We start from the raw sequence: 114,002 nt of genomic DNA, 5'->3' as shown, positions 1-114,002 counted from the left end.
GATCGCCGGCTCGTCCACCGTGATCAGCGGCAGCGCGATCGGGTTCTCGGGGTCGGCCAGGGTCTCGCCGATCATGATGTCCGAGATACCGGCGATGGCGCAGATGTCACCGGGGCCCGCCTTCTCGGCCGGCTTGCGGGTGAGCGCCTCGGTCATCATCAGCTCGGTGATGCGGACGCTCTGCTGGGTGCCGTCACGCTTGATCCACGTGACCGTCTGGCCCTTGCGCAGCTCGCCCTGCTCGACGCGGCAGAGCGCGATGCGGCCGAGGAAGTTGTCCGCGTCCAGGTTGGTGACGTGGGCCTGAAGGGGGGCCGCCTCGTCGTACTCCGGAGCGGGGACGTGCTCCAGGATCGTGGTGAAGAACGGCTCCAGGCTGTCGCTGTCCGCGGGGACGGTGCCGTCCTCGGGCTTGGTCAGCGAGGCGATGCCGTCACGGCCGCAGGCGTAGACGATCGGGAACTCGATCTGGTCCTCGTCGGCGTCCAGGTCGAGGAAGAGGTCGTACGTCTCGTTGACGACCTCGTCGATCCGGGAGTCCGGACGGTCGGTCTTGTTGATGCACAGGATGACCGGCATCCGGGCCTGAAGGGCCTTGCGGAGCACGAAGCGGGTCTGCGGAAGCGGACCCTCGGAGGCGTCGACGAGGAGGACGACCGCGTCCACCATCGACAGACCGCGCTCGACCTCGCCACCGAAGTCGGCGTGGCCGGGGGTGTCGATGATGTTGATCGTGATCGGGTCACCACCGTCCTTGGGGTGGTACTTCACGGCCGTGTTCTTGGCCAGGATCGTGATGCCCTTCTCACGCTCCAGGTCGTTCGAGTCCATCATGCGGTCGTCGAGGGACTCTGCTGCGTGGGCGGCGAAGGCGCCGGCCTGCTTGAGCATGGCATCGACGATGGTCGTCTTGCCGTGGTCGACGTGGGCGACGATGGCGACGTTACGAATGTCATGGCGCGTGGGCATACGAGCTGCGCTTCTCCCAGGAAGAGTGGATTGGCGGCGCGTACGGTCCGGTACGCGTGCCCTGCCGGGCAGACAACACGCCACGGCCTCACCCCATTCTACGGGGCCCGGACGGAGGCGGCCTCCGCGGGGGGTTTCCGGGCAGCTCCATGCGGGCGTCCGGCGCGCGGCCTTCAGGGGTGAAATACCAGGTCAATGGGTGGTTACGACCTTGCCCGCCGGGGTGGCCGACGGGCAAGGGAGTTGAGCTGAATCTGAGCACCAGTTCGGTGAAGAGATGGTGTACGTCACTTGGACGGCTTGTGGGCCGCCCCGCTCGTCACCTGGTCATGACTTCGTCGACGGCATGACCGGCCGCCGCACGCCCGGCTTCAGGAAGCCGATGTCCTCGTAGTCCGGGGCCTGGAAACCGAAGGCCCCGGCGTTGGCCAGGTTCGGCCGGGCCGCCATGAGCTGGGGGCGCTGGTAGAGGGGGATGGATCCCGCCTCCGCCCAGATGCGGGCGTCCGCCTTCCTGACCAGGGAACGGGACACGTCCTCGTCGAGCTCGCCCATCGCCTGGTCGAAGAGCTGGTCGATGTGGTCGGTGCCCACGCGCGTGTAGTTCTGTTCGACGTTCAGGGAGCCGTCCGCCGCCGGGACCGGCTTGGCGAAGATCGGGCGGGCGTCGGTGGCGGGGAAGGCGGAGGCGGGCCACGAGTAGAGGGCGAGGTCGTACTGGCCGGCCGCGACGTGGTCCTTGAAGTAGCTTTCGTCGGCGACCTTCGACATCTCGGTGCGCACGCCGATCTTCTCCAGCATCCGGGAGATCCGGTCGGCCACCGCGCGCAGTTGCTCCGAGCCGTTGCCGGAGGGCAGCACGAAGCGCAGGGTGAGGGGCTTGCCGTCCTTGGCGAGGGGTGCGCCGGCGGCGGGGGCGGCGGTGCCCTTGGGGGCGTAGGCGCCCGGGACGCCGCCCTTGGCGTGGTCACGTGGCGCGGCCCCGGCCTCCTGCCCGGCCTTGTCCTTCGCCTTGTCCCTGGCCTTGTCCTTGGCCTTGTCCTTCGCCTTCGCCTGGCGTTCGGTGTGCTCGCCCGGCTCCTTCTTCTTCTCCTTGTCGGTCTCACCCGGCCGGCCGAGCACGTCGGCCTGGCGGGTCAGCGCGGCCTTCTGGTGGGCCGCCGCGGGCGCCGGGGTCAGCACGGAGACGCCGCCCGCGCCGGGCTTCCCGTCGTCCTCGCCGACGATGTACGTACCGTCGTCCGCCTCCGGGCCCGACCCGGACTCCGCCTTCTCCGCGCCGGCCTCGCCCTCCGACGTCCTGGCCTTCTCCTTCTCCTTCTCCGCCTTCTCCTTGACCTCGTCCTTCAGGGCGGCGCCCGGCGTCCAGCCCGCGTCGGCGAGGAGCGCCCGCGCCTCCGCGGTGTCCTGCTTGCCGAGGGCTCCGCTGTTGTCCGCGTACGCCTGCTGCCCGGCGAGGGCGAGATGGCTGCCGACCGGCTCGGCGGGCAGGCCGAGCGGCTTCAGGACCGTCCTGGCGAGCTCCTCGCGGTCCAGGGCGCGGGCCACCGCGCGGCGCACCCTGTCGTCGGCGAGCGGGCCCTCGGAGCCGTTGAGGGCGAGCTGGGTGTAGGCGGGTTCGAGGGACTTGCGGACCTCGTAGCCGCTCAGGCCCGCCTGCTCCCGCGCGTACTTCTTGACCGCCTTGCCGGTCTTCAGGCGCGCCTGGATCTCGGCCTCGGCGGCCTCCTCGTCGGAGCCGTTGGCGATCGCCCAGGAGCGCAGCGCCCCGGCCGGGGTGAGCTCCGAGCCGGGGCCGTGGGCCGGCGGGCCCTGGGCGCCCTTGTCACGGGCGGCGAGCGAGATCCTCTCCGCCTCCGGCGCGTCGATCTCGGCCAGGTCGACCGTGCCCTTGACGAGCGCCTCGGCCCGCTCGTCGCGCGGCACCTCGCGCAGCACCAGCTTGCTGAGCTTGGCCGGCCGGCCCCACCAGCGCGGATTGCGCTCCAGGGTCGCCGTGCCCGCCTTGCGGTCGATGCCCGCGAGGGCGAAGGGCCCCGCGGTCGCCCTCAGCTTGCGGCGGGCTCCGTCGTTGAAGGAGTCGGGGCTGCCCATGACCTGCTTGGGGTACAGCGGGGAGAAGAGCGAGCGCCAGTCCGCGTACGGCTTGGCGAAGGTGACGCGCACCTCCAGGTTGTTCGCGCCGCGCTCGATCTTCTCGATGCGGTCGTAGCCGGCGTTCCGTGCCGTCCAGTACGCGGAGTCCTTGCCGGACAGGGCACGCCACTGCGCGGCGAAGTCGTCGGCGCCGATCTCCCGGCCGTCGCTCCAGACCGCCTGCTGGTTCAGCTTGTACAGGACGACCTGCCTGGGCTCGCGCTCGATGACGTCCGCCGACTCCAGGAAGTCGGCGTTGCGCTGCGCCCCGCCCTGCCCGTCGAGGCGGAACAGGTTCGGCAGGACGGCCCCCGTGATGCGCGAGGTGCCCGCGTCGGCGTCGGACTGGAAGCTGTTGAGGGTCTCCGGCAGCTCCTCCACCGCCCAGTTCATGGTGCCCCCGTCGGCGACCTTGTCCCGGGCCGCGGGTGCGATGTCCTGGCCCGCGGCCGGCCGGCTCCCGTGGTCGGCCGAGCTGCATCCGGCGAGGGCGGGCAGGGCCAGCACCCCCGTCGCGAGGAACACGACAGATCTGACTCTGACGCGGGCGTGGGCCATGGCTGGTACCTCCGGGGTCCAGGCTCGTCCGGCCGCTACCGGGACCGGGCCGGGTTTGATCACGTTTGGCGCTATATGGAGCTGATCACATCTATCGCCACACTGAAGGGGACCGGAGGGGCGGTGCGGCGGAGGCACGGCGCGCGGGGCGCGGATGTCACCCGTGCGGCCCAATGGGACGCCGGGGCCTCCGGAGGCCGGGTCTCTGGACGCCAAGGGCCCCGCCGGCGGTCGCGAAGGGTCATCTTCGACGCGATCGGACCGTGATCCGGCGCATTCACGGCCCTCGGTCCGGCAATCGGTGCAGATCTCTTCACAAGCCGGGATGTGACGCGCGACACTCGCAGCCGCATGAGCGTTGCCACCGCACACCTGAAGTGAGGGCAAGTCATGGCTCTGCACGATGAACTGTCCGCCGTCCAGCGCTGCGTCGACGACTTGGTCCGCACCGTCACGAGGCTGGAGGAGCAGGCCGGCGACCAACTGGCGGGCGTCGACGTGCGCCGCGTACGCACCGACACCGACCGGCTGCGCGAGAGCGTCGCCCTGCTGCACTCCTCGGCCGTCCCGCCCATGCCGACGCGCAGGCCCGACCTGCTGACCATCTCCGACACGCCGTACGACAGGGCGCTGTGGACGAACGCCGGGGACGTCGACGACGAGGGCCTGGGCGCGCGCGACCGTCACGCGCCCTGAGCCGCCGTCCCACCGCCCCGCTGAAGCTTCTCCGCCTCAACCAGAGGTACGCCAGGACGAAGGAGTGGAGCCTCGTTGGCCACCGGCACGGAACCCCAACCGAAGAGCGGAACGGCCCCCGGCGGCGGAGTGCGCGATGGCACGCGCGCCGCGATCGCCGCTGCCCATCTGCGGACCGACCGATGGTGGCTGGCGCCCGCGGCGACCGCCGCCGGGCTGCTCGCCTTCGTCGTCTACTCGACCTGGCGGGCGTTCGCGAACGCGGACTACTACCAGGCGCCCTACGTGTCGCCGTTCTACTCGCCGTGCCTGGCCGACAACTGCGCACCCATGCGGTCGGGCCCGAACTGGGAGATCCTCGGCGGCTGGTGGGGCCTCTCCCCCGCCCTGCTGATCCTGATCTTCCCCCTCGGCTTCCGGCTGACCTGCTACTACTACCGCAAGGCCTACTACCGCGGCTTCTGGGCCTCACCACCGGCCTGCGCGGTCGCCGAGCCGCACAAGAAGTACTCCGGTGAGACCCGCTTCCCGCTGGTCCTCCAGAACATCCACCGGTACTTCTTCTACGCGGCGGTGCCGGTCGCGGGCATCCTCACGTATGACACCGTGCTCGCCTTCCGCGACGAGCACTACGCGTGGGGCCACATGGGCCTCGGCACTCTCGTCTTCCTCGTCAACATCGGTCTGATCTGGGCGTACACCCTCTCCTGCCACTCCTGCCGGCACATCGTGGGCGGCAAGCTCAAACACTTCTCCCGGCATCCGGTGCGGTACCGCATGTGGCAGTGGGTCGGACGGCTGAACGACCACCACATGCTGCTCGCGTGGGCGTCGCTGGTGAGCGTCGCGCTCGCCGACTTCTACGTGTACCTGCTCGCGTCCGGTGCCTTCGACGATCCGAGGTTGTTCTGATGCCACAGGTGGAGCGACAGCAGTGGGACGTCGTCGTGGTGGGCGCGGGGGGCGCGGGTCTGCGGGCCGCGATCGAGGCGCGTGAACAGGGCGCCCGTACGGCCGTGATCTGCAAGTCGCTGTTCGGCAAGGCCCACACGGTGATGGCCGAGGGCGGCATCGCCGCCTCCATGGGCAATGTGAACTCCGGCGACAACTGGCAGGTGCACTTCCGCGACACCTTGCGCGGCGGCAAGTTCCTCAACCAGTGGCGGATGGCCGAGCTGCACGCGCGGGAGGCGCCCGACAGGGTCTGGGAGCTGGAGACGTGGGGCGCCCTGTTCGACCGTACGCCGGACGGACGAATATCCCAGCGCAACTTCGGCGGGCACGAGTACCCCCGCCTCGCCCACGTCGGCGACCGCACGGGACTCGAACTGATCCGCACGCTCCAGCAGAAGATCGTCTCGCTCCAGCAGGAGGACTTCCGCGGGTACGGCGACTACGAGGCGCGCCTGAAGGTCTTCCAGGAGTGCACGGTCACGCGCGTCCTGAAGGACGGCGACCGGGTCAGCGGGACCTTCTGCTACGACCGCGAGTCGGGCCGCTTCTTCGTCCTGGAGGCGCCCGCCGTGGTCCTCGCGACCGGCGGCATCGGCAAGTCCTTCAAGGTGACGTCGAACTCCTGGGAGTACACCGGCGACGGCCACGCGCTCGCGCTGCTCGCCGGAGCGCCGCTGCTGAACATGGAGTTCGTGCAGTTCCACCCCACGGGCATGGTCTGGCCCCCGTCCGTCAAGGGCATCCTCGTGACGGAGTCCGTGCGCGGCGACGGCGGGGTCCTGCGCAACTCCGAGGGCAAGCGCTTCATGTTCGACTACGTCCCCGACGTCTTCAAGGAGAAGTACGCGCAGTCGGAGGACGAGGGCGACCGCTGGTACGACGACCCGGACCGCAACCGCAGGCCCCCCGAGCTGCTCCCCCGCGACGAGGTCGCGCGCGCCATCAACTCCGAGGTCAAGGCGGGCCGCGGCTCACCTCACGGTGGCGTCTTCCTCGACGTGTCGACGCGGATGCCCGCCGAGGTCATCAAGCGGCGGCTGCCGTCGATGTACCACCAGTTCAAGGAGCTCGCGGACGTCGACATCACCGCGGAGGCGATGGAGGTCGGGCCGACCTGTCACTACGTGATGGGCGGCATCGCGGTGGACTCCGACACCGCCGCCGCACGCGAGGTGACCGGGCTGTACGCCGCGGGTGAGGTCGCGGGCGGCATGCACGGCTCCAACCGGCTCGGCGGCAACTCCCTCTCCGACCTGCTGGTCTTCGGGCGGCGCGCGGGCCTGCACGCGGCCCGGTACGCGGCGGGTCCGGCCGCCGACGACCGCCCTCAGGTGGACGAGGTGCAGGTGGACACCGCGGCGGCCGAGGCGCTGCGGCCGTTCAGCGCCGAGGGCCCGCGGGACGGGGCGAAGCCGGAGAACCCGTACACGCTCCACCAGGAGCTCCAGCAGACCATGAACGACCTGGTCGGCATCATCCGCCGCGAGGCCGAGATGGCACAGGCCCTGGAGAAACTCGCCGAGCTGCGGGTACGGGCGCGGCGGGCCGGCGTCGAGGGGCACCGGCAGTTCAACCCGGGGTGGCACCTCGCGCTCGACCTGCGGAACATGCTCCTGGTCAGCGAGTGCGTGGCGCGCGCCGCCCTGGAGCGCACGGAGAGCCGCGGCGGCCACACCCGTGAGGACCATCCGGCGATGAGCCGCGAGTGGCGCCGCGCCAACCTGCTCTGCCGCCTCACCGATCCGAGCGGCGGCCTCGCGGCCACCGACCCGGTGCACGGCCAGATCGACCTCGTCCGTGAGACGACCGAACCCATCCGCCCGGACCTGCTCGCCCTCTTCGAAAAGGAGGAGCTGGTCAAGTACCTGGCTGAAGAGGAGCTGTACGAGTGAGTTCGTACGACGCGCGATTCAAGGTCTGGCGCGGGGATTCCGCCGGCGGCGGCCTCAAGGACTTCGAGGTCGAGGTCAACGAGGGCGAGGTCGTCCTCGACATCATCCATCGGCTCCAGGCCACCCAGGCCCCCGACCTGGCGGTCCGCTGGAACTGCAAGGCGGGCAAGTGCGGTTCGTGCTCCGCGGAGATCAACGGGCGGCCTCGGCTGCTGTGCATGACGCGCATGTCGGTCTTCGCGCCCGAGGACGTCATCACGGTCACGCCGCTGCGGGCCTTCCCCGTGGTGCGGGACCTGGTGACGGACGTCGGCTTCAACTACACCAAGGCGCGCGAGATCCCGGCGTTCGTGCCGCCCGAGGGCCTCGGGGCGGGCGAGTACCGCATGCAGCAGGCGGACGTGGACCGTTCGCAGGAGTTCCGCAAGTGCATCGAGTGCTTCCTGTGCCAGGACACGTGCCATGTGGTGCGGGACCACGAGGAGAACAAGGCCGCGTTCGCGGGGCCGCGGTTCCTGATGCGGGTGGCCGAGCTGGACATGCATCCGCTGGACTCGGCGGCCGACTCCGGCCTCGACCGCAAGCGGGCGGCCCAGGACGAACACGGGCTCGGCTACTGCAACATCACCAAGTGCTGTACGGAGGTCTGCCCCGAGGGCATCAAGATCACGGACAACGCGCTGATACCGCTGAAGGAGCGGGCGGTCGACCGGAAGTACGATCCGGTGGTCTGGCTGGGGAACAGGATTCGGCGGCGGGGCAAGTAGGGGGCCCCGGGCGTGGGCGCTGTGCCACACTGCCGCGCATGCGAATCTCCCGGCCTCTGCTGGCCGTACTGCTCACCGGGGCACTGAGCGTGGGCGCGGCCGGGTGCTCGCTGCCCGGGGCCGTCGACGGAGAGGACGGTACGGGTCTGGAGCGCGCGCTCGACGCGGTGCCGGGCTCGGCGGCCGACCAGCCGGTCACGTACCGGGACGTGCGGAAGGCCCGGCGGCTCGTCGCCAAGGATCCCTCGCTCTACCGCGGCCTGGCCGGCTTCGGAATCATGGAGGTCGCCCAGAGCGGCTACACGGGCAAGGACGTCAGCGCGGGCTGGGGGTTCGACGAGAAGGACGTGACGGCGTCCGTGCAGGTCGGCGACAGCTCGCTGCTCACCGGTGACTTCGACACGTCCGCGGTGGGGCGGGCGATGAAGAAGCAGGGCTATGCGGCGGCCGGGATCGACGGGGGCACCCGCTTCACCAAGCGCGGCGAGGACCTCACGTACGAGGTCTCCGGCTCCGTCCGCGTCGTCAACCGTTCGCACGGCAGGCTCGGGATCTCCGCGCCGGGCACGTCGCTGCGGGACGACGAGGCGTACGCGGCGGTGGCCGACTGCCTGGGCGATGTGTACGAAGCGACGTACTACGCCAAGCGGGGCGACGCGGACGCGCAGCTCTTCGCGATCGGCGGCCGGCTCGCGAAGGACGGCAGGACCTCCTCGGAGAAGCTGTGCGTACGCGCCGCTTCGGCCGAGGCCGCGGACACGATCGCCGAGGCCCTGCGGGCGAAGACGGAGCCGGGCGCCCGCTATGCCGGCTCGAAGGTACGGGTGACCGAGGACGACCTGGTCACCATGGTCTGGCGGAACCGCCCGGCGTCGGGCCTGCGCCCGGCGGACAACGACAGGACGGGAGAGCTGCCGAACGTGCTGACCCGAGGCTGACCCTGGGCAAGGGCAAGGGCAAGGGCGAGGGCTAGAAGAGGCTCAGGAGGGCCTCTGCCGCGTCCATCGGCTCGGTGTCGCCGTCGGGCAGGGCCAGTTCGAACCAGACGGTCTTGCCGTGGGGTGTCCTGCGTGAGCCCCAGCCGGCGCTGAGCAGGCCCACCAGTTGCAGCCCGCGCCCGCCCTCGTCCGTGTCACGGGCCCTGCGGCGGCGCGGCTGGACGAAGCCGCCGTCCCACACCTCGCAGACCAGCGTGCGGTCGAGGAGGAGACGGAGCCGGATCTCGCCCTCGCCGTAGCGCAGGGCGTTGGTGACGAGTTCGCTGACGAGGAGTTCCGCCGTGTCGCAGAGCCGGTCGAGGCCCCAGGCCCGGAGCTGTCCGCAGGCGAGTTCGCGCGCGCGGCCGACCGACTTGGGGACGCGCGGCAGGGTCCAGTCGCCGACGTGTTCGGCGGGCAGGCCCTCGACGCGCGCCATGAGGAGCGCGATGTCGTCCTCGCCGTGGTGGGTGTCGAGGGTGTTGAGGACGTGGTCGCAGACGTCCTCAAGGGCGGGCGGGGCGTCGCCGAGGGAGCGTACGAGGGCGTTGAGGCCCTCGTCGAGCGGGTGGTGGCGGGACTCGACGAGACCGTCGGTGTAGAGGGCGAGCAGCGCGCCCTCGGGAAGTTCCACCTCGACGTCCTCGAAGGGTTCGCCGCCGACGCCGAGCGGCATGCCCGGCGGGACGTCGAGCATGAGCACGTGCTGGCCGGGGTCGCCCGGTTCGCCGGGTTCGACGAGGACCGGCGGCAGGTGCCCGGCGTTGGCGAAGGTACAGCGCCGGGTGACGGCGTCGTAGACCGCGTAGACGCAGGTGGCGAGGTACACCTCGCCGAGGTCCGCGTCCGCCGCCTTGCGCGCCGCGCGGGTGGACCGCTGGGGCCCGGCGGGGTTGCCGAGGCCGCGGGCGATCTCGTCCAGGGCGGAGAGGACCTCGGCGGGCTCGGTGTCGAGGAGCGCGAGGGTGCGCACGGCGGTGCGCAGCTCCCCCATGGCGACGGCGGCCCGCAGGCCGCGCCCCATGACGTCGCCGATGACGAGGGCGGTGCGGTGGCCCGGCAGTTCGATGACGTCGAACCAGTCGCCGCCGACCTCCGTCGCGGCGTTGCCCGGCAGATAGCGGCAGGCGATGTCCAGGCCGGACGCCTCGGGGTCGCCGGGCGGCAGCAGGGAGCGCTGAAGGATCAGCGCGCGCTCGTGCTCGCGGCGGTAGAGGCGGGCGTTGTCGATGCAGACGGCGGCGCGCGCGGCCAGTTCGACGGCGAGTGCGCGGTCGCGCTCGCCGAAGGGCTCGCTGCCCTTCGTGCGGGAGAACTGGGCGAGGCCGACCACGGTGTCGTGGGCGACCATCGGCACGGCGAGCGTGGACTGGATGAGCCCGCCGGTGAGGCGGCTCGCCGACTCGTCGTCCTTGGCGGTGATGAGCCGGGGCCGGGCCGCGCGCAGGGCGTCGGCGCAGGGGGAGGTGAAGGCGAAGCGGTGCATGACGCCGACGTCGAGCGGGGCGGTGCCGTCCGGGAACGGGGCGTCGGCGACGGCGCTCGCGAACGCCACGCGGCGCAGCTCCGCGCTGCCGTCGACGAGGCCCGGCGGTGCCTCGTCGCCGTCGAGCAGGCCTTGGTACAGGTCGACGGAGGCGAGGTCGCAGAAGCCGGGGACCGTGACGTCGAGCAGTTCCCGCGCGGTGGTCTCCAGGTCGAGGGAGTTGCCGATGCGGGCGCCCGCCTCGTTCAGGAGGGCCAGGTTGCGGCGGGCGTGGGCGGCCTCGCGGGCGGCGGCGTGCCGCAGGGTGACGTCGGTGCCGAGTCCCGCGACGCCGACGGGGCGGCCGGAGCCGCTGTGCACGCGGTAGAGGTTGACCGACCAGTGCCTGCGCTCGTCGCTGTGGGGCGTGGGGCCGACGACCTGCATGTCGGTCACGGACTCGCCGGTGGCGAGGACCCGCTTCAGGGCGGCGGCCATGCGGTCGGCCTCGTGGCGCGGCAGGTAGTCGTGGACGGTGAGACCGCGGTGGTCCTCGGTGCTGCCGCCGAAGACGTCGGCGAAGCGGCGGTTGGCGCGCTGCACCTTGAGGTCGGTGCCGAACAGCAGGAACCCGAACGGAGATTGTCCGAAAATGGCCTGCGAGGCGGCGAGGTCCGTCTCGATCTGCCGCAGCGCCCGGACGTCGACGACGATGCAGACCGCGGCTCTCTCGCCGTCCTCCGTCCCGGTCGGCATGACGTAGACCTCGGCGACGCCCTCCATGCCCGTTACGCCGGGCCGCCCCTCGTCGGGCACGCGGAAGGGGACGATGCCCGTCCACTCCCGGCCGTCGAGGATCTCCGCCATCTTGCGGTGCCCGTTCGGGCGCAGCTCGGGCGCCACGAAGGCCTCGATGGGGTCCTTGCCGACGGCGTCCCGCGCGGCCACGCCGAACAGCCGCTCGGCACGCTCGCTCCACTGGTCGACGAGTCCGTCGGGGCCGATGGAGAACGAGGCGACCTTGATGTAGTCGTAGATCGAGCCGGGCGGGCTGCTCTGCCAGGTCTCGTGCGCGGGCGCGTCGGCGGCCCCGTCGCCCACGGCTGCCCCGGGCGGTCCGCCGGCCGTCGTACCACCCGACGGTCGTTCGGTCCTCGCGTCGCCCGACGGCCCATCGGGCTCCGTCGCCTTCGCTGGTATCTCGCTCACGCGAACCGTCCCCTCCAGCTCACCGCGTCCGGCACCGGTCACCGCGTACGGCTGACCGCAGTATCCAGCACTACGGCACAGCACCACACGGCGTTCACGATCACAGCACGGACTCGACGCTTTTTGGCCCGTGCCGCTCTTGTGCCCGACGCCCGTCGCACACTGCCAGTCTTCTAACCCGGCAAGGCCAGCTCGAACCACACCGTCTTTCCCGCTCTGCCCGTCCGGTCCGGCCGCGTGCCCCAGCTCCGCGCCGAGCGGGCCACCAGCTGAAGGCCCCGCCCGCTCTCGTCCTCGGGGTCCGCGCTGCGTGCGAGGGGCGGGTCGGGGAGCGGGTCGGAGACCTCCACGAGCAGGGTGCCCATCGGGCCCGTGGGGCGTACGAGGCGTACGCCGATCGGCCCCGAGGCGTGGCACAGGGCGTTGGTCACCAGCTCACTGACGAGCAGTACGGTGATGTCGCCGAGGGGCGTGAGGTTCCAGTCGCCGAGCTGTTCGCGGACGACGGCGCGGGCGGTGCCGACGGCGCCGGGATCCGCGGGGAAGTCCCATTCGGCGCAGTCGCCTTTGGTGTCGATCACGCCGATCACTTCCAGACCAGAAGCAGGACCTGTCCGTTTTCTTGGAGTCAAGAGGCCCATACCCGCACCACGGGACGAAGTACCACGAATTGGGGCATTTGGGGTACAGATGGCCACACTTCGGGGGTCGGTGCCGGTGCGGTGCTACGAGCTACGAGTGGTCCGGCATGGCCCTCAGTGCCTTGACGGCGGGGACGTCCGCCGCCAGCCAGTCCACCGACCAGACCTCGTCGGGAGCGAGCCAGCGCAGCGCGTCGTGGTCCTCCAGGGGCTCCGGTTCGCCGGAGACGAGGCGGGCCGTCCAGACCCGCAGGACGTACCCCTTGGCGAGCGGCCACTCGCCCGGCACCCGGTCCGCCGGCGCCGCCTCGACGCCCAGCTCCTCGCGGAGCTCGCGCACGAGCGCGTCCTCGCACCGCTCGCCCGGTTCCACCTTGCCGCCGGGCAGCTCCCAGCCGCCCGCCAGCTCCGGCGGGGCACTGCGCCGCGCGGCGAGCAGGCGTCCGCCGCCGTCGTACAGAGCGGCGCCCACCACGATGCGTTCGTTCATGCGCGGGAGCTTAGAGCCTGTCCCTCAGTGGCTGTGCCCGGTGCCGTTCGTGCTGAGCTTCTCGATCCAGTAGAGCTGCTCGTGGCCGCGCTCGTCGAGGCTGTCCGCGATCTTCTGGGCCTCGGCCTTCGTCGCGAACCTGCCCACGCGATAGCGGTTGCCGTTGCCGTCCTGCCGTATCACGAGCCAGGGCAGCACAATCGTCCCGTCGTTCATCGCGCCCCTCCGCTCGGCGCCTCCGGCGCGCGGAGCGCCTCGATCTCTAAGGAAACCGCAGTCCGCATATGCCCGAGCCTACGCCCGACCTTTACTCAGCGGATACGGAATGGCACAAGGAGATACGCGCAAGGTGCGCAATCGGCCATGGAGGCGGGCGGCGGCGCCCGGCTCCGGCCGCGGGCAGTCGCTTTGGAGGGGCCGCGGCTACTTCACCGGCAGGTGGTACGCCACGCGGTAGCGGTCGGCGGGGACCACGATGTCCGCCGTCTCCACCGGGCGGCCCGAGGCGTAGTACGTCCGCTGGACGACGATGACCACGTGGCCGGGGACGCCGCCGAGCGCCGTGAGCTCCTCGGCGAGGCCGGGGCGGGCGCCGACCTCCTCCGCGACGTTGTCCACGACGACGTCGATGGCCGCCATGCGCTCGACCACTCCGCAGCCGCCGAGTGGGCCCTCCTCGGGGAGCATCACCGGGGTGCGCCCCGTGACGGCCAGGGGCTCCCAGGAGGTGGAGAGCATCATGACCTCACCCGCGTCCCTGAAGACGTACTTGGTGCACATCACGCGCTCGCCCGCCCGGATGTCGAGCCGCTCCGCGATCGCGGCGCCCGCCTCCGCCTGCTCACTGCGGGACTCCCAGGTACCGCGCGCGCCGTCGGCGGACTGCTCCTGGCGGAAGGGGGTGGAGCCGCCGCCCGCCGCGCGATAGCCCGTACGGGCGATCTTGCGGGGGACGGGGCGCTCCCGGACGTAGGTCCCCGATCCGGAGCGGCCCTCGACCAGGCCTTCGGCCATCAGGACCTTGCGCGCCTCCAGCGCGACCGTGTCCGAGACGCCGTACTCCTCGCGGATTCTGGCCTGCGACGGGAGACGGGTGTGTGGTGGCAGCGAACCGTCGGTGATCTTCTTGCGGAGATCACCCGCGACGCGCAGATACGCAGGCTGCTCACCGAATGTCACTGGCCACTCCCAACAGGTTGACAGACAGCTACAGCCTGGCAACCGTGGGTTGTTGACTGCAACCCAAGGCCAAAGAATCACTCGATGTGATGTTTCTGCCCACACAGGCCTTTACGCAGGGCTGTTCCCCGGATATGGGGAGCCGGCAACCACACCGGTCACTTCACAGCACTCGGCCCCGCCGAGCCGAAGCCCGGCGGGGCCGAGAAGAGCCGATCCTCCCGAATCAGCCCTCAGCATCCGTCAGAACTGCAGGCTCCAGGAGTCGATCTTCCCGGTGTCCTGCGCCGCGTTGTCGCTGACCCGCAGCTTCCACGTGCCGTCGGCCGCCTCCGACGAGGCGTTCACCGTGTACGTGGTGTTGATGTTGTCGGCACTGCCGCCGGTCCCGTAGTCCTTGAGGGTGTAGGCCGTGCCGTCCGGGGCGACCAACTGGACGCGGAGGTCACCGATGTAGGTGTGCTGGATGGTCACCGGCACGCTCAGCGCGGCGGGCGCGTTGCCCCCGACGCCGGTCACGGTCACCGGGGACTCGGCCGTGGCGTTGTCCTGGACCGTGTAGTCGGTGTCGTTGGTGAACTTCTTGCCCGGCGGGTTCGTCGTGCCGCCGACCACGTTGAGCAGGCGGTTCGGCGAGCCCGAGCCGGGGTTGGTGACGACGCCCGTCGAGGACGCGCCGACCAGGGCGGTGGAGACCTGTGCCGGGGTCGAGGACGGGTTGGCGCCCAAGTAGATCGCCGCCGCGCCCGCGACGTGCGGGGACGCCATGGACGTACCGGAGATGGTGTTGGTCGCCGAGTCGCCGGTGTTCCACGACGAGGTGATCGACGAGCCCGGGGCGAAGATGTCCAGGACGCTGCCGTAGTTGGAGTAGCTGGCCCTCGCGTCGGTGCTGGTCGTGGCGCCGACGGTGATGGCCTCCGCCACGCGGGCGGGTGACTTCGTCGACGCGTTGGTCGACTCGTTGCCCGCCGCGACGGCGTAGGTGATGCCGGCGGCTATGGAGTTGCGCACGGCGGTGTCCAGGGCGGTGTCGGCGCCGCCGCCGAGCGACATGTTGGCGACGGCCGGCTTGACCGCGTTCTTGGTCACCCAGTCGATGCCCGCGACGACCTGCGCGGTGGTGCCGGAGCCCTGGTTGTTCAGGACACGGACGCCGACGATCTTCGCCTTCTTGGCGACGCCGTGCAGGGTTCCGCCGACGGTGCCCGCGACGTGCGTGCCGTGGCCGTGGCCGTCCTGCGCGGTGTTGTCGTTGTCGATGGCGTCGTAGCCGTAGGAGGCGCGCCCGCCGAAGTCGCTGTGGCTGATGCGGACGCCGGTGTCGATGACGTACGCCGTGACGCCCTCGCCCGCGGAGTCCGGGTAGGTGTACTTCTGGTCCAGCGGCAGGGTCTTCTGGTCGATGCGGTCCAGGCCCCAGGACGGCGGGTTGTTCTGGGTCGCGGAGGCAGTGAAGGTCCGGTTCTGGACGACCGCGTCGACCGCCGGGTCGGCCGCGAACCTCTTCGCCTCGGCCTCCGACAGCTCGACCGCGTAGCCGTTGAGGGCCTTGTCGTAGGTCCGCTCGATCTTGGCGCCGTACTCCTTGGCGAGGGCCTTGCCCTCGGCGGAGCGGGCCTTCGGGGCGTTCTTGTCGAGGCTCACGATGTAGCTGTTCTTGATCACGCCGGGGGTCCCGGCGTTCTCGATCGTGCCTTCCGCCCGGTCCGGCTGAGCGTTCGCCGGGAGGGCGGAGACGACGCCGAGGGCGAGGGCCGCGACCGCTGTCGCGCTGATCCCGGCCAGTCTTCGGCGGTTGTGACGCATCACTGCCATCTGAGGGGTCCTCCTCAATAGGTGGTGCGCTGGTGGGGGATGCCGTGCTGTGGTGCCCACACATGGGAAGCCGGCCCTCGACCATGGCCATGTCAATTCGACAATGCGATCCGACATGCCACGCCCAGGGGTTCCTGACTCCACCGGGACGAAAGATTGGCCGATCCATAGGAATCCCACAAGGGCTAGGGACGGACGTAACGCGCCCGCCACGCACTCTTCACGCCCCACCGGCACCAACCGCCCCAGGACCCTCACGGCCGCCCTCCCGCTCCACCGGCGGACGCCGCAATAGCCTGCGCGCATGACTGCCACGACCGCCCTGCCCGACTCCTTCTGCCCCATCGACGGAACCCGCGTCCCCGCGGGCTCGCTCGCCTGGTCCTGCCCGGTCTGCCGGGGCCCGCTCGACCTCGACTTCTCCCCCACGCCCGCGCGCCAGGCCTCGCTCACCGGACGCGTCAACTCGCTGTGGCGGTACGCGGAGTGCCTCCCGCTGTCCGCCCCCGCGATCTCCCTCGGCGAGGGGCGCACGCCCCTCGTGGAGCTGGCGGGTTCCGTCTCGGCCAAGCTGGACTTCCTGATGCCGACGCTCTCCTTCAAGGACCGGGGCGCGGTCATGCTCGCCGCCCTCGCGCAGCGGCTCGGCCCCGAGCGGGTCATCGCCGACAGCAGTGGCAACGCGGGCACGTCGGTCGCCGCGTACAGCGCGCGGGCCGGGCTGCCCTGCACGGTGTACGTGCCCGCCGGTACCTCGCCGAAGAAGCTGGAGCAGATCACCGCGCACGGGGCGCGGCTCGAAGTCGTCGACGGGGACCGGGAGTCGACGGCGAAGGCGGCCCGCGCCGCCGCCGACGAGCCCGGCACGTTCTACGCCTCGCACGTCCACAACCCCTACTTCCTCCAGGGCACCAAGACCTACGTCCACGAGCTCTGGGAGGACCTGGGCGGGCGGCTGCCCGACGTCCTCGTCGTGCCCGTCGGCAACGGCACGCTGCTGCTCGGCGCCGCGCTCGCCGTGCGTGAGCTGCACGCGGCCGCTCTGATCGCGAAGGCGCCCGCGCTGTACGCGGTGCAGTCCGCGGCGGTCGCGCCGCTCGCCGAGGCCTGGCGGGCCGGCGCCGACGACCTGGTCGGCGAGACCCCGGCTGCGGCCACCTCCGCGGAGGGCATCGCGATCCCGCGGCCACCCCGCGCGCGGCAGATCCTGCGCGCCGTGCGCGAGTCGGGAGGCGCCTTCCTCACCGTGACGGAGGAACAGATCGCGGCGGCACAGCTCGACCTGGCGGCGCGGGGGCTCTACGTGGAGTCGACCGGCGTGGTCTGCTGGGCCGCCGTGCGCGAGGGAGCGCTCGGCGAACGGACCGCGGTGGTGCCCCTGTGCGGCGCGGGGGCGAAGACGGGGCTCGCGGGCGGCTCACACCTCCCCGCCCACCTCCCGTAGAGCGGCCAGAAGGTGGTGTCCCGCGGCGGCCGCCGCGGGGTCCGTCGGGGGCGGAGTGCGGCGGGGCCCCCTGGGGCGCAGGGCCAGGGCCTCCGCCATGGCGAGGGGGCCGACGGCGCGGGCGTCGTAGGCCTCCGGGTCGGTCAGGAAGGCCAGGGCCGCGGCGGCCAGGACGCCGGGGACGCGCGCATGCCGCGAGGGCATGCCGGAGAGCAGGCGCCCGGCCTCGACAGCTCCCGCGTACTCCGGGGCCGCGTCGGGCCGTGGCCGCGGGCAGAGCAGCGCTGGCAGGCTCCTGCCGCCCAGCCGCTCGTACCCGCCGTCCATGAGGGCCCGCGCCACCTCGGCGGGTCCCGCCTCCACCCCGGTGGGTGCTGCCCGCTCGGGCGCCACCCGCGCGAGGACGGCCGCGCAGACGCCCACCCGGACATCCGCCGGCGGATGCTCCCCCGGCACGGCGGGGTCCGCCCCCTCCGCGCCCAGCGTCGCGAGGACCTCCGCGAGCACCCCGGGGTAGGCCGCCCCGCACACCAGCGTCGCGCACACGTCGGCGAAGATCTCCCCCGCCCAGCCGCGCCACCGCACCAGCTCCTCCGGGGGCAGGGCACAGGCCGTGAGGCGGTGCTCGATCGCCGGGGTCAGGCCGAAGTCGTCCTCGATGTGGTGGCCGGCCTCGTGGGCGACGGTCAGTACGGCGGGCAGGTGCGAGCCGTAGTACCAGGGAATGTCGATCACCGGGAACGGCAGGCCGCGGGCCAGGCGGGCGCCCTCGCGGGTGTGGATGCCGCCCCGCGGCAGCAGCTCGCGGTACTGGTCGCCGCGCCGGTGGGCCCGCGGCCCCGCGGCCCGGCTGAACGACACCAGCGGCGGCTCCTTGGCCAGCGTGCCGTCCACGGCCAGCGCGGCGGTCAGCGGGGCCTCGTAGCAGGACCAGGCGAGTTCGTCCGCGGCGGCCAGGCAGTCGCGGTACTCCGGCATCCTGCGCAGCGCGAACTTCGAGCGGAAGTAGTCCCAGACGTGGTGCAGGTCGAGGACCAGGACCGGCAGCCCCGCCCGCTCGCCCGCCACCAGCCGGGCGCGCGCGTCCGTCAGGCCCTCGCCGAGCATCGCCTCCACCGCGAGGAGCTGGCTGCGGTGCTTCTCCAGGGCGGGCGGATCGCCGCGGGTGGCGAGCGCCCGCCAGGAGGCCAGTTCCGTGCGCAGCCCCTCCAGGAGGCGCCCGAGCACGGCCTCCTGGAGGCGGACGGTCACATCTCCCCGATCGGCCGTTGCAGGAGCGAGGACCCGGCCGCGTACAGGGCCGTCGCACGGCGGGCGTCGTCGTCGTCCTCGAAGGTGACACCGCGGTCCTCGGCCCCCGCGGCGGAGGTCGCGCGCAGCTTCCGTACGGCGTACGCGACCGGGTCCTGGTCCGACAGGGACTGGTAGAAGGCGATGACGTGTTCGAGGCCGCCCTCGGGGAACAGGCCGGTGCACACCACCGCGGGGCAGTCGCCGAGGCGGAACAGGTGGGCCGCGAAAAGGTTCCGCAGCGTCAGTTGGACGTGGATGTCCACCTCCGAGCCCGGGCACGGCGGATCGAGCACGATCAGCGGCCTGCGCCCCGGCTCGAACCCGGCGAGCCAGCGCGAGAGCTGTACGGGGAACAGATCCGAGCCGCGCGCCTTGCTGGCGAGCCGCCGCGCGTGCCCGGCGGGCGACAGCTCCAGGTAGGGCATGCCGTCACGCTGGCGCAGGGGCGCGGCCACATGCAGGATGTCGACCTCCTCCGGGGGCGACGCGAGGCGCTTGGCCAGGTCGGTCTCCGGCTCCACCACGAGGAGCTTGACGGGGAACCGGCCGAGCAGGGGACGCCGGCCCCGCAGCCAGTAGGAGAGGGGCACCGCGCTCTCGTCCTGCTTCGCGCTGAGCACCAGGACCTTGCGGGTCCCCGGCAGACTGGGGGCCTGCCGCTGGAGCTCCCACCAGGTGCCGTCCTCCACCAGCGGCCACGGTGCGGTCAGCGCGCCGGGCTGGAGCATGTTCAGCGCCTCGCGGGTCCGCGGGCCCACGATGCCGTCGACGTCGAGGACCGTCCCGAACCGCCGCTTGAGGGCCACTTGGAGCCAGCACACGTCCACGCGCCGGGCCGCGGTGGGCAGCGTGCGGTAGAGCACCGGCTGCTCCCGCTCACCCGTCTCGTCCAGGGCGGTCCGCAGGGTCATCTCCCAGGGCAGCGCGTGGGCGACGGGGTCCTCCGACTCCAGGCGGATGAACCGGGGGCGCCGCGGCGCCGGCCTGCTCAGCGCGGTGCGAAGCTGCCACATGTCGGCGTGCCAGGTGGCCAGCTTCGCCGGGTGGGGCGAGGCCTGGTCGTCCACCGGGTCGATGTCCGGCCTGGCCCGCAGCGTCAGGCTCCGCTCACCCGGCCGGTCGTGGAAAAGCCGCAGGTCGCCCGGCGGGACGTCCGCGTCGAGGATGGCGGGCCGCCGCATGTCCTCCAGGAGTTCGCGCACCCGGTCCCGTACGCCCGGCACCCGGACACGCCGGGCGCAGTCCGTGAGCTGTACGGGGACGCTGCGCGCGATGCCTTCGCCGTGCTCGGCGAGTTCCATGGCCCGGCCGAGCGCCGACTCGGCCGCCGCGCGGTCGGGGTCGATGCCGGCGCGCAGCACCAGCGCGGCGAGCGCGAGCGGCGCGTGGGGGGTGCGCGGGGTGCCGCTCGGGACCGGGGGCGGCTGCTCCCACGGCACTCCGTCGAGGAGCCGCAGGGCCAGGTCCGGCTGGTTCAGACGGGCGGCGATCCGCGCGCACCGCCAGACGACGAGCCGCCCCGCGTCACGGCGTCCGACCAGGGTGTCGACGGTGCGGCCCAGTTCGACCGGGTCGGCGTCGCCGCGCACCTGCGCGATGAGGAGTTGCCCGAGGGCGTCGTCGGGGTCGCCGGGGCGGGCCTCCATCGCGTAGAAGGGGCGCAGCAGCGGCCAGGGCACCTTGCCCGTCAGCGCGGGGTTGTCGACCAGGTCGCGGAGGGTGGCGAGCCTGGCCTCGGCGGGCCGCACCTCCTTCAGGGCCGCCGCGAGGCGTTTCAGCGGCTCGTCGGCCGGCCGGCCTTCGGGGTGCGTGGCGACGCCGCACAGCGCGTGCAGGGGGCGGACCAGGGCGGGCAGTTCGTCGTAGGGCAGCGGCATGGCCTCGGCCGCCGTGGACTTCCCCGAGCGTTTGGCCCCCTCCAGGGCCAGGAGCATCAGGCGCAGGGCGAACTCCGGGTCCTGCCCCGGTGCCTCCTTGGGTTCCAGGAGGGGGTGGGCGCCGGTGAGGTCCATGCTGTCGCGGAGCAGGAAGCGGGCGTAGAGGTAGTGGCACTCGGGTTCGCCCGCGAGGTAGCCGAGTTCGGACCAGAGGCCGGTCGCGCTGGTGAAGCAGTCGTCGGCGCCCGCGAGCTCCTGGAGCTCGCCGAGGGCGACCCCGCGGAGCTGGGCGTTCTGGGCGAGCTGCCGGTAGCGCTCGGCGTCGTGGACGTGCTCCGCGGCGCCGTCGGCCCGCCGCAGCGCCGCGAACGCCGGCTCCTCGCTGCCGAGCAGGAGGTGCGCCTTGGCCTGGAGCCTCGCCTTGTCGGCGCGCTCGGCCGGGGTGTGGACCGGCGCCGTGTCGAGCACGTCGAGGGCGGCCCGGGGCCTGCGGCAGCGCAGCATGAGCCCGGCCTGCTGGGCGACGGCGCGGAACTGGGGCACGCCGGCCGCGGCGCGCAGCCGTGCGCTCTGGGCGTGCAGCTCGATGGACCGTCCGACGTCGCCCATCAGGCGGCGCTGCCCGGCCTCGGCCGACGCGGCGTTGGCGGCGATCTCCGCGCGGCCCGTGGTGCTCGCGAAGTCGAGCACGTGGTGGTAGGCGGTGGCCGCGTCCGGCGAGTTGAGCAGGCGCAGTGACGCGGCGCGGACGCTGAGCGCCCACAGGCGTTCCAGGTCGGGGACGCCGACGCGGTGAAGGACCGTCCGGTCGAGCAGCCGCACCGCCTCGTCGGGGTTGCCGCGCAGCCCGAGGAGCGTGGCCCGCAGGACGTCCTCCCGTACCGAGTGCCGCCGGTCGGGGCCCGCGCCGCCCCGCTTGTGGAGCGCGTCGGCCGCGGCCAGGTGCAGCTCGACCTCGGACCACATGTGGTCGTGCACGGGGGACGGGGTGCCGTCCGCCATGCCGTCCCGGAACTTGGCGTAGGCGATGTTCAGATGCGCCTCCGCCATCAGCGGGAAGGAGATGATGGGTCCGTCGCACCCCTGGCGGGGCGCGCCCCGGTCCACGTACTCGTCGCCGAGGAGTTCCTCGGCGAGCTCCCGCAGGCGGTCGGTCTCGCCGTTCGTCCAGGCGCGTTCCATCGCCTCGTGCCATGCCCGGGGCGCTGCGGGGTCCCGCATCTGGAAGCGGTGGTAGAGGGCTTCGCGCACGTACCAGGACCAGTTCGCCGGGTCCTCCTGCGACCGGCACAGGAACCGCTCGGCGAAGTCCTCGTGCAGCTTGGTGAAGACGGGCTTGTCGGAGATGAGGTCGCGCATGGGGCCGAGGACCATGCCGTGGAAGACCAGCGACTCCTCGTCCTCCGCGACCTCGCTGACCCACGAGGAGCCCTTGGCGTAGTCGAGCACCTTCTGCCAGGCCTCGTCCAGGCGCGCCTTGTCCAGGGGCTGGGCGACGAGGGGGAACACGTCGTCGCCGTCCCCGCCGTGCAGGTGGTGGGCGTCCGTGAGCGGGTCGTCCTCCTCCGACTTGGCGAGCATCCGCTCGCGCAGGTGGGGCTGGAGGATGTCGTGCAGGTGCTCGCGGCGCAGCCTGCGCGGGATGACGCCGTACCGCAGGAGCCACCGCACGAGGGGGTCCTCGATGCGGCGGACGACGCGGTTGATGAGGTAGCGGACGGGCGGGCCGCTCAGGCTGTCCATCTCGGCCGCGGTGGCCTCGGGGTTCTGGTCGATGTCGTCGGCGAAGAGCGCCAGGTGGAACGGCATGCCCTCGCTGCGGCGGACGATGACGTCCCGCAGGTCCTCGTCCCGGATGCCGCGGATGCGGTGCAGGTAGCGGTCGGCCTCGTCGGCGGTGAAGCCGGGCACCCGTACGTCCTCGTACGGGCCGAGCGTGGTCAGGGCCTGCTTGTGGCGGACGTTCAGGTCGGGGCGCCCGGCGAGGATCAGGCGGATCGCGGGGCAGGCGCGCACGGTCTCGCCGAGGAGGCGCAGCAGGCTGTCGGTGCGCGAGGCGCTGCGCAGGACGACCTCTTCCAGGGTGTCGACGACGATGAGCACGGGGCGTCCGGTGCCGAGGCTCTTGTTGAAGCGGCTGGTGAACGCGGCGAACACCTCGCGCTCGATGCGCTGCTCCTTCTGGGTGCGGATGCCGCGGGCGGCCTCGACGGCGGAGCGCGAGGTGGGGCGGCGCAGCAGTGAGCGGTAGGCGGCGTACTCGTCGAGGCCGGTGAACACCCGTGAGGGGAGCCGCTGTTCGAGCTGCTCGGCTATTTCGAGGAGCAGCAGCCAGGGCCAGCGTGCGGCGTTCAGCGGGTCGACGACGTCGAAGTCGACGCGGGCGCAGTTGATGTCGTGCTCGGGGGTGACCGCCTTGCGGGACACCAGCCAGCGGAGCTGCATGGTCTTGCCGGAGCCGCCGGTGCCGTACATCTGCCAGACGCGCGGGCCCTCGCCCCGCAGCAGCCGCCGGGCGCGGTCCCACAGGCCGTCGGGTTCCAGGAACTGGGCGGAGCGCGCGTAGTCGGCGGTCCAGTAGGTGCGGGCCCGCAGGTATCCGCAGCGGTCCTCGGCCAGTTTGAGGAGCGCGCGCTTGGCGACCGCCGCCCGGTCGGGGTCGGCGAGGGCGTCGGTGAGGTCCTGGCAGCGGGTGAAGTCGCGCCGGGCGTCGCTGGCGTAGAACAGGGCGTCGAACAGGTCGACGGTCGCGTCGGGGTCGGCCAGCATCAGGTGCCGCAGCCGCTCGGCGGGCTTGCCGCGGGCGCGCCAGTGCTCGCTCAGCCGGTGTTCGAGGCGGGCGAGCGCCTCGGGGATCTCGGGGCTGCCGCCGTCGCTCAGCCAGGAGAGGAAGTACGAGGGCCGGAACGCGTCCGGGACCCGGCAGAGCTTCCGGCCCTCGACCCTCTCGACCGCCCCGCGCTCAAGGAGGGCGGTGAGGCTCGGCGGGTCGTCCCCGGCGAACTCCTTGAGGACCGAGTCGTAGGTGATGGCATCGAAGAACTGCGCGACGGCCGCGGCCTTCAGGGCGTCCGTCCAGTCCTCGGGGAGCAGGGCTCTGCGGATGTCGTCCAGGCCCTCGCCCCTGCCGAGCCGCTCGGCGAGTTCGGCGAAGGGCGCCTCGTCACGCGCCTCGGAGTCGGACATCAGCCGGCCTTCCTCACGCCGGCCATGCTGAGGAGCACGTCCAGCATCTGCTGGTACACGGTGACGGGCACCGTGTGGTGGCTGCCCTGGGAGGCGTGAGTGTAGGAGTCGAGCACGTGCTCGAAGCGGGCGAACGTCCACAGCTCGGGCACCGTGCTGCTGTGCGCCTTGCGCTCCCAGAACTCCCTGGCGAGCCTCTTGTAGTCGTACATCTGGAAGTCGGCGAGGACCACCGGTTCGCCCGGCAGCATGACTTCCTGGAGGTGCCGGAACCCCGGCCAGCTCTGCGGCGCCACGACCAGGACGCGGAGCGGGGGTTCGTCGTCGAGCTTCTGCACCGGGGCGAGCAGTTGCGGCAGCAGCACGTTGTGGAAGTCGGCGTCGATGATCCTGTGCGCGTTGTCGATCGCGAGCAGGTGGGGGCGCCTGCGCACCTGGGTGCGGGCCCGCAGCGTGCTCAGGAAGGTCCGGAAGATCTCCCCCTTGCGCTCCTCGGCATGGCGGTCGCTGTCCACGAGGAAGGGGCCACCGTCGTCGGTGTCGGACGTCGGCAGCCGCCGCGCCCACACCTTCCCGCCCAGCCGGCCGCGGTTGACGACCCGGTTGAACGTGGCGAACTCCGTCTCCAGCATGGGGTCGGGCTGCCGCGGATCCGTGCAGGCCGTCCGCAGGGCGCGCAGCACGGCGAGCCAGTCGAGGGCCACCGGAGCATCGCGCTTGCCCTCGCCCGCGTACTCGGCGAGGTTGGCGTACGTGACGTCCTCGCCCCGGAGCATGCAGGTGAGCAGGCACCACTTGGCCAGCCAGGTCTTGCCGGACTCGGGCTGCGCGGAGGTGATGGCGAGCAGCCGCTGCGTGGCCTCGTGCTGGTCCCACCAGCCGGTGCGGCGCTCCTCGGCGCGTCCCAGGAACATCGCCAGGTCCTCGAAGATCCCGCTGACGTTCAGCCGGGTCAGCTCGGGTTCCTCATGGCCGAACTTCATCCGGATGACCTCGCACGGGTCGCTCACGCCGCACTGGAGCACGGGCAGCGCCCAGGCGGGGCCGTCGGGCTCCTGCATCTGCAAGTGCCTGCGGACCTCGGTGAGGGCGGCGTCGATCGACTCGGCCCGGGCCAGGTCCTCGTAGAGCACGTGGGAGAACTCGGCGGCGGCGGGCGACTCGATGTCGGCCTGCATGGCGACCACCGCGGCGGAGCCGTTCTCCAGGCAGACGTCGACCAGGGACGCCCACCGGGCGGCGGGCGCGAGCGCCTGCCGGCAGGCGTTGAGCACGACGAGCCGCGGCGTCCACCGGTCGTAGAGGCGGTGCATCTCGTCGGGTCCGAGGGTCCACGGCGCCGCCTCGGGCCTTTCCTGCCGGTCCTCGCGCCCGCCCCCGGGCTGGCGGGCGTTGAAGTGCAGGCCGCCGGGGTCGTCGTCCACGGCGCGCATGCCGTGCCCGATGAAGTGCAGGATGTGCGGACGTACGTGGGCCAGCTCGGCGGTGAGTTTCAGCAGGCTCGGGCCGTCGAGCACCTCGGTGTGGATGCGGCCGGGCAGACAGGTGAGCGCCGCGCCGATCCTGGCCAGCTCCTGGTCGGCGAGAAGGTGCGGGTCGCGCGGGTTGCACACCACGATCAACGCGCGCAGGGGGCCCAGGCCGTCGCCGTCGGCGGCCTTCTCGGGCGTCGCGGCGTGCCGCCCCCGGCGCAGCAGGATGCGCCCGCTCAGCCAGAGCGCGCCTTGCTCGTCCCGCATCAGCTCCCACGGAAGTGCGGAGAGCTCCGGGGGTTCGATGTCGAGCCGTACCCGCAGCGGTGGCTGCCGGCGCGCCTCGTGCTCCAGTTGCCGCCACAGGTCGTGGGGCGCGTGGCCGAACAGCCCCTGGTACAGGCGCAGGCCGATGTCGCTGCGGAGCTGCCGGGACGCGCCGAATTCGAGCGCGTCCATGCACTCCCGGGCCTTGCCGCCGGTGGGGTCCCGCATGAGGTCGACCAGCTCGTCGCCCAGCGGCCACCTCATCTCCTCGCCGCTGTCCCTGTGCAGTCGAACGTGGTCCTCGTGGATGCCCAGAACGACGTCTGGCATGGTTCCCCCCGGTGGTTCGCACCTGCTGTACTGCCTAGGGCCCCTCGTGCGGGCCCACTCGCTCCACCACGGACCAGGTCTCGTCCCCGGCCTCGTCGAGGAGCACGGGAGGCACGGGGCCCGCGGCCAGGCCGCGCCCCGGCTGTGGTGTGCCGTACTCCTCCTTGACCCGGCTCAGCCAGGTCCTGCGGATCCGCACGCCCCGGTAGCAGGGGGTGAGGTCCGTCCCCGTCCAGTTCAGGCCGACCCTGCTGGACACGCCGAAGGCGACGCCCGCCGCGAGGTCGACGAGTTGCAGCGGACCCGGTCCCGCGGGGCTCTGGATGCGCAACTCCGCGCTGGCCCCGTCCTGTTCGGCGGTGAGTACGGTGCCGGACCGGGCGCTGATCACGTCGGTCACGGCGAACAGGTCCGCGTCCCATGTGCCGAGCCACAGCCGCCGCACCAGCTCCCGCGCCAGCTCGGCCACGTCGTCCAGGCCCTCCTGCTCCAGGCCGGTGTAGACGACCAGGGCGCTGTGTCCGGCGTGGAACTCGACCCGGGCGCCCGCCTCCGCGGCCGGCACCCACGTGAACCCCTGGGCGGCGGCCCCCGCCGCCTTGAACCGGACCGCGACGGTGCCCGCGGAGTCGTACGCGATGTCGGCGTGGGCGCCGATGAGCCCGGGCTTGGCGTCGATGCCGCGGTCCGCGAGGGTTCCGGCGCTGACCGAACCGTTGCGGTGCAGCGCCCGTACGTCCTTGACCCGGACCTTCTGGGTCAGCGGCCAGGCGAGCCACCAGCCGCCGTACACATCGCTCATCGCCTTGCGATAAGAGTCGTACGCGCCCTTGGCCATGGCCGCTCCCCCCTGAGAATGCGGCTACTTCTCGGAGATTAGCAGCGGGTCAGGCCGTCGTCCCCCGGAAGTGGGGCAGCCTTGCGCAAGGCATCGGAATATGCTCACGGGAGGTGCTCAGCCGCGGGCTCCGTTCCCGACCAGTACCGGGTGGCCCACCTCGGCGAGCATGGGCAGGTCGGACGCGTCGTCGCCGTAGCCGTAGCAGTCGGCGGGGTCGATGTGCGCGTACCGGTCCAGGAGTTCACGGACCAGGCGGCGCTTCTCCTCGCCGATGACCGGGGCGCCGACGAGCGCGCCGGTGTAGACCCGGCCGCACCGCTCCGGGCGCGCGCACAGCACGTGCTCGGCGCCGACCGCCTCGGCGATGGGTTCGAGCAGCGGGCGGAACGATCCGGAGACGAGGACGATGCTCGCTCCGGCGGCCCGGTGGCCGCGCAGTTCGGCCGCGACCTCGCGGACGTAGAAGCCCTCGGCGGCGCTGCGTTCGGTGAACCAGCGGCGGGCCCACTCCTCGACCGCGGCCACCGGTTCGCCCCGCCAGGCGCGGTAGTACGCGCGGTTGGCGTCGGCGCGGGGCAGGCCGGCGGCCGTCCTCGCCGCAAGGTCCTCGCGGACGCGGGCCGACCTGTGGGCCCCTTCGGCGCCGTACCGGCCCGCGGAGTAGAAGTCGAGGAAGTCCAGGAGGCTCTTGCAGGTGATCAGCGTTTCGTCGACGTCGGTGAAGACCAGACGGGCGCGCTCAGACCTCGGCACGGGGCACCTCCAGGGCGAGTTCCCGCATCGGGGCGGGCCGTTCGGACAGTTCGGAGAAGACGCTCCTGGCGTAGTCGGCCGCGGCCTGCTCCCTGCGGAGCATCCGGTGGCCGGCGATGGTCCGCACGTCGCGGCGGCAGCGCTCGACCGCGGCCGGGCCCCCGAGGGACGGTCCGCCGGCGGTGCGGTGCAGCCGCTCGACGGCCCGGGTGAGCAGGCCCACCGCGGAGGCCGCGATGCGCCGGTTGCGCACGACGTCGCGTTCGGTCCAGGCCTCGGCGTCGGCGCGCTGCGCGGCGTCGCGGAGGAGCAGTTGGGCGGCCTCGATCTCGTCGGACGACAGGGCCAGGGCCCGGTGCAGCCGCAGCACGCCCGCTTCGGGCAGGTCGAGCGCCCGTCGCGCGGCCCACTGGGACCAGGCGTCGAGCGCGTGGCGTGCGGCGCCGAGCGCGGGGGCGCAGAAGAGGAGGCCGCCGCCGAGCTGGGCGGGCACGGTGTGGCACCTGGCCCGCCCGGGGCCCGGGGCGCCCTCGGTGAGGTCGGACAGGAGGAAGGAGCGGTGGCGCGGCACGAGGACGGAGTCGACGACGACGGTGTGGCTGCCGGTGCCGCGCATCCCGTCGGCGTCCCAGGTGTCGAGGACCGTGGCCCGGCCGCGGGGCACGGCGAACACGCGGTGGCGCGGCCCCCGTTCGGTGGGCTCGGTGGAGGTGATCAGGAGCCAGTCGGCGAAGGCGACCCCGCTCGCGTACGGCCAGGCCCCGCTGAGCAGCCAGCCCTCATGGGTGGGCGTGGCCTCGCCGGAAGGGCCCATCACGGCGGTGATCAGCGTGTCGGGTGAGGCCGCCCAGAGGTCACGCTGCCCTTCGGGCGGCAGGTACGCGGCGAACCTGCCGTGCGCGGCCCACAGGGCACCGCACCAGGCGGCCGACGCGCAGCCCGCGCCGACCGTGGCCACGGCGTCGAGGAGCGCGCTGAAGGTGCCTTCGGTGCCGCCCCAGGCGCGGGGCACGAAGTGCCGGGCGAAGCCGGCGCGGGACAGTGATCCGGCGGTCTCGTCGTCCAGGCGTCTGGTCCGCTCGGCCGCGTCGGCGTGGCCGGCGGCGGACCGCGTGGCGCTCGCGAGGGCCGTGGGGGAGAAGGGTCCGGCGCCGCCGGACCGCCGGTGCTCCGTCGCTGAACTCTGTGACTGAATCATCTGTGGCATACACCCCTTCGGAGGATTAGAATTCGTTCTTGAACGTATCTTTATTGCAGCCGGACCCTGGCTCCGAGATCCGCGGTGCGGCTCACCCCCCGATTCCCGCCAGTGAAGGAGGTGTGCACCTTGCCGAAGCAAGCACGCGCCTTGCGCACGTACGACGCCGTCCTGGACGCCGCCGCCCATGAGTTCGCGCGCTATGGGTACGCGAGCACCAACCTGCAGAAGATCGCCGACCAGATCGGCCTCACGAAGGGCGCCCTCTACGGTCACTTCTCCAACAAGGAGGAGCTGGCCGCCGTCCTTTCGGCTCATCTGAACGACGCGGTCAAACTTCCCCTCGCCGCGGCGAAGATCCCGGTCGACCCCGCACTCAGCCGGCTGCGGAGCCTCATGCTGACCCTGGGAGAGCTGTTCCAGGGGGACGTACGGGCCCGTGCCGCGCTCAGGCTGACGCTGGAGACGGCTCAGGCTTCGGGGGACACGGCGGCCCTGCTGGACGAGACGCACTCTGTGGTGCTGTGCCTGGTGGGCGAGGTGCAGCAGGAAGGCCGCTGGGAGGCGGACGCCTCCGCCAAGGCCGTGGCCGACCTGCTGGTGGCCGCGTTCTTCGGAGCGTTCTGGGTGGGCTCCGTCCAGGAGCGGACGGAGCCCGGCAGCCGGGTGGCCGCCATGTGGAACGTCCTGGATCACGCCCTACGGAGCAAGGCCTGACGCCGAGGCCAGCTCGGCCTCCAGGCCGTGACCCGCGACCGGGTCGCGCGGGCCCACACGCTCCCACGCCATGTCGGTCCTGGCGAGCAGCGTGTCCCCTTGCAGGGCCGCGACCCGCATCCGGAACGGGTCGGCCTCGGTGGCCGCCGGCACGCTCTGCTCGACGAGCAGCCGGATCGGGGCGTTCAGCTCGGCGAAGGCCGCGCACTCCACCTGGGCTCCGACCAGCGCGTACGCCTGGTCGCCCAGGGGCTCCTCCACCCTCTCGTGGACGCAGAGGTGGCCGAGCTGACGGAAGCCCTCCATGAGGACCATGAGCGGCACGTGGTCGGTGGGGTGGTCGAAGAGCACGGCGTGGTCGCGGTCCAGGTGCAACCGCCAGTCCCCGCCCGGCCAGCAGCGCTCCAGGACACAGTCCTTCCACCGCAGCCGGCCCACCCGGCGCGGCGGCACGAGGGGTGCCGGGGCCGGTTGCCCCGCCACGGGGGCCGGCGGGACGTCGCCGCCCCAGGCCATCCGCCGCAGCAGTCCGTACCTGCGGTCGTCCATCACGTACACGCGGATCGCCCCGGTGCCGCAGAGCTCCCCGTCCACCATGAGCCTGACGTCGAGGCGAGCCCCCCTCGGACGCCCCTCCTCCCAGGTCCACTCCGCGTCGAGGATCACGGGGACGGGTGTGCCGTTGACCCGCAGCGCCGCCGGGTCGGTGATGTCGAAGGACAGGTCTCGGCCGACGAAACGGGTGCCGAGCGGCACGTCGCAGTACTCGTGCCCTATGTAGAGAAGTGCCTGGCGGATGGTCTCCGCGAACAGCATCGGATCACTGATGCTCTGTGCGTCCGGGTGGTAGAGCACGTGGTCGCGCGGCCACTGGGCCGCGACCGAGAAATGACTGTCGCTCACACGACAGCCGTCGGTGACGAACACCTCCGCGATCGAGCTGCGGTGCACCAGCGCACGCGGGACCGGCCTGAGGAACGTGAGGCCAGGTGCCGTGAGAGCCATTGATGCGGCATCCGGGTTTCTGGAAGTATCGATGAGCACGACCGACTTCTGAGACAACGCTTCCCCCAAATCAGGACGAACTCTTGCCAGAGAACAGACGTGTGAAGCCTTGCTTCGCGGGAATTAATATACCTGCGAGAAGGTATATTTCAAGAGCGGTAGCCACATGCCGTCACCATCAACTACCGCCGCGTAGCGCTCAGTTGGCGCGTCGGGAGACATAAGCCCACCTCACGGCCGCCTGAACCCTGGGCCGAACACACCCGGATCCGATCAGATCGACTGCGCACGATATGGACGCCATGAGCAACCAACGCAAGTCACCGCTGCCGCCCCTTTCGACCGTCACGTCCTCGAACGACACGTCCCACCTCAAGCAGGAGCGGGCGCTCCAGACCCGCAGAACCATCCTCGACGCGGCGGCCTCGGTCTTCGCCGACACCGGCTTCCCCGCCGTCACCATCAAGGACGTGGCGGACAAGGCGGAGATGACCAAGGGGGCGGTGTACTTCCACTTCACCAACAAGGAGGCGATCGCCGCCTCCGTGGCGGACGAGTTCTACCGCCGTCTGAACGAGATCATCGCGCCCGTCGTCGAGGACGCGCCGCACTCCCCCGAAACGGTGGTGAACGTGCTCCTCGCGGTGGCCGGCGGCTTCCGCGACGACGACTACATCAAGGCGGGCTCCCGGCTCCAGATCGAGCGCCCGTACATCAAGAGCGAGATGCCCATCCCCTACGTGGGCTTCACGGACCTGCTCACCGAACTGCTGGAGAACTGCCGGAAGGCGGGGACCCTGTCCGTGGACGCCGACCCGGCCGTGCTCGCGCGCGTGCTGCGCGCCGCGCTCTTCGGGGCGCAGCACATCTCCTGGGTGCAGGCGAACCGGCAGGACGTCATCGAGCGGGTGCAGGAGATCATCGACGTCTTCCTGCTCAAGCACTGAGACCGCAGGGCCAGGGGCCCCGCCCTCGCGGGGCCACCGGCCGGCGGTCACCGGTCAGTCGAGGAACGCCGCCTCGATCCAGCGGCGCACTCCGCGCGGCCGCATGCGGTGCAGCGCGCCGACCGTGTCGGCGACCTGCTGCGATCCGCCGACGGCGAGGAACTTCTCGCGCACGAGCTCCGAGTGGCGCGAGCGGGTGTCGGGACCCGCGGCGCCCACCGGGATGAGGCGCCCGCGGGTCACCGTCCGCCCGTCGGTCAGCCGTACGGTGACGCGCGCGCCGGTGGCCTTCGTCGAGCGGGAGAAGTCCTGGCCCGCCGCGCCGAGGCTGCCGACGAGGTCCACCAGCTCGTCCCCGCCGAATCCGCGCAGCCAGGGCACGGCATCCTCTCCCGCCTCGCGCACGGCTTCGCCGAACGGGGCGTCGGAGAGGAAGAGTTCACGGGTCATGCCGGTGTCGTGCTCCAGGCGGACCCGGCGGGCCAGCTCCCAGCGCCCGGGGTCGTCAAGGCGCGGCGAGGAGAAGTCGTCCACGGAGAACTCGCCGGTCATCAGGGTGGTGGCGACCGGGTAGGGGACGTCGAGGACGAGGGCGCCGAGCGGCGATCCGGGACCGTTGACGTACTGGGCCGCGCGCGCGCCGGCGAACAGCGTGTACAGCGACGCCTCGACGACGATCTCCGCCACGTCCTGCGGGCGGATCGGGCCCATCGCGCGGTGTATCTCCGCGGCGCAGTCCACCGCCGCGTCGATGCCGGGACCGCCGGGGTGCATCTTGAAGGACAGGGTGTCGGTGTGCCAGCGGGTGCCGAGCCCCTTGGCGACGGCCTGCGGGAGCGGGACGGTGGCGAATTGGGCCAGGAAGCCGTCCTGGTGCTCGATGATGTCGGGGGCGCCGCGCAGCCCGGCCGCCGCCGCGTCACAGGCGTCCATGGCGGTGCGTACGGGCGTGAAGGCGTTGAAGAGGCGGGCGTCGCTCGCCAGGAAGGCGCGCATCAGCGGCCAGTTGGGCATGGCGAAGGCCAGGCCGAAGGAGTTCTCCCACACGCTCGCGGGCGCCCGGTCGCAGTGCAGCCGGCCCGCCACGGCCCCCGCGAGGTGGGTGTGGACGGCGCTCTGTCCGCGCAGCGGCCCGAGGGTCGCCGACGCGGTGATGCGCGCGGCGCACTCGTTGGCGGCGACGACGGCGGTCAGCAGGGAGAGCCCGTCGAGCTTGCGGGCGTAGGCGAAGGCGAGGGGCACCGCGACGGTGGAGTTGGAGAGGTGTCCGGCGTACGCGGTGTCGTCGAGGTTGAGCCAGGAGCCGAGGGCGGCGAGGACACCGGCGGCAGTCCTCGGGTCGCGCTGCATGGGGTGGCCGAAGGCGGCCACGAACTTGCGGCCGAGGGGGTGGGCGAGGCCCGCCCTGATGGAGGCGATCTGGGAGAGGACCTGGCTCGCGGCGAGCTTCAGGACCCGGCAGGGGACGTCCTGGGGGCGCAGCCTCGCCGCCCACCGGGACAGCTCGCGCAGCGGTGTGTCCGTGGTGGCGCGCGGGCCCGTGGCCCGTGGTGGCTCCCACTGTTCGCACAGCGTCCGGGCCACCCGTTCGGCCAGTACCGCCGACATGTGAACGCCCTGCCTTTCCGTGCTGGTGGGACCGGGGCGGCGGTACGCCGATGGCGTACCGCCGCTCCGGGTGATCAGGCCGCGGGGACCTTGTCGAGGAAGCCGTAGACGCCCTTGATCCGGCCGTCGTCGGCGGTGACCGCGACGTCGAAGCCGATGGCGATCGGCTCGCTGCCGGGCTCGGTCACCAGGCCCCACTGGAAGCGGGCGATGTTGTGGTGGGCGTCCACGGTGCCGATCAGCTCGAAGCTGAGGCCCTTGTACTGTTCCCGGGCGCCGGCGATGACCGCGCCGAGGCCCTCGTGACCCTCGACGGCGGCGAGCGGGTCGATGTACGGGGCGTCCTCCGTGAGCAGTTCGGCGATGGCCGCGGAGCGCTTGTCGGCGTCCGCCTCGTTCCAGATGGCGAGGTAGCGGGTGACGGTGTTGTTCAGGTCGCTCATGGGTTCTCCTTGGTCGAGAGCGTCGTTCGGGAGCAAGAGATGGTCAGACGGGTTCCGTCGGGGCCCAGGTGGCCAGGGCCCCCGGCAGGACCTCGAAGGTGGCCGAGGCGCCGATGGCGTGCTGGTACTCGCCGTCGTGCTCCAGCGGCAGGCGCTTGCCGTCGGTGCGTTCGACGGTGATGGTGCGGCCGCGCGCGTACACGGTCGCCGGGTGGCGCATGTGGTCGGCCCGCAGGGTCAGTCCCGGGACCTCGGTCGCGGCGACGCCGCCGCCGATGACGCAGACGTCCAGCAGGCCGTCGTCGAGCAGCGAGTCGGGCAGGACCAGGAAGCGGCCGCCCCGGTAGGGGCCGCCCCCGACGTTGGCGAGGACGGTCGGGCCCTCGTGCACGACCCGCCCGTCGACGACGACCCGGCCCGGGTAGGGGGCGTAGTCCGCCGCGGTGTCGGCGAACGCCTTCGCGTACCTCTCGCGCCCCTTGAGCGGGCTGTCCGCCGCGGTGAGGAGCGCGTCCGCGATCACCCCGCTGCACGAGCCGAGGAAGACGCAGTTGCCGGTCTCGGCGAGCCGCGCCAGGTCCAGCCGGCGCTGCCGCGCGCTGCCGCCCACGCCGGAGTCGGCGAGCACCGCCTTGAGCGCCTCGCTCCAGGGCCGCTCGCCCCAGAGCATCTTGTACGCGGAGTTCCCTGTGCCACCGGGCACGATCATGAGCGCGGCCCGTCCGGCGGCCCCGTACAGGCCCTGGACGACCTCGCGCACGGTCCCGTCGCCGCCGATGGCGACGACGAGGTCGGGCGCCCCCTCGGTCCGCTCCAGGGCGCGGCGCACGTGGACGGTCGCGTCTCCCCGGGCGGTGGTGAGGTGGAGCTCGGTGTGCGCGAGGTGGGCGGAGCACAGCTCCCGCACCTCGCGCACGAGGCGCGCGCTGTGGCTGCCGGAAGCGGGATTGGCTATGACCAGGGCCCTGGTGGGGCCCGCGGCGTCGCTGCTGTCGGCCATGTCGGGCGTACTCCTTGCTCTGGTAGCACCTGGCTCCGGTGATACCTGGCTCCGGCAGCACCTGCGAACGACTCTCGCATCCGGCGCTGACACGGTTCTGACACGCCTCTGACGGCCCCCACCAGGTCCCCCACCAGGTCCCCTACCAGGTCCCCTACCAGGTCACGAGCAGGGAGTTCAGCCCGTAGTTGATGGTGTTCTCGCGGAACGAGACCGCGCCGTCGACGTCGGCGACGCGAAGGCCCGGGAGGCGGCCGAAGAGGGCGCGCAGGGCGACCTCCAGCTCCATGCGGGCCAGTGAGGCGCCGGGGCACAGGTGCGGGCCGTGGCCGAAGGCGATGTGCCGGCTCGCGTCCCGGCTCAGGTCGAGGCGGTCGCCGCCGGGGAAGACCGTCTCGTCGTGGTTGGCGCTGGGGTAGGCCAGGATCACTCCGTCGCCCGGCGCGATGCGGGCACCGCCGATCTCCGCCTCGGCCACGGCGACCCTGACCTGGTTGTCCTGCGTGATGGACCAGTAGCGCAGGAGCTCCTCGACGGCCGGGGCGAACAGCGCCGGGTCGTTCAGGAGCAGGGCCGTCTGCTCCGGTTCGCGCAGCAGGCTCAGCACGCTGAGGCTGAGCTGGTGGGCGGTGGTCTCGTGGCCGGCGACCAGGAAGAGGCGGGCCATCGCCACCAGGTCGTCGTGGGAGAGCTCGCCGGTGGCCACGTACTGCGTCACCAGGCGGCTGAGCAGGTCCTGCCCGGGTGCGCGGCGCTTGCGCCCGATCAGCCCGTCCAGGTACTGCGTCATCTCCACGAAGGCCGCGTAGATCTGCTCCGGCGTCGCGTCCTGGGACAGGACGGCCTGGCTCAGCTCGGTGAAGTCGCACTCGTCGGCCTCGGGGACGCCCAGCATGCGGGCGATGACCAGCGAGGGCAGCCGGACCGAGAAGCGCTCCACCAGGTCGACGGGGCGCGGCCCCTGCTCGATCTCGCCGACGAGCCGGTCCACCAGGAGCTCCACCGAGGGGCGCAGGGCGCGGGTGCGGCGGGCGGTGAACTCGGTCATCGCCATGCGGCGCAGCCGTCCGTGCTCCGGGCCGTCCATCCGCGTGAACGACATGACCCGGGGCGCGGGCGGCAGTTGTATGCGCACCGGGAAGCCGGGGAGCGTGTCGTCGGAGCTGAAGCGCGGGTCGGTGAGGACCGCGCGGAGGTCGGCGTGGCGCGTCACCAGCCATGCCTCGCCTGTCCTGATCCTTACCTTCACCGGTGCTCCCCCGCGAAGCCCGGCGTAGGCGTCCGGCGGCGAGTACGGGCAGGTGCGCGGCATGGGCCACGCGGCGAGCCGCTCGTGTACCGCTGGCGCTACGGGAGTGATCGTCATGAAGTTTCCCCCTGGATCGTGGCTGATTCCTTTCCGTCATGCTGTCCGAAAGGTCTGACTCGCCTCTGACGTCCGACTGATTTGTCAACACCCTTTTTTGGCCGAATGTTTGCATCCGGTTCCGGCCCCGGAAACGCGCGAACGGCGGGTGCCGCGGAGCGTGTTCGCTCCGCGGCACCCGCCGCGTCGGACGGCCCCCGAGAGGGGCGGTGGTCAGGCCTTCCCGGCCTTACGGGGCAGCAACTGCACGAGCAGCGCCACCAGGACGCAGATGCCGGCCTGGACGTACAGGCTCAGCATGAACCCGTCGCCGTAGCCCTGCGCCGACGGGTGCTCCCCCGCCTCGCCGAAGAAGACCACGCCGATCACCGCGATGCCCAGGACGTTGCCCATCTCCTGGCCGGTGGAGAACACCCCGGAGGCCGCGGCGGCGTGCTCGGGCGCCACGCTCTCCAGGACCAGCGAGGTGAGCGGGGCGACGACCAGGCCCATGCCGAAGCCGCAGACCACCATCACGGGGATGCACCAGGCGACCGAGCCCGTGGTGCCGAGCTGCGACGCCGTCTGCGCGAAGGCGATGTCGCCCGCGGCCACCACCATGGCCCCCAGCGTCAGCGCCTGCCGCCCCAGCCTCGCGGCGAACTTGGGCGCCATGGCCGAGGCGACGAAGAAGCCGAGCCCCAGCGGCACGAAGAGCAGCCCCGACTCCAGGGCGGAGGCACCGCGCCCCTGCTGGAGGTAGAGCGCGAGGACCAGGAAGAAGGACGCCATCACCGAGAAGTAGACGAGGATGGCGACCGACCCGACGCTGAAGGCGCGGTCGCGGAAGAGGCCCGGGCTGACCAGCGGCGACTTCCCGCGCGCCGCGAGCCGCCGCTGGCTCGCCCAGAAGGCGCCGAGCAGCGGGACCGCCGCCGCCATGCAGAACCAGGTCCAGACCGGCCAGTCCTCCTCGCGGCCGATCACGAGCGGCAGCACCACGGCCGTGAGCCCGGCGGTGACCAGGACGACACCGGTCCAGTCGAGCCCGGTGCGCCCCTCCGACTTCGACTCCGGCACCAGCTTCGGGGTGAGCGCGAGGACGAGCACACCGATCGGCACGTTGATCAGGAAGATCGAGCGCCAGTCCGAGCCGAACAGGTCGGCCTGGATCAGCAGGCCGCCGATGAGCTGCCCGAAGACCGCCGCCGCGCCGAGCGCGATGCCGTACGCGTTGAACGCCACCGCCCGGTGCTTGCCGGAGTACGCGGTCGTCAGGATGCCGAGCACCTGCGGGATGACCAGCGCCGCCGCCGCGCCCTGGACACCGCGGGCGACGATCAGCTCGGTCATGTTCTGCGCCAGGCCGCAGGCCAGCGAGGCGACCGTGAAGAGCAGCACGCCGATCGAGTAGACCTTGCGCCTGCCGTAGATGTCGCCGAGCCGGCCGCCGGTGATCAGCAGGGCGGCCAGGCCGATGGTGAAGGTGACGGCGATGAGCTGGATCTCCGCCGCCGTGGCGTGCATGTTCGTCTGGAGCGAGGGGATCGCCACGTTGACGATGAAGAAGTCGAGGTTGGTGATGAAGAGGCCGGCCAGGACGACCAGGAGCGCCCCGTAGGAGGGCTTGGCCGCCGCGGCCCCTTCCGGTGGCGGCGCGGCCTCTGGCGCGACGGCACTTGGGACGTCCACGCTCGTGATTTCCGCTTCGGTGGTCATGACCGGCCTTCCTGAATCGTTCCCCGTCGAACCGGCCGCCCCGCGGGCGGCCGGCGGTTCAGCGATCCGCCGCGGCGACCAGCCGCTGGAGTCGCTGGGCGAAGTGCGTGGTGACGGCCTCGGCGTGGCTGTCGATGTAGAAGTGGCCGCCCGGGTACTCGCTGTGCCCCAGGTAGTCGGGGCTGCGCCCGGCCCAGTGCGACATGGCGTCCGGGTGCTCCTGGAGCGGGTCGGACCTGCCGCCGTAGGAGACCAGCGGGCAGGCGGTGCCCGCGCCGTCGTCGACGTACTGGGCGGCGACCCGCAGGTCGGCGCGGAGCGCGGGGACGACCAGGGCGAGCATCTCGGGGTTGTCGTAGACCTCGGCGGGGAACGAACCCAGCTTCTTGATCCACTCGATCAGCTCGGCGTCGGGCATGCGGCTCTGCTCCTCCGTCGGCTGGAAGAAGCCCTCCGGCGACCAGCCCGACATGCCGACGAGGGTCGGCGAGGGGCCGGACTCGGCCTCCATGCGGATGGTGAGGCGGAACGCGAGCTGCGCGCCGAGGCAGTGCCCGAAGAACGCGAAGGGCCGCTCGTCCAGGTCGTCGAGCACCGCCTCGTGCAGCGCGTCGAGCAGCGGGTCCCAGTCCTCGTACGTCATCTCGTCGCGGCGGTTGTGGCGGCCCGGCAGGGTCACCGCCTGCGGGGCGATGTCGGCGGGCAGCAGCCGCTCCCAGTCGCGGTAGATGATGGCGCCGCTGCCCGCGTGCGGCAGCATGAAGAGCCGCACGGAGGCGTCCGGGGACGCCTCGACGGGCTGGAACCACTGTCCCGCGCTCGACATCTCCTGGCCCAGGGCGGCGGTGGCGGTGGCGTTGCTCACGAGTGTGTACTCCCTACGGTCGTCTGCTCCCCGATGGCGCGCACCGCGGGCAGCAGCACCTCGGCGATCTCCTTCAACTGCGGCTCCGGGTCGAGCGAACCGACCCGGATGACCAGGTGCTTCGCGCCCGCGCGCACATACGCGCCGAGCCACTCGGCGCACTGCTCCGCGCTGCCCCAGCCGTAGGCCTGGATGGCCGACATCTGCTCCAGGGAGCGCCCGTAGTAGTGCTCGATGTAGTGCTCCAGCTCGGCCTTGGCCGCCGCCTCGTCACGGTTGACGGTGACCGTCGCGTACAGCGCGGGCGTCACCGCGCCGGGGGCGCGGCCCGCCTCCTCGGCGAGCTCGGCGATGCGGGCGCGGGCCCTGCCGTACGCCTCGGCGTCGGGCAGGAACGGCAGCCAGCCGTCGTACTTCCGGGCGACCCTGGCGAGCACCTTGGGGGTGTCGCTGCCGGCCAGCCAGAGCGGCGGGCCGCCGGGCGAGGCCGGCTTCGGCAGCCGCTCAAGGCGTTCGGCCTGCCAGAACTTCCCCTCGAAGCCGGAGGGCTGCCCCTCCTCGCCGGCGCGCCAGGCGGTGCGCCACAGCGCGGTGATCTCGTCGAGGCGTCCGACCCGGCCCGCGAAGGACGCCCCCACGGAGGCGAACTCCTCCTCGGTCTCCGGCATCGGGAAACCCGAGCCGAGACCGAGGACGAGACGGTCGGCGGCCACGTGGTCCAGGCTGGCGATCATGTTGGCGCCGATCAGCGGGTGGCGCAGTGCGGGGGTGAGCGCCGCCGTGCCGACCGTGATCCGCCGGGTGGCGGCGGCCGCCGCGGAGAGCACCACCAGCGGGTCGAGGCGCGGCCGTGCGGTGAGCGAGTCGCCCGCCCACAGCGAGTCGAAGCCGAGGTCCTCGGCCTGCCGCGCGAAGTCGAGCAGCGGGGCTGCCGCGTAGGTGCCGTTGATGGCCTGCTCCCGGGTGGGCAGCAGGACGCCGATGCGTAAGGGCCCGGCCGTGGACTGCATGGGGGTACTCCGTTTCGTCGGGCGGGGGTGGGTGTCCGGTGGGTGCGGTACGGAGGTGTGGTTCTGGTGGTGCGGTCCTGGGGTGGCGCGTCAGACGCGCTGGGGCTGCTGGGCCGCCCGTGCCGAGGCGGGGCGCTGCGCGGGCAGCGGCAGGCGGGCGGGGGTCCCTGCGGACTCGGCGGTGAGCTGCTCGCGCACCGCGCGGCGCAGGATCTTCCCCGAGGGGTTGCGCGGCAGGTCGTCGGCGAAGTGGAAGGCGCTCGGGATCTTGTAGTCGGCGAGCTTGCCGCGCAGGGCGAGCAGGAGTTCGCGGGGCTTGACCGCGGCGCCGGGCCGCAGGACGACGACGGCGTGCACCGCCTCGCCCCAGCGTGCGTCGGGCAGTCCGACCACGGCGGCGTCGGAGACGGCCGGGTGGGCGGCGAGGGCCTTCTCGACCTCGGCGGGGTAGATGTTCTGCCCCGCCACGATGATCGTGTCGTTCATGCGGTCCCTGAGGTACACATGGCCGTCCTCGTCGAGGTAGCCGGCGTCGCCCATGTGCAGCCACTCCCCCACCATCGTGCGCTCGGTGGCCTCGGGGAGGTTCCAGTAGCCGAGCATCTTCGAGGGGGTGCGGACGCATATCTGGCCGGTCTCGCCCGGCGGCAGCGGCTCGCCGTCGGGGCCGATGACCTTCACCTCGTTGCCGGGGCAGGGCCTGCCGACCGACCGGAGGAGCCCGGTGCCGGGGCGGTGGGCCTCGGGCGGCAGGCACACCGCGACGCTGCCGGTCTCGGTGCTCGCGTAGATCTGCGCGAACTCGCAGCCGAACACCTCCAGGCACCGGGTCAGGAGGGTCTCCGACATCGGCGCGGCACCGTAGGCGATCTTGCGCATCGAGGCGAACGCCTCGGGGCCCGCGCCGCGTTCGGCCATCATCATCTGGAGCATGGCGGGCGCCGCGAAGGTGATGGTGACCTTGTGCTCTCGGATCAGCCGCACGGCCTCCTGCGGGATGAACTGCGGCATCACCACGCTGGTCGCGCCCGCGTTGAAGGTGTGCATGAACCAGCCGATGCCGGCGATGCCGAAGCCCGGCAGGGAGATCAGGCTGACGTCGTCCGGCAGCCAGTCGAGCCAGTCGACGCCGTGCTCCCGCATCGCGGCGGGCAGCGTGAAGAAGCTCCGGTGGGGCAGGACCGCGCCCTTGGGCAGGCCGGTGGTGCCGCTGGTGTAGATCTGCACCACGGCGTCGTCGGGTCCGGTGCCCGGCTCCAGGTCGGTGGTGGGGTGGTTGGCGTACCAGGCGGGCAGGCCGGTGCCGCGCGCCGGCTCGCCCTCGCTGTCGGTGCCGTCGACGCGGACGACGGTGCGCAGCCCCGGGAGGTGCGGCTTCACGCGGTCCGCGGTGTCCCAGAACTCGTCGTCCACGAAGAGCAGCACGGCGCCCGAGTCGCGCAGGATGTGGTCCACCTCGGCGCCGGTGAGGCGCCAGTTGACCGGTACGAGGACGGCTCCGGCCTTCGCGCAGGCCAGGATCGTGAGGTAGTAGTTCTCCGACTCGCGGCCCAGGTAGGCGACGCGGTCGCCGGTCCCGATCCCCGCGTCGCGCAGGGCGTGGGCCGCGCGGTTGCTGTCCCGGTGCAGCTTCGCGTACGTGGTGGTGCGGTCCTCGCAGATGATCGCCGCGTGCTCCGCGCGGCCCCCCGCGTGGGTCCGGGAGGTGCGCGTCAGCGTCCAGTCCCTGGTGGTGTGCTCTCTCACTGTGGTCTCCCCGTTGCGTAGGACATCTCGGTGGGTGTCGGAAAACGTGAGTGGATGTCGTGGGGGTGGAAATCGTGGGTGTTCACCGCCGGGCGGCGGGCAGGGGTGTTCCCGCCGACCGGAGGTGTTCACGGGTGCTGCTGCGCGGCCGGGGCCAGGCGGCCGTCGAGGAACTCGGTGAGCCTGCGGACCGTGGGGTGGTCGAAGGTCAGCGAGGCCGGCAGCGGCAGCCGGAACAGCGTCTCCAGGCCGCCCTTGACGGTCTGGGCCATCAGCGAGTCGAGGCCGAGCGAGACGAACTCGGCGTTCTGGTCGAGGTCGTCGCCGTCGTCCATGTGCAGCGCGCCCGCCACCTGCTCGCGCACCACCGCGGCGATCACGGCGGTCCGCTCGGGCTTCGCCAGGGCCACGAGCGCGCCCAGGTCGATGCCGGTGCCGTCCGCGCCCGCCTGGTCCTGCCGGGCGAGCCGGTCGTAGAACGCGTCGTCCACACCGCCGCCGGACACATAGCGCCCCCAGTCGAACTCGCCCACCACCCGGCGGCTGCCGGGCCGCTGCCAGAGCCGGGCCAGGGTGTCCAGGGCCCGGGTGGGCGAGAAGAAGCGGACGCCGCTGCGGTCGATCTCCGCCGCGAGCTGCTCGTCGAGGCGGGCCGACATGCCGACCCGCGCCCACGCGCCCCAGTTGACCGAGAGGCCGGGCAGCCCCTTGAGGCCGCGCCACTCGGCGAGGCTGTCGAGGCCCGCGCTCGCCGCCGCGTAGTGGCCCTGGGTGGCGCCGCCGAGCACGGAGGCGATCGAGGAGTAGGTGACGAAGAACTCCAGCTCGGGGAAGGAGGCCTCGGCCGCCTCGTGGAGCAGCCAGCCGCCGTACGCCTTCGGGGCGAGCTGGGCGTCGATGGACTCCCAGGTCAGTTCGGCGATGAGGCGCTTGTCGAAGGAGCCTGCCGCGTGCACGACGCCGCCGACGGGAAGCGGGCCTGCCGCGAGCTCGTCGGCGAGGCGCCGCACGTCCCGCGCGTCGCTCACATCCGCTCGTACGACGGCGACCTCGGCCCGTTCGGACAGCTCGGCGAGCACCTGCGCGGCCTCTTCGGTGGCCTTGCCGCCGCGGCTGACCAGGGTGAGGTGCCGGGCGCCCAGGGAGACCAGCTTGCGGGCGGTGACCAGGCCGAGGCCGCCGAGGCCGCCGGTGACGAGATACGTGCGGTCCGGGCGGACGCGGGCCGGGGCGGGCTCCGCCTCGGGGCTGCCGGGCACATCGACCCACACCTCGGTGCCGGTGTCCGCCGCCGCGGTGCGCAGCGCCTCGCCGATCTCGTCCAGACGGAACGCCGTCGCCGGGGACCGCTCCTTGCCGGCCGCCGCTCCGGGGACGAGTGCCACCGCGGACGCGGGCACGGTGAGGGTGGCGCGCAGGGCGCCGTCATGGCGTACGTGGACCTCGTCGCCCGCGGTGAACGCCGCCTCGGCGCCCGCCGCCAGGACGGTCCCCACGGCCAGCGAGCCGAGGATCGGCCCGGTGCCGCCGGTCTCCTCGCCCTCCAGGGCGGTACGGGCGTCCGCCGCGGTCAGGGCGACCGAGGCGACCCGCACCTGGACCTCGCCCGCCGCGGGGGCGCGGTCCTCGACGGGCGCCAGGTAGAGGTCGGAGAGGTCCCCGGAGCCGGGGGTGTGCAGGGCGAAGCCGCCGGGCCAGGTGCGGGTGGCGTCGCCGGGCAGCAGCCTGCGGACGTAGCGCCCGCCGGCCCGGTGCGCGACCTGGTACTCGCCGGGAGCCTCGGCCCGGCACTCGTCGAACAGTGCCGCAAGGCCGCCGCCCCGCTCGACGTCGACCAGGGTCGTCCGGTACTGCGGGGACTCGGTGAGCAGGACGCGGCCGAAGCCCCAGAGGGTGGCGGCGGCGAGGTGGGCGCCGTCGCCGGGGCGGTCGCCCGGCAGCCGCTGGGCGCCCTCGGTGACCAGCCAGAGCCTCGGCGGGCGCTGCTGCGTGGCCGCGTCGAGGACGGTGACAAGGCCGAGCAGCTCCCGGTAGTTGCGCTCGCACTCGGCGCGCATCAGCTCGGCGGACATGGCGCCGGCCTCGGGCCGCCAGAGCCAGCAGACGTCGGTGACGGAGGTGTCGTCCAGGGCGGTCTTGAGCGTGGCGAGGTCGGCGACGGGCGTGACCCGCAGCGTGCCCTGGCCCGCGTCAGCCGTGCCGCCGATGAGCAGCGCATGGCGGGGCGTGGTGTCGTCGAGGGCGGGCAGCGCGCGGCGCACCCACTCGGGGCGGTGCAGGAACTGCCGCTGCCCGGCGGGGCCTTCGGGGCGGGTGAGCAGGACGCCGCCGAGTTCGAGGACGGGGCCGCCGCCGTCGAGGACCAGGATGTCGGCGAGGCGCCTGTCCCGTTCCGTGCGGACGCGGGCGACCACGCGCAGCCGCTCGCCGCGGGGCTTCTTGAAGTGCCGTACGGAGGCGATCTCCCGGGCGTGGAAGACGGGGCCCTCGGGGTCGAGGGCGACGGCGGCCTGGAGCGCGGCCTCGACCAGCTCGGCGGGCACCTGCTCGACGGCGGTGGTGCCGCGGCACTCCAGCTCGCCGGAGGCGACGCCGTCCTGGTGGCGGGCGGCGCCGAGCAGCACCCTGGCGCGCGGGCCGTGCGGACGGCCGAGCGAGGCGAGGTCGGTGTAGAGGTCCTCGGCGTCGCTCCCGAGGACGGCGGCTTCGAGGGTGAGGCCCGCGAGGTCCGGCTCGTCCTGCTCGGGAGCGGCGGCGAGCACGGCGGTGGCGTGCACGCGCTCCCCGGCCTCTTGGTCCTCGCCCGCTTCGGCGCTGGTCAGGACCGTCACCTCCGTATCGCCGCCGGCGCCCGGGGTGAGCCGGGTGGTCAGCGTGAGCGGGGTCTCGGCCGTGAGGGTGAGCGGTTCGAGCAGCCGCAGTCCGCGGACGGCGGCGCGGGTGTGCCCGTGCACGGCGTCCTGGAGGGCGAGCAGCAGGTCGACGTAGGCGCCGGCGGGCAGTGTCGTACGGTCGCCGTCGGCGAAGTCGGCGAGCGCGCCGAGCTCCTCGACGGTGAACTCCGCGGTGAACTCCCTTGCCCCGGCGTTCCCTTCGCGCCGGACCTCGGTGCCGAGCAGCGGGTGATGGGCCGTGCCGCCCTGCGCGCCGCCCCTGCGCGGGGTCACCGAGGGCAGCCAGTAGCGCTTGCGCTGGAAGGCGTAGGTGGGCAGGGCGAGCTTGGCCGGTACGGCACGGCCCTCGTGGTAGCCGGCCCAGGAGACCGGGAGCCCGGCGGCGTAGTACTCGGCGAGGGCCCGCAGCGTGGTGTCGCCGCCGCGGTCGCGCCGCCGCAGGCTGGCCAGCCACAGGTGGTCCTCGACGGGCAGCGAGCGCTGGGCGAGCGCGGTCAGCGCGGTCGAGGGGCCGATCTCGACGAGCGCGTGGCGTCCGCGCTTGGCCACCGCGCGGATGCCGGAGAGGAACTGCACGGGCTCGCCGATGTGGCGCACCCAGTAGTCGGGGGTGCCGATGTCGCGGAAGCGGGCGAGCTTGCCGGTGACGTTGGAGATCAGGCTGATGGCCGGTTCGCGGAAGGTGATGGCGTCCAGGGCGGCGCGGAAGTCGTCGTACACCTCGGCCATCTGCGGCGAGTGGAAGGCGTGCGAGACGGCGAGCTGGTCGACGCGCAGGCCCTTGGCGGCCAGTTCGGCGCTGACCTGCGCGAGCGCGTCCGAGGCGCCGGAGATGACGCACTGGTCGGGGGCGTTGGAGGCGGCGAGCGCCAGGCCGGGGTGGGCGTCCAGGAGCGGCAGGACGTCCTCGGCGGGGGCGGCGACCGCGGCCATGCCGCCCTCGGCGCGCACCGCCTGCATCAGCCGGGCCCGCGCGGCCACCAGCGTCACGGCGTCGGGGAGGCTGAACAGTCCCGCGACGGCGGCGGCCGAGGCCTCGCCGATGCTGTGCCCGATCAGCACGTTCGGGCGGACGCCCCAGGAGATCCAGAGCTGCGCGAGCGCGTACTCCAGGGTGAACAGGGCGGGCTGGGTGTACTCGGTGCGGTCGATCGCCTCGGGGTCCTCGGCGGTGCCGATGACGAGGTCCCGCACCGAGCGGTCCAGGTGGGCGGAGAAGAGGCCGTCGCACGCGTCGACGTGGCGGCGGAAGACCGGGAAGCGCTCGTAGAGGGCGGCGCCCATGCCCGCGTACTGCGCGCCCTGCCCGCTGAACATGAAGGCGATCTTGCGGATGCCGGACGGGCCCTGGTGGTCGCGGTCGGCGGCCTTGTCCAGGAGCTTGGTGAGGGCGGTGCGGTCGGTGACCGGGCCCGCGATGCGGTACGGGTGGTGGGTGCGGGCCACGTTGCCGGTGTAGCAGAGCCCGTCGACCGGCAGGCCGGGGTCGTCGGCGAGCAGTTGCCGGTAGCCGGCCACCTGCTCGCGCAGCGCGGCAGCGGTCTTGGCGGAGAGCGTGAACATCGGGGTCGCGGGGGCTTCGAGCTCCCCGGTGTCCCGGTCCTTCGCCCCCGTGGGCGGCTGTTCCAGGACGACCGCGCCGATGGTGCCCGCGAACCCGAAGCTGTTGACGACCGCGCGCCTGACCGGCGCCTTCCACGGCTCGCACGCGGTGGGCACCCGCACCGGGTACAGGTCCCAGGGGATGCGCCCGGAGGGGGTGTCGAGGTTGAGGTGCGGGTAGATCGTGGCGGACCGGATCTGGAGGACCGCCTTGATGACGCCGACGATGCCGGAGGCGGGCTCCATGTGGCCCAGGTTGGTCTTCACCGAGCCGACGAGCAGCGGGTCGCTCTTGGTGTGCGAGCCGGCGAACGTGTCGCCGATGGCGCCGAACTCGATGGGGTCGCCCAGCGGGGTGCCGGTGCCGTGCGCCTCCACGTACTGGATGTCCTCGGGGGCGAGCGCGGCGGCGGCGAGCGCGCTGCGGATGACCTTCTCCTGGGCGGGGCCGTTGGGCACGGTCAGGCCCGCGCTGTCGCCGTCCTGGCCGACGGCGGTGCCCCTGACCAGGGCGAGGACGGTGTCGCCGTCCCGGGTGGCGTCCGAGAGCCGCTTCAGGACGACGATGCCGCAGCCCTCGGCGCGGGCGTAGCCGTCGGCGGACTCGTCGAAGGTCTTGCACTGGCCGTCGGGCGACAGCATCTGCGCGTTGGAGAACATCACGGGGATGCGGGGGTGGTGCAGGGCGTTGACGCCGCCGCAGAGCGCGATGTCGGTCTCGCCGGCGCGCAGCCCCTGGACGGCGACGTGCAGGGCGGCGAGCGAGGACGAGCAGGCCGTGTCGATGCTCATGCTCGGGCCGCGCCAGCCGAGGAAGTAGGAGAGCCGCCCCGAGAGCGGGAACATGGTGATGCCGGAGGCGAGGAGGCCGTCGAGCTCCTCGTAGGGCAGGGAGTCCAGTTCGAGGGCGTAGTCGATGGAGCTCGCCCCGATGTAGACGCCGCCGTTGCCGCGGCGCAGCGGCGCCGGGTCGATGTTGGCGTGCTCCAGGGCCTGCCAGGCGGTTTCCAGCAGCATGCGCTGCTGGGGGTCCATGTACTGCGCTTCCTTCGGGGAGATGTTGAAGAAAGACGCGTCGAACCGGTCTATGCGGTCGAGGAATCCACCGGACGTGGTGTGAATCTTCCCCTTGTCGTCCGGGCTCTGCGGTGTGAAGGCTTCGACGTCCCACCGGTCGGTGGGAATGGGCCCGATGCCCGAACGGCCCTCGCGCAGGAAGGTGTCGAATTCGTCCAGCGAATTACTGCCGCCGGGGAATCGCAGGCCAACGCCGACGATCGCGATCGGCTCGGGCGCCCGGCCGGACACCTGGTTCTTCTCTGATTCCTCGTGCGGCATTCCGCGTCTCCTTCTGTCCGGGACCCTGGGGATCAGTCGGTGCCGGGTATCGCGCCGGCCATGCGGTGGGACGGGTCGGACACCGCGTCGACGAGGTGGTCGAGGAGGCGGCTGACCGTGGGCTCGTTGAAGAGCACGTTGGCGTTGATGGAGACGCCGAGGACGTCCTCCAGGGTCTGCCGCAGCTCGGTGAGTTTCAGCGAGGTGAGGCCGAGGTCGAAGTAGCTGATGTCGAGCGGCAGGTCCTCGGTCTCGTCCATGAGCAGGCTCTCCCTGAACCTGCCGACGAGGATCCGCTCCAATTCCTCGGCAAGCTCGGCCCGCGGAAGTTCGCGGAATTGCTGAAGTGTCATGTGTAGGGGAGACATGCGGACATGGAAGCAATGACCCCTGACGCCTCACTGACGTCGCGCGCGTACCCATCACGCCCGTCACTCAGTCTTCGGCGCACCCACTGAATACAGGGTTGGCTCAATAGATTCGCCTTTTCGGCGATCAGCACCGTGTCAGCGCGGAGTCAGATGCTGCTGCCACGATCGAGATGCTTCGCAAGAGCTCACCGGATCGGAAAGCACTCGGAGATACCCCACCCCGAAAGGCTGGATATGCTGCGCGGCGCCATACAGGAGGAAAGTGCTCCGGCACATTCCGACCTCAAGAGCTATGACCTCTATATCGCGGGCAAGGACGTCGCCGGTGACGGGTGGGTCTACACCGTCAGCGGACGTTCGCTCCTCGAAGACGTGTTCACCAGCGTGAGCCTCAAGCGCACCCTGGAGCAGGACCCCGAATCCGACGCGGCCAACCACCCGTACGTGGTGGGACGGTGCGCGATCGCCGACGACTCCGCCATCGACATGGCGACCCAGGCCGCCGCGGCGGCGGCCCCGGAGTGGGCGGCCGTCCCGCAGGAACGGCGGATGCGCCTCGGCACCCGGTTCCGCGAGGAACTCATCAAGCACCAGGACGAGTTCCTGGCCATGCTGGTCGCCGAGTCCCACCCGGTGAAGCTGGCCCGCTGGGAGCTGAGCTGCCTCCTTCAGATCTACGCCCCCGGCAGCCTGCGCTGGTACACCAAGCAGATGCGGGTCGAGAAGGAGTACGGCGGCCGCAAGCTGATCCTCCAGCGCCAGCCCGACGGCGTCGTGGCCTTCAACCCGCCGCAGAACGCCCCGCTGCCCAGCGCCGCGCTCTCCGTGCTCGCCCTGATGGCCGGCAACGCCGTGGTGGTCCGGGCCCCCCGCAGCATCGCGCTCTCCACGATGTGGCTGCTCCGTGACATCGTTGCCCCGATCCTGGAGGAGTTCGACGCACCGCCCGGCGTCCTGAACGCGGTCTGCAGCAACCCGAAGCAGACCATCGACCGCTGGGTCGCCGACCCGCTGATCAACGACATCTTCTACATCGGCGGCAGCCAGGAAGGCCTCCGCTTCGAGCAGGCCTGCGTCGCCAACGGCAAGAAGCCCATCCTCGAACTGGCCGGCAACGACGGCATCGTGGTGTGGAAGGACGCCGACGTGAAGTGGGCCGCGGAGGCCATCACGGAGTCCTTCTTCGGCTCCGGCCAGATCTGCATGGTCCCCAACTACGTCCTGGTCCACCCGGCCGTCGCCGACCAGCTCATCGCCGAGGTGAAGGAGCAGGTCAAAGCCATCAAGCCGGGCTTCCCCGAGGAGGAGGACGTACTCCTCTCCCCGGTGCGCCGCAGTGAGCGCTTCTTCCGCCTCCTGCGCCAGGCCCTGGACAACGGCGCCGAGCTCGTCACCGGCGGCAACCGCACCGAGCTCGACGGCACGCCCTCGGAGACCGGCGTCTTCCTCCAGCCCACCGTCGTCCGGGTGGACGGCCTCGACCGGGCCCGCACCTACGACGTGGTGCGCGAGGAGACGTTCTTCCCGCTGATCCCGGTCATCGTGCCGGAGACCGACAACGACGACGCGCTCCTGGAGGACTTCCTCCGCTTCGTCAACTCCAACGAGTACGGGCTGCGCAACTCCCTCTGGTCGCGCTCCGACCACGTCATCGACACCTTCGTGCGCCGCGTCGTCAACGGCGGCCTGCTGAAGGTCAACGACTCCCACATCGGCTTCCTGCCGTACCTGCCGAGCCACGGCGGCACCGGCCGCACCGGCGGCGCCTTCGGCGAGGCCAACTACCCGATGCTCAAGACCTCCCACGTGCAGGGCGTCAGCATCGCGCGCGACGTCAGCCCCTACGACGCGGTCTTCGGCGCCTTCGACGACTGAACAGCCCCTTCTCCCCACTCTCCGGAGGTTCTGACGTGCGTTCCCTCGAAGCCGCTCGGGCCGTCTCCGAGCGCTACCACCCCGGCCTGCTCAAGGAACTGGAAGAAATCCCCTACACCGAGCGGGAGAAACCGGGCAGCCCCATCATCGACCTCTTCCGCATCCACGGCGGGGTCGGCCTGCTGATACCCGAGGAGTACGGCGGCCACGGCGCGGCCCCGCTGGACGCGATGCACACGCAGTTCGCCCTCGGCTCCCTGTCGCCGTCCCTCGCCGCGGCCGTCTCCATGCACCACTTCACGGTCGCCATGCTGTACTCCCTGGCCACCGCCAAGGGCCGGCTGACCGAAGCCCAGAGCGACCTGCTGCGCCGCATCGTCCCCCAGCAGCAGGTCATGGCCTCCGGCTGGGCGGAGGGCCGCACCGAGCAGAACATCCTCACCCCCTCGGTGACCGCACGTCCCGTCGAGGGCGGCTTCCTGCTCTCCGGCTCCAAGAAGCCGTGCAGCCTCGCCCACACCATGAGCCTGCTCACCGCGAGCATCGCCATCCACGGCCTGGAGGGCGACCCCGAGCTCGCGCTCGCCCTGGTCCCCTCCGACGCCCCCGGCCTCTCCGTCCACTCCTTCTGGGGCAACCAGCTGCTCGCCGGCGCCGAGAGCGACGAGGTGCGCCTGGAGGACGTCTTCGTACCGAAGGACATGGTCGTACGGGCCGGGGCGGACGACCCGCGCCGCCTGGACGACCTCCAGACCGCCGGGTTCGTCTGGTTCGAGATGCTCATCACCACCGGATACCTGGGGGCCGCCGCCGCCCTGGTCGAGCAGGTGCAGGAGCGCAAGCGCGGCTCGGTCCAGGAGCGCGCCGCACTCGGCGTCGAGCTGGGGGCCGCCCTGTCGCTGCTCGAAGGCGTGGCCCGCGCGATCGGCCCCGAGCCGGGCGACGAGGCGTCGGTGGCCCGGGTGCTCGTCGCCCGCTACGCCGTGCAGAACGCGCTGCCCCGCATCACCTCGCAGTCCCTCGAACTCCTCGGCGGCCTGGACTTCATCCGCTCCTCCGACCACGCCCTTGCGGCGGCCGCCGCGAGCGCCATCGCCTTCCACCCGCCGGGCCGGGGCGCCGCCGCCGAGCCGCTCCTGCGCTACTTCGACGGCGGCCCGCTGGTCCTCGCCTGACCCGCAGCCCCACATCCGCACCCGCTTCCTTGGAGTGAGCAACCGTGACCGTAATCCAGGAGAACCCGGCGACCGCGGCTCCCGCGGCCGACACCGAGGCGGAGGTCCTCGGCCTGTACCGGGCCCATCTGAGCAAGGGCAGGGCCACTCTCGCCGAGCTCTTCGGCAGCCACATGGAGGTGGCGTCCGAGGGAGCCTGGCTCACCACCAGCGACGGCGAGCGCTTCCTCAACGCGGGCGGCTACGGCGTCTTCATCATGGGCGCCCGCCACCCCATCGTGATGGAGGAGATCGAGCGCCAGCTCCGTACGCACCCCACCGCGACCCGCATCCTGCTCGAACCGACGGTGGCCCGTGCCGCCGAGGCCCTGGTCTCCGTCATGCCGGAGGGCCTGGACCGCGTGCACTTCGGACTCTCGGGCGCCGAGGCCGTGGAGACCGGTCTGAAGCTGGCCCGCGCCGGCGGCTTCAAGCGGACCGTGTCCATGGCGGGCGGCTACCACGGCAAGACGCTCGGCGCCCTGTCCGCCACCGCGAAGGAGGTCTACCAGAAGCCGTTCAGGCCGCTGCTCCCCGACTTCCACCACCTGCCCTTCGGTGACGCCGACGCCCTTGAGGCGGAGCTCGCCGCCCACCCCGGCGAGGTCTGCGTCATCCTGGAGCCCGTCCAGGGCGAGGGCGGCGTCATCATCCCGCCCAAGGGCTACCTCAAGCGCGTCGAGGAACTCGTCCGCGAGCACGACGGCTTCCTGATCCTCGACGAGATCCAGTCCGGCTTCGGCCGCCTCGGCGAGTGGTGGGGCGCCGACTTCGAGGACGTACGGCCCGACGTGCTGCTCGCGGGTAAGGCGCTGGGCGGCGGTGTCCTGCCGGTCTCCGCGGCCGTCGCCACCCGCAAGGCGTTCCGCCCCTTCGACAAGGACCCCTACATCCACACCGCCACCTTCTCGGGACAGCCCGTCCTGATGGCCGCGGTGCAGGGCGCGGTGCGGGCCATGAAGGAGGAGCGCCTGGTGACCCGGGCCACCGACCTGGGCGCCGCCCTCCTGCCGCGGATCGCCGAGATCGCGTACCGCAACATCCCCGAACTCGTCGTCGACGTACGGGGTCAGGGTCTGCTCATCGGCGTGGAGCTCGTCGAGGCCGGTCTGGCCGGCGAGCTGCTGATCGAGCTCTTCAACCACGGGGTGGTCGCCAACCACTCCATGAACGGCAGCTCGGTGGTGCGGTTCACGCCGCCCGCCGTCCTGAGCGACACCGACGTGGAGTTCCTCCTCAACTCCTTCGACCTGGCCACGCGCGACCTCGTGCGGGGCGCGGCCACCATGCCGAAAGGCGGCAACTGATCGTGCGACACGTTGAACTGGAAGCTGTGGTCCCCGCGGAGCAGGCCCCGACGGTCTTCGACGCCGTGCGGCGCTGGGAGAAGTACCCCGACCTGGCCCCGCACGTGAACTCCACCACGGTGCACGCCACCTACCCCGAGGCGAATTGCAGTTCCGACTGGGAGCTGCACTTCCGCTCCGGCCTGCTGCGCTGGACCGAGGACGACGTCTTCCTGCCGGAGCAGGGCGAGATCCGCTTCGAGCAGAGCGACGGCGACTTCGACTCCTTCACGGGGGTCTGGTCGGTCACGCAGAACGGTGACGACGTCGCCGTCCGCTTCGACGCCGACTTCGACTTCGGCATCCCGAGCCTCGAAGGCATCCTCGACCCGATCGCCGAGCGGGTCATCAAGGAGACCGTCGCCTGGTCGCTGACCGGCCTGTTCCCCGCCACGCGCATCGCGGGCGGCATGGAGCTGTCCCAGCCGGCCGCCGTCGGCGCCTGAGAACCCCGCCAGGAGCTGACCAGCCATGGACCAGGCAAATCCCTTCGAGACACCGAAGACGTTCTCCCTGCACCGCGCCGAGTACCTGGTGGGCTTCGCGGTCTCCACCGGGCTGCTCATCGCCCACATCGGCGACATCCGCTGGATACCGGCGGTCGCACTGTTCCTCTACATCGACCTGATCGGCTACATCCCCGGCGCCATCGCGTTCCGGCGCAGCGGCGGACAGCCGATCTCCAAGGTGTACTACGTCCTCTACAACGTCATGCACAGCCTCATCACCCAGGCCGCGGTGGCCGCCGCCTGGTGCTGGCTGATCGGTCCCGAGTGGGCGCTGCTCGTGCTGCCCTTCCACCTCTTCGGCGACCGCGGTCTGTTCGGCAACTTCATGAAGTCCTTCGCGCTGCCCTTCGAGCCGGTCCGCCAGAGCGGCTACCTGCGCATCCTGGACGACCTCGGGATCGCGCACCCCAAGCCGGTGGGCCACGCGCAGGACCCGGAGCCGGTGGGCCACATCGTCAAGCTGCCGGTCCAGGCGGCCCGTACCCGTGAGGGGGCCCTGCGATGAGCACACTGACCCCGCTGCGCCGTCCGGTGCGGCAGGACCCGGCCGAGCGCCGCCGGGCGCTGTACCACCTGGCGTCGCCCGTGTCGGTCCTCACCGTCGGCCACGCCGGGGTGCTGCACGGCACCACGGCGAGCACCGTCACCCTGGTCTCGCGCGAGCCGCTGCTCGTGGGGGTCGCCATGCGGCCGGGATCGTCGTTCGCGCGGCTCGCCGCGGCCGAGGGGCGCTTCGTCATCAACGTCCTCGACGGCGGACAGGGCGACCTGGCGCGGTGGTTCGCGGACAGCTCCCGCCCCGACGGCAGCGCCCAGTTCGACGGCCTGTCCTTCACGGACGACTCCTACGCCCACGCCCCCCGCCTGTCGGGGGCGCTCGCCCACTACACCTGCCGGGTGCACTCCTCGCACCGGGCCGGCGACGGCGAGGTCCTGCTCGGCCACGTCGTGCGGGCCACCGCCGAGAGCGGCCCGCCGCTGTTCAGCTACGCGGGCGGCCTCGTCGCCGGCGCCCTGCACCCCGCCCGCACCACGAAGGAGACATCGGCATCATGAGCGGTTCTGTGGCCCCCGAGGCCGACTGGGACAAGGCACCGGGATTACTCGACGGCGCGAAGGAACTGACCCTCGGACCCGACGACTGCGACCTCGCGTACTGGTTCACCTCGGTGGCCCAGGGCACCCTGCGCGACCGCGGCGCGACGGGGCACCACGCGGACGCGACCGTCCCGGACTTCCTGAAGGCTCCCGGGCCGCTGCGGGACGCGCTGATCCTGGAGTTCGGCTTCCGCGGCCTGTCCGAGGAGATCGCCACGCGGCTGCTCGGCCACTACGTGTCGCTGGCCCCGGGCATCCCCGAGATGGAGTTCTACGCGACCCAGCTCATCGACGAGGCCCGGCACGCCCGCGTCTTCCGCAACCACCTGGTGGAGCTGGGCGAGCCCGCGGGCACCCTGCTCAAGGACATCGACGAGATGGCCGCGGACTACCGCGAGCGGGTCCTGAACCCGGTCGTCGACTTCACCCTCGACATCGTCCGCGACCAGCGGGACTTCGCAGGCGGCGTCGCCGTGTTCGCCATCGTCATCGAGGGCGTCCTCGCGCCGGCCGCCGAGCTGAGCGAACGCAAGTGGACGCCGCTCTCCCCCGCCACCGGCGAGATCTCGCGCGGCACCGCCATCGACGAGATCCGCCACCTCACCGTGGCGAGCACCATCCTGCGCGACCACGTCGTGGCCCACCCCGAGTACCGCCCGCGGCTCATGGAGATCCTGCGCGCCGGGGTGAAGCTCTGGGACGAGGTGCCCGACCGGGAGTTCGTCATCCACCGCGAGGAGCTCTTCCAGAAGGGCATGGCCGACCACGCGGACAAGATCGGCGACTACGAGATCTGGCCGGGCGTACGGATGCTCGACACCACCCCCGAGCAGCGGTACGACATGGCCGAGCAGTGGACCGACGAGATGGCCGAGTCCCGCATGGCCTACATGGGCCTGCCCGTCGAGGTCCTGGGCAGCGCGGAGCCGGGCGCATGAGCGGCGCGGCCCGGCCCCTCGGCCGATCGGCGGTGATCTGCGGCATCGGCTCCTACGTGCCGCCGAACCTGGTGACCAACGACGATCTCTCGCAGCGCCTCGACACCTCCGACGCGTGGATACGCTCCCGCACCGGAATCGCCGAGCGCTACGTGGTCTCGCCGGGCACCGCCACCTCCGACCTGGCGGTGGAGGCCGGTCTGCGCGCGCTGAAGTCGGCGAGCACGGAGCAGGTGGACGCGGTCGTGCTCGCCACCACCACCCCCGACCAGCCGTGCCCCGCGACCGCGCCGCAGGTCGCGGCGCGGCTCGGGCTCGGCCAGGTCGCGGCGTTCGACGTCGCCGCCGTCTGCTCGGGCTTCCTGTACGGGATCGCCACCGCCTCCGGGCTGATCGCGTCGGGAGTCGCGGAGCGGGTGCTGCTCGTGGCCGCGGACGCGTTCACCACCATCATCAACCCCGAGGACCGCACCACCGCCGTGATCTTCGCGGACGGCGCGGGGGCCGTGGTCCTGCGGGCCGGTTCGCCCGACGAGCCGGGCGCGGTGGGCCCACTGGTCCTCGGCAGCGACGGCGAACTGAGCCATCTCATCGAGGTGCCGGCCGGCGGCTCCCGCCAGCGCTCGGCGGGCACCCCCGTCGAGCCGGGCGACGAGTACTTCCACATGGTCGGCCGCGACACCTACCGGCACGCGGTGGAGCGGATGACCGCCACGTCGCGGGAGGCGGCCGAGCTCGCGGGCTGGCGCCTGGCGGACGTGGACCGGTTCGCGGCGCACCAGGCCAACGCCCGCATCCTCGACTCGGTCGCCGAACGGCTGGGCATCCCCGCCGAACGGCAGCTCAGCAACATCGGGCAGGTCGGCAACACCGGGGCGGCCTCGCTCCCGCTGCTGCTGTCCCAGGCCACGGCCGACGACCGGCTCACGGCCGGCCACCGGGTGCTGCTCACCGCCTTCGGCGGCGGGCTCTCCTGGGGGGCCACCACGCTCGTCTGGCCCGAAGTGCAGTCCGTCTGACGCCTGCCGGCGCCGGACGGTACCTCCTCAAGACCCGTACGCCGAACGGCGCGTACGCCTTCCGAAAGGGATCGTCATGCTGGAGCAGCTCAAGGAAATCCTGTCCAACAAGCTCAAGGTGTCCCCCGAGTCGATCACTCCGGAGGCCACCAAGGACGACATCGAGCTGGACTCGCTCGCCGTGGTGGAGCTGTCGCTGCTGCTCAAGTCCGAACTGGGCATCGACGTCAGCGACGACGACCTCCTGGAGGCCGACACGGTGGCGGACATGGTGGCGCTCATGGAGACGAGGAGCGCGAAGGTCTGATGGCCGGCATCGACATCGCCGTCACCGGGCTCGGTCTCGTCACCCCTGGCGGCATCGGGGTGGGGCCGAGCTGGGCGGCGGTCTGCGAGGGCCGGTCGGGCGCGGCGTTCGACCCCGTACTGGCGGACAATCCGGTACGGATCTCCTGCCGTGTGCCCGGCTTCGACCCCGAAGCGCTGTTGTCGGCCCGCCGGGCCCTACGTCTCGACCGGTTCGTGCAGTTCGCGCTGGTCGCGGCCAGAGAAGCCATCTCCGACGCCGGGCTCGACCCGCTGACCTGGGACGGCGCCCGGGTCGGCGTGGTCCTTGGCTGCGCCGACGGCGGACCCGGCACGGTCGAGGAACAGCACCACGCCCTGCGGGAGAAGGGCGCCGACCGCGTCTCGCCGCTGCTGCTGCCCATGCAGCTCCCGAACATGCTGGCCGGTCAGACGGCCATCGAGTTCGGGGCGACGGGACCCAACCTGGTGGTGGCCACCGCCTGCGCCTCCGGGGCGACGGCCATCGGCACGGCCAGGGACCTGCTGGCCCTCGGCCGCTGTGACGTCGTCCTCGCGGGCGGCAGCGAGGCCATGATCACCCCGTTGGTGATGGCCGGCTTCGCGCAGATGGGCGCCCTGTCCCGGCGCGAGGACGACCCGACCCACGCGTCACGTCCCTTCGACGCCGACCGGGACGGCTTCGTCGCCGGTGAGGGCGCGGGCATCCTCGTCATGGAACGCGTCGAGGACGCCAGGGCCCGCGGAGCGCACGTGCACGGCCGGATCATCGGCTACGGCGCCACCGCGGACGCCCATCACATGACGTCGCCGCATCCGGACGGACTCGGGGTCGAGGCGGCCGTTCGCGCGGCCCTCGCCGACGCCGGGGCCGACCCGGACGACGTGCAGCACGTCAACGCCCACGGCACCTCGACGCCGCTGAACGACATCGCCGAGGCGCGGATGGTGAAACGGACCCTCCAGGGGGACCCGCTCGTCACCTCGACCAAGGGCGTGACCGGGCACCTGCTCGGCGCGGCCGGGGCGGTGGAGGCGGCGTTCACGCTGCTGAGCATCGAGCACGAACTGGTTCCTCCCATCGCCAACCTCGTCATGCCCGACTCGGAGGTCGACATCAAGCTCGCCTACACGGCGACCTCCATGCCCATCGACCTGGCGCTCAGCAATTCCTGCGGGTTCGGCGGCCAGAACACCGTCCTGGCCCTCGCCCCCGCGTGAGTGCCGGAGCGAACCCGCTCCCACTCCGCGTCCTCCCCTCCCCCGACCCCTGCCCACGGCAGGAGCCGCAGCCGCCCCTCGCCCAGGGGGGCGGCTCGGCGCATTACGGACCCTTCGCGCCGGGCCTGTGCCCCGGACCCGACACACCCACACACCCACACACCCCAGGAGCAGTCATGCACGATCCCCGCGAACTGATCACCGCAGGACCCGACGCCGTCCGGCGGCTCGCCCGACGCCGCCACGACCTCGACGTGACCGCACTCGAATCGGCCCACCGCGGCCGTGCCGAGGCGCAGGCCGAGGTGGAGCGGCTGCGCACGGAGATGAACAAGGCGTCGCGCGAACGCCGTTCGGGGCCGCCCTCCGAGCAGGACAAGGAGGCGGCACGCGCGCTGCGCGCCGAGGTCCAGCGCGCCGAGGCCGCCGCCAAGGAAGCGGGCCGCCTCCTCGCGGACCTGACCCTCGCCATTCCCAACATTCCGCTGGACACCGTGCCGGACGGCGACTCGGAGAAGGAGGCGGTGGAGATACGCCGGGGCGGGCCGCCGCCCTGCGAGGCCTCCGACGCCCGGCACCACGCCGACGTCGGCGAGGCCCTCGGCATCCTCGACGGCAAGTCCGCGGCGCGGCTCTCCGGCGCCCGGTTCACCGTGAGCCGCGGCCCCGGCGCCCGCCTGGAGCGCGCGCTCGCCGGCTTCTTCCTCGATCTGCACACCGCGGAGCACGGCTACACCGAGCAGTCCGTGCCGTTCCTCGTCAACCGCGACACCATGACGGGCACCGGCCAGCTCCCCAAGTTCGAGGAGGACCTCTTCTCGACCAAGGTCGGCGACCGCGAGCTGTTCCTGATCCCCACCGCCGAGGTGCCGCTCACCAACCTGCTCGCGCAGCAGACGCTGGACGCCCGCGACCTGCCGTACGCGTTCACGTCCCGCACGCCCTGCTTCCGCGCCGAGGCCGGGGCCTACGGCAGGGACACCCGCGGCATCCTGCGGCTGCACCAGTTCGAGAAGGTGGAGCTGGTCCGCGTGTGCGCCCCCGAGGACGCGCAGGCGCAGCTCGAACTCATGGTGGGGCACGCGGAGGAGTGCCTGCGGCGCCTGGAACTCTCCTACCGCGTCGTGCTGCTGCCCGCCGGTGACCTCGGGTTCTCGGCCCGGATGACGTACGACATCGAGGTGTGGCTGCCGGGCAGCGGCTCCTACCGGGAGATCTCCTCCGTCTCCGACTGCGGCACCTTCCAGGCCCGCCGCGCCGGCATCCGGGTCCGCACCGCCGAGGGGCGCAAGGAGCACGCGGCGACCCTCAACGGCTCGGCGCTGCCCATCGGCCGTACGGTGGCCGCCCTCCTGGAACAGGGCGCCAGGCCCGACGGTTCGGTGGAGCTGCCGCAGGCGCTCGTCCCGTACACCGGGTTCCGGCGGATACGGCCCGACGGCACGACCGAGTGACCGACACGGACCGCTCGGGGAACGGCCGGTGGGGGGAGTCCAGGTGATCACCTGGACTCCCCCCACTTCCGTAGGCGCTGCCGTACGCGCTGCCGTACACGCCTCTCGGCGTCAGGCGCCCATCATGTGGGCCCCGCCGTCGACGTGCACGATCTCCCCCGTGGTGCGGGGGAAGAAGTCGGAGAGCAGCGCGACGATGCCGCGGGCCGCCGGCTCCGGGTCGTTGAGGTCCCAGCCGGCCGGCGCCCTGGTGTGCCAGTCGTCGGCGAGCTCGGAGAAGCCGGGGATGGACTTGGCGGCCATGGACCGCAGGGGCCCCGCCGCGACGAGGTTGCAGCGGATGCCGCGGGCGCCCAGGTCGCGGGCGAGGTAGCGGCTGGTGGACTCCAGGGCCGCCTTGGCGACCCCCATCCAGTCGTACTTCGGCCAGGCCACCGTGGCGTCGAAGGTGACACCCACCACGGAGCCGCCGCGCGGTTCCATGAGCGGCAGACAGGCGGTGGTCAGGGACTTCAGGGAGTACGCGGAGACGTGCACGGCGGTCGACACGTCCTCCCAGCCGCCGTCCAGGAAGTGGAAGGCGCCCGGCGGCCCGTACGCGATGGAGTGCACGACGCCGTCGAGCCCGTCCACGTGCTCACGCAGCCGGCCGGCGAGGCCGTCCAGGTGCCCCTGGTCGGTGACGTCCAGCTCGACGACCGGGGCGGGCTTCGGCAGCAGGCCCGCGGTGCGTTCGATCAGGGAGAGCCGCCCGAAGCCGGTCAGCACCACCTCGGCGCCCTCCAGTTGGGCGATCCTGGCGGCGTGGAAGGCGATGGAGCCCTCGGTGAGGACACCCGTCACCAGGACGCGCTTTCCCGCGAGCAGCCCGCTCATGACGCCACCGCCAGCGGCAGGGACGCCACGAGGGCGGAGTCGTGCGGCAGCGCGCCGAGCGCCGAGGCGCCGCCCGGCGAGCCGATCTCCTCGAAGAAGGCGGCGTTGGAGCCGCGGTGGTCGCCCCAGGAGGCGGGCACGTCGTCCTCGAAGTAGATGGCCTCCACGGGGCACACGGGTTCACAGGCCCCGCAGTCCACGCACTCCTCGGGGTGGATGTAGAGGGCGCGACCGCCCTCGTAGATGCAGTCCACGGGGCATTCGTCGATGCAGGACTTGTCCTTCACATCGGCGCAGGGCTGAGCGATGACGTAGGCCATGCCATGTTCCTCTTCAGTCCGTCGTGGGGAAGGTTTTCGGGGCGGGGGCCCGGTCGACCGAGACGCCGGTGGTGCGGTCGCCCAGCGTCAGGACGGTCACGGCGAGCGCGGTCATCACGGCGGCGATGACGGCGAACAGCGCGCCGGGCCCGTACGACTGGAGGACCGGGAGCAGGACGAACGGCAGCGCGGCGGCGCTGAGTTTCGACAGCGAGTACGCGGCGCCGGACGCGGCGGCCCGGATGGCGGTCGGGTACTGCTCGGCGAGGTACACGTGCGAGACGCTGGAGAAGACGTTGCTGCACACGGTGTAGACGAAGCCGAACACCATGATCCAGGTCGCCGAGGCCGCGAAGGAGAAGCCGAGCCCGGCCACGACCATCGCCCCGGCGGACACGGCCACGAGTTTCTTGCGCTCCATGCGGTCGATGATCGGCAGGGAGAGCGCGGAGCCCACGGGGTAGCCGAGGAAGCAGACCGCGGTGAATCCGAGGCCCGCGACGATCCCGTACCCCTTGGCGGCCAGGATCTGCGGCGCGAGCGTGCCGAAGCCGTAGTACCCGACCACCGAGAGCGAACAGAAGATCCAGAGCATGACCGTACGCCGGCGCAGGTGTGGCTGGAAGATGTCGCGGAGCCGGGTGGCGGGGGCGTCGGCGGCGGCCTTCTCGGCGGCCACCACCTCGGCCTCCACCTCGGCCCGGTACGCGACCGCGGCGCCGCCGGGCACCTCGGCCTCCATCCGCGACACGAGCGCGTCCGCCTCGTCCTCGCGCCCGGCCGTCGCGAGCCAGCGCGGCGACTCGATGAGCTTGCGGCGCAGCACCCACACCACGGCCGAGCCGAGCGCCCCGATCACGAAGAGCCAGCGCCAGCCGTCGATGCCGAGCGGCGACAGCGGGACGAGCCACAGGGCGGCGAAGCCCACGGCGGGCACTCCGCAGAAGGCCAGGGTGTAGGCCCAGGCGATGAACCGTCCGCGCTTCTTCGCGGGCAGTACGTCGGACAAGTAGCAGTCGGACAGGCTCTGCTCGGCGCCGATGCCGACGCCGGCGAAGAACCGGGTCACGATCAGCCAGGCCGCGTTCGGCGAGAAGGCGCCGAGCAGCGAGAAGCCCGAGTAGATCGCGAGGTTGATCAGGAACGCCCGGCGCCGCCCGTACCGGTCGGCGATCTTGCCGAGCAGCAGCGAGCCGATGAACTGGCCGATGAAGGCCGAGGCGAGGACGAGCTTCAGCTCGGTGGCACCGAACGCGAAGTCGTCCTGGAGCACCTTGGCGATGGTTCCGGACAGGTTGTTCTCGAAGGTGTCGAAGAGCAGGCCGACGCCGATGACCGCGGTGATGCTGCGGTGCGTCGGCGTGATCGGCATCCGGTCGAGCCGGACACCGATCGAGGCCTGCGTGGCGGTGCCGCGCGCGGCCGCCGGTCTGGTGACCGTGTCGACCATCAGGCGGCCCGTCCCAGGTGTTCGTCGACCTCACCGCGCCGCACGGGCGCGCTGACCTCGTGCAGATACCCGGCGACCTCGCGGTACGAGGCGAAGAAGCCGACCTCGTGGTAGGGCACGCCACGCTCGGCGCAGTACTCACGCGTGAGCTCGCGGGCGCGGGCCAGGCTCTTCTGCGGCATGGCGGGGAACAGGTGGTGCTCGACCTGGTAGTTGAGCCCCCCGTACAGGAAGTCGATGAACCAGGAGGGGCGGATGTTGCGCGAGGTGAGGACCTGGCGCTCCAGCCAGTCCAGGGTCTCCGCGTCGCCGTCACGGACGTCCATGCCCTTGTGGTTCGGCGCGAAGATCATGCCGAAGTAGACGCCGAGCGTGGCCTGCTGCACGAGGACGAAGGCGACCGCGAGAACCGGCGACAGAACAGTGAAGACGCAGGTCAGATAGATCGCCGCACGCGCCACGAGCAGCGTGGACTCCAGCACGGGACGCTTGGTGAGCCCCTGCCGGATCGACTTGACGGCCGTCTTGTGCATCTTGAACGACTCAAGGACCAGCAGCACGAAGAAGAGCACGCTCTGGTAGCGCACGACGAAGCGCTGCACACGCGTCCTGGACGCGTACTGCTTCAGGTCGAAGATCGCGGTGCGCCGGCCGATGTCCGGGTCCATGTCGAGGTGGTTGGGGTTGCTGTGGTGGCGGTTGTGGTGGTTGACCCACCAGCCGAAGCTGACCCCGTTGACGAAGTTGGCGTGGAAGTAACCGACGGCGTTGGCGGCCCGCTTGTCGCGGAACATCGCCTTGTGTCCCGCGTCGTGCCACATGAACGAGGACTGGCCACCGCAGAGGCCCATCCACACCGCCACGACGAGCGTCCACCACGAGTCGCCCACCAGGAAGAACGCGGTGAGCCCGGCCACCAGCAGCGTGGTGTTCCGGATCAGCCGCCCTATGTAGTACCTCGGATCGAGATCGAGGAGCCCCTCGGCCTTGACCCGTTTGAGGAGCTCGGAGAACGTGGCGGATGCCCCGGGGCGCTGCGGAGCTGCGGTGTGCTGCGGGGCGACGGCGACACCGGTCTCTTGGACGTGCGGACGCTGCATACGAAGCTCTCCTCGGAAGAAGTGCCCGAACCGGGCGGCGGCGCCCGCCCAGCGCGCCGGTTCCGCTGGGGCACAGTGCGGTACCCCACCGGCCGGACGCCGGGCGAACGTGTCTGCAGCGTTCCGTGCGGCGCTGATGTGACGCTGATGCGGAGCTGGCCGCGGACCTCGCCGGCAACGGCACCGCGCCGCGTCGCGCCGCGTCGCGCCGGTCAGAGCCTGTGTCATAACTCCGGTCGGGTCAGCGCGCGGCGTCTGGTGCGTGCGATCGCAAGGCGCCGGAGCGTCCTCGTAGCGGAGCTACTAGGGCGTTTCGGCAACGCCGCGAGCGTGCGTGCCAGGCGTCGCGCGCCCGGCCGGGGTTATGACACAGGCTCTCAGGCCGCCGGCTCCGACTCAGCTCGGAGCAGGGCGTCCAGCTCGTGGACCACGGCGTCCGCGGCGCGGGCGACGTCCTGGTCGTCGGGGGCCCCGATGATGCCCATGAGCTGCTCGATCATGGCGTGCTTGAGGGTGTCGGCGGGGTCGGTGGTTTCGGCGGATTCGGTGGTCGCGGTGGTCTCGGTGGCCTCGGTGGTGTTGTCGCTCATCGCTGTCGACTCCTGTCGGTCGGGGCTGGTCGCGTGCCGCTGGTGGTCAGAAGGCGTTGCAGGCGCGGAAGATGTGCGCGAAGGAGGCCAGCGAGGCGGGCCCGTCGAAGGCGACGTACTCGGGTATGAGCGCGTCGGGAGCCCACTTCTGCTTGTACGAGAGCTGCGTCTGCGCCGGGTAGAGCGCGGCGCCCTCGGCCCACAGGGCGTGCATCAACCACTGGAACGCCGGGCTGTGGCCGTCCAGTTCGTGCTCCGCTTCGAGCCCGGTGAAGGGCGTGAAGCCGAAGTGCAGCCACTGGACGCCCTCGCCGCGGAACACCTCGATGGCGTGCGCGTTGATGGCCTCCATCAGCCCCGGCGACCCGTCGGGCACGCGCCGGCTGAGGTCGTGCATCCACCCGGCCCTGCTGCCGTAGACCGGCGAGTACGAGATGTACGCGACCGGAGCCCCGGCGATCGTCCCGACGAACAGGCGCCGCTCCGCCTGGACTTCGCCGCCGATCTCGCCGACGAGGAACTCCAGGGGACGGGCGGCACCCTTGCTGGAGAGCCAGGCGCCGTCGATGGTCTCCAGCGCCTCCTGGAAGGCGTCGGCCTTGACCTCCTGGATCTGGAGGCCGTTGCGGTAGGCCCGGGAGATCTTGTTGCGCAGCTGCATGAAGCGGGTGCCGCGCAGGGTGAACTCCGGGAGGCTCACCGCCCAGGAGGCACCGATCTGGTTGACGGTGAAGCCGAGCCGCGCGTACCGCTCGGCGTCGGCGCGCTGGAGCTGTACGCCGACGTGGGTGAGTCCCTCGTCCTTCACATGGCGCCGGAACCCGTCGAGGAGGGTGTCGTACTCCTCCGGGGCGGCGAAGGGCCCGCCGAACTGGACGGCGAACCGGCCGGTCCTGCGGTAGACGACGACGCCGTCCGTTCCTGGCAGCGTGAATGAACTGTTGCCGCTGTTCAGCGCGAGGAAAGCGCTGGGATTCTCGGCCTGCGTATGGGTGCGGAGTGCTGTGAGAATCGGGTTTTCCACGGTGGTCACGGTCATGATCCGAATTCCTTCCGGAAGCCGTTGCGGACGAGGAGAGTAGAGCACCGTGGGCCCTTTGAAGGGAAGGGTGGAAAACCCTGCGGGCCAGGGATACGGCGGGCATCGCGGGCCACGTCAGAGATATGTCAGCGTCCCGTCAGAAGCACCTGGCAATGTTCTACCTGTGAACGGCAAGGGAAACCGGGCCGGGAACAAGGAGAGGTGCCCGGAGCGGCTTATCGGGGACTTCGAGCTACGGCTCACGGTCGGGTCCTTGCGGCCCACGCAGGTTCGAATCCTGCCCTCTCCGCGCACACCACCAGGAGAGGTGCCCGGAGCGGCTTAACGGGGACTTCGAGCTACGGCTCACGGTCGGGTCCTTGCGGCCCACGCAGGTTCGAATCCTGCCCTCTCCGCCAGCGGAACTTCGGCTTCCATATTCACTTCGTCGGGCCTCCCCCGCCTCGACGAAGCAGTCGCCCCGGCGCCCCCGCGACAGCGGATCGGCCAACCGGGGCGGCTCCGCGTCCAGGGCGTGTCCCGGATCCCACGGATGAACCAGCAGGTCAGACGCCTTCCCATCCCCCTGAGCCGACTCGTTCAAAAAAATACCTTCCCAAAGGAATGATACCGTGAGAGGGTTCCCCTCGGAAGGGAGCCAGAGGGTCGACCCCCCTGTCTCCCCCCGGTCGGGGACGCCCAGAGATCGCCAAGCCGACCTCCACCCCGCGGTCCCCCACACCGCAGCACCGATGGCCCTGGCGACACGGCAGTTGAACCGCCCCGACGTTGCAGCAACGAAAGCCAAGGGGGAAACGGCATGCTGAGCTTTTCGATTCTCGGAGCGCTGCAGATCCGCACCGCATTAGGTGCTGCGGAGATCTCGGGTGATCTCCAGAGGAATCTGATTCAGACTCTGCTGGTCAGCGAGGGCCGCCCGGTCCCGGGCGAAATCCTCGTCGAGGAGATGTGGGGCGACGACCTGCCCGACAAACAGGTCAACGCATTGCAGGCGCATATCAGCAGGCTCCGCCGCAAACTGAAGAGCCTGGAGCCGGAACTCATGGTCCCGAGGGTGACGATGCACCCCTCCGGCTACCGCCTGACGATCCACGAGGGCGAATTCGACGCCGCGGAATTCACCAAGGCCGTCCGGCAGGCGGAGGCCGCGGGCGACACGGATGACGCCGCCACGGCGACATTGCTGGGGCAGGCACTCGGTCTGTGGCGCGGCCCGGTATTCGGCGATTTCCCCGGCGGCACCATATGCCAACTGGCCTGCGCCCGCTACGAGGAATACCGGATGCGGGCCATGGAACTGCGCTTCGAGGCGGAACTGCGGCTGGGCCGGCACGCGGCGATGCTCGCGGAACTGCACGAGGCACACAGTAATCATCCCTTGCGGGAACGCTTCTGCGAGCAGTTGATGGTGGCCCTGTACCGCTCGGGCCGCCAGGCGGACGCGCTGAACGTCTACCGTGCCATGCGGCAACACCTCTCGGACGAACTCGGCATCGACCCGTCCCCCGCCCTGCGCCAGGTGGAACACGCGATCCTCGCGCATGACCCTTCGCTGACGAAGGCGGCCGTCGTACTGCTCCAGCCGGCGTGAACGGTCCGACTGCACGGCGGTGACGCTTGCACGGGGACGGCTACTGGTGCCGGAGCCTGTGCTGGAGCAGGTGCCTGTGCCTGTGCCTGTGCCTGTGCCAGGAGCCGATGTTGAACCCGGCGGCGGCTGCCCGCGCCGGAAGGTGCAGTAGGCGCCCTAGTGCCGGCCCCAACTCCCGCCCCGCACCCGCGTCCCGAGCCCGCACCCGAGCCCGAGCCCCGAAAGCGCACCCCCAGCCGCCACGTCAGCTCCCCATCAGCGCCGGTTGCCACCATCGGAACCGTTGGAACCGAAAGCGGGCGCCCGCACTCCGCGCGGACCGTGTCGCCACGCGTCCGTACGGCGGGAACACCCTCGCCCTCCGGCCCCGTACCCCCGATCGGGCACCACCGACAACCGACCACCGACCGTATCCACCAGGAGTTTTCATGACCACGAGCCAGACCACCACTCGCCTCGGCACCGCGGCCACGAACTCGTCCGCCGCGCGCCCGCTGCGTCTCTTCCTCGGCCTCGACGCCATCGTCACCGGCGGCAACGGCCTCATCTACCTGGCCGCCGCGGGCCCCGTCGGCGACCTCCTCGACATGGATGCCGGGCTGCTGCGCGGCATCGGCGCGTTCCTCACCGTGTACGGCCTGCTCGTCGGCCTGCTGGCCCGCCAGAACGTGCCGTCGGCCGCGGCCACCAAGCTCGTCATCGAGGCCAACCTGATCTGGGCCGTGGCCAGCATCGCCACCGCGGTCTTCGGCTGGTTCGACCCGAACACGATCGGCACGGTGTGGATCCCCATGCAGGCCTTGGTCGTGGGCGGGTTCGCCGTCCTGCAGATCAGCGCCCTGCGCAAGCTGACCAACTGACCGACTGGCCGACTGGCCGACTGGCCGACTGGCCGACTGGCCGACTGGCCAACCGACCATCTGGCCAACCGACCGAGCAGACGCCGCATCCCGGTGACGGCAAACGGCAACCGGTAAGGGGAGAGGATGAGACTCCACGTCGCGGAGCTGGCGGACATACGGGAGCGGGCCCTCGCGGGACCCGGCGAACCGGCCACCGCCGCTCAGAAGGCCAAGGGCAAGCTCACCGTCCGCGAGCGCATCGCGCTGCTCCTGGACGAGGGCTCGTTCCGCGAGGTCGAACCCCTGCGCCGGCACCGGGCGACCGGTTTCGGCCTGGAGGCGAAACGGCCCTACACCGACGGTGTCGTCACCGGATGGGGCACGGTCGAGGGCCGTACGGTCTTCGTCTACGCGCACGACTTCCGGATCTTCGGCGGGGCGCTCGGCGAGGCCCACGCCACGAAGATCCACAAGATCATGGACATGGCCATCGCCGCGGGCGCCCCGCTGGTCTCGCTGAACGACGGCGCGGGCGCGCGCATCCAGGAAGGCGTCACGGCCCTGGCGGGCTACGGCGGCATCTTCCAGCGCAACACCAAGGCGTCGGGCGTGATCCCGCAGATCAGCGTGATGCTGGGCCCGTGCGCGGGCGGCGCCGCGTACAGCCCGGCGCTCACGGACTTCGTGTTCATGGTCCGCGAGACCTCGCAGATGTTCATCACGGGCCCGGACGTGGTCCGCGCGGTCACGGGCGAGGAGATCACCCAGAACGGTCTGGGCGGCGCGGACGTGCACGCCGAGACCTCGGGCGTCGCGCACTTCGCGTACGACGACGAGGAGACCTGCCTCGAAGAAGTGCGCTACCTGCTCTCCATGCTGCCGTCGAACAACCGCGAGAACCCCCCGGCCCACGACTGCGACGACCCGCCGGACCGCTCGGGCGAGGCGCTGCTCGATCTGGTCCCGGTGGACGGCAACCGCCCGTACGACATGCACCAGGTCATCGAGGAGTTGGTGGACGACGGTGACTTCCTTGAGGTCCACGAGCGCTGGGCGCGGAACATCATCTGCGCGCTCGCCCGGCTGGACGGCAAGGTCGTCGGCATCGTCGCCAACCAGCCGCAGGCCCTGGCCGGCGTCCTGGACATCGAGGCGTCGGAGAAGGCGGCCCGCTTCGTCCAGATGTGCGACGCCTTCAACATCCCGATCGTCACGCTCCTCGACGTCCCCGGCTTCCTGCCGGGCGTGGACCAGGAACACGGCGGCATCATCCGCCACGGCGCCAAACTCCTGTACGCCTACTGCAACGCCACGGTCCCGCGCATCTCCCTGATCCTGCGCAAGGCGTACGGCGGCGCGTACATCGTCATGGACAGCCAGTCCATCGGCGCCGACCTCACCTACGCCTGGCCCACCAACGAGATCGCGGTCATGGGCGCCGAAGGCGCGGCCAACGTGATCTTCCGCCGCCAGATCGCCGCCGCCGAAGACCCCGAAGCCATGCGCGCCCGCATGGTCAAGGAGTACAAGGCCGAGCTCATGCACCCCTACTACGCCGCCGAGCGCGGCCTGGTCGACGACGTCATCGACCCCGCGGAAACCCGCCAGGTCCTGATCTCCAGCCTCGCCATGCTGGCCAACAAACACGCGGACCGCCCGGCCCGCAAACACGGCAATCCCCCGCAGTAGTCACGCCCCCCTTCCACTCCGGAGGTCCCATGCGATCCACGGCAGAGGCAGACATCCGCATAGAAACGGCAGAGGCGGACATCCGCATAGAAAAGGGCACCCCCACGGAGGCCGAACTGGCAGCCCTGACAGTCCTCCTCCTCTCCCGGGCGACCCCCCATCCCTCGATCCCCGCCGACAAGCCCCCCATGACGGCCTGGCGCAGGGACAACTACCTGGCCCCTCATAGCTGGCAGGGCTGACAAGCGTCCACCGCACGAATGGCACGAATGGAGGGCCGCCCCCAACCGACCCACCCGGGGCACGGCCCTCCACTCGTCCCCGTCTCCGAAGATCAGCGCCGCAGGCCCGCAGAACGTCTGTAATGGCTAAGGTTGTCCCATGACCGCACTGCCCGACTGGATGCGCCCGCCACGCGCGGAAGGCTGGTTCGCGGAGGACTTGGACCGCCTCCCCGAGGCACCTCGCCACACCGAGCTCATCGATGGAGCGCTCGTCTTCATGATGTCCCCACAGCGGTGGTGGCACGGCCACCTCGTCACCATGCTGACCGTCGCCCTCATGCGGCAAGCCCCCGCCGGAACCACGGTCGGCCGCGAGATGACCGTCAAGCTCGACCCGCGCAACCGGCCCGAGCCGGACCTGCTCGTGACGACGGCCGACTTCGACGGCGACCGGACCTGGTTCGCGCCGGAGGAGGTGCAGCTCGTCATCGAGGTGGTCTCCCCCGAATCGGCCCACCGCGACCGCACGGTCAAGCTCCGCAAGTACGCCGAGGCCGGGATTCCGCACTACTGGTGCATCGAGGACGAGGACGGCGCACCCGTGGTCCACGCCTACGAGCTGGACGGGCCGACCGGCGTCTATGCCCCGGCCGGAATCTTCCGCCAGAAGCTCCACCGGCCGGTGCCGTTCGAGATCACCCTCGACCTCGACGCGCTCGCACCCTCGCCCGGCCGGCCTGGCTGACCTCTCGCTCGCGCCCTCGCTCGCGGCCTCGCTCGCACGTCATCCGGCCCGCCCCCGCCCCTCCACCAGCCCTGATTCCCAGGCCCACGCGGCGATCTCCACGCGATTGCGGGCGGACAGTTTCGTCTGCACGTTGCCGAGGTGGGTCTTCACCGTGCCCAGTGAGATGGTCAGCTCACCGGCGATCTCGGCGTTCGTCAGGCCCCGGGCCACCAGGCGGACCAGGTCCGTCTCCCGTTCGGAGAGCGCGGTGTGCGGCTCCCGAGGGGCGGGGGCCGTGCTGTTGAGGCGCCGCAGGAGCCGAACGGTGATCGCCGGGCTCACCAGCGCCTCCCCGGAGGCCGCCGCCCTGATGGCCTCGACGAGCAGGGCGGGGCCCGAGTCCTTGATGAGGAAGCCCGAGGCGCCCTGGCTCAGGGCACGTTGCACGTACTCGTCGTCGTCGAACGTCGTCACCACGACGACCTTCGGCGGGTTCACCGTGCCGGGGAGCGTCAGCCTGCGCAGTGCCTCCAGGCCGTCCATACGGGGCATGCGGATGTCCATCAGGACGACGTCGGGCCGGTGGAGCCCGGCGAGTTCCACGGCGTGGACCCCGTCCACGGCCTCGCCGACGACGTCGATGTCGTCCTCCGCGCCGAGGATCATCGCGAACCCCGCGCGGACCATGGCCTGATCGTCGGCGATCAGAACCCGGATGGTCATGACGCCGCCACCCGCGCGGCGGCCGTACCGGCGGCGGCCGATCCAGCGACGGCCCCTCCGCCCATGGTCCCCCCGCCCGTCGGCGCCGGGAGCGTCGCCTCGACGGCCCAGCCGCCGGTCGTCACCGGCCCGGCCTGAACGCTTCCGCCGATCAGGTCCACCCGCTCGGCCAGGCCCTTCAGGCCGAAGCCGCCGTGGGAGACATGGCGCGGCCTGCCGTCGTCGGTGACCCGTACGGTCAACCGGTCCACCGAGCGGCTCACCCATACCCGTACCTCGGTGCAACCGTGGGCGTGTTTGCGTACGTTGGTCAGGGCCTCCATCACCACCCGGTGCGCCGTGGTGGTCACCTCCACCGGCAGATCGTCGACGGCACCCTCCAGATCGAGCCGGGCCCGCGCGCTGCCCATCGCCGAGAACTCCTCGACGAGCGAACGCACCTCGTCGATGCCCGCCAGCGGTGTCACCGCCACCTCCCCGTCGGCGTCACGCAGCATCCCCACCATGTGCCGCATGGAGGTCAACGCCTCCGAGCCGGCCTGTTCGATCCGCTGCAACGCGGGCGGCACCAGTTCGGGCCGCCGGTCCGCGACCGCGTGGGCCCCCTGCGCCTGTACGACGATGCCGGTCACATGGTGGGCGACGAAGTCGTGCAGGTCCCTGGCGAACTCCGTACGCTGCTCCAGCCTGAGAGCCGCCGCCTGCCGCCGCCGGTCCACCAGGAGTAGCCGCGTCCCGAGACCGATGCCAAGCGCGGTGACCGCGGCGAGGGCGAAGAGCAGCGCCATGATGATGGTGGACTGCCGCACCGAGACCGCCATGGGCCGCAGCACGATCGCCATGCACAGCACGGGCACGGTCGCCACGACCCACGAGGGCTTCCCCTGCCGGGCGACGACCAGCAGGAGCCACACGAGCGCCGCCGGTTCGGCGAACCCGAGGGCCTGCGAAGTGGCGACCATCTCCGCGTGCAGCCACACCGAGAGGCAGAGCGACACGAACGCGATCGCGCAGACGAGCTTCGGCAGCTTCCGCTCCCCGTCGATGCGGGGCGAGGCGATGGCCGCTCCGACGGCCAGCAAGGTGCCGATCAGCTTGGTGGGGCCGTGGCTCTCGATCCAGTAGAAGCCGGCCAGCAGGTCGAGGAGGACCAGGCCGGCGAGGGCCGCGACCAGCAGCATCCATGCCGTGAGGGGCAGCAGCCGCGTGGGCCCGTTCCGCCGCGCGTCCGCGGACGCGCTTGCCCTGGTCGCCGCCTCCGCCACGTCACGCACCCGTCTCAGCTCCCTCAGTCCTCTCAGCTCCCTCAGTCCTCTCAGCTCCCTCAACCCGTTCACCACGCGCAACCCGTTCACCACGCGGCGCTCTCTCAACCCGTGAACCATGCCGCCACGATCCCGCACCCCCGGAATCTCGCGCACCGGCCGAAAGTCGGAGTCTGCCGCCCATGATCTGTCTTTCGCCCGATACCCCGCGGAACGCGGCCGAGCAGAGTGGTGTCCACCGCGAGCGGCAGCCAACGCCACCGTAGTGCGGACCCACGGAGGCCCCCCACGGCCCCCTCCCCCATGACAGGAGCCACCCACTCATGGACAACGCGACGATGCACCTGGGCAACGGACCGGGAGCACGGCATTCCGCGAGCACGCCCCCACAGTCCCCGCAGTCCCCGCAGTCCTGGCAGCCCCCGTACCCCCCACAGCCCACCGAGTCCGCGATCGAGGCGTACGGACTGGGCAAGAAGTACCGGCGTGGCTGGGCCCTGCGCGACGTCTCGTTCCGGCTGCCGACCGGGCGGATCTGCGGCCTCGTAGGACCCAACGGCGCGGGCAAGAGCACGCTGATGGGCCTGGCCACCGACATGATCCGCCCAACGACCGGCGCCCTGCGGATCTTCGGCGCGGCACCGGGATCGACGGAAGCGGTCATGCGGACCGCGTTCCTCACCCAGGAGAAGCCGCTGTTCCGGCGCTTCACCGTGGCCGAGACGCTGCGGCTCGGCCGCGAACTGAACCCCCGCTGGGACCAGCGGGTCGCCGAGGACCTCGTCCGCGCGGGCCAGGTGCCGCTGGAGGCGAGGATCGGCACGCTGTCCGGCGGACAGCGCACTCGCGTCGCCTTCGCCCTGGCCTTCGGGAAGCGCCCCGACCTGCTGATCCTCGACGAACCGATGGCCGACCTCGACCCGCTGGTCCGCCGTGAACTCATGGCGACGCTGACGGCGGCTGCCGCCGAACGCGGCACGACCGTACTGATCTCCTCGCACATGCTCGCCGAGCTGGAGCATGTCTGCGACTACCTCGTCGTCGTGGCGAACGGCGGCCTGCGCCTGGCGGGCGAGGTGAACGAACTGCGCGCGGCGCACGCTCTGTTCGCGGTCCCGCCGGGCACGTCGTTCCCGGCCGGGAGCCCGCACCAGGTCGTCGAGTCCGACCCGCACGGCGGCGACGGCCGACCGGGCGTTCTGGTCCGCCTCGGCGCCCCGATCCAGTACGGCGGCCCGGCGGAACCGCCCACCCTGGAGGAGCTGCTGCTCGCCTACCTGCGCGCGCCCGACGCGCCTCCGCTGATCGCCCCCGGCGCCCGGCCCGGCGACATCCACGACGTCATCACCCGCGACCGGCAGAAGGCTGTGACCGCATGACCACGTTCACCGCTGACCCGGCCCGCACGGCCGCTTCAGACACGCGCCCTTCAGCCACGCGCCCTCCGCGCAAGGGACGGGTCCCGCGGCTCGGGGGCCCGGTCTGGCTCGTCTGGCGCCAGCACCGGGCGGCGTTCTGGACGCTGCTCGCCCTGACGCTCCTGACCGCGCTGGCCATGGTCTACCTGCGCGGCGAGCTGACGAACTACCTGGCCACGCCCACGCAGGGGGGCGCTGACCTCGAGGAATACACCGGCCAGCTTTTCAGCGTCGGCAGCTATCTGGGCTACGTACCCATCCTGGCGGGTGTCCTCATCGGTGCCCCGCTCGTGGCGGGCGACCTGGAGTCCGGCACGGCGAAGCTGGTGACCTCGCAGTCGGTCAGCCGCCTCCGCTGGCTCGTCACGAAGCTCGCGATGCCCGCCGCGCTGCTCGCCCTGTCCACCACCCTGCTGGGCGCCGTCTTCACCTGGTGGTGGAACCCGGTGCGGAGCCGTGCCGACAGCCTGGAGTGGACGAGCGGCTCGATCTTCGACGTCACGGGTCCCATGCCGGCGGCGTACGCCCTGCTCACGTTCACCGTGGGCGCGGCGGTCGGCATGCTCCTGCGCCGCACGCTGGTGTCCATGGTGGTCACACTCGGCATCGCAGTGGCGATCGCCGTCGTCTGGGGCCGCTTCCGGCTGGACCTGGGCCATGTCCTTTCGGTCACCACCGACAAGGGCGTCGGCCCCGGCGCCCGGCAGCCTGAGCTGCCGGCCCAGGCGGTACAGCAGGGCCAGGGCACCGACTTCCTCACGGACTCCGGAGCCCGCCTGGACTGGACGACGTGCCTCGACAAGATCGAGAACGCCCGGGCGCACACGGCCTGCCTGGAGTCACAGCACGTCATCGGCTGGTCGAAGGACTACCTTCCCGTCTCCCAGATGCAGACCATGCAGTGGATGGGAGCCGCCATCATGCTGACGGCCACCGCGGCCATCGTCACGTTCATCCTCACCTGGGGCCGCAAGCGACTCCTGTGACCGGCCCGCAGCCCCGCAGCCCCGTGGCTTCGCAGCCCCCCCAGTGCCGCAGGGCCGCAGGCCGGTCGCCACGGGCTGTCACTCTCCGCTCGCATGGGCGACCGAAACGCGATCACCAGCGCAGGGAAGGCCCGCCCCAGGCGCTGGCGCTGGCGCTGGCGCTGCCACCCCACCGGCCCCGGTCACCGCACTCGGCCCACAACAGCTTCCCGCCCCGCTCGTCCGGGAACGAATACGCGCCCCAGTCATCCGCATGGGCCCGTACGAGGAAGAGCCCGCGCCCACTCTCCGCACACGCGTCGACGCGCGGCCCGCCCCGTTCGAACCCGGCGGGAATCTTCGGGTCACCGTCCCAGACCGCCACGCGGACCCGCCCAGGATCGGCGACACCGGGCCCGAGACGCAGGGCGTACGGACCGGAGGTGTGCAGATGAGCGTTGGTCAACAGCTCCGACCCCAACAGCTCGGCATCCGCCACCAGTTCCCCCCGGCCGTGCGCCTCCAGAACCAGGCGGAGCAGGGCGCGGCCAATACCGGGGGCGCGGGGGTCATGAGGGAGATGAAGGGTGTACGCACCCGGGAAAGGGGCGGGGCCACCCGGAAGCGGGGATACGGTGGACATGGAAGTTCCCTCTCGTGTGAGCGAGTTGAGGCGTCGGCCGGGCGGATCGCCTCAGCCGGTGCCCAGTGACCAGGTCGCTCCGTCGAGCGGGATACTTCTGGGCGAGGCGCCTGGTTTCAAGGTAGCGGAGCTCCGATAAAGTCTTATCGAGAACAGCGCAAAGCTCTCGTCTACCACCCTTGTGGGTGACCGGATCACCAAGGAGGCGCCGAGTCAGTGCGGAGCAACCCGACAGGGCGTCAACTACGCCTCGGTTCCGAGCTGCGCAAACTGCGTGAGCGCGCCGGACTGACCTCCACTCAGGCCAGTCAACTACTCGGCGTGAAACAGAATCAGGTCAGCAACACCGAGTCGGGGCGCATGGGCGTCAGCCCCGACCGCGTACGCGCTCTGGCCCACCACTACGACTGCGCGGACCCGGCACTGGTCGACGCTTTGGCGAGCATGGCAGGCGAGCGCGTACGAGGGTGGTGGGAGGAGTACCGCGCCATACTGCCCGCCGCGCTGCTCGATCTGGCCGAGGTGGAACACCACGCCCGGCGCATGCGTACGGCGATCACGGTGCACATCCCCGGGCTGCTGCAGACCGCCGAGCACGCCCGCGAGATCTTCCGCCAGGACGTTCCCGCCATTACGCCACCGGAGATCGAGCATCGCGTCTCGTTCCGCGTCAAGCGGCAGGCCGTCCTGTTCCGGGAGGAGCCGACTCCCTATCACGCGATCATCCACGAAGCCGCGTTGCGGATGCGATTGGGCGGGCCCGCCGTCACCAAGGGGCAGCTTCATCACCTGATCGACATGAGCGAACGGCCTGGGGTCACGATCCAGGTACTCCCCTTCAGCGCCGGCTCCTTCGCCGGATCCGGACAGGCGATCTTCTACTCGTACGGCCCCGTACCGGGTCTCGACACAGTGCACCTGGATCAATCGCACGGCCCGGTCTTCCTGGACGCGGAGGCCCAACTGTCCAAGTACCGCGTACTGATCGAGCGCATGGAAGCCATCGCACTGCCCGTGCAAGCCTCACGGGACTTCATCCACACCGTCGCCAAGAGCTTGTGAAGGAATCGGAATCCCCATGCCTATACGCACCTGGCAGAAGTCGTCCTACTGCGCGCAAGGCGACTCCTGCGTCCACGTCGCCGCCGACGCCGATCACATCATCCTGACCGAGTCCGCCGACCCCCGCGCAGCCATAGTCACCACCACCCCCGACGCCTTCTCCGCACTCATCTCCTTCATGAACCGCAACACCAGCCACCCGGCGTCCCCAACGGCCTGACCTGGCAGGGACCCGCACCCGACGAAGCCATCGCCCCCGGCTGCGAGCCCGAATAGCGTCCACGCGGCGCACGCCACGCCCGTGCCCGCCTCTGCCGGCCAGCGCGGCCGACACATTCGGCGGGCATCCCTGTCCGATCCCAGCGCAATCCCAGCACGGGAAAGAGCCAAGGGTTCGACTGTCATGAGCCTCGTTCCGCGAACTCCTGTGCCTCCGCGCAGTAGGGTCTGCCCCACCCTGGGCCAGGGGGCTCGTCGGAGCGCCTGAGTCCGGCACCGCGTGGTCGACTGTCCGCACGTTGTTCGCGTGGCGGAAGGTAGACAGGTGAGAGACCGGATCGGGTACTCGGCATGGATCGTGGGCGTAGTGCAGTTCTTCGTCATCCACGGGATCGCCGAGTCGGCTTGGGCCAGACCGTATAGCTGGGCACGGAACAACATCAGCGACTTGGGCAACGCTCACTGCGCTCTGCAGCCAGAGCCTGAACCGCGGTACATCTGTTCCCCCGAGCATGGCCTGATGAATGTTTCCTTCATCGCCCTGGGAGTGCTGCTCGTTGCTGGCGCCGCCCTCATCGGTGGTGCCCTATGGCGCGGAGGCCGGGCCGCCGCCGTGGCCCGCCTACTGCTCGCCAGTGCCGGTATGGGCTTCGTGCTGGCCGGGCTGGCTCCTGCGGACGTCAACGAGAACCAGCATGTCCTTGGCGCTCTCCTCATCATGGCGGCGGGCAACATCGGTCTCGTCCTGGCAGGGTTCGCCCTGGCAGAACACATACCGACCCCCCTGCGGTGGGGCACCAGCTTGTTGGGAGCCACAGCGATCACGGCCCTCGGACTGTTCCTCTCCCGCCACTACCTCGGTCTCGGCATGGGGGGTATGGAACGGGTCGCTGCTCTTCCTCTCCTGGTCTGGGCGCTGGCCGTCGGCGTTCGTGGCGTCATCCGTCGGGCAGGTCGTGTGCACGAGGCGACGCCGGCAGAACCTCTCAGCCACGCTGGTTGAGAGCCCCGGTCAGGTCCCGGTCGGCCTCTCGTGCGGCATCGGGGCCGGACCGAGTCTCATCCACCTTGCCGGTGAGTTCGACGTTGTGCCGCTCCACCCTGCATCCCAGCACCATCCCAGCACGGGATGCACTGCAAAGTACAAGAAGATCCAGAAGCGCCAAGACTACGCATCAACGCCCGCCCCGGATACAGGCCGCCGCGCAGCGCTCCAGGCGCTGTAATAGTTTGTGTACTAGACTTGTGGCCATGAAGTCATCCCGCCCCGGCGGCACGGAGAACATCTCCGTCTCGATGCCCTCGGAACTCCTCGGCGCTCTGCGCGCGCGTACCGGCAAGCGCGGCGTGTCCGCATATGTGACGGCGGCGGTCCGGCATCAGCTCGCGATGGATGGCCTCGCCGAGATCGTGGCCGCCTACGAAGCCGAGCACGAGCCGCTGAGCGATGCCGAGGTCCAGGCCGCGCAGAGCGATCTGTTTGGTGACGCACCGGCGCCCTACGCGTCGAACGACAGCGCCGCATGAAGGAGCCCGCGGCCAGGTCCCTGGTGCTCGACTCCCAGGCGCTGTCACTACTGCTGCGCAACGACCGCCAGATGATCACCCGAATCGAGGCCGCCCGGCGCGTAGGCGTGCCCGTCCTCGTATCGGCCCTGACGGTGGTGGAGGCCGTCTACGGGAAGACGGACGCCGCCCGACTGCGCTGGCTTCTCTCCCGCCTTCAGGTCCAGGACGTTACCCAGGCGGACAGTCTCACCGCGGTGCAGCTGCTGAGCGACGCCGGCGGCCTGCACGGCCACAAGTACGCCATCGACGCCCTCGTCGCAGCGATGGCGCTCCGCTCCCCGGCACCCGTACTCGTGCTGACCTCGGACCGCGACGACTGGTCGAAACTGTGCGGCGACCGCGTACAGATCAAGGATGTCTGAGCTTGGCGTCTACCCTCCCGAGCCGTCACGTGAGCCTGGGGGCGTCATTGCTTGATCGATCCCGCCCCGCTGCCCGACGGGCAGGAGCGCGACCGACCGATGCCACGGATACAGTCCCCGCGTAACGCTCCTCCCTCGCTCGGGCTCGCGTGCGGTATCGCGACGCCGTCACCGGCCGGGGGAGGCACGGCCGCACCCCTCCGAGCTGCCCTTTGCCCTGCGTCCAGGGCCGGCTGCGGCGAAGTAGAGGAAGGGAAGCGCGTCCATCAGCTCGCACACGGCGGAGCGGATGGTGCGGCGGCGGAGATTCTGCTCTGGAACTCCCGCTACGCGGCACCGAACAGCGCACATCCCAGCACGGGCGTTCTCATCCCATCCCAGCACGGGAAAAGCCAAAGGGCCCGACCTCCAAGAGTCGGGCCCCATCTGACCTGCATGTCTGCCAGATCAGCGAAGTGGTGTTAAGTCACCCGCTACACGTTGAAGCGGAACTCCACCACATCCCCGTCCTGCATCACATACTCCTTGCCCTCCATGCGCGCCTTGCCCTTCGCGCGGGCCTCTGCCACCGAGCCCGTCTCCACCAGGTCGGCGAAGGAGATGACCTCCGCCTTGATGAAGCCCTTCTGGAAGTCCGTGTGGATGACGCCGGCCGCCTCGGGGGCCGTCGCGCCCTTCTTGATGGTCCAGGCGCGGGATTCCTTCGGGCCTGCCGTCAGGTAGGTCTGGAGGCCGAGGGTGCGGAAGCCGACGTGGGCGAGGGTGGCGAGGCCGGGCTCTTCCTGGCCGACGGACTGGAGGAGTTCGAGGGCCTCCTCGTCGTCGAGCTCGGCGAGGTCCGACTCCAGCTTGGCGTTGAGGAAGATCGCCTCGGCGGGGGCGACCAGGGCGCTCTGCGCGGCCTTGAAGTCGTCGTCCGTCAGCTCCTCCTCGTCGACGTTGAAGACGTAGAGGAAGGGCTTCGTGGTCAGGAGGTGCAGGTCGTGCAGGAGCTCTTCCTTGCCCGAGCCCTGGACGATGCCCTGGGAGAACAGGGTGTCGCCCTTCTCCAGGATCTCCTTGGCCGCCTCCACCGCCGCCACCTTCGGCGCGATGTCCTTCTTGATGCGCGACTCCTTCTGGAGGCGCGGCAGGACCTTCTCGATCGTCTGGAGGTCGGCGAGGATCAGCTCGGTGTTGATCGTCTCGATGTCGTCCTTGGGCGAGACCTTGCCGTCCACATGCACGACGTTCTCGTCCTTGAAGGCGCGGATGACCTGGCAGATCGCGTCCGACTCACGGATGTTCGCGAGGAACTTGTTGCCCAGGCCCTCGCCCTCGCTCGCGCCGCGCACGATGCCGGCGATGTCGACGAAGTCGACCGTGGCGGGCAGGACGCGCTGCGAGGAAAAGATCTCGGCCAGTTTCGTCAGGCGGGGGTCGGGGACACCGACCACGCCGACGTTCGGCTCGATCGTGGCGAACGGGTAGTTGGCCGCCAGCACGTCGTTCTTGGTCAGGGCGTTGAACAGGGTCGACTTGCCGACATTCGGCAGACCGACGATTCCGATCGTGAGCGACACGTTGCGACTTCCCGTACGTCAGGGCTGGGTGGGACGGTCCCCTTCGTACACGAGATCCGAAGTTCGAGAGTCTCGATTCGAGCGTCGAGCGTCGAGCGTCGAGGTTCAAGATTCGAGGTTCGAGGTTCGAGGTCCGAGGTCGGGATTCGAGGTTCGAAGTTCGTGTGACGAGGGTGGGCCGATCCACCAGTCTACGGCTTGCCGCCGCCGCCCCGACCGGTCACCCGGCCCCCTCCGACACGCCCGGGCGTTCGTCTGGCCCGTACCCGTCCGCCACCACGTCGAACGCATGGCCAAGGTCACGCCAAAGGCGTGTCTCACTGCTGAATCCGCGCGGAAGCCGACCTAGGTTGGACCAGTGGAGCAACACAGGACGCGTCCCCCTCAGACCGAACCGAAGGCGCCCGCCGCGGCCAGGCCCCGTCGGACCGCCCCGCTGCCCTCGCAGGGCCGGGCGGTCGAGCCAGGCACGGTGTACCGGGCCGCGCCGCGCCCGCGTCGGCCCGCCCCTCCGCTGGTACGGGCCCTGCGCCGCTCACCGCTCGTCCGCTCCCTGCGGCGGATGCCGAACCCGCGCCTGACCGGGCTCGGCAGTGGCCTGTTCTGCACCGGCGTGCTGTTCCTGCTCGCCTGCCTGCTGGGGCTGCTCTTCGACGGCTCACTCGTCGCCTACGGGGTGCTGTTCCTGCCCGTCGCCACGCTCACCGCGCTGTGGGTGCGCCCCGCGGACCTGGTCACCGCGCCCATCGGGGTGCCGATCGCCTTCGCCACCGGAATCCTGCCGATCTCCGAAGGCACCGGGTTCGGCGGCCGCCTCATGGGCCTCGTGACGTCGCTCGCGCTGCACGCGGGCTGGCTGTACGGGGGCACGCTCATCGCCGGGCTCATCGTGTGCGTACGCAAGATCCGGCTGATGGCCGAGCAGCGCCGGCCACCGAAGCCGCCGGCCGCCGCCGCCCGCCGGCCTGCGGGCGCCAAACGCGTACCCGCCGTCTGACAGCCAGGCCTGATGGCCGGCCCGACCCGGAACGGCCCTGAACGACGGCGAGCTACGCCTCGCTCGCCGCCATCGCCGCTCCCACGATGCCGGCGTTGTTCTGGAGCTGCGCCGGGACGATCTCCGCGGAGATGCCCTCGATCAGCGGCAGGAACTTGTGCGCCTTGCGGCTCACTCCGCCGCCGATGATGAACAGCTCCGGCGAGAACAGCATCTCCACGTGCGCGAGGTACTTCTGCACCCGGTGGGCCCAGTGCTCCCAGCTCAGGTCCTCGTCCTCGCGGGCCTTGGAGGAGGCGCGCTTCTCCGCGTCGTGGCCGTTCAGTTCGAGGTGCCCCAGCTCGGTGTTGGGCACCAGGCGCCCGCCGGTGAACAGGGCGCTGCCGATGCCCGTGCCGAGGGTGAGCAGCAGGACCGTGCCCTTGCGGTCCTTGCCCGCGCCGAAGTGCATCTCGGCGACGCCCGCCGCGTCCGCGTCGTTGAGTACGGTCACGGGGGCGCCGAGACGGTCCGAGACCAGCTTCCGGATGTCCGTACCGATCCAGCTCTTGTCGACGTTGGCCGCCGTGCGCGCCGTGCCGCCGGTGATCACGCCGGGGAACGTGGCGCCGACGGGCCCCTTCCAGCCGAAGTGCTCCACGACCTCGCACACACCCGCGACCACCGCTTCGGGCGTCGCCGGATGGGGGGTCAGGACCTTGTGCCGCTCCTGGGTCAGTTCTCCGCGGTCAACGTCCACGGGAGCGCCCTTGATCCCTGAGCCGCCGATGTCCACACCGAAGATCTCCATGGCCCCACCGTACGACCCGGATCAGCGCCGGCGCAGCTTCACCGTCGCCGCAGCTTCACCGCCGGCGCGCAGCATCGCCGCCGCCGTCCGATCGGGCTGGGGCGGCGCCGCCACCCGTGATCAGCCCTGCGACAGCTTCGCCGCCTCGGCCCGCAGGTCCTTGCGGAGCTCCTTGGGCAGCGAGAAGGTGATCGACTCCTCGGCCGTCTTCACCGTCTCGACGTCGCCGTAGCCACGCTCGGCGAGCCACTCGATGACGCCGTCCACCAGTACGTCGGGCACGGAGGCGCCGGAGGTCAGGCCGACCGTGGTCACGCCTTCGAGCCACGCCTCGTCGATCTCGTCGGCGCCGTCGACCAGGTGCGACGCGGGGGCGCCCGCGTCGAGGGCGACCTCGACCATGCGGATGGAGTTGGAGGAGTTCTTGGAACCGACGACGATGACCAGCTCGGCGTCCTCGGCGAGCTTCTTCACCGCGATCTGGCGGTTCTGCGTGGCGTAGCAGATGTCGTCGCTGGGCGGCGAGAGCAGGTTCGGGAACTTGCCCTTGAGGGCGTCGACCGTCTCCATCGTCTCGTCGACGGAGAGCGTGGTCTGGGAGAGCCAGACGACCTTGTCCGGGTCGCGGACCTCGACGTTCGCGACGTCGTCGGGGCCGTCGACGAGCGTGATGTGCTCGGGCGCCTCACCGGACGTGCCGATGACCTCCTCGTGGCCCTCGTGGCCGATCAGGAGGATGTCGAAGTCGTCATTGGCGAACCGGACGGCCTCCTTGTGCACCTTGGTGACCAGCGGGCACGTCGCGTCGATCGTCGCCAGCTTGCGCTCGGCGGCCTCCGCGTGGACGGTCGGGGCCACGCCGTGCGCGGAGAACATCACGATGGAGCCCTCGGGGACCTCCGCCGTCTCCTCGACGAAGATGGCGCCCTTCTTCTCCAGGGTCTGCACCACGTATTTGTTGTGCACGATCTCGTGGCGGACGTAGATCGGGGCCCCGTACTGCTCCAGGGCCTTCTCGACGGCGATCACGGCACGGTCCACGCCCGCGCAGTAGCCACGGGGAGCGGCGAGCAGGACACGGCGGGAGCCAGGCGTTGCAGTCATGCCACCCATCGTAAGGCCGCGTCCAGCGCGTCAAAGATCGCCCCGTTGGGGAGACTGAAGGCCTGCGCCGATCCCGCGCGCTGATCCACGGAGGCACGGAGGCACGATGTCCGGTGAGACCGCCGGTGAGACCGCCGGTGAGGGAGCCCACGCGGCGGGCGTCGAGTCCGCCGACGACCCGAGGCTGCGGCGCAGTCTGGGCTTCCGCGACCTCGTCGTCTACGGTCTGCTCTTCATCGCCCCCATGGCGCCCGTCGGCGTCTTCGGGACGCTCGACGCGAAGTCGCACGGAGCCGTCGCCCTCGTCTACCTGATCGCCACGGTCGCCATGGCGTTCACCGCGTTCAGTTACGCCCAGATGGTGCGGGTCGTCCCCCAGGCGGGGTCCGTCTTCGCCTACGCGAGCGCGGGGCTCGGAAAAGGCTTCGGGTTCATCGCCGGGTGGATGGCGATGCTCGACTACCTGCTCATCCCCGCGGTCGCCTATCTCTTCTCCGGCATCGCCATGAACTCGCTCGTGCCGTCGGTGTCGCGGTGGGTGTGGACGGCCCTCGCGGTGCTCATCACGACCTTGCTGAACCTGTGGGGGGTACGGACGGCCGCGCGGGTCGGTTTCGCCGTGCTCGCCATGGAGATCGTGGTGCTCCTCGTCTTCGTCGTCGCCGCCGTGGTCGTCCTCGCCAGGGACGGTGCCCAGCGGGACTGGCTCTCCCCGCTGACCGGTGACGGCTCGCAGGGTGCGTTCGCGCTGTCCGCCGTGGTGGGGGCGGTGTCCATCGCCGTCCTCTCCTACCTGGGCTTCGACGCCATCGCCTCCTTCGCGGAGGAGGTGACGGGCGGCTCGGCGAAGGTCGCGCGGGCCGTGCTGTTCTGCCTGGCGCTCGCCGGTGTGCTCTTCATCGCCCAGACGTACCTGGTGGCCCTCCTGGAGCCGCTGTCCTCCGCCGAGCTCGCCGCGGAGCCGGTCAAGCAGGGCACGGCCTTCTACGACGCGGTCGACTCGGCGGCCGGATCGTGGCTGCACGATCTCGTGGCCGTCAGCAAGGCCATCGGCGCCGCGTTCGCCGCGCTGGCCGGGCAGGCCGCGGCGGGGCGGCTGCTGTTCGCCATGGCCAGGGGCCGGCGGCTGCCGAAGGTGCTCGCCCGGACCGACTCCGGTACGCCTCGGGTGGCACTGCTCTGTGCCGCTGTCGTGACGTTGGTGGCCGCGGTGTGGGCGGCTCGGCGGGACGACGGGATGGACCACCTGGTGTCGGTGGTCGACATCGGGGCGCTCACCGCGTTCCTGCTGCTGCACGCGAGCGTGGTGGGGTGGTTCGCCGTGCGGCAAGGGGGGCTCTTTAGCTGGTGGCGGCATGGGCTGGTTCCCGTGCTTGGGGCCGTGATCACCGTGGCGGTCATCTGGGAGGCGGCGGGCTCCGCGCAGGTCGTCGGGGCGGTGTGGCTCGTCGTGGGACTGGCCGTCCTTCTTGTTCAGCGGGGGCGGCGGGTGGTCTAGGCCGCCGCTTCGCGGCGGATTCCCTTCCCGTCCACCCGTCCGTTCGCCCCGCACCAAGCCCGCGCCGAACGAACGTCGGCTCTGTCAGACCCGGCGGCTACGCTCACCGCATGGCTCTCAACACGTCCGCCGACGCGCCGCTGCCCGTCGGGCAGGTGTCGCGGCTGATCGGCGGCTGGATCGATCGGCTCGGTGCCGTGTGGGTCGAGGGGCAGATCACCCAGCTGTCCCGGAGGCCCGGCGCCGGCGTCGTCTTCATGACGCTCCGCGACCCCTCGCACGACATCTCGATCAGCGTCACCTGTTACCGCCAGGTCTTCGACGCCGTGGCCGACGTCGTCTCCGAGGGCGCCCGCGTCGTCGTCCACGCGAAGCCCGAGTGGTATGCCCCGCGGGGTCAGCTCTCCCTGCGTGCCGCCGAGATAAAGCCGGTCGGCGTCGGTGAGCTGCTCGCCCGCATCGAGCAGCTCAAGAAGCGCCTCGCCGGAGAGGGACTGTTCGCCCCAGAGCGCAAGAAGCCGCTGCCGTTCCTGCCGCAGCTCATCGGCCTGGTCACGGGCCGCGCCTCGGCCGCCGAGCGGGACGTCCTGGAGAACGCGCGGCACCGCTGGCCCGCCGTCCGCTTCGAGGTGCGCAACGTCCCGGTGCAGGGCGTGCACGCGGTGCCGCAGGTCGTGCAGGCCGTGAAGGACCTCGACGCGCTCGACGAGGTCGACGTGATCGTCGTGGCGCGGGGCGGCGGCAGCGTGGAGGACCTGCTGCCGTTCTCCGACGAGCAGCTCATCCGCGCGGTGGCCTCGTGCCGTACGCCGGTGGTCTCGGCGATCGGCCACGAGCCGGACAGTCCCCTCCTCGACCTCGTGGCGGACCTGCGCGCCTCCACGCCCACCGACGCGGCCAAGAAGGTCGTGCCGGACGTCGGGGAGGAGTACGAGCGGGTGCGGTGGCTGCGGGACCGCGCCCGGCGCTGCATGGACGCCTTCCTGGACCGGGAGGACCGGGGTCTCGCCCACGCGCTGGGCCGGCCCTCGATGGAGCATCCGCACCGCATGGTCGAGGAGCGCGAGGAGCAGGTATCCGCCCTCGTGGACCGCAACCGCCGCACGCTCGGGCACCTCCTCGACCGGGCGGGTTCGGAGCTGACGCACACCCACGCGCGCGTGGTGGCCCTCTCCCCCGCGGCGACGCTCCAGCGGGGGTACGCGGTGCTCCAGAAACCGGACGGCACGGTCATCAGGGCCCCCGCCGACGTGACCGCCGACGAGGAGCTGCGGGCCCGGGTCGCCGAGGGCGAGTTCACCGTACGGACCATGGGGCAAGCCGATGAAGCCGATGAAGCCGCGGCCGACGCGGACAATGCCGAGATTTAGGGTGGGCGCATGACCAGCACAACGGACGGGACCGCGGGCTCCGCGGACGCGCTCGGGTACGAGCAGGCCCGGGACGAGCTCATCGAGGTCGTACGCCGCCTCGAAACGGGCGGTACGACCCTGGAGGAGTCGCTCGCCCTGTGGGAGCGCGGCGAGGAGCTGGCCAAGATCTGCCGCCGCTGGCTCGACGGCGCCCGCGCCCGCCTGGACGCGGCCCTCGCGGGGCCTGACGCCGATGACGGCGGCGGCGCGGACACCGAAGCCGCGGACACCGCAGCGGACGACGAGGGCTGACCGCACCGGACCTGACCGGACCGGACCGGACACACAGTCGATCCAGACAGTCGCTCCGGACCGGCCAGACAGTCGATCCAAACAGTCGCTATTGAGACAGAACCCTGTGAAGCGGATCACGAGGACCCAGTTTTGGTTGAATCTTAAACGTCACTTGTCGTACGGTCGGTCGTGCCAGTTGATCCACAACACATCGCACGCACGTACCGAGAAGGTTGATCCATGTCTCTCGCCCTTGACCCCGCCGCCCAGGACCTGCTCTTCCGCGAGGCCCGCACCGCGAACACCTTCACCGACGAGCCGGTCACCGACGAGCAGGTCCAGGCGATCTACGACCTGGTCAAGTACGGCCCGACCGCCTTCAACCAGTCGCCGCTGCGCGTCACCCTGGTCCGCTCCCCCGAGGCCCGCGAGCGCCTCGTGCAGCACATGGCCGAGGGCAACCGCCCCAAGACCTCGGCGGCGCCGCTGGTCGCGATCCTCTCCGCCGACAACGAGTTCCACGAGGAGCTCCCGGCGCTGTTCCCGCACTTCCCGCAGGCCAAGGACGCCTTCTTCTCCGAGCGCCCCGCCCGTGAGCAGGCCGCCCTGGTGAACGCCACGCTGCAGGCCGCGTACTTCATCATCGGCGTGCGCGCCGCCGGTCTCGCCGCGGGCCCGATGACCGGTTACGACCCGGCCGGCCTCCAGAAGGAGTTCCTGGACGGCGACCACACCCCGCTGATGGTGATCAACATCGGCAAGCCCGGCGAGGACGCCTGGTTCCCGCGCTCCCCGCGCCTGTCCTACGAGGACGTCGTCACCACGGTCTGAGCGACACTGAGGGACGCCGAGGGACACTGAGCGACCCCCTCGCACCAGCCACGTGAAGGGCCCCCGGCGCACACCGCCGGGGGCCCTTCACGCGTACGCGGTAGCCGTACGCCACGTCAGGCCGTCTTCAGCGACTCCGCCATCTTCGTGAGCTGCCCGAACGAGGCCGTGCCCGCGATCACCGTCGTCGCGTCCTTCTCCGTGTTCACCAGGGCGTCGTACGTCGGACCCTGGTAGCGCTGCCAGGTGCGGCCGGCGATCTTCTCCGTGGCGTCGGTCTTCCGCGCCTCCCGGGTGGCCTTCTCGATGAACTTGGCCGGCTCGGCGGTGGACTGCTTCAGCGCCACGTACTCGCCGTCCGGGTCGAGGAAGCCCAGGTGCCAGCTGTCGTGCTCGGCGCCGTTGAACCGCACCGACGTCGGCTTCCACTCCTTGGCCAGACCCTCGGGCGCGGCCACGGGATAGGCCGCGGCGCGCCGGGCCGTCAGGAGTTCCACCCGGTAGTCGACGCGCTTCACCGGGGTCTTGGACTCGTCGTGCGGGATGAAGATGTAGATCACGCCTGCCACCAGGGCGATCACCACCAACGACCACAGCATGTTCTTGACGGTCTGGTTGCCTTGTCTGCCTGCCACGCCCCCATGCTCTCAGGCCGGGTAAGCGGACCTTCCCCCGGTATCCGTACCGGCGCCCGGTTCCGCTCATGCGTGGGGCCCACTGCTCATTTTGTCGGCCTGCGGATAGAGTCACGAGCACACCCTCATCCGGCCGCCCCTCCCGTCTCCCGCCACCGCCCTTCCGAGGACGCCCTACGGGCGCGCCATTTTGTATCAGCAGAAAGGTGCTCTCCGATGACCGAGCATCATCTCCCGTCCGAGCTCGAGGTCTCTCCCGAGGCTCCCGACCGCAACCTCGCCCTGGAGCTCGTCCGGGTCACCGAGGCCGCCGCCATGGCCGCGGGCCGCTGGGTCGGCCGCGGTGACAAGAACGGCGCGGACGGCGCCGCCGTCAGGGCCATGCGGACCCTCGTCTCCACCGTCTCGATGAACGGCGTCGTCGTCATCGGCGAGGGCGAGAAGGACGAAGCCCCGATGCTCTTCAACGGGGAGAACATCGGCGACGGCACCGGCGCCGAGGTCGACATCGCCGTCGACCCGATCGACGGCACGACCCTCTGCGCGAAGGGGATGCCGAACGCCATCGCCGTGCTCGCCGCCGCCGACCGCGGCGCGATGTTCGACCCGTCCGCGGTCTTCTACATGGACAAGCTGGTCACCGGCCCGGAGGCCGCGGACTACGTGGACATCAACGCCCCCGCGTCGGTCAACATCCGCCGGGTCGCCAAGGCCAAGAACTCCTCGCCCGAGGACGTCACGGTCATGATCCTCGACCGTCCCCGCCACGAGGGCATCGTCAAGGAGATCCGGGAGACCGGCGCGCGCATCAAGTTCATCTCGGACGGCGATGTCGCCGGGTCGGTCATGGCCGTGCGCGAGGGCACCGGCGTCGACCTCCTGATGGGCATCGGCGGCACCCCCGAGGGCATCATCTCGGCCTGCGCGATCAAGTGCCTGGGCGGTGTGATCCAGGGCAAGCTGTGGCCCAAGGACGACGCCGAGCGCGGGCGCGCCATCGACGCGGGCCACGACCTGGACCGCACGCTCTCGACGGACGACCTGGTCAAGGGCGACAACGTCTTCTTCGTCGCGACCGGCATCACCGACGGCGAGCTGCTCCAGGGCGTCCGCTACCGCGCGGCCAACGCCTCGACGTCCTCGCTGGTCATGCGCTCCAAGTCGGGCACGATCCGCAAGATCGACTCCGACCACCGGCTGTCGAAGCTGCGCGCCTACAGCGCCGTCGACTTCGACCGCGCGAAGTAGTCGATGAAGTAGACGGTGAAGTAGCGATGAAGTAGACGATGGGGGCGCCCCGTGCGGGGAGCGCCCCCATCGTTCGTTCGTACGGCCGGTCAGCCGGCGGCGGCTATCGAGTGCGCCGCCTGCTTGAGCTCCATGTCATGCCTGCGGCGCCGCGCCAGGACCACGCGGCGCTCGGCGGCGGTGAGCCCGCCCCACACGCCGTACGGCTCGGGCTGGAGCAGGGCGTGCTCGCGGCACTCGACCATGACGGGGCAGCGGGCGCAGACGCGCTTGGCCGCCTCCTCCCGGGAGAGCCGCGCCGCGGTCGGCTCCTTGGACGGGGCGAAGAACAGTCCCGCCTCATCACGCCGGCACACGGCTTCCGTATGCCATGGGGCGTCATCGTTGCGGTCCCGCACGGGACCTCTTCCCCAGGCACCGGCATTCGCTCGTGCAGGGGAGGCCCCATCAGCCGGCACTGCGGCGACCTGCGAGGACTGATGCGACGGTTGCAGCACGGCCTACTCCTGACGACGGCTTCGCGAGCGAGAGACGATGCAGCAGCTCTACCCGCTGTGTACGCGCCTATGCACTGAGTTCCGATCGACGCGAACGCGCCCCTCCCGTGCACAACGGGTGGGGCGTCAGTGACCCAAGTGCTTGCGTAGCTGTCGATGCAGATCGCGCACGAGCCGACCGCGCTTGGGCCGCGCCTCGACGCTCCCGAAGATCGCCGTGCCGTCCACGAAGACGACCGGGGCGTCCTGGTCGGGCGAGTCGAGGGTGTCCACCTCGAAGCTGCCGAGGACGCCCGTGCCGCTGCCTCGCAGCGAGACGTTCTCCGGGACGCGGATCTCGACCGAGCCGAAGACGGCGACCGCCTTGATGACCACCTGGCGCTGCTCGAAGATCGCCTCGCTCAGGTCGATCTCGACGCTGCCGAAGACGGCATAGGCATGGGTGCGGCGGGCGACGCGCCAGCGGCCCTTGCGCACGCTGCCGCTGAGCACCGCGACCAGGTTCTCGTCGGCGACCGGCGGGACCGCGCCCGGCGACGGCCTGGACGGGGCGGGGTCGGGGGCATGCGCGGCCCGCGGCCCGCCGTGCGCCGCGGGCAGGTCGTCGACCAGCGGCTCCAGCTCGGCCATGGTCTTCGCGCGATAGACCCCGTCGATGCGCTCGGAGTGCTCCTCCGCGGTGAGGCGGCCCTCCGCCAGGGCCTCGCGGAGGATGTCGGCCGTGCGGTCACGGTCGGCGTCGGAGGCACGGAGCGAGCCGGTGGGTCCGGCCGCGGCGGGGGCGGGCTGCGAGGGGCGCTTTTCGAGGTCCACGCCAGCAGCGTACCCACTCGCGATAGATCGCGACTAGCCCCTGTGGACAACCCGGCGCGGCGGACCGCCGGCCCTACTGAGCCTTACCTCACAGACCGGTCCTGTCCGGGGCGTTCTACGCTGGTGGGCGCGTCGCCAATGGAGGCCGCGCCGCTGCCTGTCGAGTGAGGAATGGCCGTAATGCCAGAGTTTGCGTACTCCGATCTGCTCCCATTGGGAGAGGACACCACCCCGTACCGGCTGGTGACCGCCGAGGGCGTCTCCACCTTCGAGGCCGACGGGCGGACGTTCCTCAAGGTCGAGCCGGAGGCCCTGCGCGAGCTCGCCGCCGAGGCCATCCACGACATCCAGCACTACCTGCGGCCCGCGCACCTGGCCCAGCTGCGGCGCATCATCGACGACCCCGAGGCGTCGGGCAACGACAAGTTCGTGGCGCTCGACCTGCTGAAGAACGCGAACATCGCCGCCGCGGGCGTGCTTCCCATGTGCCAGGACACCGGCACCGCCATCGTCATGGGCAAGCGCGGCCAGAACGTCCTCACCGAGGGCGGCGACGAGGAGGCGCTCTCCCGGGGCATCTTCGACGCGTACACGAAGCTCAATCTCCGGTACTCCCAGATGGCCCCGCTGACCATGTGGGACGAGAAGAACACCGGCTCCAACCTGCCCGCGCAGATCGAGCTGTACGCGACCGACGGCGGCGCCTACAAGTTCCTCTTCATGGCCAAGGGCGGCGGCTCGGCGAACAAGTCGTTCCTCTACCAGGAGACGAAGGCCGTCCTGAACGAGGCCTCCATGATGAAGTTCCTGGAGGAGAAGATCCGCTCGCTGGGCACGGCCGCGTGCCCGCCGTACCACCTGGCGATCGTCGTCGGCGGCACGTCCGCCGAGTTCGCCCTGAAGACCGCGAAGTACGCCTCCGCGCACTACCTGGACGAGCTGCCCGCCGAGGGCTCCCCGACCGGCCACGGCTTCCGGGACAAGGAGCTGGAGGAGAAGGTCTTCGAGCTCACCCAGAAGATCGGCATCGGCGCGCAGTTCGGCGGCAAGTACTTCTGCCACGACGTGCGCGTGGTGCGACTGCCCCGGCACGGCGCCTCGCTGCCCGTCGCCATCGCCGTCTCCTGTTCGGCCGACCGCCAGGCCACCGCGAAGATCACCGCGGAGGGCGTCTTCCTGGAGCAGTTGGAGACGGACCCGGCGCGGTTCCTGCCGGAGACGACCGACGAGCACCTCGACGAGGACGCCACGGCTGCCGACGTCGTGAGGATCGACCTCAACCAGCCCATGGACGCGATCCTCGCCGAGCTGACCAGGCACCCGGTGAAGACCCGCCTCTCGCTGACCGGGCCGCTGGTCGTGGCCCGTGACATCGCGCACGCCAAGATCAAGGAGCGGCTCGACGCGGGCGAGGAGATGCCGCAGTACCTGAAGGACCACCCCGTGTACTACGCGGGCCCCGCGAAGACCCCCGAGGGTTACGCCTCCGGCTCCTTCGGGCCGACCACGGCCGGGCGCATGGACTCCTACGTGGAGCAGTTCCAGGCGGCCGGCGGCTCCAAGGTCATGCTGGCCAAGGGCAACCGGAGCAAGCAGGTCACCGACGCGTGCGAGGCGCACGGCGGCTTCTACCTCGGCTCGATCGGCGGCCCCGCCGCGCGCCTGGCCCAGGACTGCATCAAGAAGGTCGAGGTCGTCGAGTACGAGGAGCTCGGCATGGAGGCGGTCTGGAAGATCGAGGTCGAGGACTTCCCCGCCTTCATCGTCGTCGACGACAAGGGCAACGACTTCTTCCAGAACCCGGCCCCGGAGCCCACGTTCACGCACATCCCGGTGCGCGGGCCCGGCCTGGCGTAGCGGTAGTACCAGTACTGGCGTAGCGGTATCGAAAGGGCCCTGTCCACGCGCGCGTGGGCAGGGCCTTTTCGTACGGGCGGGTGCGGGGCACGGGAATAGCCCGAACAAGACACGCGCTCAACTTTTCGAGGCTTTTCGGCTTTCGACGGGGTTTGAGCGGAGAGGTAGGTTCACGGCATGACCAGCGACGTCAGCGACGACCGCACCGGCGGGTACCGGACCGAGCACGACTCCATGGGCGAGGTGCGGGTCCCCGCGGACGCCAAGTGGCGGGCCCAGACCCAGCGCGCGGTGGAGAACTTCCCCATCTCCGGGCAGCGCATCGAGCGGGCCCACATCGCGGCCCTCGCGCAGATCAAGGCGGCCGCCGCCAAGGTCAACGCGTCCCTCGGCGTGCTCGACAAGGACATCGCCGAAGCCATCGCGGACGCGGCGGCCGAGGTCGTGGAGGGGCGATGGGACGCGCACTTCCCCGTGGACGTCTTCCAGACCGGCTCCGGCACCTCGTCCAACATGAACACCAACGAAGTCCTCGCCACGCTCGCCACCGAGCGGCTCGGCCGCGACGTACACCCGAACGACCACGTCAACGCCTCGCAGTCCTCGAACGACGTCTTCCCCTCCTCGATCCACATCGCGGCGACCGGCGCGGTCACCGGCGACCTGATCCCGGCCCTCGAACACCTCGCCGCCGCCCTGGAGCGCAAGGCCGAGGAGTTCGCGGACGTGGTGAAGTCCGGGCGCACGCACCTCATGGACGCCACGCCCGTCACGCTCGGCCAGGAGTTCGCCGGATACGCGGCCCAGGTGCGGTACGGCGTCGAGCGGCTGACGGCCTCGCTGCCCCGCCTGGCCGAACTGCCGCTCGGCGGCACGGCCGTGGGCACCGGCATCAACACCCCGCCCGGTTTCTCCGCCGCCGTCATCGAGGAGATCGCGCGGGCCACGGGCCTGCCGCTGACCGAGGCCCGCGACCACTTCGAGGCGCAGGGCGCGCGCGACGGCATCGTGGAGACCAGCGGGCAGCTCCGGACCATCGGCGTGGGCCTGACGAAGATCGCCAACGACCTGCGGTGGATGGCCTCGGGCCCGCGCACCGGCCTCGCCGAGATCAGCCTGCCGGACCTTCAGCCCGGCTCCTCGATCATGCCGGGCAAGGTGAACCCGGTCATCCCCGAGGCCGCCCTGATGGTCGCCGTCCAGGTCACGGGGAACGACGCGACGGTCGCCGCGGCGGGCGCCGCGGGCAACTTCGAGCTCAACGTCATGCTCCCGGTGATCGCCAAGAACGTCCTGGAGTCGATCCGCCTCCTCGCCAACGTCTCGCGGCTGCTCGCCGACCGGACGGTCGACGGCATCACCGCCCACCGCGAGCGGGCCAGGGAGTACGCCGAGTCCTCGCCGTCCGTCGTGACGCCGCTGAACAAGTACATCGGGTACGAGGAGGCGGCGAAGGTGGCGAAGAAGTCCCTCGCCGAGCAGAAGACGATCCGCGAGGTCGTCCTGGATTCCGGTTACGTCGAGCGGGGCGCCCTCACCCTCGAACAGCTCGACGAGGCCCTGGACGTGCTGCGGATGACCCGCCCCTAACGGTGGAACCCGTGCGACTCAGGGGCCCCGTCCGGTGACGGCGTCTAATATCTGTCCATGACAGACCTCGACGGAAAGACGGCGGGCGGCGGAGCGGCCAGGTGGGCCCCCGGTGACCACATCTTGTGGCGGTACCGCGAGAACGCCGGGGACCGCTTCCACATCTGCCGTCCCGTCACCGTCGTCCAGGACACCGCGTCGCTGCTCGCCGTGTGGATGGCGCCCGGCACCGAGTGCGTGAAGCCGGTGCTTGCCGACGGGACGCCGGTGCACCGCGAGCCGCTCGCCACCCGCTACACCAAGCCGCGCACGGTCAGCAGGAGCCACTGGGTCGGCACCGGCGTGCTGAAGCTGGCGCGTCCCGGCGAGCCGTGGTCGGTGTGGCTCTTCTGGGACCACGGCTGGCAGTTCAAGAACTGGTACGTGAACCTGGAGGAGCCCGGGGTGCGTTGGGCGGCCGGAGTGGACTCCGAGGATCATTTTCTGGACATCTCCGTGCGGCCGGACCGGAGCTGGCAGTGGCACGACGAGGACGAGTTCGCGCAGGCGGTGCGGGTGGGCCTGATGGACCAGGAGAAAGCCGCCGGCGTCCGGGCCGCGGGCCGGGCCGCCCTTGGCGTGATCGATGCCTGGGGGCCACCGTTTTCGGACGGATGGCAGCGCTGGCGCCCCGATCCGTCCTGGGACGTACCCTCACTCCCGGATGACTGGGACCGTACGCCCGCGCATGTGTCGTCATGAGACCCTTGATGCGCCCCCGTGGTTCAAACGTAGGATCGTCCTCCGCAAGGGCGCACAGCAGCAACTCCGCGAACCTGTGCGGTGCCTGACAGGAAGTCATCGAGGGGCGGCAGAACGTGAGCGTGGACCGCAGGGGACAGGCCGAGGCTTTTGACGGCATCGGTCAGTTCTACGACGACGCCTTCCCGCACAAGGAGGGGCAGCTCGCGGCCGGGCACCGCCTGGCGAAGGCCCTGCCGCCCGGCTCCCGGGTGCTCGACGTGGGCTGCGGCACGGGCCTGCCCACCGCCCGGCAGCTCACCGACGCGGGCCACACCGTCCTCGGCACGGACATCTCGACGGGCATGCTCCAACTGGCCGGAAAGAACGTCCCCGAGGCCGAGTTCAGGCAACTCGACATCGCCGACCTCCGGGCGGAGGGCCCTGAGGGCATCGGCCGGTTCGACGGCATCGTCTGCTTCTTCGCCCTGCTGATGCTGCCGCGCCCGGAGATCCCCGACGCGCTGCGGCGGCTGCACGGCCTGCTGCGGCCCGGGGGCCTGATGGAGCTTTCCATGGTCGAGGCCGACCTCGACGACACGGCTATCCCGTTCCTGGGACACACGATCCGGGTATCGGGTTACCTGGGCGACGAACTGCGCCAGGTCGTGCGCGACGCGGGCTTCGACATCGCCGAAGAGGCCACGTATTCGTACGCACCTGCGAGCATCGACGTACCACCCGAGCATCAGATCTTCATGCACTGCCGACGCGGCTGAGCGACGCGCAACGCTGGACGGCGCGCACCGCGCGCAGCCCCGGACGGACGGATTCGAAACGCGTGACGGAGCACCTCACCCCATACGAGGGTCGCAAGGCACCCGCTGCCAGGACGACCGCCCCGGCGGCGCAGGCCCGCGGGGGCGACGCCCTGCCCGGGGCCTCCGTGCCGCCGTCCGGTGAGCACTCCCAGCCCTCGGCCGCCGAGCCCGGCCGGGGCAGGCCGCGCCCGCCCGAGGGCGTGCCGCCCGGGCCCGCCACGGCACCCCTGGGTCCGCCGGACGGCGAGGAGCGGCGCACCGGCAGGCCGCGGCCACCGGGCTCCGGTCCCGTGGCGATGCGGCGCGACGGCGACCGGCTGCGGTTCGTCGGCGCGGCGACGCGGCGGATCGCCCGCGGCATAGACCTCGACGAGATCGTGATGGGCCTGTGCCGTGCCACGGTCCCGACGTTCTCCGACGCCATCCTGGTCTATCTGCGCGACCCGCTGCCCGTCGGCGACGAACGGCCCACGGGCCCGCTGGTGCTGCGCCTGCGCCGCACCGACCGGCTGCGCTCCCTGGAGGAGGGCACCGAGGAACAGGACACCGACAGCGGCACGCCGCCCTCGCTCCAGGCCGTGCCCGGCAGGGACTTGACGGGCATCACGGCCACCGCCGAGCTGTGCGAGGTGCGGCCGGGCGGCGCGCTCGCCGAGGTCCTGCGCGGCGTGCGCCCGGTCTTCGCGGACGCCTCGGCGGCCCAGGCCGCGCTGCCCGAGCTCCTCGGCGAGGGACGGACCGTGCCGGCGGGGCAGCGGGCCATCCTCGCGCCGCTGCGGGGCAGGCGGCGGGTGATCGGCGCGGCTGTGTTCCTGCGCCGCCCCGACCGCCCCGCCTTCGAGGTGGACGACCTCCTGGTCGCCGCCCAACTGGCCACGCACAGCGCGCTCGGCATCGACAAGGCCGTCCTGTACGGCCGCGAGGCGTACATCGCCGACGAGCTCCAGCGCACCATGCTCCCCGAGACGCTGCCGCGCCCGACCGGCGTGCGGCTCGCCTCGCGCTACCTGCCCGCGGCGGAGACCGCCCGGGTCGGCGGCGACTGGTACGACGCGATCCCGCTGCCCGGCAGCCGCGTCGCCCTGGTGGTGGGCGACGTGATGGGGCACTCCATGACCTCGGCCGCGATCATGGGCCAGCTCCGGACGACCGCGCAGACCCTCGCCGGGCTCGACCTGCCGCCGCAGGAGGTCCTGCACCACCTCGACGAGCAGGCCCAGCGGCTCGGTTCGGACCGCATGGCCACCTGCCTGTACGCGGTGTACGACCCGGTGTCGCACCGCATCACCATCGCCAACGCCGGCCACCCGCCGCCCGTCCTGCTGCACCTGGGCGGGCGCGCCGAGGTGCTTCGCGTGCCGCCGGGCGCCCCCATCGGCGTGGGCGGCGTCGACTTCGAGGCCGTGGAGCTGGACGCCCCGGCGGGCGCGACGCTGCTCCTGTACACGGACGGGCTCGTCGAGTCCCGGCTGCGCGACGTGTGGACCGGCATAGAGCAGTTGCGGGAACGTCTCGCAGCCACCGCCCAGCTGACGGGCCCGGACCATCCGCCGCCCCTGGAGGCGCTCTGCGACGAGGTGCTCGACATGCTCGGCCCGGGTGACCGGGACGACGACATCGCGCTGCTCGCCGCCCGCTTCGACGGCATCGCGCCGAGCGACGTCGCGTACTGGTTCCTTGAGCCGGAGAACGCCACGCCCTCCCGCGCCCGCCGCCTGGCCCGCAGCGCCCTCGCCCGCTGGGGCCTCGAGGACATGACGGACGCGGTGGAGCTCCTGGTCAGCGAGGTCGTCACCAACGCCGTGCGGTACGCGTCCCGGCCGATCACCCTGCGGCTGCTCCGTACCGACGTACTGCGCTGCGAGGTCGGCGACGACGTGCCACAACTGCCCAGGCTCCGCCAGGCCCGCGCCACGGACGAGGGCGGCCGCGGGCTCTACCTGGTCAACAAGATGGCGCGGCGGTGGGGCGCGACGCGCCTGAGCACGGGCAAGGTCGTCTGGTTCGAGCTGAACCGGAGCTGAGAACCTGTGTCATAACCCCGGCCGCACGCGCGCGTGAAGGCGCCCGGAACCGCGTCGGTTCCGGGCGCCTTCGTGCGCGCTGTGACGCTCCGGGCCGTCAGTCCCTGCCGAGCAGCCGGTCGGGTTCGTCCGGCTCTTCGGCCGTGTCGCTCGGACCCGGTTCGGTCGTGGGCGGCTTGGTCGTCGGGTCTTCCGACGGCGGCCTGGTCGTCGGGTCGTCCGACGGCGGCTTCGTCGTCGGGGACTGCGACGGCGGCTTCGTCGTCGGGTCGTCCTCCGGCTCCGTCGGCTCGGTCGTCGGCGCCTTCGGGGCCTTCGTCGTCGGCTCCGGGGGCGGCGCGATGGCGGCGCCCATGTCGGTGTCGAGTTCGAACCTGCTGGGCGAGCCCATCGCTTCGAAGGTGTACGCCGCCCATATGTCGGCGGGGAAGCTGCCGCCGTCGACGCGGGCACGGCCTCCGGCGCCCTTCATGGAGACCTGCTTGTTCTTCTCCGCGGTGTCGGGAGCGCCCTCGCCGAACAGACCGACGGAGGTGACCAGCTTCGGCGTGTAGCCCGTGAACCAGGCCGACTTGTTGTCGTCGGAGGTGCCGGTCTTGCCCGCCACGTCCTGCGCCGGGTTGCGCACCGCGCTGCCCGTGCCGTCGTCGACCACGCCGGTGAGGACCGAGGTGATCGAGTCGGCGGTGCCGCGCTTGACGACCTGCTCGCCGATCGGGTCGGGCAGGTCGACGGTGCGGTCCTTGTGGTCGACCGAGGCGACCAGCGCCGGGGTGACCTTCTTGCCGTGGTTGTCGAGGGTGGCGTACACGCCCGCCATCTCCAGCGGGCTCGCGCCCATGGAGCCCAGGGTCTGGGCGGGCACGGCGGGCAGGCCCTTGACGTTCATGCCGAGCTTGCCCGCCATCTCCATGACCTCGGGCATCCCGACGTCCACGCCCATCTGCGCGAAGACGGAGTTGATGGACTTGTTCATCGCCTTCTGGACGGTGACGGGTCCGTAGTCCACGTCGTCCTCGTTCGGCGGCGCGAAGCCCACGTCGCTGCCTCTGACGGGGCGCTTGCTGGTGCCGTCGTAGATGGTGCCCGCGGTGATCGGCTTGCCGTCCTGCGTGGTCGCTCCGTGCTCCAGGGCCGCGGCGAGGATCAGCGGCTTGAAGGTGGAGGCCGACTGGTAGTCACGGCGGGTGGCGTTGTTCGTGTAGTGCTTCACGTAGTCCTCGCCGCCGTACATGGCGAGGACCTTGCCGTTCCTGGGGTCGACGGACGCGGCGCCCGCCTGGACCCGGGCATCGGCCTTGTTCTTCTTGCGGTCGAGCCTGTCGTTCAGCTTCTTGTCGACGGCCGCCTCAAGCTGCTTCTGCTTCTTGGGGTCGATGTTCAGCGTGACGGTGTAGCCGCCGGCCTCGAACTCGGCCTCGCTGAGGTCGCTGTTGCGCAGGACCTCCCGCTTGGCCTCCTCGACGAGGTAGCCGATCTGGCCTTCGCGGCCGGGCGGCGCCTTCGGGTCCTCGGGCTTGGCGAACTTGAGGTCCGCCCGCTTGCCGGAGTCCAGCCAGCCCTCCTCGACCATGTTGTCGAGCACGTAGTCCCAGCGCTGCCTGACGAGCTTCCTGCCGGTCGGCGTCGCGACCGCCCAGTCGTACTGGCTGGGGGCCTGGAGGAGGGCCGCGAGGTAGGCGCCCTGGTCCACGTCCAGCTCCTTGGCGTCGACGCCGTAGTAGGCCTGGGCCGCGGCCTGAATGCCGTACGCGCCGCGTCCGTAGTAGCTGGTGTTGATGTACCCCGCGAGGATGTCGTCCTTGCTCTTCTCGCGGTCCACCTTGAGCGAGACCACCAGTTCCTTCAGCTTGCGGCTGACGGTCTGGTCCGAGCTGAGGTAGTAGTTCTTCACGTACTGCTGGGTGATGGTCGAGCCACCCTGCTTGCCCTTGCCGGTCACCGTGTTGAGGACGCCACGGGCCGTGCCCTTGAAGTCGACGCCCTCGTCCTTGTAGAAGGACTTGTTCTCCGCGGCGACGAACGCCTTCTGGACGTCCTCGGGCACCTTGTCCAGGTCGACGATCTCGCGGTTCACGTCACCGGTCCGGGCGATGACCTCGCCGTCGCTGTACTTGTAGACGTTGCTCTGCTTCTTGGCGAGGGCGTTGCCCTCGGGTATGTCGACCACCATGTACAGCACGACGAAGCCGAGCATGCCGAGCAGCACGAAGCCGAAGAACGTGCCGAGGAGCTTCTTCCAGGTGAAGAAGCGGCGTATGCCGGTGCGCTTGGGCTTGCCCCCGCCTGACGGGCGCCCGCGCGCTGCCCGGCGGGCACCGCGCTGACGCGCTTGTCGTTCTTCGGCTCGGCCCATGACTGAGAATGCTCCGCTTCCATCTCGTACGACCCGTACGTCCCGCACCACGGCGTGCTTCCCGTACGTCTCGTCTTCTCACTGGCAAGTCATCTGGTCGCTAAGTCAGCTCATGAAGCTAACACCGCACCAAGGGACAAAGGTCCTCCGATCCGGTCTTTTCCGGACGTGACAATGAGCACCTGCCCCGTAGGAACCGACGGTTTCACGGTGCGAAAGGTTGCACGGCCGTTCCGGCTCACAGGGTCTGCACAGGACGTATACACGCCACGTATACACGGCGTGTAGAGTGCGCCGCATGTCCATTGGCCACACCCTTCTGGGTCTTCTGGAGTCGGGCCCCCGGCACGGCTACGACCTCAAGCGCGCCTTCGACGAGAAGTTCGGGCACGACAAGCCCCTGCACTACGGACAGGTCTACTCGACCATGTCCCGCCTGCTGAAGAACGGCCTCGTCGAGGTCGACGGCATCGAGGCGGGCGGCGGTCCCGAGCGCAAGCGGTACGCGATCACCGAGGCCGGCGTCACGGACGTCCAGCGGTGGCTCGCCACCCCGGAGAAGCCGGAGCCCTACCTTCAGTCGACCCTCTACACCAAGGTCGTGCTCGCGCTCCTGACCGGGCGCGACGCCGCCGAACTCCTCGACGTGCAGCGCGCCGAACACCTGCGCCTGATGCGCATCCTCACCGACCGCAAGCGCAAGGGCGACCTCGCCGACCAGCTCATCTGCGACCACGCGCTCTTCCATCTCGAAGCCGATCTGCGCTGGCTCGAACTGACGGCAGCGCGTCTCGGCAGGCTCGCCCAGGAGGTGCGCCCCGCATGACCCCCGCTGGTTCCCTGCTCCAGGCCGACGGACTCCGCAAGACCTACGGCCCCACCGCCGCGCTCGACGGCGCCGGCTTCTCCATCCACCCCGGCGAGGTCGTCGCCGTCATGGGCCCCTCGGGCTCCGGCAAGTCGACCCTGCTGCACTGCCTCGCCGGGATCGTCCGGCCCGACGAGGGCTCCATCACGTACGACGGCCGTGAGCTGACCGGCATGCCGGACGCCGCGCTGAGCGCCCTGCGGCGCAGCGAGTTCGGCTTCGTCTTCCAGTTCGGGCAGCTCGTGCCCGAGCTGACCTGCGTCGAGAACGTGGCCCTCCCGCTGCGGCTGAACGGCGCCAAGCGCAAGGAGGCCGAGGCGACCGCCCGGACCTGGATGGAGCGCCTGGAGGTCGACGACGTCGTCGCCAAGCGGCCCGGCGAGGTCTCCGGCGGCCAGGGCCAGCGCGTGGCCGTCGCCCGCGCGCTCGCCACCAGCCCCCGCGTGATCTTCGCCGACGAGCCGACGGGCGCGCTCGACTCCCTCAACGGCGAGCGCGTGATGGAACTCCTGACCGACGCCGCACGCTCGGCCAACGCCGCCGTCGTCCTCGTCACCCATGAGACCCGGGTCGCCGCCTACTCCGACCGCGAGATCGTCGTGCGCGACGGCAGGTCGCGCGACATGGAGCGGGCGGTATGAGCCTCGACACCCGCCCCAGGTCCGCCGCCCGGGCCGGTGCGCCGCCCGCGGGGAACTCCGCGGGCAAGGGGCCGCGCGCCGTCCTGCGCGACCTCGCCATGGGCGTGCGCTTCGCCGTCGGCGGCGGCCGCGAGGGCTGGACCCGCACGCTGCTGACCGCGATCGGCGTCGGCCTCGGCGTGGCGCTGCTGCTCGGCGCGGCCTCCGTGCCCGAGCTGATCCAGCGGCGCGACGACCGCTCGGTGGCCCGCACCGCGGAGGGCCAGTTCTCCGCGGGGCCGGTACGGAAGTCCGACTCGACGGTCCTCCAGCGCGAGATGCGGACCGACTTCCGCGACGCGACGGTGACCGGCCGCATGCTGCGCGCCGAGGGCGCGCACCCGGTCGTGCCGCCCGGCCTCGCGAAGCTGCCGGCAGACGGCGAGATGGTCGTCTCGCCCGCCCTGCGGGACCTCCTGGACAGCTCCGAGGGCGCCCTGCTGAAGGAGCGGTTCGACCGCTACCGGATCTCGGGCACCATCGCCGACGCGGGCCTCGTCCACCCCGGGGAGCTCTACTACTACGCCGGTTCCGACTCCCTCACCCGCGCCGACGGCGGCCACCGCGTCGCCAAGTTCGGCTGGGCGGAGCCCGGGGAGCCGCTGGACCCGCTCCTGATCGTCCTCACCGTCCTGATCTGCGTGGTCCTGCTGACCCCGGTGATCATCTTCATCGGCACCGCCGTCCGCTTCGGCGGCGAGCGGCGCGACCGGCGGCTCGCCGCGCTGCGCCTGGTCGGCGCGGACGCGCACAGCGTGCGGCGGATCGCCGCGGGCGAGGCCCTGTTCGGGGCGCTGCTCGGCCTCGCCGTGGGCGGGATCGCGTTCCTCGGGGTGCGTGAACTGTTCGGCCTGGTCGACATGTGGCAGGTCAGCGCCTTCCCGTCCGACGTCGTGCCGGTCCCCGGCCTCGCCGCGACGATCCTGCTCGCCGTGCCGGTCACCTCCGTCGTGGTCACGCTGATCTCGCTGCGGGCCGTCTCCATCGAACCGCTCGGCGTCGTGCGCAACGCCAGGCCCCGCAAGCGCCGGCTGTGGTGGCGCGTCGTCATGCCGGTGCTCGGCCTCGGCATCCTGCTGGCCGCGGGCCGGGTCGGCGGCGGCGTGGCCCCGCCGGTCTACGCCATCGGCCTGGGCGCGACGCTCACCCTGGTGGGCCTGGCCGCGCTGCTGCCCTGGCTCGTCGAGGCGAGCGTGGCGCGGCTGCGCGGCGGCGGCCCCGTGCCCTGGCAGCTCGCCACCCGCAGGCTCCAGTTGAGCAGCGGCACGGCGGCCAGGGCGGTCAGCGGCATCACCGTGGCGGTCGCGGGCGCGGTCGCCCTCCAGATGCTGTTCGTGGCGATGCACGACGACTTCAACCGCACCACCGACAACGCTCCCGGCCGCGCCAGTCTGGTGGTCAGGGCCGACGTGGGCGACGGAAAGCTCGCCGAGCGGATGATCGAGAAGTTCCGTACGACCCGGGGCGTCGAACACGTCATCGGCTCGGTCACCACGTACGCCGTGAAGCCCGGCAGGATGAAGGACCCCGAGGACATCCGGCCCACCACGCAGCTAACGGTCGCCACCTGCGAGAACCTGCGCGAACTCGCCCACATCGGCCGGTGCGAGGACGGCGACACCTTCGTCGCGCACAGCGGGAACGAGTCGATGAACGGCTGGGTCGACGAGTCGGCCCGCCCCGGCAAGCCGGTCGACCTCAACCCCCGGAGCTGGGACGAGGCGGGACACCGGCACATACCGTGGACGCTGCCCGCCGACTCCCGCGTGGTCAGGACCCGTCCCGACCCGGCCGGCGAGGAGCACGACGGCATCTACGCCACGCCCGCCGCCGTCGACCCCGCCAAGCTGGTCGACGCCTCGACGACCGCCATGATCAAGGTCGACAGGGACACGCCGGACGCCGAGGAGTACATCCGCAACACCGCCGCCCGCGTCGGCCCGTTCCTCGACGTGATGACGTTGCGCGCCGTCGAACGCGACAAGCAGTACGCGACCATCCAGACCGGCCTCCAGGTCGGCGCGATGGCCACGATGGTGCTGATCGCGGCGTCCATGCTGGTGTCCATGCTGGAGCAGCTCCGCGAGCGCAGGAAGCTCCTCGCGGCGCTCACCGCCTTCGGCACCCGCCGCTCCTCGATGGCGTGGTCGGTGCTGTGGCAGACGGCGATCCCGGTCGTCATCGGCCTGGCCCTCGCGGTCGCCGGCGGCCTCGGCCTCGGCTGGGTCATGGTCCGCATGATCGAGAAGCCGGTCACCGACTGGTGGCTGTTCGTGCCCCTGGCCGGCGCGGGAGGCGTCCTCGTCGCGGTCGTGACGCTGCTCAGCCTGCCACCGCTGTGGCGGATGATGCGGCCGGACGGCCTGCGCACGGAGTAGCGCGGGCGAGCGCGAGTACGGGCGAGCGCGGGGCGTACGGCCGCGGCGACGGAGGCGGTACGGGGCCGCTGCCGGGCCGGGTGGGTCACACCACCCGTACCGGCAGCGGCTTTACGGCGCCCTTCAGCGCCTCGGCCAGTTCCTCGTACTCCGCGGCCCGCGCCGCCCCCGTCCGCATCGCGAGGGCGATCCGCCGGGTCGGCGCGGGGTCGGCGAAGTACCCGGTGAGCAACTGGTTGCTGCGGCTGGTCTCCACGCGCACGGCGGTGCGCGGCAGCAGCGTCACGCCGAGCCCGCCGGCCACCAGTTGTACGAGGGTGGAGAGCCCGGCCGCGGTGGTGGTCACCGGGGCCTCGGCGCGGCCGGCCTCACGGCAGATGTCGAGGGCCTGGTCGCGCAGGCAGTGCCCCTCGTCGAGGAGCAGCAGGGTCAGCTCCTTCAGCGCCTCGCGGGGAATGCCCTCACGGCCGCCGAGCCAGTGGTCCAGGGGCGTGACCAGGACGAAGTCCTCGTCGAAGAGCGGCAGCTCCGTCACGCCCGGCACGCCGAGCGGCACCGCGAGGAGCAGCAGGTCGAGCCGGCCCGCCGTGAGCCCATCGATCAGCGACGAGGTCTGCTCCTCGTGGACCTGGAGGTCCAGGTCGGGGTAGGCCTCGTGGACGAGGGTGATGAACGCGGGCAGCAGATAGGGCGCCACGGTCGGGATCACGCCGAGCCGCAGCGCGCCGGTGAACGGCGCCTTGACGGCGTCCGCCTCCTCCATGAGCGCCTCGACCTCGCCGAGGACCGCGCCGACCCGCACGGCGAGCCGCTCCCCGGCCGCCGAGAGCAGCACCTTGCGGGTGGTCCGCTCCAGGAGCTTGACACCCAGTGTCTCTTCCAGGGCCGCGACGGCTCCCGACAGGGCCGGCTGGCTCATTCCGATCGCCGCTGCCGCGTCCCTGAAGTGCAGGTGGTCGGCCACGGCCGCGAACGCGCGTAGCTGTGCCAGGCTCGGTTGTCTGCCGCTGGGCTGCTTGCCCCTATTTATGGCTCGCACTGATAACCACCTCCGATCAACATGACCCACTCTAGCTATTTCCGTAATCAATGCACCCTGTGCCACCATCGAGGATCAGTCCAACCCCCCAGGAAACTCCCCAAAAGGGCGTTTCTTCGTCGCAAGGAGTACGTGTGCTCACTGTCGGTGACAAGTTCCCCGAGTTCGACCTGACCGCCTGTGTCTCCCTGGAGAAGGGCTCGGAGTTCGAGCAGATCAACCACAAGACCTACGAGGGCAAGTGGAAGATCGTCTTTGCGTGGCCCAAGGACTTCACCTTCGTGTGCCCCACCGAGATCGCTGCCTTCGGCAAGCTGAACGACGAGTTCGCCGACCGTGACGCCCAGATCCTCGGCTTCTCCGGTGACTCCGAGTTCGTGCACCACGCCTGGCGCAAGGACCACCCGGACCTGACGGACCTGCCCTTCCCGATGCTGGCGGACTCCAAGCACGAGCTCATGCGTGACCTCGGCATCGAGGGCGAGGACGGCTTCGCGCAGCGCGCCGTCTTCATCGTGGACCAGAACAACGAGATCCAGTTCACGATGGTGACCGCCGGTTCCGTGGGCCGTAACCCCAAGGAGGTCCTCCGGGTCCTCGACGCCCTCCAGACCGACGAGCTCTGCCCCTGCAACTGGACCCAGGGCGACGAGACCCTGGACCCGGTCGCGCTCCTCTCGGGCGAGTGAACGGAAGGTTCTGACATGGCACTCGACGAACTGAAGTCCGCCGTTCCGGACTACGCCAAGGACCTGAAGCTGAACCTCGGCTCGGTCATCGGCAACTCGGACCTGCCGAAGCAGCAGCTCTGGGGCACCGTGCTGGCCTGCGCCATCGCGTCCCGCTCCCCGAAGGTGCTGCGCGAGCTGGAGCCCGAGGCGAAGGCGAACCTCTCCCCCGAGGCGTACACCGCCGCCAAGTCGGCCGCGGCCGTCATGGCGATGAACAACGTCTTCTACCGCACGCGTCACCTGCTCTCCGACCCGGAGTACGGGACGATGCGCGCCGGTCTGCGGATGAACGTCATCGGCAACCCCGGGGTCGAGAAGGTCGACTTCGAGCTGTGGTCGCTCGCGGTCTCCGCGATCAACGGCTGCGGCCAGTGCCTGGACTCGCACGAGCAGGTCCTGCGCAAGGCCGGTGTCGACCGCGAGACGATCCAGGAAGCCTTCAAGATCGCCGCGGTCATCCAGGCGGTCGGCGTCACGCTGGACTCCGAGGACGTCCTGGCGTAACCCGCCACACGCGAGAGCGGCCCGGTCCGAAACCTTGGTTTCGGACCGGGCCGCTTCTCTGTGCCGGGGCTCTACGGCGCCCGGTTGTCCGTGGCGGATCCCGGCGTGGACGGCCCCGTCGAAGCGGTGTCCAGCGCGGTCGCGCCGCGCGGCTGCGGGGCCTGCTTGAGCGCGGCCTCACGGGCGTGCGCCCTGAGATAGCCGACGACCGTGTTCGTGACGGCCACCAGCGGCACCGCCACCACCGCACCGCCGATCCCGGCGATCATGCTGCCCGTGGCGACCGAGAGGACCACCGCGAGCGGATGCACCCGTACCGCGCGGCCCAGGATGAACGGCTGGAGGATGTGCCCCTCGATCTGCTGCACCGCGAGGACCACGATCAGGGCCATCACCGCGGTGAACACGCCCTGCGTCACCAGCGCCACGACCACCGCGAGGGCGCCGGAGACCACGGCACCCACCAGCGGCACGAACGCGGCCAGGAAGATGATGACGGCGAGCGGCACCGCCATCGGCACCCCGAGGAAGTAGATGCCGAGGCCGATGAAGATGGCGTCGATCAGGGCCACTATCACCGTGCCGCGCACGTACGCGGTGAGCGTGCGCCACGCCCGCGGTCCCGCTCCCGCTATGCCGGGCCTGGCCTGAGCGGGCATCAGTTTCAGGAACCACTGCCAGATGCGCTTGCCGTCGTACAGCAGGAAGAGCGTCGAGAACATCGCGAGGAGGATGCCGGTCAGCGCCTCCACGACGACCGTGACGCCTGCGAGGCCGGCCGAGGTGAGCTCCTCGGTGTTGGCGCCGACCGCGTCCCGCAGGCTCTTGGCGATGTCGTTGATCTGGTCCTCGGTCACGTGGAACGGGCTGTTGAGGAGCCACTTGCGCAGATCCTCGATGCCGTCCTGGATCTGCCCGGAGAGCTCGTCGGCGTTCTCCATGACCTGCCAGACCACGAACCAGCCGACCAGGCCCATGATGACGAAGCCGAGGATCGCCGTGACCGCCGTCGCCAGACCGCGCGGCAGGCCGACCCGCCTGAGCCGGGCGACCGTGGGCTGGAGCAGCGCGGTGATGAGGAGCGCGGCCACGAAGGCGAGCACCACGAGCTGGACGGCGCTGATGACCTTCATCAGGACCCAGAGGGTGCCCGCGAGGACGAGCAGCCGCCAGCCGGCCTCCGCGGCGACACGCATGCCCCACGGGATGGAGGCCACGGGCTCGGGTCTGGCTCCTATGTCCGGCGCGTACGCGGGAGGCGGCGGGACGTGTTCCTGCTCCTCCTGGACGAAATCCTGCGGCTCGTCGGCGTCCGGGCCCGCGTCGCCGTCGCGCCGCTGGTCGCTCAACCGCTCACCCACCTCGCTCAGCCCGGCACCGACCCGGCCGAGCCACCCTGGCACTCGCGACATGATCCGTCCTCTACCCCCGTCATTCCGCGCCACTCCCCCCTGGAAGCCGTCCGGACCGACCGTACATGGACGAGACCCCCCACCGAAGGAACGGTGAGGGGCCTCGCGAGGTCGAGCGGGGTACGGCCGGGGCGCGGCCTAGTACCAGTTGTTCGCCTGCCAGAAACTCCAGGCGCCGCACGGGCTTCCGTAGCGGTCGTTCATGTAGTTCAGGCCCCACTTGATCTGCGTGGCCGGGTTGGTCTGCCAGTCGGAGCCCGCCGAGGACATCTTGGAGGCGGGCAGCGCCTGTACGAGGCCGTAAGCGCCCGAAGAGGCGTTCTGTGCCTTGTAGTTCCACGTCGACTCGTGGTTGACGATGTTGCTGAAGCACTGGAACTGGTCGCCGGGGACCATCTGCCGTGCCATCGCCTGGACCTGGGAGACCGTGTACGAGCTCTGGGGCGCGAAGCTGGAGGCGTCGCGGGAGGATGAGCGGCTGGCCTTGGCCTTGAGCTTGTCCTCACGCTCCTTCTTGGCGGCGGCGGCCTTCTCCGCCTTCTCGGCGGCCTCCGCCTTCTCCGCGGCCTTCTGCTTCTCGATCGCCGAGGCGGCGGCCTGCTTGCGGGCCTCCTCCGCTGCGGTCTTCTTCGCCGCGGTGTCGGCGGCCATGGCCTGCGCGTCGGCCTGCTGGGTCAGGGACGCGGTCTGGACCTGGGCCTGCTGACCCGCGGGTATGTCTGCGAGGAGCGTCGCGTCGCTTGCCGCTGCCTCGAAGTCGTTGGAGTTCGAGGGCTGGGTGTTGCCCGAGGCAACGCCCACGACAGCGCCGACGGTGGTGACCGCGGTGGCTGACGCCACGGCGAATCCCCGGACCGAGATCCGGCTCACACGATTTCCTTCCAGCATCGCCCGCATAGGTGACCTCGCGGACGCAATCGTGCCCCTGGCACTGGCCTCCGCTTGCGATCGGTCACGGGAGGCACGGACCCGGTGGGCAACTCCCGTACAGGGAGAGCCGCGTGATGCTCGGGCGGCATGCGACGGCCACTATGAAGTTCTGTTGTTTCGTACCGCTGGGGATACTCGTGTGTCGCATGCGGGGCCTGACAGGACTGAGACTCTGCCCCAGCCGGACGCCGCAAGGCAATTCTCTGTTGCGTGTTAAAGCTCACACTCCGTTTGCCCCAGGAGATTCTCGGAAAAGGGGGCGCGGCAAGACGCCGCCCGGCTAGGCTCCTTCGCTTTGCCGGGCGGCGCCAACTGTGGTGCTCCTGCCGTGAACTGAGCTAGATGTGGCCTTCCTCCAGCATCTCGGTCACCAGGGCCGCGATCTGGGAACGCTCGGAGCGCGTGAGCGTGACGTGCGCGAAGAGCGGATGCCCCTTCAGTTTCTCCACGACGGCGACCACTCCGTCGTACCGCCCCACCCGGAGGTTGTCGCGCTGGGCGACGTCATGGGTGAGGACGACACGGGAGTTGGCCCCGATCCTGGACAGCACGGTCAGAAGGACGTTCCGCTCCAGCGACTGGGCCTCGTCCACGATCACGAACGCGTCGTGCAGCGAGCGCCCACGGATGTGGGTGAGCGGCAGGACCTCCAGCATCCCGCGCGCGGTCACCTCCTCGATGACCTCCTTGCCCGCCACCGAACCGAGCGTGTCGAAGACCGCCTGCGCCCACGGGCCCATCTTCTCGGCCTCGGTGCCCGGCAGATAGCCCAGCTCCTGCCCGCCCACCGCGTACAGCGGCCGGAAGACCATCACCTTCTGGTGCTGCCTGCGCTCCAGGACCGCCTCCAGACCGGCGCAGAGCGCGAGCGCCGACTTGCCGGTGCCCGCGCGCCCGCCCATCGAGACGATCCCGATGTCCGGGTCGAGGAGCAGGTCGAGCGCGATCCGCTGCTCGGCGCTCCTGCCCTTGATGCCGAAGGCCTCCCTGTCACCGCGTACGAGACGGACGTTGCCCTCGGGCGTGACGCGGCCGAGGGCCTTGCCGCGCTCCGAGTGGACGGTCAGACCCGTGTGCACGGGCAGGTCCGCGGCCTCGGGCACGTACAGGGTGGCCTCTTCGAAGAGGAGGTCGACCTGTTCCGCGGAGAGCGTCAGTTCGGACATGCCGGTCCAGCCGGAGTCCGTGATGGCGAGTTCGGCGCGGTACTCCTCCGCGAGCAGCCCGACCGAGGACGCCTTGATCCTCAGCGGCAGGTCCTTGGAGACGACCGTGACGTCGTACCCCTCGGCCTGGAGGTTGCGGGCCACCGCGAGAATCCGTGAGTCGTTGTCCCCCAACCGGTAGCCGGCCGGGAGCACGCCGGGATCGGAGTGGTTGAGCTCGACGCGCAGTGAGCCGCCCAGTTCCCCGATGGGGATCGGGGCGTCCAGACGGCCGTGCCGGATACGGAAGTCGTCCAGCAGGCGCAGCGCCTGCCGGGCGAAGTAGCCGAGCTCCGGATGGTGCCGCTTGGCCTCCAGCTCCGTCACCACGACGACCGGCAGCACGACTTCGTGCTCGTCGAAGCGGGTCAGGGCGTTCGGATCGGCCAGCAGGACACTGGTGTCGAGAACATAGGTGCGCCTGTCGGGCATGCGGCGCTTCGTGCTGGTCACCACGGAAGGACGTACCCCCTCGGATGAGGTCGGGGAGCGACGGGAGGGATGCCGGACGGGCTGGCGGGTGTGATCCAGGCCGGACACGGCCGCGATGCGCGGACCGAGGACCGGCCCTCCATGTCGCCCGTGCTGTCCACACGGTCGTCCTGGTGCAAAGGGCCTCCCGGGCGGACGGCCTTGTGCCGCCCGCTGAGATACGACGTCCCTGTCGGATACTGCTGGGACGCCGACCTGGAAGGGTTATTCCCTCGAACAAGCGCAGCCATGCCAGGGCATATGACGACGCGTTGGTTAACTCTGGATTACCCCGACCTCATGGGGTGGTACGGGTCAGCCCCCGTAACGGCGGTGGCGGGCCGCGTAGTCACGCAGCGCGCGCAGGAAGTCGACCTTGCGGAAGGCCGGCCAGAAGACTTCGCAGAAGTAGTACTCGGAGTGAGCGGACTGCCAGAGCATGAACCCGGACAGACGCTGTTCCCCACTCGTACGGATCACCAGGTCGGGGTCCGGCTGGCCGCTGGTGTAGAGGTGCTTGGAGATCAGGTCGATGTCGACGCTCTCCGCGACGTCCTCCAGGCTGGTGCCGTTCTCGGCGTGCTCCAGGAGCAGCGAGCGGACCGCGTCGGCGATCTCCTGGCGGCCGCCGTAGCCGACCGCCACGTTGACCAGTATCCCGGTGTTGCCGTGCGTGGCCTGCTCGGCTTCCTTCATGACGCTCTGGGTGCGGGCCGGCAGCAGGTCGAGCGCGCCGACGTGGTGCACGCGCCAGCGGCCGTCGGCGACGAGCGAGCGGACCGTGGCCTCGATGATGCCGAGGAGCGGCGTCAGCTCGTCGTCGGGCCGGTCGAAGTTGTCGGTGGAGAGCATCCACAACGTGACGACCTCGACGTCCGTCTCCGCGCACCAGCCGAGGAACTCCTCGATCTTGTACGCGCCCGCCTGGTGGCCCTCCGCGGTGGTCCCGCCGGACGCCTTCGCCCAGCGGCGGTTGCCGTCCAGGATGACGCCGATGTGCTTGGGCACCTGGTCGTGATCGAGGCGGCCTTCCACCCGGCGTGCGTAAAGTCCGTACACCAGGTCGCGCAGGTTCACGTGTGTCAGCCCCTCCAGCAGATGGCGGTCCTCAAGGGGGGTGCGTAGGGCAGGCCCCGAGGGCGACACCCTACCGCTGTGCGGGCCGCCCCCAGAAACTCGGTGCGCAAGAGGCTGACGCGGCCCCGCGCGGGGTTCGGCCGGAGTAGTACCGACGGTGTTCGAAGCCCTACGGCAGACGGCTGAAGTAGCTTCATACCCATGAACGACACGTCTCTGTACCGCGCGGCATCCGACCGCTATGACTCGATGGAGTACCGGCGCACGGGCCGCAGTGGCCTGAAGCTGCCCGCGGTTTCCCTCGGCCTCTGGCACAACTTCGGCGACGACAAGGCCCTGGACAGCCAGCGCTCGATCCTGCGGCGCGCCTTCGACCTGGGCGTCACGCACTTCGACCTGGCGAACAACTACGGTCCGCCGGCCGGTTCCGCCGAGCTCAACTTCGGCAAGCTCTTCGCGCAGGACTTCGCCCCGTACCGCGACGAGCTGATCATCTCGACCAAGGCCGGCTACCTCATGCACCCCGGCCCGTACGGCGAGTGGGGCAGCCGCAAGTACCTGCTGTCGTCGCTGGACGCCTCGCTGTCCCGCATGGGCCTGGACTACGTCGACGTCTTCTACTCCCACCGCTTCGACCCGGACACCCCGCTGGAGGAGACGATGGGCGCGCTCGCGTCCGCCGTCCAGCAGGGCAAGGCGCTCTACGTCGGCGTGTCGTCCTACAACAGCGAGCAGACCGCCGAAGCGGCGCGCCTGCTGCGGGAGATGGGCGTCCCCGCCCTCATCCACCAGCCGTCGTACTCGATGATCAACCGCTGGACGGAGGACGAGGGCCTCCTCGACACGCTGGAGGCGGCCGGCATGGGCTGCATCTCCTTCGTGCCGCTCGCCCAGGGCCTGCTCACCAACAAGTACCTGAAGGGCATCCCGGAGGGTTCGCGCGCCACCCAGGGCAAGTCCCTCGACCCGAACCTCCTGAGCGACGAGGTCGTACGCCGCCTCAACGGCCTGAACGACATCGCGGCGGGCCGCGGCCAGTCCCTGGCCCAGCTCGCCCTGAACTGGGTGCTCCGCGACGAGCGCATGACCTCGGCGCTGATCGGCGCGTCCAGCGTCAAGCAGCTCGAGGAGAACGTGGCGGCGCTGGCCGGGCCGAAGCTCACCGACGAGGAGCTGACGGCCATCGACACCTTCGCCGTGTCGACGCCCGGCACGAACATCTGGGCCGGCCGGGGCTGAGGCGCCGGGCCGGCGGCTTGTGCCCGGACCCGTTCCCGAGTCCGGGCACAAAAAATCGGGCCGGTCCGTGGGGGGGAGACGGACCGGCCCGAGGGGGGGTTTCCACCATAACCCTTCGTAAGTGATCCCGGGTGCATCGGCGTGCCACAACTACTCTCCGAGACCGCGCGACGACTGCGCGACCCCGTATCCACCGCGGAATCCCGGGTTCTGGGGCGCTTTCCGGCCGAGCGTGGCGACACTCCGAGGAGTGACCCCCACATGGCTCATGCGCTTGACGCGTCGGGGGTCCCCGGCGCTAACAGCGGGCGCCGGGCGCGCGGGCCGTCGTGCGCGGGGCGCGGACCGTCGAGCGCGAGGCCGGACGGTGACCGGCGGCGCCGTGCGGCCCCCTCCACCGCACGGCACCACACGCGCAGCTTTGCTCACGCGAATTACCGTTGGTCTGAACTTACAAGACGCCAAGGGGAGGATCGAGCCAGTATTGATAACGATGCGGAATCACGGCTTCGATTTTGAGGCTTACGGGGTGGGGTGGGTGGGGTGTGATATCGGCGCCGTATGCCAGGACTACGGCTATTTGCCCGGATCACCCGCCAAGCGGCCTGCTGGGGTTGGCGCCGCCTTTGCGCAGGTCGAAGAGGTGGCGGGTGCTGTGGGCGACGAAGGGCCCCTGCTCCTGGATCTGTTCGTGCAGCTCGCGCAGGCGCGGCCGGTACTTCTCCACGCTGAAGTCCGGGACCATCCACACGACCTTGCGCAGGAAGTGCACGACCGCGCCGACGTCGAAGAACTCGATCCGCAGCCGCTCGGCCCGCAGGTCAACGACCTGGAGCCCCGCGGCCTCGGCCTCGGCGCGCTCCAGATCGGGGTGGCGCCCGTTCCGCACCTCCTCCGGCTGCCGCCCGAGGAAGAACTCGACCACCTCGAAGACGCTGGCGGGCCCGACGTGCTGCGCGAAGTACGTGCCGCCGGGGCGCAGCACACGGGAGATCTCGGCGAAGTGGGCCTTCACCGGATGCCGGCTGGTGACCAGGTCGAAGGCGCCGTCCGCGAAGGGCAGCGGCGCGTCCTCCGGTGACGCGACGACCGCGACGCCCCGCGGGTGCAGCAGCGCGGTGGCCTTGGCGACGTTCTCGGGCCAGCCCTCCGTGGCGACCATGAGCGGCGGCAGGGTGGCGGCCGACGCGACCACCTCACCGCCGCCGGTCTGAATGTCGAGCGCGGCCGAAGCCCCGGCGAGCCGCCGCGCCATCGCCTCGGCGTACCGCCACGAGGGCCGCGCCTCGGTGGCCCGCCCCTCGAACCAGGAGAAGTCCCACCCTGCGGTGGGAACGGCTTCCCCTTCCGCGACGAGCTCGTCGAAGCTGCGGGGGGTGGGGGCGGGGTTGGGGCCGGGGCCGGGCTTGGCCTGGGGCTTGGGGTTGGCCTGGGGCCTGGGGTTGGCCTGGGGCCTGGGGTTGGCCTGGGGCCTGGGGTCAGCCGTACGGCCGGTGGGGTCGGAGGGCTCGGGGCTCATGGGGCAATCCTGGCATTGCGGCTGCCTCGCTACATCTGGGTTTCCGTGCGGTGCCGGCTTCTCGGTGCCGGCTTCTCGATGCCGACCTCTCGATGCCGACCTCTCGATGCCGGCTTCTGGACGCCGCCTCCTCGACGCCGACTTCTCGGTGTCCGCCCTTGACGCGCGACGCCCGGCCGTCAGACTCCCCCCATGTGACAGTGACCCGGCACACCATGACGGACGAACAGCGGAAATCGGTCGCGCTCGCCTACCTCAAGGCCTTCGACCGGGGCGGCAAGAGCGCCGACGGCACGCCCCTCCTCGATCTCTTCGCGGACGATGCCCAGGTCTACTTCCCCAAGTGGGGCCTGGCCGACGGCAAGGCACAGATCGCCCGCATGTTCGGCGACGTGGGCGGCCCCATCCGCTCCATCACGCACGACTACGCCGGCTTCAACTGGATCTTCTCCGGCGCCGACACGGTGGTCTGCGAGGGCACCAGCCACGGGGAACACCGGGACGGGCCGTGGCGGGCCGGGGCACCCGAGTGGGGCGGCGGCCGCTTCTGCGACGTCTTCGAGATCCGGGACTGGCTGATCCACCGGTGCTTCATCTACTTGGACCCGGATTACGGGGGCGGGGACGCGGACCGGTATCCCTGGCTCAGCCGCTGACCCCGCCCTCCGTACCGAAGTCCCCCGCGGGCCCGCTGCCGGCGTCCGTGCCGGCGCTGGTCCCCTTACCGGTCGCTCCGCGCGGGAACGAGACCTCCACCCGGCGGTTCTTCTTGCGGCCCTCCTCGGAGCCGTTGTCCGCGATGGGGTAGTCCTCGCTGTAGCCGCGGACGGAGAAGGTGACCTGGGGGCCCAGGTGGCTCGCGAGTTCGTCGTGGACCGCTTCCGCGCGCCGGCGCGAGAGCGTCTTGCCGTGGCTGTACGAGCCGAGGTTGTCCGTGAACCCGAAGACGCGCACGTCAGTGGCCTTCTGCGTCTTGGCCTCCGTCGCGATCGCCTTGATACGGGCGGTCGCATCCGGGTTCAGCTTCGAGCTGTCCTTGGGGAACAGCACCTCCGCCTGGAGCGCGAACTTCACGTCCGTGTTGGTGTCCTCGCGCCGCTCGTCGCCTCCGAGGTCCTCGACGACCGACTTGATGTCCAGCACCTTGGCGGGCGCGAGGGTCGCCCCGTCGGCGAGCTTGAGGCCGGGGCTGTTGGAGTCCACTTCGGGGGGCGGGGAGCTGGTGGTACTGCCCGGGGGCGCGCTGGGGTCCCCTTCGTCCGCCCGGACGGGCCCGGACCCAAGCGTGAACACCAGAGCAGCGGCGAGGGCGAGGGTCCCTGCGGTCCCTGCGGTGCTTGTGGTGCGGGTGAGGGGGTGACGGCTCATGGGTCCACTCACCCCTCGGAGATCTCTATGGGGGCGGGTGGCATGGCCCCCACCTGGAAATTGACCTTGGTGGTTCCTTCCGGCGGTGCCGGGAATTGCGCGTACCAGTCAGCCGTCTGGCTTGGCTTGACGCCTCCGGTGAACTTGGTGCACAAGCACCGTCCCTCGGTGTCCCGGAGCACGAGGTACTTCTTCTTCCCCTCGTTGTCGACCAGGTTCGCACCTGCCACGGAGGAGCCGTTCTTGTTCAGCTCCCGCTCCTCGCCACGCCAGTTGGCAGCGGCCCAGAATTTCCCGCCGTTGTTGGTCACCTTGCCGGACACCGTCACGAATCCGCCTTGGTCGCGAACGGCCGATGTGACGGTGAGCGTAATGCTTTCCTCACCCTTCACCTCGGCCAGGACCTTGTCCTGAGCCGGAGGCCGGCTGCTTCTGTCCTTGTCGTCGTCTTCACCCTGCCCGGCGGACGCAGTGGGCGATGACTTCTTGCCGGGCTTCTCTTCCTTCCCGTCTCCACCGCCGCAACCGGCGACCGTGAAGACCAGCCCAGTCGTGATCGCCACCGCGGTCATTGCCCTGTGGGCCGTCATGGTGCGCCGAATGTTCATGGCTACGGCTTCCCTCTCTCGTCGATCGCTTGTCAGTCGGCCAGGTGGACAGAGAAGAGAACGGATGCTTCCGGAAGATCGTCCAGCTCGAAGTCATCCGGGTCGATCTCGATGGGCGCTTCGCCGTCGCACGTGAATTCCACGGCCTCCTCCGGGTCTGCCGACGGGCCGACGTCACATCGCGGCTTGATGACAGCAGTGGCATCAGCTTTGGCGTGCTGGGTTTCCGTGCCGGGAATGATTGAGTCACCCACCGTGTAATTGGTGACGACCGAGGCCCGAAAGCCGGGGTACCCGTTCACTTC

General features: G+C 71.1%; 99 protein-coding genes and 2 tRNA genes (2 of these 101 running past the window's edge). 51 read left to right on the top strand and 50 right to left on the bottom strand.

The features are described from left to right. Both typA and ACRAKF_RS25090 read right to left on the bottom strand, forming a co-directional pair. Positions 1-969, bottom strand: the 5' portion of a protein-coding gene (gene typA, locus ACRAKF_RS25095) for a translational GTPase TypA (RefSeq protein ID WP_447039748.1). It extends 906 nt beyond the left edge of the window; only the first 969 of its 1,875 coding nucleotides appear in the window; the start codon lies at positions 967-969; its stop codon lies beyond the left edge, outside the window. 327 nt (positions 970-1,296) lie between these two features. Continuing rightward, positions 1,297-3,663 (bottom strand): ABC transporter family substrate-binding protein, encoded by a 2,367-nt coding sequence (locus ACRAKF_RS25090; RefSeq protein ID WP_447039747.1) that lies wholly within the window; start codon positions 3,661-3,663, stop codon positions 1,297-1,299. Positions 3,664-4,053: 390 nt separating this feature from the next. On the opposite strand from ACRAKF_RS25090, the gene ACRAKF_RS25085 reads away from it, so the two are divergent. The 5 genes from ACRAKF_RS25085 (at position 4,054) to ACRAKF_RS25065 (ending at position 8,910) form a co-directional block, all read left to right on the top strand. Continuing rightward, positions 4,054-4,359 carry a hypothetical protein gene (locus ACRAKF_RS25085; RefSeq protein WP_447039746.1) on the top strand — a complete coding sequence of 102 codons (306 nt, stop codon included), beginning with the start codon at positions 4,054-4,056 and terminating at the stop codon, positions 4,357-4,359. A 75-nt stretch (positions 4,360-4,434) separates the two neighbouring features. Next, the gene (locus ACRAKF_RS25080) at positions 4,435-5,271 is read left to right on the top strand and encodes a hypothetical protein (protein WP_447039745.1); all 837 of its coding nucleotides are present in this window, start codon (positions 4,435-4,437) and stop codon (positions 5,269-5,271) included. Further along, positions 5,271-7,205, top strand: coding sequence for a fumarate reductase/succinate dehydrogenase flavoprotein subunit (locus ACRAKF_RS25075; RefSeq protein WP_447039744.1), 1,935 nt, complete (start codon positions 5,271-5,273; stop codon positions 7,203-7,205). The genes ACRAKF_RS25080 and ACRAKF_RS25075 overlap by 1 nt, the downstream gene beginning before the upstream one ends. Continuing rightward, complete coding sequence (locus ACRAKF_RS25070) at positions 7,202-7,972, top strand: succinate dehydrogenase/fumarate reductase iron-sulfur subunit (RefSeq protein WP_447039743.1); 771 nt, start codon at positions 7,202-7,204, stop codon at positions 7,970-7,972. The genes ACRAKF_RS25075 and ACRAKF_RS25070 overlap by 4 nt, the downstream gene beginning before the upstream one ends. 38 nt (positions 7,973-8,010) lie before the next feature. Beyond that, a complete protein-coding gene (locus ACRAKF_RS25065; protein ID WP_447039741.1) occupies positions 8,011-8,910 on the top strand; it encodes a hypothetical protein in 900 nt (299 codons plus the stop codon). 31 nt (positions 8,911-8,941) lie between these two features. Here ACRAKF_RS25065 and ACRAKF_RS25060 read toward each other — a convergent pair whose 3' ends face one another. The 6 genes from ACRAKF_RS25060 to ACRAKF_RS25035 all read right to left on the bottom strand — a co-directional run bounded on the left by ACRAKF_RS25060 (position 8,942) and on the right by ACRAKF_RS25035 (position 15,751). Further along, on the bottom strand, positions 8,942-11,623 hold the full coding sequence (locus tag ACRAKF_RS25060; RefSeq protein WP_447039739.1) for a SpoIIE family protein phosphatase: 2,682 nt from the start codon (positions 11,621-11,623) through the stop codon (positions 8,942-8,944). A 173-nt stretch (positions 11,624-11,796) separates the two neighbouring features. After that, on the bottom strand, positions 11,797-12,213 hold the full coding sequence (locus ACRAKF_RS25055) for an ATP-binding protein (protein ID WP_447039737.1): 417 nt from the start codon (positions 12,211-12,213) through the stop codon (positions 11,797-11,799). A gap of 142 nt (positions 12,214-12,355) precedes the next feature. Beyond that, positions 12,356-12,754 carry a (deoxy)nucleoside triphosphate pyrophosphohydrolase gene (locus ACRAKF_RS25050; protein ID WP_447039735.1) on the bottom strand — a complete coding sequence of 133 codons (399 nt, stop codon included), beginning with the start codon at positions 12,752-12,754 and terminating at the stop codon, positions 12,356-12,358. Positions 12,755-12,778: 24 nt separating this feature from the next. Continuing rightward, positions 12,779-12,970 (bottom strand): SPOR domain-containing protein, encoded by a 192-nt coding sequence (locus ACRAKF_RS25045; RefSeq protein ID WP_447039733.1) that lies wholly within the window; start codon positions 12,968-12,970, stop codon positions 12,779-12,781. A 207-nt stretch (positions 12,971-13,177) separates the two neighbouring features. After that, positions 13,178-13,933 (bottom strand): GntR family transcriptional regulator, encoded by a 756-nt coding sequence (locus ACRAKF_RS25040; RefSeq protein ID WP_447039731.1) that lies wholly within the window; start codon positions 13,931-13,933, stop codon positions 13,178-13,180. A 243-nt stretch (positions 13,934-14,176) separates the two neighbouring features. Next, positions 14,177-15,751 carry a S8 family peptidase gene (locus ACRAKF_RS25035; protein ID WP_447039730.1) on the bottom strand — a complete coding sequence of 525 codons (1,575 nt, stop codon included), beginning with the start codon at positions 15,749-15,751 and terminating at the stop codon, positions 14,177-14,179. 304 nt (positions 15,752-16,055) lie between these two features. Between ACRAKF_RS25035 and ACRAKF_RS25030 the strand changes: the two genes are divergently transcribed. After that, entirely contained in the window at positions 16,056-17,195 is a 1,140-nt protein-coding gene (locus ACRAKF_RS25030; protein ID WP_447039728.1) for a threonine synthase, read from the top strand. Here the strand turns inward: ACRAKF_RS25030 and ACRAKF_RS25025 are convergent. The 6 genes from ACRAKF_RS25025 to ACRAKF_RS25000 all read right to left on the bottom strand — a co-directional run bounded on the left by ACRAKF_RS25025 (position 17,169) and on the right by ACRAKF_RS25000 (position 28,412). Beyond that, entirely contained in the window at positions 17,169-18,446 is a 1,278-nt protein-coding gene (locus tag ACRAKF_RS25025; protein WP_447039726.1) for a hypothetical protein, read from the bottom strand. The genes ACRAKF_RS25030 and ACRAKF_RS25025 overlap by 27 nt on opposite strands. Next, positions 18,443-23,551, bottom strand: coding sequence for a hypothetical protein (locus ACRAKF_RS25020; protein WP_447039724.1), 5,109 nt, complete (start codon positions 23,549-23,551; stop codon positions 18,443-18,445). The genes ACRAKF_RS25025 and ACRAKF_RS25020 overlap by 4 nt, the downstream gene beginning before the upstream one ends. Beyond that, positions 23,551-25,620 (bottom strand): CHAT domain-containing protein, encoded by a 2,070-nt coding sequence (locus tag ACRAKF_RS25015; RefSeq protein ID WP_447039723.1) that lies wholly within the window; start codon positions 25,618-25,620, stop codon positions 23,551-23,553. Before ACRAKF_RS25015 ends, ACRAKF_RS25020 begins: the two co-directional genes overlap by 1 nt. Positions 25,621-25,654: 34 nt before the next feature. Then, positions 25,655-26,458 (bottom strand): hypothetical protein, encoded by an 804-nt coding sequence (locus ACRAKF_RS25010; RefSeq protein WP_447039721.1) that lies wholly within the window; start codon positions 26,456-26,458, stop codon positions 25,655-25,657. 117 nt (positions 26,459-26,575) lie between these two features. Next, the gene (locus ACRAKF_RS25005; protein ID WP_447039720.1) at positions 26,576-27,214 is read right to left on the bottom strand and encodes an HAD family hydrolase; all 639 of its coding nucleotides are present in this window, start codon (positions 27,212-27,214) and stop codon (positions 26,576-26,578) included. Further along, a complete protein-coding gene (locus ACRAKF_RS25000) occupies positions 27,201-28,412 on the bottom strand; it encodes an acyl-CoA dehydrogenase family protein (RefSeq protein ID WP_447039719.1) in 1,212 nt (403 codons plus the stop codon). Before ACRAKF_RS25000 ends, ACRAKF_RS25005 begins: the two co-directional genes overlap by 14 nt. Positions 28,413-28,532: 120 nt before the next feature. Between ACRAKF_RS25000 and ACRAKF_RS24995 the strand changes: the two genes are divergently transcribed. Then, positions 28,533-29,129, top strand: coding sequence for a TetR family transcriptional regulator (locus ACRAKF_RS24995; RefSeq protein WP_447039718.1), 597 nt, complete (start codon positions 28,533-28,535; stop codon positions 29,127-29,129). On the opposite strand, the gene ACRAKF_RS24990 is transcribed toward ACRAKF_RS24995, so the two are convergent. Then, positions 29,112-30,134 (bottom strand): ScbA/BarX family gamma-butyrolactone biosynthesis protein, encoded by a 1,023-nt coding sequence (locus tag ACRAKF_RS24990; protein WP_447039717.1) that lies wholly within the window; start codon positions 30,132-30,134, stop codon positions 29,112-29,114. The genes ACRAKF_RS24995 and ACRAKF_RS24990 overlap by 18 nt on opposite strands. A 302-nt stretch (positions 30,135-30,436) precedes the next feature. Between ACRAKF_RS24990 and ACRAKF_RS24985 the strand changes: the two genes are divergently transcribed. Beyond that, positions 30,437-31,081, top strand: coding sequence for a ScbR family autoregulator-binding transcription factor (locus tag ACRAKF_RS24985; protein ID WP_447039716.1), 645 nt, complete (start codon positions 30,437-30,439; stop codon positions 31,079-31,081). 54 nt (positions 31,082-31,135) lie between these two features. On the opposite strand, the gene ACRAKF_RS24980 is transcribed toward ACRAKF_RS24985, so the two are convergent. The 10 genes from ACRAKF_RS24980 to ACRAKF_RS24935 form a co-directional block, all read right to left on the bottom strand. Beyond that, positions 31,136-32,689 carry an MmgE/PrpD family protein gene (locus ACRAKF_RS24980; RefSeq protein WP_447039715.1) on the bottom strand — a complete coding sequence of 518 codons (1,554 nt, stop codon included), beginning with the start codon at positions 32,687-32,689 and terminating at the stop codon, positions 31,136-31,138. Positions 32,690-32,763: 74 nt separating this feature from the next. Then, entirely contained in the window at positions 32,764-33,132 is a 369-nt protein-coding gene (locus ACRAKF_RS24975) for a nuclear transport factor 2 family protein (RefSeq protein ID WP_447039713.1), read from the bottom strand. A gap of 43 nt (positions 33,133-33,175) precedes the next feature. Continuing rightward, on the bottom strand, positions 33,176-34,132 hold the full coding sequence (locus tag ACRAKF_RS24970) for a diacylglycerol/lipid kinase family protein (RefSeq protein ID WP_447039711.1): 957 nt from the start codon (positions 34,130-34,132) through the stop codon (positions 33,176-33,178). Positions 34,133-34,286: 154 nt separating this feature from the next. Beyond that, entirely contained in the window at positions 34,287-35,498 is a 1,212-nt protein-coding gene (locus tag ACRAKF_RS24965) for a cytochrome P450 (protein ID WP_447039710.1), read from the bottom strand. Between the two features lie 213 nt (positions 35,499-35,711). Next, positions 35,712-37,196, bottom strand: coding sequence for an MFS transporter (locus ACRAKF_RS24960; protein WP_447039708.1), 1,485 nt, complete (start codon positions 37,194-37,196; stop codon positions 35,712-35,714). A 58-nt stretch (positions 37,197-37,254) separates the two neighbouring features. Continuing rightward, complete coding sequence (locus ACRAKF_RS24955) at positions 37,255-38,022, bottom strand: thioesterase II family protein (protein WP_447042153.1); 768 nt, start codon at positions 38,020-38,022, stop codon at positions 37,255-37,257. Positions 38,023-38,057: 35 nt separating this feature from the next. Next, entirely contained in the window at positions 38,058-39,071 is a 1,014-nt protein-coding gene (locus ACRAKF_RS24950) for an LLM class flavin-dependent oxidoreductase (protein WP_447039707.1), read from the bottom strand. A gap of 90 nt (positions 39,072-39,161) precedes the next feature. Continuing rightward, positions 39,162-40,817, bottom strand: a complete 1,656-nt coding sequence (locus ACRAKF_RS24945; RefSeq protein WP_447039705.1) for a fatty acid--CoA ligase — start codon at positions 40,815-40,817, stop codon at positions 39,162-39,164. A 128-nt stretch (positions 40,818-40,945) separates the two neighbouring features. Beyond that, entirely contained in the window at positions 40,946-46,651 is a 5,706-nt protein-coding gene (locus ACRAKF_RS24940) for a type I polyketide synthase (RefSeq protein WP_447039704.1), read from the bottom strand. A 32-nt stretch (positions 46,652-46,683) separates the two neighbouring features. Next, the gene (locus ACRAKF_RS24935; RefSeq protein WP_447039702.1) at positions 46,684-47,004 is read right to left on the bottom strand and encodes an acyl carrier protein; all 321 of its coding nucleotides are present in this window, start codon (positions 47,002-47,004) and stop codon (positions 46,684-46,686) included. Between the two features lie 252 nt (positions 47,005-47,256). On the opposite strand from ACRAKF_RS24935, the gene ACRAKF_RS24930 reads away from it, so the two are divergent. The 11 genes from ACRAKF_RS24930 to serS all read left to right on the top strand — a co-directional run bounded on the left by ACRAKF_RS24930 (position 47,257) and on the right by serS (position 58,002). Further along, the gene (locus ACRAKF_RS24930; protein WP_447039701.1) at positions 47,257-48,897 is read left to right on the top strand and encodes an aldehyde dehydrogenase family protein; all 1,641 of its coding nucleotides are present in this window, start codon (positions 47,257-47,259) and stop codon (positions 48,895-48,897) included. A 35-nt stretch (positions 48,898-48,932) separates the two neighbouring features. Beyond that, the gene (locus ACRAKF_RS24925) at positions 48,933-50,072 is read left to right on the top strand and encodes an acyl-CoA dehydrogenase family protein (protein ID WP_447039700.1); all 1,140 of its coding nucleotides are present in this window, start codon (positions 48,933-48,935) and stop codon (positions 50,070-50,072) included. 44 nt (positions 50,073-50,116) lie between these two features. Continuing rightward, complete coding sequence (locus tag ACRAKF_RS24920; protein ID WP_447039699.1) at positions 50,117-51,418, top strand: aspartate aminotransferase family protein; 1,302 nt, start codon at positions 50,117-50,119, stop codon at positions 51,416-51,418. Between the two features lie 2 nt (positions 51,419-51,420). Then, positions 51,421-51,903: a type II toxin-antitoxin system RatA family toxin gene (locus ACRAKF_RS24915; RefSeq protein ID WP_447039697.1), complete on the top strand. Its 483-nt coding sequence runs from the start codon at positions 51,421-51,423 to the stop codon at positions 51,901-51,903. Positions 51,904-51,928: 25 nt separating this feature from the next. Beyond that, complete coding sequence (locus ACRAKF_RS24910; RefSeq protein WP_447039696.1) at positions 51,929-52,471, top strand: hypothetical protein; 543 nt, start codon at positions 51,929-51,931, stop codon at positions 52,469-52,471. Beyond that, entirely contained in the window at positions 52,468-53,022 is a 555-nt protein-coding gene (locus tag ACRAKF_RS24905; RefSeq protein WP_447039695.1) for a flavin reductase family protein, read from the top strand. Before ACRAKF_RS24910 ends, ACRAKF_RS24905 begins: the two co-directional genes overlap by 4 nt. After that, complete coding sequence (locus ACRAKF_RS24900; protein ID WP_447039694.1) at positions 53,019-54,002, top strand: VlmB-like protein; 984 nt, start codon at positions 53,019-53,021, stop codon at positions 54,000-54,002. Before ACRAKF_RS24905 ends, ACRAKF_RS24900 begins: the two co-directional genes overlap by 4 nt. Continuing rightward, positions 53,999-55,021: a beta-ketoacyl-ACP synthase III gene (locus tag ACRAKF_RS24895; protein WP_447039692.1), complete on the top strand. Its 1,023-nt coding sequence runs from the start codon at positions 53,999-54,001 to the stop codon at positions 55,019-55,021. The genes ACRAKF_RS24900 and ACRAKF_RS24895 overlap by 4 nt, the downstream gene beginning before the upstream one ends. A 76-nt stretch (positions 55,022-55,097) precedes the next feature. Next, the gene (locus ACRAKF_RS24890; RefSeq protein ID WP_447039691.1) at positions 55,098-55,328 is read left to right on the top strand and encodes an acyl carrier protein; all 231 of its coding nucleotides are present in this window, start codon (positions 55,098-55,100) and stop codon (positions 55,326-55,328) included. After that, positions 55,328-56,548: a beta-ketoacyl-[acyl-carrier-protein] synthase family protein gene (locus tag ACRAKF_RS24885; RefSeq protein WP_447039689.1), complete on the top strand. Its 1,221-nt coding sequence runs from the start codon at positions 55,328-55,330 to the stop codon at positions 56,546-56,548. Before ACRAKF_RS24890 ends, ACRAKF_RS24885 begins: the two co-directional genes overlap by 1 nt. Before the next feature lie 176 nt (positions 56,549-56,724). Further along, entirely contained in the window at positions 56,725-58,002 is a 1,278-nt protein-coding gene (serS, locus tag ACRAKF_RS24880; protein WP_447039687.1) for a serine--tRNA ligase, read from the top strand. 111 nt (positions 58,003-58,113) lie between these two features. Here serS and fabI read toward each other — a convergent pair whose 3' ends face one another. From fabI to ACRAKF_RS24850, 6 genes are all read right to left on the bottom strand, one after another. Further along, positions 58,114-58,878, bottom strand: coding sequence for an enoyl-ACP reductase FabI (gene fabI / locus ACRAKF_RS24875; protein WP_447039685.1), 765 nt, complete (start codon positions 58,876-58,878; stop codon positions 58,114-58,116). Further along, the gene (fdxA, locus tag ACRAKF_RS24870; protein ID WP_447039684.1) at positions 58,875-59,198 is read right to left on the bottom strand and encodes a ferredoxin; all 324 of its coding nucleotides are present in this window, start codon (positions 59,196-59,198) and stop codon (positions 58,875-58,877) included. Before fdxA ends, fabI begins: the two co-directional genes overlap by 4 nt. A 13-nt stretch (positions 59,199-59,211) precedes the next feature. After that, entirely contained in the window at positions 59,212-60,648 is a 1,437-nt protein-coding gene (locus ACRAKF_RS24865; RefSeq protein WP_447039682.1) for an MFS transporter, read from the bottom strand. Then, a complete protein-coding gene (locus ACRAKF_RS24860) occupies positions 60,648-61,748 on the bottom strand; it encodes a fatty acid desaturase family protein (RefSeq protein WP_447039680.1) in 1,101 nt (366 codons plus the stop codon). Before ACRAKF_RS24860 ends, ACRAKF_RS24865 begins: the two co-directional genes overlap by 1 nt. A gap of 377 nt (positions 61,749-62,125) precedes the next feature. Further along, on the bottom strand, positions 62,126-62,338 hold the full coding sequence (locus ACRAKF_RS24855) for a hypothetical protein (protein WP_447039678.1): 213 nt from the start codon (positions 62,336-62,338) through the stop codon (positions 62,126-62,128). A 46-nt stretch (positions 62,339-62,384) separates the two neighbouring features. Further along, positions 62,385-63,377, bottom strand: coding sequence for a DUF2156 domain-containing protein (locus ACRAKF_RS24850; protein ID WP_447039676.1), 993 nt, complete (start codon positions 63,375-63,377; stop codon positions 62,385-62,387). A 198-nt stretch (positions 63,378-63,575) separates the two neighbouring features. Between ACRAKF_RS24850 and ACRAKF_RS24845 the strand changes: the two genes are divergently transcribed. From ACRAKF_RS24845 to ACRAKF_RS24815, 7 genes are all read left to right on the top strand, one after another. Then, positions 63,576-63,669: transfer RNA gene (locus ACRAKF_RS24845), tRNA-OTHER, on the top strand. A gap of 12 nt (positions 63,670-63,681) precedes the next feature. Then, positions 63,682-63,778, top strand: a tRNA-OTHER gene (locus ACRAKF_RS24840). 401 nt (positions 63,779-64,179) lie between these two features. Then, a complete protein-coding gene (locus ACRAKF_RS24835) occupies positions 64,180-64,971 on the top strand; it encodes an AfsR/SARP family transcriptional regulator (RefSeq protein WP_447039674.1) in 792 nt (263 codons plus the stop codon). A gap of 428 nt (positions 64,972-65,399) precedes the next feature. Next, positions 65,400-65,831 (top strand): hypothetical protein, encoded by a 432-nt coding sequence (locus ACRAKF_RS24830; RefSeq protein ID WP_447039672.1) that lies wholly within the window; start codon positions 65,400-65,402, stop codon positions 65,829-65,831. A gap of 126 nt (positions 65,832-65,957) precedes the next feature. After that, on the top strand, positions 65,958-67,502 hold the full coding sequence (locus ACRAKF_RS24825; RefSeq protein WP_447039671.1) for an acyl-CoA carboxylase subunit beta: 1,545 nt from the start codon (positions 65,958-65,960) through the stop codon (positions 67,500-67,502). Positions 67,503-67,531: 29 nt separating this feature from the next. After that, positions 67,532-67,744, top strand: a complete 213-nt coding sequence (locus tag ACRAKF_RS24820; protein WP_447039669.1) for an acyl-CoA carboxylase subunit epsilon — start codon at positions 67,532-67,534, stop codon at positions 67,742-67,744. Between the two features lie 139 nt (positions 67,745-67,883). Beyond that, positions 67,884-68,471 (top strand): Uma2 family endonuclease, encoded by a 588-nt coding sequence (locus ACRAKF_RS24815; protein WP_447039667.1) that lies wholly within the window; start codon positions 67,884-67,886, stop codon positions 68,469-68,471. A gap of 39 nt (positions 68,472-68,510) precedes the next feature. Here the strand turns inward: ACRAKF_RS24815 and ACRAKF_RS24810 are convergent, their stop codons facing one another. After that, positions 68,511-69,176 (bottom strand): response regulator, encoded by a 666-nt coding sequence (locus ACRAKF_RS24810; protein WP_447039665.1) that lies wholly within the window; start codon positions 69,174-69,176, stop codon positions 68,511-68,513. Beyond that, on the bottom strand, positions 69,173-70,450 hold the full coding sequence (locus ACRAKF_RS24805; RefSeq protein WP_447039663.1) for a sensor histidine kinase: 1,278 nt from the start codon (positions 70,448-70,450) through the stop codon (positions 69,173-69,175). The genes ACRAKF_RS24810 and ACRAKF_RS24805 overlap by 4 nt, the downstream gene beginning before the upstream one ends. A gap of 314 nt (positions 70,451-70,764) precedes the next feature. Here ACRAKF_RS24805 and ACRAKF_RS24800 point away from each other — a divergent pair, with 314 nt between their 5' ends. Next, the gene (locus ACRAKF_RS24800) at positions 70,765-71,820 is read left to right on the top strand and encodes an ABC transporter ATP-binding protein (RefSeq protein ID WP_447039661.1); all 1,056 of its coding nucleotides are present in this window, start codon (positions 70,765-70,767) and stop codon (positions 71,818-71,820) included. Further along, positions 71,817-72,845 (top strand): ABC transporter permease subunit, encoded by a 1,029-nt coding sequence (locus tag ACRAKF_RS24795; protein WP_447039659.1) that lies wholly within the window; start codon positions 71,817-71,819, stop codon positions 72,843-72,845. Before ACRAKF_RS24800 ends, ACRAKF_RS24795 begins: the two co-directional genes overlap by 4 nt. 112 nt (positions 72,846-72,957) lie before the next feature. Here ACRAKF_RS24795 and ACRAKF_RS24790 read toward each other — a convergent pair whose 3' ends face one another. Continuing rightward, a complete protein-coding gene (locus tag ACRAKF_RS24790) occupies positions 72,958-73,467 on the bottom strand; it encodes an ATP-binding protein (RefSeq protein ID WP_447039657.1) in 510 nt (169 codons plus the stop codon). 216 nt (positions 73,468-73,683) lie between these two features. Between ACRAKF_RS24790 and ACRAKF_RS24785 the strand changes: the two genes are divergently transcribed. The 5 genes from ACRAKF_RS24785 (at position 73,684) to ACRAKF_RS24765 (ending at position 76,679) form a co-directional block, all read left to right on the top strand. Further along, positions 73,684-74,529, top strand: a complete 846-nt coding sequence (locus ACRAKF_RS24785) for a helix-turn-helix domain-containing protein (protein ID WP_447039655.1) — start codon at positions 73,684-73,686, stop codon at positions 74,527-74,529. A 16-nt stretch (positions 74,530-74,545) separates the two neighbouring features. After that, positions 74,546-74,749: a DUF397 domain-containing protein gene (locus tag ACRAKF_RS24780; RefSeq protein WP_447039653.1), complete on the top strand. Its 204-nt coding sequence runs from the start codon at positions 74,546-74,548 to the stop codon at positions 74,747-74,749. Positions 74,750-75,115: 366 nt separating this feature from the next. Continuing rightward, positions 75,116-75,751, top strand: a complete 636-nt coding sequence (locus ACRAKF_RS24775) for a DUF998 domain-containing protein (RefSeq protein ID WP_447039651.1) — start codon at positions 75,116-75,118, stop codon at positions 75,749-75,751. Between the two features lie 248 nt (positions 75,752-75,999). Then, a complete protein-coding gene (locus ACRAKF_RS24770; protein WP_447039650.1) occupies positions 76,000-76,275 on the top strand; it encodes a hypothetical protein in 276 nt (91 codons plus the stop codon). Next, positions 76,272-76,679: a PIN domain-containing protein gene (locus ACRAKF_RS24765; RefSeq protein ID WP_403901887.1), complete on the top strand. Its 408-nt coding sequence runs from the start codon at positions 76,272-76,274 to the stop codon at positions 76,677-76,679. The genes ACRAKF_RS24770 and ACRAKF_RS24765 overlap by 4 nt, the downstream gene beginning before the upstream one ends. Before the next feature lie 473 nt (positions 76,680-77,152). Here ACRAKF_RS24765 and ychF read toward each other — a convergent pair whose 3' ends face one another. Next, the gene (gene ychF, locus ACRAKF_RS24760; RefSeq protein WP_447039647.1) at positions 77,153-78,241 is read right to left on the bottom strand and encodes a redox-regulated ATPase YchF; all 1,089 of its coding nucleotides are present in this window, start codon (positions 78,239-78,241) and stop codon (positions 77,153-77,155) included. A 358-nt stretch (positions 78,242-78,599) separates the two neighbouring features. Between ychF and ACRAKF_RS24755 the strand changes: the two genes are divergently transcribed. After that, a complete protein-coding gene (locus ACRAKF_RS24755; protein WP_447039645.1) occupies positions 78,600-79,238 on the top strand; it encodes a DUF6542 domain-containing protein in 639 nt (212 codons plus the stop codon). Positions 79,239-79,290: 52 nt separating this feature from the next. On the opposite strand, the gene ppgK is transcribed toward ACRAKF_RS24755, so the two are convergent. Together ppgK and ACRAKF_RS24745 are read right to left on the bottom strand one after the other, a co-directional pair. Next, positions 79,291-80,028, bottom strand: coding sequence for a polyphosphate--glucose phosphotransferase (gene ppgK, locus ACRAKF_RS24750; protein WP_447039643.1), 738 nt, complete (start codon positions 80,026-80,028; stop codon positions 79,291-79,293). Positions 80,029-80,148: 120 nt separating this feature from the next. Beyond that, on the bottom strand, positions 80,149-81,141 hold the full coding sequence (locus ACRAKF_RS24745) for a 4-hydroxy-3-methylbut-2-enyl diphosphate reductase (protein WP_447039641.1): 993 nt from the start codon (positions 81,139-81,141) through the stop codon (positions 80,149-80,151). 97 nt (positions 81,142-81,238) lie between these two features. On the opposite strand from ACRAKF_RS24745, the gene ACRAKF_RS24740 reads away from it, so the two are divergent. The 4 genes from ACRAKF_RS24740 (at position 81,239) to ACRAKF_RS24725 (ending at position 85,107) form a co-directional block, all read left to right on the top strand. Beyond that, positions 81,239-82,630, top strand: coding sequence for an APC family permease (locus ACRAKF_RS24740; protein WP_447039639.1), 1,392 nt, complete (start codon positions 81,239-81,241; stop codon positions 82,628-82,630). 110 nt (positions 82,631-82,740) lie between these two features. Beyond that, positions 82,741-84,000 carry an exodeoxyribonuclease VII large subunit gene (gene xseA, locus ACRAKF_RS24735; RefSeq protein WP_447039637.1) on the top strand — a complete coding sequence of 420 codons (1,260 nt, stop codon included), beginning with the start codon at positions 82,741-82,743 and terminating at the stop codon, positions 83,998-84,000. Positions 84,001-84,009: 9 nt separating this feature from the next. Continuing rightward, positions 84,010-84,294, top strand: a complete 285-nt coding sequence (locus ACRAKF_RS24730; RefSeq protein WP_447039635.1) for an exodeoxyribonuclease VII small subunit — start codon at positions 84,010-84,012, stop codon at positions 84,292-84,294. A 222-nt stretch (positions 84,295-84,516) separates the two neighbouring features. Next, positions 84,517-85,107, top strand: coding sequence for a malonic semialdehyde reductase (locus ACRAKF_RS24725; RefSeq protein ID WP_447039634.1), 591 nt, complete (start codon positions 84,517-84,519; stop codon positions 85,105-85,107). A 116-nt stretch (positions 85,108-85,223) separates the two neighbouring features. On the opposite strand, the gene ACRAKF_RS24720 is transcribed toward ACRAKF_RS24725, so the two are convergent. After that, on the bottom strand, positions 85,224-85,742 hold the full coding sequence (locus ACRAKF_RS24720; protein ID WP_447039632.1) for a DUF4245 domain-containing protein: 519 nt from the start codon (positions 85,740-85,742) through the stop codon (positions 85,224-85,226). 216 nt (positions 85,743-85,958) lie between these two features. On the opposite strand from ACRAKF_RS24720, the gene glpX reads away from it, so the two are divergent. Continuing rightward, positions 85,959-86,990 carry a class II fructose-bisphosphatase gene (glpX, locus tag ACRAKF_RS24715; protein ID WP_447039630.1) on the top strand — a complete coding sequence of 344 codons (1,032 nt, stop codon included), beginning with the start codon at positions 85,959-85,961 and terminating at the stop codon, positions 86,988-86,990. 89 nt (positions 86,991-87,079) lie between these two features. On the opposite strand, the gene ACRAKF_RS24710 is transcribed toward glpX, so the two are convergent. Further along, positions 87,080-87,487: a WhiB family transcriptional regulator gene (locus ACRAKF_RS24710; protein ID WP_447039628.1), complete on the bottom strand. Its 408-nt coding sequence runs from the start codon at positions 87,485-87,487 to the stop codon at positions 87,080-87,082. Positions 87,488-87,613: 126 nt separating this feature from the next. Beyond that, positions 87,614-88,300 (bottom strand): DUF1707 SHOCT-like domain-containing protein, encoded by a 687-nt coding sequence (locus ACRAKF_RS24705; protein WP_447039626.1) that lies wholly within the window; start codon positions 88,298-88,300, stop codon positions 87,614-87,616. A gap of 171 nt (positions 88,301-88,471) precedes the next feature. Here ACRAKF_RS24705 and ACRAKF_RS24700 point away from each other — a divergent pair, with 171 nt between their 5' ends. From ACRAKF_RS24700 to ACRAKF_RS24680, 5 genes are all read left to right on the top strand, one after another. Further along, positions 88,472-90,157 (top strand): fumarate hydratase, encoded by a 1,686-nt coding sequence (locus tag ACRAKF_RS24700; RefSeq protein ID WP_447039624.1) that lies wholly within the window; start codon positions 88,472-88,474, stop codon positions 90,155-90,157. A gap of 177 nt (positions 90,158-90,334) precedes the next feature. Beyond that, positions 90,335-91,747 (top strand): class II fumarate hydratase, encoded by a 1,413-nt coding sequence (locus ACRAKF_RS24695; protein ID WP_447039622.1) that lies wholly within the window; start codon positions 90,335-90,337, stop codon positions 91,745-91,747. 57 nt (positions 91,748-91,804) lie between these two features. Further along, positions 91,805-92,488 (top strand): cytidylyl-2-hydroxypropylphosphonate hydrolase, encoded by a 684-nt coding sequence (gene fomD, locus ACRAKF_RS24690; protein WP_447039620.1) that lies wholly within the window; start codon positions 91,805-91,807, stop codon positions 92,486-92,488. Positions 92,489-92,604: 116 nt separating this feature from the next. Beyond that, positions 92,605-93,246: a class I SAM-dependent methyltransferase gene (locus ACRAKF_RS24685; RefSeq protein ID WP_447039618.1), complete on the top strand. Its 642-nt coding sequence runs from the start codon at positions 92,605-92,607 to the stop codon at positions 93,244-93,246. Positions 93,247-93,398: 152 nt separating this feature from the next. Beyond that, positions 93,399-95,312, top strand: coding sequence for an ATP-binding SpoIIE family protein phosphatase (locus ACRAKF_RS24680; RefSeq protein WP_447042152.1), 1,914 nt, complete (start codon positions 93,399-93,401; stop codon positions 95,310-95,312). Positions 95,313-95,409: 97 nt separating this feature from the next. Here the strand turns inward: ACRAKF_RS24680 and ACRAKF_RS24675 are convergent, their stop codons facing one another. After that, positions 95,410-97,668 (bottom strand): transglycosylase domain-containing protein, encoded by a 2,259-nt coding sequence (locus ACRAKF_RS24675; protein WP_447039616.1) that lies wholly within the window; start codon positions 97,666-97,668, stop codon positions 95,410-95,412. A gap of 298 nt (positions 97,669-97,966) precedes the next feature. On the opposite strand from ACRAKF_RS24675, the gene ACRAKF_RS24670 reads away from it, so the two are divergent. Genes ACRAKF_RS24670 through ACRAKF_RS24660 form a run of 3 tightly spaced genes read left to right on the top strand, consistent with a single transcriptional unit; the run spans position 97,967 to position 101,594 of the window. Then, positions 97,967-98,494 (top strand): PadR family transcriptional regulator, encoded by a 528-nt coding sequence (locus ACRAKF_RS24670; RefSeq protein WP_447039614.1) that lies wholly within the window; start codon positions 97,967-97,969, stop codon positions 98,492-98,494. Further along, positions 98,491-99,177, top strand: coding sequence for an ABC transporter ATP-binding protein (locus tag ACRAKF_RS24665; RefSeq protein WP_447039612.1), 687 nt, complete (start codon positions 98,491-98,493; stop codon positions 99,175-99,177). The genes ACRAKF_RS24670 and ACRAKF_RS24665 overlap by 4 nt, the downstream gene beginning before the upstream one ends. Beyond that, positions 99,174-101,594, top strand: coding sequence for an FtsX-like permease family protein (locus ACRAKF_RS24660; protein WP_447039610.1), 2,421 nt, complete (start codon positions 99,174-99,176; stop codon positions 101,592-101,594). The genes ACRAKF_RS24665 and ACRAKF_RS24660 overlap by 4 nt, the downstream gene beginning before the upstream one ends. 85 nt (positions 101,595-101,679) lie before the next feature. On the opposite strand, the gene ACRAKF_RS24655 is transcribed toward ACRAKF_RS24660, so the two are convergent. Then, a complete protein-coding gene (locus ACRAKF_RS24655) occupies positions 101,680-102,633 on the bottom strand; it encodes a LysR substrate-binding domain-containing protein (protein ID WP_447039609.1) in 954 nt (317 codons plus the stop codon). A 134-nt stretch (positions 102,634-102,767) separates the two neighbouring features. Between ACRAKF_RS24655 and ACRAKF_RS24650 the strand changes: the two genes are divergently transcribed. Together ACRAKF_RS24650 and ACRAKF_RS24645 are read left to right on the top strand one after the other, a co-directional pair. Beyond that, complete coding sequence (locus ACRAKF_RS24650; RefSeq protein WP_447039608.1) at positions 102,768-103,322, top strand: peroxiredoxin; 555 nt, start codon at positions 102,768-102,770, stop codon at positions 103,320-103,322. Between the two features lie 15 nt (positions 103,323-103,337). After that, positions 103,338-103,868 carry an alkyl hydroperoxide reductase gene (locus tag ACRAKF_RS24645; protein WP_361181900.1) on the top strand — a complete coding sequence of 177 codons (531 nt, stop codon included), beginning with the start codon at positions 103,338-103,340 and terminating at the stop codon, positions 103,866-103,868. A 71-nt stretch (positions 103,869-103,939) separates the two neighbouring features. On the opposite strand, the gene ACRAKF_RS24640 is transcribed toward ACRAKF_RS24645, so the two are convergent. From ACRAKF_RS24640 to ACRAKF_RS24625, 4 genes are all read right to left on the bottom strand, one after another. Further along, entirely contained in the window at positions 103,940-105,280 is a 1,341-nt protein-coding gene (locus ACRAKF_RS24640; protein ID WP_447039607.1) for an AI-2E family transporter, read from the bottom strand. Between the two features lie 138 nt (positions 105,281-105,418). Next, positions 105,419-106,150 (bottom strand): aggregation-promoting factor C-terminal-like domain-containing protein, encoded by a 732-nt coding sequence (locus tag ACRAKF_RS24635; RefSeq protein ID WP_447039605.1) that lies wholly within the window; start codon positions 106,148-106,150, stop codon positions 105,419-105,421. 398 nt (positions 106,151-106,548) lie between these two features. After that, positions 106,549-107,871, bottom strand: coding sequence for a PhoH family protein (locus tag ACRAKF_RS24630; RefSeq protein WP_447039604.1), 1,323 nt, complete (start codon positions 107,869-107,871; stop codon positions 106,549-106,551). Between the two features lie 330 nt (positions 107,872-108,201). After that, the gene (locus ACRAKF_RS24625; RefSeq protein ID WP_447039602.1) at positions 108,202-108,963 is read right to left on the bottom strand and encodes an isoprenyl transferase; all 762 of its coding nucleotides are present in this window, start codon (positions 108,961-108,963) and stop codon (positions 108,202-108,204) included. Positions 108,964-109,164: 201 nt separating this feature from the next. Between ACRAKF_RS24625 and mgrA the strand changes: the two genes are divergently transcribed. Next, complete coding sequence (gene mgrA / locus ACRAKF_RS24620) at positions 109,165-110,202, top strand: L-glyceraldehyde 3-phosphate reductase (RefSeq protein ID WP_447039601.1); 1,038 nt, start codon at positions 109,165-109,167, stop codon at positions 110,200-110,202. Positions 110,203-110,791: 589 nt separating this feature from the next. On the opposite strand, the gene ACRAKF_RS24615 is transcribed toward mgrA, so the two are convergent. Beyond that, a complete protein-coding gene (locus ACRAKF_RS24615; RefSeq protein WP_447039600.1) occupies positions 110,792-111,721 on the bottom strand; it encodes a methyltransferase domain-containing protein in 930 nt (309 codons plus the stop codon). A gap of 215 nt (positions 111,722-111,936) precedes the next feature. Between ACRAKF_RS24615 and ACRAKF_RS24610 the strand changes: the two genes are divergently transcribed. After that, the gene (locus ACRAKF_RS24610; protein ID WP_447039599.1) at positions 111,937-112,377 is read left to right on the top strand and encodes a nuclear transport factor 2 family protein; all 441 of its coding nucleotides are present in this window, start codon (positions 111,937-111,939) and stop codon (positions 112,375-112,377) included. Here the strand turns inward: ACRAKF_RS24610 and ACRAKF_RS24605 are convergent. The 3 genes in view from ACRAKF_RS24605 to ACRAKF_RS24595 are tightly spaced (at most 32 nt apart) and all read right to left on the bottom strand, a layout consistent with a single transcriptional unit that may run on beyond the window. Then, positions 112,367-113,089, bottom strand: a complete 723-nt coding sequence (locus ACRAKF_RS24605; protein ID WP_447039597.1) for an OmpA family protein — start codon at positions 113,087-113,089, stop codon at positions 112,367-112,369. The two genes, ACRAKF_RS24610 and ACRAKF_RS24605, sit on opposite strands and share 11 nt — an antisense overlap. A gap of 8 nt (positions 113,090-113,097) precedes the next feature. Further along, the gene (locus ACRAKF_RS24600) at positions 113,098-113,697 is read right to left on the bottom strand and encodes a hypothetical protein (protein ID WP_447039596.1); all 600 of its coding nucleotides are present in this window, start codon (positions 113,695-113,697) and stop codon (positions 113,098-113,100) included. 32 nt (positions 113,698-113,729) lie between these two features. Next, positions 113,730-114,002, bottom strand: the end of a protein-coding gene (locus ACRAKF_RS24595) for a pilus assembly protein TadG-related protein (RefSeq protein ID WP_447042150.1). 333 nt of this gene lie beyond the right edge of the window; 273 of the gene's 606 nt are visible here — the last part of the coding sequence; its start codon lies beyond the right edge, outside the window — the gene reads right to left on this strand; the stop codon is at positions 113,730-113,732.

The sequence above is a fragment of the Streptomyces sp. DSM 118878 genome (assembly GCF_052936595.1).
This window is presented reverse-complemented; position numbering and strand designations above follow the sequence as displayed.

Excerpts from the sequence above, each read along its gene's own strand:
- ACRAKF_RS25030 (WP_447039728.1), top strand. The coding sequence starts at position 16,056 with ATGACTGCCACGACCGCCCTGCCCGACTCCTTCTGCCCCATCGACGGA.
- ACRAKF_RS24935 (WP_447039702.1), bottom strand. The coding sequence starts at position 47,004 with ATGACACTTCAGCAATTCCGCGAACTTCCGCGGGCCGAGCTTGCCGAG.
- serS (WP_447039687.1), top strand. The coding sequence starts at position 56,725 with ATGCACGATCCCCGCGAACTGATCACCGCAGGACCCGACGCCGTCCGG.
- ACRAKF_RS24730 (WP_447039635.1), top strand. The coding sequence starts at position 84,010 with ATGACCAGCACAACGGACGGGACCGCGGGCTCCGCGGACGCGCTCGGG.
- glpX (WP_447039630.1), top strand. The coding sequence starts at position 85,959 with ATGACCGAGCATCATCTCCCGTCCGAGCTCGAGGTCTCTCCCGAGGCT.
- ACRAKF_RS24930 (WP_447039701.1), top strand. The coding sequence starts at position 47,257 with ATGCTGCGCGGCGCCATACAGGAGGAAAGTGCTCCGGCACATTCCGAC.
- ACRAKF_RS24765 (WP_403901887.1), top strand. The coding sequence starts at position 76,272 with ATGAAGGAGCCCGCGGCCAGGTCCCTGGTGCTCGACTCCCAGGCGCTG.
- ACRAKF_RS25020 (WP_447039724.1), bottom strand. The coding sequence starts at position 23,551 with ATGTCCGACTCCGAGGCGCGTGACGAGGCGCCCTTCGCCGAACTCGCC.
- fdxA (WP_447039684.1), bottom strand. The coding sequence starts at position 59,198 with ATGGCCTACGTCATCGCTCAGCCCTGCGCCGATGTGAAGGACAAGTCC.
- ACRAKF_RS24890 (WP_447039691.1), top strand. The coding sequence starts at position 55,098 with ATGCTGGAGCAGCTCAAGGAAATCCTGTCCAACAAGCTCAAGGTGTCC.
- ACRAKF_RS24770 (WP_447039650.1), top strand. The coding sequence starts at position 76,000 with ATGAAGTCATCCCGCCCCGGCGGCACGGAGAACATCTCCGTCTCGATG.
- ACRAKF_RS24645 (WP_361181900.1), top strand. The coding sequence starts at position 103,338 with ATGGCACTCGACGAACTGAAGTCCGCCGTTCCGGACTACGCCAAGGAC.
- ACRAKF_RS24815 (WP_447039667.1), top strand. The coding sequence starts at position 67,884 with ATGACCGCACTGCCCGACTGGATGCGCCCGCCACGCGCGGAAGGCTGG.
- ACRAKF_RS24990 (WP_447039717.1), bottom strand. The coding sequence starts at position 30,134 with ATGGCTCTCACGGCACCTGGCCTCACGTTCCTCAGGCCGGTCCCGCGT.
- ACRAKF_RS24810 (WP_447039665.1), bottom strand. The coding sequence starts at position 69,176 with ATGACCATCCGGGTTCTGATCGCCGACGATCAGGCCATGGTCCGCGCG.
- ACRAKF_RS24895 (WP_447039692.1), top strand. The coding sequence starts at position 53,999 with ATGAGCGGCGCGGCCCGGCCCCTCGGCCGATCGGCGGTGATCTGCGGC.
- ACRAKF_RS24745 (WP_447039641.1), bottom strand. The coding sequence starts at position 81,141 with ATGGGTGGCATGACTGCAACGCCTGGCTCCCGCCGTGTCCTGCTCGCC.
- ACRAKF_RS24940 (WP_447039704.1), bottom strand. The coding sequence starts at position 46,651 with ATGCCGCACGAGGAATCAGAGAAGAACCAGGTGTCCGGCCGGGCGCCC.
- ACRAKF_RS24675 (WP_447039616.1), bottom strand. The coding sequence starts at position 97,668 with ATGGGCCGAGCCGAAGAACGACAAGCGCGTCAGCGCGGTGCCCGCCGG.
- ACRAKF_RS24830 (WP_447039672.1), top strand. The coding sequence starts at position 65,400 with ATGACCACGAGCCAGACCACCACTCGCCTCGGCACCGCGGCCACGAAC.
- ACRAKF_RS25050 (WP_447039735.1), bottom strand. The coding sequence starts at position 12,754 with ATGAACGAACGCATCGTGGTGGGCGCCGCTCTGTACGACGGCGGCGGA.
- ACRAKF_RS25035 (WP_447039730.1), bottom strand. The coding sequence starts at position 15,751 with ATGGCAGTGATGCGTCACAACCGCCGAAGACTGGCCGGGATCAGCGCG.
- ACRAKF_RS24670 (WP_447039614.1), top strand. The coding sequence starts at position 97,967 with ATGTCCATTGGCCACACCCTTCTGGGTCTTCTGGAGTCGGGCCCCCGG.
- ACRAKF_RS24790 (WP_447039657.1), bottom strand. The coding sequence starts at position 73,467 with ATGTCCACCGTATCCCCGCTTCCGGGTGGCCCCGCCCCTTTCCCGGGT.
- fomD (WP_447039620.1), top strand. The coding sequence starts at position 91,805 with ATGACAGACCTCGACGGAAAGACGGCGGGCGGCGGAGCGGCCAGGTGG.
- ACRAKF_RS24955 (WP_447042153.1), bottom strand. The coding sequence starts at position 38,022 with ATGTCGAGCGCGGGACAGTGGTTCCAGCCCGTCGAGGCGTCCCCGGAC.
- ACRAKF_RS24850 (WP_447039676.1), bottom strand. The coding sequence starts at position 63,377 with ATGACCGTGACCACCGTGGAAAACCCGATTCTCACAGCACTCCGCACC.
- ACRAKF_RS24640 (WP_447039607.1), bottom strand. The coding sequence starts at position 105,280 with ATGTCGCGAGTGCCAGGGTGGCTCGGCCGGGTCGGTGCCGGGCTGAGC.
- ACRAKF_RS24835 (WP_447039674.1), top strand. The coding sequence starts at position 64,180 with ATGCTGAGCTTTTCGATTCTCGGAGCGCTGCAGATCCGCACCGCATTA.
- ACRAKF_RS24795 (WP_447039659.1), top strand. The coding sequence starts at position 71,817 with ATGACCACGTTCACCGCTGACCCGGCCCGCACGGCCGCTTCAGACACG.
- ACRAKF_RS24695 (WP_447039622.1), top strand. The coding sequence starts at position 90,335 with ATGACCAGCGACGTCAGCGACGACCGCACCGGCGGGTACCGGACCGAG.
- ACRAKF_RS24665 (WP_447039612.1), top strand. The coding sequence starts at position 98,491 with ATGACCCCCGCTGGTTCCCTGCTCCAGGCCGACGGACTCCGCAAGACC.
- ACRAKF_RS25075 (WP_447039744.1), top strand. The coding sequence starts at position 5,271 with ATGCCACAGGTGGAGCGACAGCAGTGGGACGTCGTCGTGGTGGGCGCG.
- ACRAKF_RS24780 (WP_447039653.1), top strand. The coding sequence starts at position 74,546 with ATGCCTATACGCACCTGGCAGAAGTCGTCCTACTGCGCGCAAGGCGAC.
- mgrA (WP_447039601.1), top strand. The coding sequence starts at position 109,165 with ATGAACGACACGTCTCTGTACCGCGCGGCATCCGACCGCTATGACTCG.
- ACRAKF_RS24600 (WP_447039596.1), bottom strand. The coding sequence starts at position 113,697 with ATGAACATTCGGCGCACCATGACGGCCCACAGGGCAATGACCGCGGTG.
- fabI (WP_447039685.1), bottom strand. The coding sequence starts at position 58,878 with ATGAGCGGGCTGCTCGCGGGAAAGCGCGTCCTGGTGACGGGTGTCCTC.
- ACRAKF_RS25015 (WP_447039723.1), bottom strand. The coding sequence starts at position 25,620 with ATGCCAGACGTCGTTCTGGGCATCCACGAGGACCACGTTCGACTGCAC.
- ACRAKF_RS24820 (WP_447039669.1), top strand. The coding sequence starts at position 67,532 with ATGCGATCCACGGCAGAGGCAGACATCCGCATAGAAACGGCAGAGGCG.
- ACRAKF_RS24855 (WP_447039678.1), bottom strand. The coding sequence starts at position 62,338 with ATGAGCGACAACACCACCGAGGCCACCGAGACCACCGCGACCACCGAA.
- xseA (WP_447039637.1), top strand. The coding sequence starts at position 82,741 with ATGGCTCTCAACACGTCCGCCGACGCGCCGCTGCCCGTCGGGCAGGTG.
- ACRAKF_RS24960 (WP_447039708.1), bottom strand. The coding sequence starts at position 37,196 with ATGACCACCGAAGCGGAAATCACGAGCGTGGACGTCCCAAGTGCCGTC.
- ACRAKF_RS25000 (WP_447039719.1), bottom strand. The coding sequence starts at position 28,412 with ATGATTCAGTCACAGAGTTCAGCGACGGAGCACCGGCGGTCCGGCGGC.
- ACRAKF_RS24725 (WP_447039634.1), top strand. The coding sequence starts at position 84,517 with ATGTCTCTCGCCCTTGACCCCGCCGCCCAGGACCTGCTCTTCCGCGAG.
- ACRAKF_RS24975 (WP_447039713.1), bottom strand. The coding sequence starts at position 33,132 with ATGAGCGACCTGAACAACACCGTCACCCGCTACCTCGCCATCTGGAAC.
- ACRAKF_RS24605 (WP_447039597.1), bottom strand. The coding sequence starts at position 113,089 with ATGAGCCGTCACCCCCTCACCCGCACCACAAGCACCGCAGGGACCGCA.
- ACRAKF_RS25090 (WP_447039747.1), bottom strand. The coding sequence starts at position 3,663 with ATGGCCCACGCCCGCGTCAGAGTCAGATCTGTCGTGTTCCTCGCGACG.
- ACRAKF_RS25065 (WP_447039741.1), top strand. The coding sequence starts at position 8,011 with ATGCGAATCTCCCGGCCTCTGCTGGCCGTACTGCTCACCGGGGCACTG.
- ACRAKF_RS24860 (WP_447039680.1), bottom strand. The coding sequence starts at position 61,748 with ATGCAGCGTCCGCACGTCCAAGAGACCGGTGTCGCCGTCGCCCCGCAG.
- ACRAKF_RS24610 (WP_447039599.1), top strand. The coding sequence starts at position 111,937 with ATGACGGACGAACAGCGGAAATCGGTCGCGCTCGCCTACCTCAAGGCC.
- ACRAKF_RS24800 (WP_447039661.1), top strand. The coding sequence starts at position 70,765 with ATGGACAACGCGACGATGCACCTGGGCAACGGACCGGGAGCACGGCAT.
- ACRAKF_RS24825 (WP_447039671.1), top strand. The coding sequence starts at position 65,958 with ATGAGACTCCACGTCGCGGAGCTGGCGGACATACGGGAGCGGGCCCTC.
- ACRAKF_RS24700 (WP_447039624.1), top strand. The coding sequence starts at position 88,472 with ATGGCCGTAATGCCAGAGTTTGCGTACTCCGATCTGCTCCCATTGGGA.
- ACRAKF_RS24950 (WP_447039707.1), bottom strand. The coding sequence starts at position 39,071 with ATGCAGTCCACGGCCGGGCCCTTACGCATCGGCGTCCTGCTGCCCACC.
- ACRAKF_RS24970 (WP_447039711.1), bottom strand. The coding sequence starts at position 34,132 with ATGGCCGACAGCAGCGACGCCGCGGGCCCCACCAGGGCCCTGGTCATA.
- ACRAKF_RS24910 (WP_447039696.1), top strand. The coding sequence starts at position 51,929 with ATGGACCAGGCAAATCCCTTCGAGACACCGAAGACGTTCTCCCTGCAC.
- ACRAKF_RS24660 (WP_447039610.1), top strand. The coding sequence starts at position 99,174 with ATGAGCCTCGACACCCGCCCCAGGTCCGCCGCCCGGGCCGGTGCGCCG.
- ACRAKF_RS24965 (WP_447039710.1), bottom strand. The coding sequence starts at position 35,498 with ATGACGATCACTCCCGTAGCGCCAGCGGTACACGAGCGGCTCGCCGCG.
- ACRAKF_RS24985 (WP_447039716.1), top strand. The coding sequence starts at position 30,437 with ATGAGCAACCAACGCAAGTCACCGCTGCCGCCCCTTTCGACCGTCACG.
- ACRAKF_RS24900 (WP_447039694.1), top strand. The coding sequence starts at position 53,019 with ATGAGCGGTTCTGTGGCCCCCGAGGCCGACTGGGACAAGGCACCGGGA.
- ACRAKF_RS24905 (WP_447039695.1), top strand. The coding sequence starts at position 52,468 with ATGAGCACACTGACCCCGCTGCGCCGTCCGGTGCGGCAGGACCCGGCC.
- ACRAKF_RS24740 (WP_447039639.1), top strand. The coding sequence starts at position 81,239 with ATGTCCGGTGAGACCGCCGGTGAGACCGCCGGTGAGGGAGCCCACGCG.
- ACRAKF_RS24615 (WP_447039600.1), bottom strand. The coding sequence starts at position 111,721 with ATGAGCCCCGAGCCCTCCGACCCCACCGGCCGTACGGCTGACCCCAGG.
- ACRAKF_RS24865 (WP_447039682.1), bottom strand. The coding sequence starts at position 60,648 with ATGGTCGACACGGTCACCAGACCGGCGGCCGCGCGCGGCACCGCCACG.
- ACRAKF_RS24980 (WP_447039715.1), bottom strand. The coding sequence starts at position 32,689 with ATGTCGGCGGTACTGGCCGAACGGGTGGCCCGGACGCTGTGCGAACAG.
- ACRAKF_RS25010 (WP_447039721.1), bottom strand. The coding sequence starts at position 26,458 with ATGGCCAAGGGCGCGTACGACTCTTATCGCAAGGCGATGAGCGATGTG.
- ACRAKF_RS24885 (WP_447039689.1), top strand. The coding sequence starts at position 55,328 with ATGGCCGGCATCGACATCGCCGTCACCGGGCTCGGTCTCGTCACCCCT.
- ACRAKF_RS25085 (WP_447039746.1), top strand. The coding sequence starts at position 4,054 with ATGGCTCTGCACGATGAACTGTCCGCCGTCCAGCGCTGCGTCGACGAC.
- ACRAKF_RS25045 (WP_447039733.1), bottom strand. The coding sequence starts at position 12,970 with ATGAACGACGGGACGATTGTGCTGCCCTGGCTCGTGATACGGCAGGAC.
- ppgK (WP_447039643.1), bottom strand. The coding sequence starts at position 80,028 with ATGGAGATCTTCGGTGTGGACATCGGCGGCTCAGGGATCAAGGGCGCT.